At 37.1% G+C, this 115,343-nt stretch carries 99 protein-coding genes and 1 riboswitch (2 of these 100 cut by a window edge); of the genes, 30 read left to right on the top strand and 69 right to left on the bottom strand.

What is annotated here, in order from left to right; all coding sequences use genetic code 11:
- The 3 genes in view from JG29_RS01080 to JG29_RS01070 are tightly spaced (at most 42 nt apart) and all read left to right on the top strand, a layout consistent with a single transcriptional unit that may run on beyond the window.
- Nucleotides 1-690: the 3' portion of a glycosyltransferase gene (locus tag JG29_RS01080; protein ID WP_084232467.1), read on the top strand. 159 nt of this gene lie to the left of the window's left edge; 690 of the gene's 849 nt are visible here — the last part of the coding sequence; its start codon lies off the left edge, out of view; it ends in the stop codon at nucleotides 688-690.
- A gap of 42 nt (nucleotides 691-732) precedes the next feature.
- The gene (locus tag JG29_RS01075; protein WP_045922124.1) at nucleotides 733-1,704 is read left to right on the top strand and encodes a glycosyltransferase family 8 protein; all 972 of its coding nucleotides are present in this window, start codon (nucleotides 733-735) and stop codon (nucleotides 1,702-1,704) included.
- Nucleotides 1,701-2,555 carry a lysophospholipid acyltransferase family protein gene (locus tag JG29_RS01070; RefSeq protein WP_045922123.1) on the top strand — a complete coding sequence of 285 codons (855 nt, stop codon included), beginning with the start codon at nucleotides 1,701-1,703 and terminating at the stop codon, nucleotides 2,553-2,555. Before JG29_RS01075 ends, JG29_RS01070 begins: the two co-directional genes overlap by 4 nt.
- Nucleotides 2,556-2,602: 47 nt before the next feature.
- Here JG29_RS01070 and JG29_RS01065 read toward each other — a convergent pair whose 3' ends face one another.
- The 4 genes from JG29_RS01065 to JG29_RS01050 all read right to left on the bottom strand — a co-directional run bounded on the left by JG29_RS01065 (nucleotide 2,603) and on the right by JG29_RS01050 (nucleotide 8,082).
- Nucleotides 2,603-3,622, bottom strand: coding sequence for a linear amide C-N hydrolase (locus JG29_RS01065; protein WP_045922122.1), 1,020 nt, complete (start codon nucleotides 3,620-3,622; stop codon nucleotides 2,603-2,605).
- Between the two features lie 135 nt (nucleotides 3,623-3,757).
- Nucleotides 3,758-4,792: a lipoate--protein ligase gene (gene lplA / locus JG29_RS01060; protein WP_045922121.1), complete on the bottom strand. Its 1,035-nt coding sequence runs from the start codon at nucleotides 4,790-4,792 to the stop codon at nucleotides 3,758-3,760.
- Nucleotides 4,793-4,924: 132 nt separating this feature from the next.
- Nucleotides 4,925-6,697, bottom strand: coding sequence for an adenine deaminase (locus JG29_RS01055; RefSeq protein WP_045922120.1), 1,773 nt, complete (start codon nucleotides 6,695-6,697; stop codon nucleotides 4,925-4,927).
- A gap of 23 nt (nucleotides 6,698-6,720) precedes the next feature.
- Nucleotides 6,721-8,082 (bottom strand): NCS2 family permease, encoded by a 1,362-nt coding sequence (locus JG29_RS01050; protein ID WP_045922119.1) that lies wholly within the window; start codon nucleotides 8,080-8,082, stop codon nucleotides 6,721-6,723.
- A gap of 169 nt (nucleotides 8,083-8,251) precedes the next feature.
- Between JG29_RS01050 and JG29_RS01045 the strand changes: the two genes are divergently transcribed.
- Nucleotides 8,252-9,268 (top strand): adenosine deaminase, encoded by a 1,017-nt coding sequence (locus JG29_RS01045; RefSeq protein ID WP_045922118.1) that lies wholly within the window; start codon nucleotides 8,252-8,254, stop codon nucleotides 9,266-9,268.
- A gap of 98 nt (nucleotides 9,269-9,366) precedes the next feature.
- Here the strand turns inward: JG29_RS01045 and guaB are convergent, their stop codons facing one another.
- The 7 genes from guaB to JG29_RS01015 all read right to left on the bottom strand — a co-directional run bounded on the left by guaB (nucleotide 9,367) and on the right by JG29_RS01015 (nucleotide 17,333).
- Nucleotides 9,367-10,503 carry an IMP dehydrogenase gene (guaB, locus tag JG29_RS01040; protein ID WP_045922117.1) on the bottom strand — a complete coding sequence of 379 codons (1,137 nt, stop codon included), beginning with the start codon at nucleotides 10,501-10,503 and terminating at the stop codon, nucleotides 9,367-9,369.
- A 273-nt stretch (nucleotides 10,504-10,776) separates the two neighbouring features.
- Complete coding sequence (locus JG29_RS08735; RefSeq protein WP_156961599.1) at nucleotides 10,777-10,926, bottom strand: CsbD family protein; 150 nt, start codon at nucleotides 10,924-10,926, stop codon at nucleotides 10,777-10,779.
- Nucleotides 10,927-11,037: 111 nt separating this feature from the next.
- Entirely contained in the window at nucleotides 11,038-12,381 is a 1,344-nt protein-coding gene (locus tag JG29_RS01035) for an aspartate aminotransferase family protein (RefSeq protein WP_045922116.1), read from the bottom strand.
- 248 nt (nucleotides 12,382-12,629) lie between these two features.
- Nucleotides 12,630-13,901: an ABC transporter permease gene (locus JG29_RS01030; RefSeq protein ID WP_045922115.1), complete on the bottom strand. Its 1,272-nt coding sequence runs from the start codon at nucleotides 13,899-13,901 to the stop codon at nucleotides 12,630-12,632.
- A complete protein-coding gene (locus JG29_RS01025; RefSeq protein ID WP_045922114.1) occupies nucleotides 13,901-14,587 on the bottom strand; it encodes an ABC transporter ATP-binding protein in 687 nt (228 codons plus the stop codon). The genes JG29_RS01030 and JG29_RS01025 overlap by 1 nt, the downstream gene beginning before the upstream one ends.
- Before the next feature lie 104 nt (nucleotides 14,588-14,691).
- Entirely contained in the window at nucleotides 14,692-15,768 is a 1,077-nt protein-coding gene (locus JG29_RS01020; protein ID WP_045922113.1) for a S66 family peptidase, read from the bottom strand.
- Between the two features lie 167 nt (nucleotides 15,769-15,935).
- Nucleotides 15,936-17,333 (bottom strand): APC family permease, encoded by a 1,398-nt coding sequence (locus JG29_RS01015; RefSeq protein ID WP_045922112.1) that lies wholly within the window; start codon nucleotides 17,331-17,333, stop codon nucleotides 15,936-15,938.
- 540 nt (nucleotides 17,334-17,873) lie between these two features.
- On the opposite strand from JG29_RS01015, the gene JG29_RS01010 reads away from it, so the two are divergent.
- Together JG29_RS01010 and JG29_RS01005 are read left to right on the top strand one after the other, a co-directional pair.
- Nucleotides 17,874-19,046 carry an aminotransferase class I/II-fold pyridoxal phosphate-dependent enzyme gene (locus JG29_RS01010; RefSeq protein WP_045922111.1) on the top strand — a complete coding sequence of 391 codons (1,173 nt, stop codon included), beginning with the start codon at nucleotides 17,874-17,876 and terminating at the stop codon, nucleotides 19,044-19,046.
- Nucleotides 19,047-19,067: 21 nt separating this feature from the next.
- Nucleotides 19,068-20,057 carry a D-2-hydroxyacid dehydrogenase gene (locus JG29_RS01005; protein WP_045922110.1) on the top strand — a complete coding sequence of 330 codons (990 nt, stop codon included), beginning with the start codon at nucleotides 19,068-19,070 and terminating at the stop codon, nucleotides 20,055-20,057.
- Between the two features lie 367 nt (nucleotides 20,058-20,424).
- Here the strand turns inward: JG29_RS01005 and JG29_RS01000 are convergent, their stop codons facing one another.
- The 4 genes from JG29_RS01000 to JG29_RS00985 all read right to left on the bottom strand — a co-directional run bounded on the left by JG29_RS01000 (nucleotide 20,425) and on the right by JG29_RS00985 (nucleotide 23,368).
- Complete coding sequence (locus tag JG29_RS01000) at nucleotides 20,425-20,745, bottom strand: carboxymuconolactone decarboxylase family protein (protein ID WP_045922109.1); 321 nt, start codon at nucleotides 20,743-20,745, stop codon at nucleotides 20,425-20,427.
- Nucleotides 20,746-21,048: 303 nt separating this feature from the next.
- A complete protein-coding gene (locus JG29_RS00995) occupies nucleotides 21,049-21,840 on the bottom strand; it encodes a metal ABC transporter permease (protein ID WP_045922108.1) in 792 nt (263 codons plus the stop codon).
- 2 nt (nucleotides 21,841-21,842) lie between these two features.
- Nucleotides 21,843-22,472: a metal ABC transporter ATP-binding protein gene (locus JG29_RS00990; RefSeq protein ID WP_045922107.1), complete on the bottom strand. Its 630-nt coding sequence runs from the start codon at nucleotides 22,470-22,472 to the stop codon at nucleotides 21,843-21,845.
- Nucleotides 22,469-23,368, bottom strand: coding sequence for a metal ABC transporter solute-binding protein, Zn/Mn family (locus JG29_RS00985; RefSeq protein ID WP_045922106.1), 900 nt, complete (start codon nucleotides 23,366-23,368; stop codon nucleotides 22,469-22,471). Before JG29_RS00985 ends, JG29_RS00990 begins: the two co-directional genes overlap by 4 nt.
- Before the next feature lie 105 nt (nucleotides 23,369-23,473).
- Here JG29_RS00985 and JG29_RS00980 point away from each other — a divergent pair, with 105 nt between their 5' ends.
- The gene (locus tag JG29_RS00980) at nucleotides 23,474-23,914 is read left to right on the top strand and encodes a Fur family transcriptional regulator (protein WP_045922105.1); all 441 of its coding nucleotides are present in this window, start codon (nucleotides 23,474-23,476) and stop codon (nucleotides 23,912-23,914) included.
- 121 nt (nucleotides 23,915-24,035) lie between these two features.
- Here JG29_RS00980 and JG29_RS00975 read toward each other — a convergent pair whose 3' ends face one another.
- Both JG29_RS00975 and JG29_RS00970 read right to left on the bottom strand, forming a co-directional pair.
- A complete protein-coding gene (locus JG29_RS00975) occupies nucleotides 24,036-25,031 on the bottom strand; it encodes an aldose epimerase family protein (RefSeq protein ID WP_045922104.1) in 996 nt (331 codons plus the stop codon).
- A 202-nt stretch (nucleotides 25,032-25,233) separates the two neighbouring features.
- Entirely contained in the window at nucleotides 25,234-26,424 is a 1,191-nt protein-coding gene (locus tag JG29_RS00970) for a MalY/PatB family protein (RefSeq protein ID WP_045922103.1), read from the bottom strand.
- Nucleotides 26,425-26,503: 79 nt separating this feature from the next.
- Here JG29_RS00970 and JG29_RS00965 point away from each other — a divergent pair, with 79 nt between their 5' ends.
- Nucleotides 26,504-27,685 (top strand): MFS transporter, encoded by a 1,182-nt coding sequence (locus tag JG29_RS00965; protein ID WP_045922102.1) that lies wholly within the window; start codon nucleotides 26,504-26,506, stop codon nucleotides 27,683-27,685.
- Between the two features lie 80 nt (nucleotides 27,686-27,765).
- On the top strand, nucleotides 27,766-28,095 hold the full coding sequence (locus tag JG29_RS00960; RefSeq protein WP_045922101.1) for a hypothetical protein: 330 nt from the start codon (nucleotides 27,766-27,768) through the stop codon (nucleotides 28,093-28,095).
- A 79-nt stretch (nucleotides 28,096-28,174) separates the two neighbouring features.
- On the opposite strand, the gene JG29_RS00955 is transcribed toward JG29_RS00960, so the two are convergent.
- The gene (locus JG29_RS00955; protein WP_045922100.1) at nucleotides 28,175-29,455 is read right to left on the bottom strand and encodes an MFS transporter; all 1,281 of its coding nucleotides are present in this window, start codon (nucleotides 29,453-29,455) and stop codon (nucleotides 28,175-28,177) included.
- A 140-nt stretch (nucleotides 29,456-29,595) separates the two neighbouring features.
- Here JG29_RS00955 and JG29_RS00950 point away from each other — a divergent pair, with 140 nt between their 5' ends.
- On the top strand, nucleotides 29,596-30,180 hold the full coding sequence (locus tag JG29_RS00950; protein WP_045922099.1) for a winged helix-turn-helix domain-containing protein: 585 nt from the start codon (nucleotides 29,596-29,598) through the stop codon (nucleotides 30,178-30,180).
- Nucleotides 30,181-30,247: 67 nt separating this feature from the next.
- Here the strand turns inward: JG29_RS00950 and JG29_RS00945 are convergent, their stop codons facing one another.
- Both JG29_RS00945 and JG29_RS00940 read right to left on the bottom strand, forming a co-directional pair.
- Nucleotides 30,248-31,975 (bottom strand): pyruvate oxidase, encoded by a 1,728-nt coding sequence (locus JG29_RS00945; RefSeq protein WP_045922098.1) that lies wholly within the window; start codon nucleotides 31,973-31,975, stop codon nucleotides 30,248-30,250.
- 129 nt (nucleotides 31,976-32,104) lie between these two features.
- Entirely contained in the window at nucleotides 32,105-32,479 is a 375-nt protein-coding gene (locus JG29_RS00940; RefSeq protein WP_045922097.1) for a PaaI family thioesterase, read from the bottom strand.
- Between the two features lie 24 nt (nucleotides 32,480-32,503).
- Here JG29_RS00940 and menB point away from each other — a divergent pair, with 24 nt between their 5' ends.
- Genes menB through JG29_RS00925 form a run of 3 tightly spaced genes read left to right on the top strand, consistent with a single transcriptional unit; the run spans nucleotide 32,504 to nucleotide 35,370 of the window.
- On the top strand, nucleotides 32,504-33,319 hold the full coding sequence (menB, locus tag JG29_RS00935; RefSeq protein WP_045922096.1) for a 1,4-dihydroxy-2-naphthoyl-CoA synthase: 816 nt from the start codon (nucleotides 32,504-32,506) through the stop codon (nucleotides 33,317-33,319).
- A gap of 27 nt (nucleotides 33,320-33,346) precedes the next feature.
- Nucleotides 33,347-34,786, top strand: coding sequence for an o-succinylbenzoate--CoA ligase (locus tag JG29_RS00930; protein ID WP_045922095.1), 1,440 nt, complete (start codon nucleotides 33,347-33,349; stop codon nucleotides 34,784-34,786).
- 56 nt (nucleotides 34,787-34,842) lie between these two features.
- The gene (locus JG29_RS00925) at nucleotides 34,843-35,370 is read left to right on the top strand and encodes a DUF308 domain-containing protein (RefSeq protein WP_045922094.1); all 528 of its coding nucleotides are present in this window, start codon (nucleotides 34,843-34,845) and stop codon (nucleotides 35,368-35,370) included.
- A gap of 111 nt (nucleotides 35,371-35,481) precedes the next feature.
- Here JG29_RS00925 and JG29_RS00920 read toward each other — a convergent pair whose 3' ends face one another.
- The 9 genes from JG29_RS00920 to JG29_RS00880 all read right to left on the bottom strand — a co-directional run bounded on the left by JG29_RS00920 (nucleotide 35,482) and on the right by JG29_RS00880 (nucleotide 45,526).
- Nucleotides 35,482-36,213, bottom strand: coding sequence for an L-ribulose-5-phosphate 4-epimerase (locus JG29_RS00920; protein WP_045922093.1), 732 nt, complete (start codon nucleotides 36,211-36,213; stop codon nucleotides 35,482-35,484).
- Between the two features lie 8 nt (nucleotides 36,214-36,221).
- Nucleotides 36,222-37,100 (bottom strand): L-ribulose-5-phosphate 3-epimerase, encoded by an 879-nt coding sequence (locus tag JG29_RS00915; protein WP_045922092.1) that lies wholly within the window; start codon nucleotides 37,098-37,100, stop codon nucleotides 36,222-36,224.
- A complete protein-coding gene (locus JG29_RS00910) occupies nucleotides 37,090-38,631 on the bottom strand; it encodes an FGGY-family carbohydrate kinase (RefSeq protein WP_045922091.1) in 1,542 nt (513 codons plus the stop codon). The genes JG29_RS00915 and JG29_RS00910 overlap by 11 nt, the downstream gene beginning before the upstream one ends.
- Before the next feature lie 33 nt (nucleotides 38,632-38,664).
- Nucleotides 38,665-39,666 carry a hypothetical protein gene (locus tag JG29_RS00905; protein WP_045922090.1) on the bottom strand — a complete coding sequence of 334 codons (1,002 nt, stop codon included), beginning with the start codon at nucleotides 39,664-39,666 and terminating at the stop codon, nucleotides 38,665-38,667.
- Between the two features lie 90 nt (nucleotides 39,667-39,756).
- Nucleotides 39,757-40,713 carry an NAD(P)-dependent oxidoreductase gene (locus JG29_RS00900; protein ID WP_045922089.1) on the bottom strand — a complete coding sequence of 319 codons (957 nt, stop codon included), beginning with the start codon at nucleotides 40,711-40,713 and terminating at the stop codon, nucleotides 39,757-39,759.
- A 14-nt stretch (nucleotides 40,714-40,727) separates the two neighbouring features.
- The gene (locus tag JG29_RS00895; protein WP_045922088.1) at nucleotides 40,728-41,702 is read right to left on the bottom strand and encodes an amidohydrolase family protein; all 975 of its coding nucleotides are present in this window, start codon (nucleotides 41,700-41,702) and stop codon (nucleotides 40,728-40,730) included.
- Between the two features lie 20 nt (nucleotides 41,703-41,722).
- Nucleotides 41,723-43,177, bottom strand: coding sequence for a PTS galactitol transporter subunit IIC (locus tag JG29_RS00890; RefSeq protein WP_045922087.1), 1,455 nt, complete (start codon nucleotides 43,175-43,177; stop codon nucleotides 41,723-41,725).
- 19 nt (nucleotides 43,178-43,196) lie between these two features.
- A complete protein-coding gene (locus JG29_RS00885; protein WP_045922086.1) occupies nucleotides 43,197-43,931 on the bottom strand; it encodes a sugar phosphate isomerase/epimerase family protein in 735 nt (244 codons plus the stop codon).
- Nucleotides 43,932-44,281: 350 nt separating this feature from the next.
- Nucleotides 44,282-45,526, bottom strand: a complete 1,245-nt coding sequence (locus tag JG29_RS00880; protein WP_045922085.1) for an MFS transporter — start codon at nucleotides 45,524-45,526, stop codon at nucleotides 44,282-44,284.
- A 192-nt stretch (nucleotides 45,527-45,718) separates the two neighbouring features.
- Here JG29_RS00880 and JG29_RS00875 point away from each other — a divergent pair, with 192 nt between their 5' ends.
- The gene (locus tag JG29_RS00875) at nucleotides 45,719-46,723 is read left to right on the top strand and encodes a LacI family DNA-binding transcriptional regulator (protein ID WP_045922084.1); all 1,005 of its coding nucleotides are present in this window, start codon (nucleotides 45,719-45,721) and stop codon (nucleotides 46,721-46,723) included.
- Between the two features lie 165 nt (nucleotides 46,724-46,888).
- Here the strand turns inward: JG29_RS00875 and JG29_RS00870 are convergent, their stop codons facing one another.
- From JG29_RS00870 to JG29_RS00840, 7 genes are read right to left on the bottom strand one after another with little or no spacing between them, the layout of a single operon-like run.
- The gene (locus JG29_RS00870) at nucleotides 46,889-48,037 is read right to left on the bottom strand and encodes an exo-alpha-sialidase (protein WP_156961598.1); all 1,149 of its coding nucleotides are present in this window, start codon (nucleotides 48,035-48,037) and stop codon (nucleotides 46,889-46,891) included.
- Nucleotides 48,038-48,065: 28 nt separating this feature from the next.
- Nucleotides 48,066-49,562, bottom strand: coding sequence for an arabinosylfuranosidase ArfA (arfA, locus tag JG29_RS00865; protein WP_045922681.1), 1,497 nt, complete (start codon nucleotides 49,560-49,562; stop codon nucleotides 48,066-48,068).
- A gap of 24 nt (nucleotides 49,563-49,586) precedes the next feature.
- Nucleotides 49,587-50,882 (bottom strand): oligosaccharide MFS transporter, encoded by a 1,296-nt coding sequence (locus tag JG29_RS00860; RefSeq protein WP_045922083.1) that lies wholly within the window; start codon nucleotides 50,880-50,882, stop codon nucleotides 49,587-49,589.
- Nucleotides 50,883-50,900: 18 nt separating this feature from the next.
- Nucleotides 50,901-51,875: a glycoside hydrolase family 43 protein gene (locus tag JG29_RS00855; RefSeq protein WP_045922082.1), complete on the bottom strand. Its 975-nt coding sequence runs from the start codon at nucleotides 51,873-51,875 to the stop codon at nucleotides 50,901-50,903.
- 19 nt (nucleotides 51,876-51,894) lie between these two features.
- Nucleotides 51,895-53,319, bottom strand: coding sequence for an L-arabinose isomerase (gene araA / locus JG29_RS00850; protein WP_045922081.1), 1,425 nt, complete (start codon nucleotides 53,317-53,319; stop codon nucleotides 51,895-51,897).
- Nucleotides 53,320-53,335: 16 nt separating this feature from the next.
- Nucleotides 53,336-54,067, bottom strand: a complete 732-nt coding sequence (locus JG29_RS00845) for an L-ribulose-5-phosphate 4-epimerase (protein WP_045922080.1) — start codon at nucleotides 54,065-54,067, stop codon at nucleotides 53,336-53,338.
- A 17-nt stretch (nucleotides 54,068-54,084) separates the two neighbouring features.
- Complete coding sequence (locus JG29_RS00840; RefSeq protein ID WP_045922079.1) at nucleotides 54,085-55,680, bottom strand: xylulokinase; 1,596 nt, start codon at nucleotides 55,678-55,680, stop codon at nucleotides 54,085-54,087.
- A 269-nt stretch (nucleotides 55,681-55,949) separates the two neighbouring features.
- Here JG29_RS00840 and JG29_RS00835 point away from each other — a divergent pair, with 269 nt between their 5' ends.
- On the top strand, nucleotides 55,950-57,029 hold the full coding sequence (locus JG29_RS00835) for a GntR family transcriptional regulator (RefSeq protein WP_045922078.1): 1,080 nt from the start codon (nucleotides 55,950-55,952) through the stop codon (nucleotides 57,027-57,029).
- A gap of 183 nt (nucleotides 57,030-57,212) precedes the next feature.
- On the opposite strand, the gene JG29_RS00830 is transcribed toward JG29_RS00835, so the two are convergent.
- Complete coding sequence (locus JG29_RS00830; RefSeq protein ID WP_045922077.1) at nucleotides 57,213-58,331, bottom strand: aminotransferase; 1,119 nt, start codon at nucleotides 58,329-58,331, stop codon at nucleotides 57,213-57,215.
- 232 nt (nucleotides 58,332-58,563) lie between these two features.
- Nucleotides 58,564-60,510, bottom strand: coding sequence for a M13 family metallopeptidase (locus JG29_RS00825; RefSeq protein ID WP_045922076.1), 1,947 nt, complete (start codon nucleotides 60,508-60,510; stop codon nucleotides 58,564-58,566).
- 422 nt (nucleotides 60,511-60,932) lie between these two features.
- On the opposite strand from JG29_RS00825, the gene JG29_RS00820 reads away from it, so the two are divergent.
- The 5 genes from JG29_RS00820 to JG29_RS00800 all read left to right on the top strand — a co-directional run bounded on the left by JG29_RS00820 (nucleotide 60,933) and on the right by JG29_RS00800 (nucleotide 66,540).
- Nucleotides 60,933-62,369: an MFS transporter gene (locus JG29_RS00820; RefSeq protein ID WP_045922075.1), complete on the top strand. Its 1,437-nt coding sequence runs from the start codon at nucleotides 60,933-60,935 to the stop codon at nucleotides 62,367-62,369.
- A complete protein-coding gene (gene aroC, locus JG29_RS00815; RefSeq protein ID WP_045922074.1) occupies nucleotides 62,366-63,535 on the top strand; it encodes a chorismate synthase in 1,170 nt (389 codons plus the stop codon). The genes JG29_RS00820 and aroC overlap by 4 nt, the downstream gene beginning before the upstream one ends.
- 107 nt (nucleotides 63,536-63,642) lie before the next feature.
- Complete coding sequence (gene aroA, locus JG29_RS00810) at nucleotides 63,643-64,956, top strand: 3-phosphoshikimate 1-carboxyvinyltransferase (protein WP_045922680.1); 1,314 nt, start codon at nucleotides 63,643-63,645, stop codon at nucleotides 64,954-64,956.
- Nucleotides 64,953-66,035, top strand: coding sequence for a prephenate dehydrogenase (locus JG29_RS00805; RefSeq protein ID WP_045922073.1), 1,083 nt, complete (start codon nucleotides 64,953-64,955; stop codon nucleotides 66,033-66,035). The genes aroA and JG29_RS00805 overlap by 4 nt, the downstream gene beginning before the upstream one ends.
- 1 nt (nucleotide 66,036) lies before the next feature.
- Nucleotides 66,037-66,540, top strand: a complete 504-nt coding sequence (locus JG29_RS00800; protein ID WP_045922072.1) for a shikimate kinase — start codon at nucleotides 66,037-66,039, stop codon at nucleotides 66,538-66,540.
- A gap of 150 nt (nucleotides 66,541-66,690) precedes the next feature.
- On the opposite strand, the gene JG29_RS00795 is transcribed toward JG29_RS00800, so the two are convergent.
- The 9 genes from JG29_RS00795 to JG29_RS00755 all read right to left on the bottom strand — a co-directional run bounded on the left by JG29_RS00795 (nucleotide 66,691) and on the right by JG29_RS00755 (nucleotide 77,537).
- A complete protein-coding gene (locus tag JG29_RS00795; protein WP_174789632.1) occupies nucleotides 66,691-67,164 on the bottom strand; it encodes a universal stress protein in 474 nt (157 codons plus the stop codon).
- A gap of 18 nt (nucleotides 67,165-67,182) precedes the next feature.
- A complete protein-coding gene (locus tag JG29_RS00790) occupies nucleotides 67,183-68,454 on the bottom strand; it encodes a carboxylate--amine ligase (RefSeq protein WP_045922070.1) in 1,272 nt (423 codons plus the stop codon).
- 95 nt (nucleotides 68,455-68,549) lie between these two features.
- Nucleotides 68,550-69,827, bottom strand: a complete 1,278-nt coding sequence (locus JG29_RS00785) for a metallophosphoesterase family protein (protein WP_052696261.1) — start codon at nucleotides 69,825-69,827, stop codon at nucleotides 68,550-68,552.
- Nucleotides 69,828-69,907: 80 nt separating this feature from the next.
- A complete protein-coding gene (locus JG29_RS00780; RefSeq protein ID WP_045922069.1) occupies nucleotides 69,908-70,426 on the bottom strand; it encodes a GNAT family N-acetyltransferase in 519 nt (172 codons plus the stop codon).
- A 72-nt stretch (nucleotides 70,427-70,498) separates the two neighbouring features.
- Nucleotides 70,499-70,999, bottom strand: coding sequence for a hypothetical protein (locus JG29_RS00775; RefSeq protein WP_045922068.1), 501 nt, complete (start codon nucleotides 70,997-70,999; stop codon nucleotides 70,499-70,501).
- Between the two features lie 152 nt (nucleotides 71,000-71,151).
- Entirely contained in the window at nucleotides 71,152-72,537 is a 1,386-nt protein-coding gene (locus JG29_RS00770; protein ID WP_045922067.1) for an APC family permease, read from the bottom strand.
- A 31-nt stretch (nucleotides 72,538-72,568) separates the two neighbouring features.
- Nucleotides 72,569-75,073 (bottom strand): excinuclease ABC subunit UvrA, encoded by a 2,505-nt coding sequence (locus tag JG29_RS00765; protein ID WP_045922066.1) that lies wholly within the window; start codon nucleotides 75,071-75,073, stop codon nucleotides 72,569-72,571.
- 89 nt (nucleotides 75,074-75,162) lie between these two features.
- The gene (pepF, locus tag JG29_RS00760; protein WP_045922065.1) at nucleotides 75,163-76,968 is read right to left on the bottom strand and encodes an oligoendopeptidase F; all 1,806 of its coding nucleotides are present in this window, start codon (nucleotides 76,966-76,968) and stop codon (nucleotides 75,163-75,165) included.
- A gap of 77 nt (nucleotides 76,969-77,045) precedes the next feature.
- A complete protein-coding gene (locus JG29_RS00755) occupies nucleotides 77,046-77,537 on the bottom strand; it encodes a universal stress protein (RefSeq protein WP_045922064.1) in 492 nt (163 codons plus the stop codon).
- A gap of 138 nt (nucleotides 77,538-77,675) precedes the next feature.
- On the opposite strand from JG29_RS00755, the gene JG29_RS00750 reads away from it, so the two are divergent.
- Both JG29_RS00750 and JG29_RS00745 read left to right on the top strand, forming a co-directional pair.
- Nucleotides 77,676-78,482: a tyrosine-protein phosphatase gene (locus tag JG29_RS00750; RefSeq protein WP_045922063.1), complete on the top strand. Its 807-nt coding sequence runs from the start codon at nucleotides 77,676-77,678 to the stop codon at nucleotides 78,480-78,482.
- Between the two features lie 347 nt (nucleotides 78,483-78,829).
- On the top strand, nucleotides 78,830-79,777 hold the full coding sequence (locus tag JG29_RS00745) for a 3-hydroxyacyl-CoA dehydrogenase family protein (protein WP_045922062.1): 948 nt from the start codon (nucleotides 78,830-78,832) through the stop codon (nucleotides 79,775-79,777).
- A 94-nt stretch (nucleotides 79,778-79,871) separates the two neighbouring features.
- Here the strand turns inward: JG29_RS00745 and JG29_RS00740 are convergent, their stop codons facing one another.
- Together JG29_RS00740 and JG29_RS00735 are read right to left on the bottom strand one after the other, a co-directional pair.
- The gene (locus JG29_RS00740) at nucleotides 79,872-82,238 is read right to left on the bottom strand and encodes a phosphoketolase family protein (protein WP_045922061.1); all 2,367 of its coding nucleotides are present in this window, start codon (nucleotides 82,236-82,238) and stop codon (nucleotides 79,872-79,874) included.
- An 89-nt stretch (nucleotides 82,239-82,327) separates the two neighbouring features.
- Nucleotides 82,328-83,053 carry a GntR family transcriptional regulator gene (locus JG29_RS00735; RefSeq protein ID WP_045922060.1) on the bottom strand — a complete coding sequence of 242 codons (726 nt, stop codon included), beginning with the start codon at nucleotides 83,051-83,053 and terminating at the stop codon, nucleotides 82,328-82,330.
- A 171-nt stretch (nucleotides 83,054-83,224) separates the two neighbouring features.
- Between JG29_RS00735 and JG29_RS08525 the strand changes: the two genes are divergently transcribed.
- Together JG29_RS08525 and JG29_RS00720 are read left to right on the top strand one after the other, a co-directional pair.
- The gene (locus tag JG29_RS08525) at nucleotides 83,225-85,036 is read left to right on the top strand and encodes a glucosaminidase domain-containing protein (RefSeq protein WP_052696260.1); all 1,812 of its coding nucleotides are present in this window, start codon (nucleotides 83,225-83,227) and stop codon (nucleotides 85,034-85,036) included.
- Between the two features lie 189 nt (nucleotides 85,037-85,225).
- Nucleotides 85,226-86,596, top strand: a complete 1,371-nt coding sequence (locus JG29_RS00720) for a hemolysin family protein (protein WP_045922059.1) — start codon at nucleotides 85,226-85,228, stop codon at nucleotides 86,594-86,596.
- A gap of 76 nt (nucleotides 86,597-86,672) precedes the next feature.
- On the opposite strand, the gene JG29_RS00715 is transcribed toward JG29_RS00720, so the two are convergent.
- From JG29_RS00715 to JG29_RS00690, 6 genes are all read right to left on the bottom strand, one after another.
- On the bottom strand, nucleotides 86,673-87,770 hold the full coding sequence (locus JG29_RS00715; protein WP_045922058.1) for a glycerol dehydrogenase: 1,098 nt from the start codon (nucleotides 87,768-87,770) through the stop codon (nucleotides 86,673-86,675).
- Between the two features lie 409 nt (nucleotides 87,771-88,179).
- Nucleotides 88,180-88,464: a hypothetical protein gene (locus JG29_RS00710; protein WP_045922057.1), complete on the bottom strand. Its 285-nt coding sequence runs from the start codon at nucleotides 88,462-88,464 to the stop codon at nucleotides 88,180-88,182.
- Nucleotides 88,465-88,770: 306 nt separating this feature from the next.
- Nucleotides 88,771-89,952, bottom strand: a complete 1,182-nt coding sequence (gene cytX, locus JG29_RS00705) for a putative hydroxymethylpyrimidine transporter CytX (protein ID WP_045922056.1) — start codon at nucleotides 89,950-89,952, stop codon at nucleotides 88,771-88,773.
- Nucleotides 89,953-90,025: 73 nt separating this feature from the next.
- Nucleotides 90,026-90,126: riboswitch (TPP riboswitch) on the bottom strand.
- Between the two features lie 101 nt (nucleotides 90,127-90,227).
- Entirely contained in the window at nucleotides 90,228-91,094 is an 867-nt protein-coding gene (fba, locus tag JG29_RS00700) for a class II fructose-1,6-bisphosphate aldolase (RefSeq protein WP_045922055.1), read from the bottom strand.
- A gap of 121 nt (nucleotides 91,095-91,215) precedes the next feature.
- A complete protein-coding gene (locus JG29_RS00695) occupies nucleotides 91,216-92,133 on the bottom strand; it encodes an alpha/beta hydrolase (RefSeq protein ID WP_045922054.1) in 918 nt (305 codons plus the stop codon).
- Nucleotides 92,117-92,785: an HAD hydrolase-like protein gene (locus JG29_RS00690; RefSeq protein ID WP_045922053.1), complete on the bottom strand. Its 669-nt coding sequence runs from the start codon at nucleotides 92,783-92,785 to the stop codon at nucleotides 92,117-92,119. Before JG29_RS00690 ends, JG29_RS00695 begins: the two co-directional genes overlap by 17 nt.
- A gap of 88 nt (nucleotides 92,786-92,873) precedes the next feature.
- Here JG29_RS00690 and JG29_RS00685 point away from each other — a divergent pair, with 88 nt between their 5' ends.
- Nucleotides 92,874-95,198: an HAD-IC family P-type ATPase gene (locus tag JG29_RS00685; protein ID WP_045922052.1), complete on the top strand. Its 2,325-nt coding sequence runs from the start codon at nucleotides 92,874-92,876 to the stop codon at nucleotides 95,196-95,198.
- A gap of 55 nt (nucleotides 95,199-95,253) precedes the next feature.
- On the opposite strand, the gene JG29_RS00680 is transcribed toward JG29_RS00685, so the two are convergent.
- The 6 genes from JG29_RS00680 to JG29_RS00655 all read right to left on the bottom strand — a co-directional run bounded on the left by JG29_RS00680 (nucleotide 95,254) and on the right by JG29_RS00655 (nucleotide 100,381).
- Entirely contained in the window at nucleotides 95,254-95,736 is a 483-nt protein-coding gene (locus tag JG29_RS00680; protein WP_045922051.1) for a Dps family protein, read from the bottom strand.
- A 107-nt stretch (nucleotides 95,737-95,843) separates the two neighbouring features.
- Nucleotides 95,844-96,299, bottom strand: a complete 456-nt coding sequence (locus tag JG29_RS00675; protein ID WP_045922050.1) for an 8-oxo-dGTP diphosphatase — start codon at nucleotides 96,297-96,299, stop codon at nucleotides 95,844-95,846.
- Between the two features lie 17 nt (nucleotides 96,300-96,316).
- On the bottom strand, nucleotides 96,317-97,402 hold the full coding sequence (locus JG29_RS00670; RefSeq protein ID WP_045922049.1) for a M42 family metallopeptidase: 1,086 nt from the start codon (nucleotides 97,400-97,402) through the stop codon (nucleotides 96,317-96,319).
- A 19-nt stretch (nucleotides 97,403-97,421) separates the two neighbouring features.
- Entirely contained in the window at nucleotides 97,422-99,062 is a 1,641-nt protein-coding gene (locus JG29_RS00665) for a peptide ABC transporter substrate-binding protein (RefSeq protein ID WP_052696259.1), read from the bottom strand.
- Nucleotides 99,063-99,269: 207 nt separating this feature from the next.
- The gene (locus JG29_RS00660) at nucleotides 99,270-99,647 is read right to left on the bottom strand and encodes a YueI family protein (protein ID WP_045922048.1); all 378 of its coding nucleotides are present in this window, start codon (nucleotides 99,645-99,647) and stop codon (nucleotides 99,270-99,272) included.
- Between the two features lie 17 nt (nucleotides 99,648-99,664).
- Nucleotides 99,665-100,381 carry a glycosyltransferase family 2 protein gene (locus JG29_RS00655; RefSeq protein ID WP_198139885.1) on the bottom strand — a complete coding sequence of 239 codons (717 nt, stop codon included), beginning with the start codon at nucleotides 100,379-100,381 and terminating at the stop codon, nucleotides 99,665-99,667.
- Between the two features lie 120 nt (nucleotides 100,382-100,501).
- Between JG29_RS00655 and JG29_RS00650 the strand changes: the two genes are divergently transcribed.
- Nucleotides 100,502-101,266 (top strand): tyrosine-protein phosphatase, encoded by a 765-nt coding sequence (locus JG29_RS00650; RefSeq protein WP_045922046.1) that lies wholly within the window; start codon nucleotides 100,502-100,504, stop codon nucleotides 101,264-101,266.
- Between the two features lie 41 nt (nucleotides 101,267-101,307).
- Here the strand turns inward: JG29_RS00650 and JG29_RS00645 are convergent, their stop codons facing one another.
- From JG29_RS00645 to JG29_RS00635, 3 genes are all read right to left on the bottom strand, one after another.
- Nucleotides 101,308-102,747: a glycoside hydrolase family 32 protein gene (locus JG29_RS00645; protein WP_045922045.1), complete on the bottom strand. Its 1,440-nt coding sequence runs from the start codon at nucleotides 102,745-102,747 to the stop codon at nucleotides 101,308-101,310.
- Between the two features lie 171 nt (nucleotides 102,748-102,918).
- Nucleotides 102,919-104,076, bottom strand: coding sequence for an N-acetylglucosamine-6-phosphate deacetylase (gene nagA, locus JG29_RS00640; RefSeq protein ID WP_045922044.1), 1,158 nt, complete (start codon nucleotides 104,074-104,076; stop codon nucleotides 102,919-102,921).
- A gap of 151 nt (nucleotides 104,077-104,227) precedes the next feature.
- Nucleotides 104,228-105,292: a D-alanine--D-alanine ligase family protein gene (locus JG29_RS00635; RefSeq protein ID WP_045922043.1), complete on the bottom strand. Its 1,065-nt coding sequence runs from the start codon at nucleotides 105,290-105,292 to the stop codon at nucleotides 104,228-104,230.
- A 255-nt stretch (nucleotides 105,293-105,547) separates the two neighbouring features.
- Here JG29_RS00635 and JG29_RS00630 point away from each other — a divergent pair, with 255 nt between their 5' ends.
- Nucleotides 105,548-106,489: a DUF1002 domain-containing protein gene (locus JG29_RS00630; RefSeq protein WP_045922042.1), complete on the top strand. Its 942-nt coding sequence runs from the start codon at nucleotides 105,548-105,550 to the stop codon at nucleotides 106,487-106,489.
- Between the two features lie 150 nt (nucleotides 106,490-106,639).
- On the opposite strand, the gene JG29_RS00625 is transcribed toward JG29_RS00630, so the two are convergent.
- Both JG29_RS00625 and JG29_RS00620 read right to left on the bottom strand, forming a co-directional pair.
- On the bottom strand, nucleotides 106,640-107,503 hold the full coding sequence (locus JG29_RS00625) for a CAP domain-containing protein (protein ID WP_045922041.1): 864 nt from the start codon (nucleotides 107,501-107,503) through the stop codon (nucleotides 106,640-106,642).
- 85 nt (nucleotides 107,504-107,588) lie between these two features.
- Nucleotides 107,589-108,233, bottom strand: a complete 645-nt coding sequence (locus JG29_RS00620) for a ribonuclease H family protein (protein WP_045922040.1) — start codon at nucleotides 108,231-108,233, stop codon at nucleotides 107,589-107,591.
- An 82-nt stretch (nucleotides 108,234-108,315) separates the two neighbouring features.
- On the opposite strand from JG29_RS00620, the gene JG29_RS00615 reads away from it, so the two are divergent.
- The 3 genes from JG29_RS00615 to cls all read left to right on the top strand — a co-directional run bounded on the left by JG29_RS00615 (nucleotide 108,316) and on the right by cls (nucleotide 111,073).
- Nucleotides 108,316-109,158 carry an alpha/beta hydrolase gene (locus JG29_RS00615; RefSeq protein ID WP_052696258.1) on the top strand — a complete coding sequence of 281 codons (843 nt, stop codon included), beginning with the start codon at nucleotides 108,316-108,318 and terminating at the stop codon, nucleotides 109,156-109,158.
- On the top strand, nucleotides 109,158-109,550 hold the full coding sequence (locus tag JG29_RS00610) for a hypothetical protein (RefSeq protein WP_045922039.1): 393 nt from the start codon (nucleotides 109,158-109,160) through the stop codon (nucleotides 109,548-109,550). The genes JG29_RS00615 and JG29_RS00610 overlap by 1 nt, the downstream gene beginning before the upstream one ends.
- A 62-nt stretch (nucleotides 109,551-109,612) precedes the next feature.
- The gene (gene cls, locus JG29_RS00605) at nucleotides 109,613-111,073 is read left to right on the top strand and encodes a cardiolipin synthase (protein WP_045922038.1); all 1,461 of its coding nucleotides are present in this window, start codon (nucleotides 109,613-109,615) and stop codon (nucleotides 111,071-111,073) included.
- 6 nt (nucleotides 111,074-111,079) lie between these two features.
- On the opposite strand, the gene JG29_RS00600 is transcribed toward cls, so the two are convergent.
- The 3 genes from JG29_RS00600 to JG29_RS00590 form a co-directional block, all read right to left on the bottom strand.
- Nucleotides 111,080-112,393, bottom strand: a complete 1,314-nt coding sequence (locus tag JG29_RS00600; protein ID WP_232297067.1) for an MATE family efflux transporter — start codon at nucleotides 112,391-112,393, stop codon at nucleotides 111,080-111,082.
- A 199-nt stretch (nucleotides 112,394-112,592) separates the two neighbouring features.
- A complete protein-coding gene (locus tag JG29_RS00595) occupies nucleotides 112,593-115,103 on the bottom strand; it encodes a glycoside hydrolase family 31 protein (protein ID WP_045922036.1) in 2,511 nt (836 codons plus the stop codon).
- 15 nt (nucleotides 115,104-115,118) lie between these two features.
- Nucleotides 115,119-115,343, bottom strand: partial view of an MFS transporter gene (locus JG29_RS00590; protein ID WP_045922035.1) — the end only. 1,287 nt of this gene lie beyond the right edge of the window; the window shows 225 of its 1,512 coding nt (coding positions 1,288-1,512); its start codon lies off the right edge, out of view — the gene reads right to left on this strand; it ends in the stop codon at nucleotides 115,119-115,121.

The raw sequence follows: 115,343 nt of genomic DNA, 5'->3' as shown, positions 1-115,343 counted from the left end.
ATTGCTTTTTTACAACAAGTTGTTCACCAACAAAATCTTCAGAGTAGTGTCCAAAAATTCGATATTACTCAGCTTTTTCAGGCACAATTACCACAGGCCAATATGGCAACTCGCTTTACTCCCAATTGTATGCTTCGTTTGTACGCTGATTTAATACCGGAGCTTCCTGAACGTTTGCTTTATTTAGATGCCGATGTTCTCTGTCATTTGGATTGTAGCAAATTTTACGAACAAGATCTCACTGAAGTCGAAGTAGTTGGAGTGCTGGATCAATATGGTAAATGGTTCTTTCATAATCAACTTCAAGCTTTCGATTACCTTAATTCAGGAGTCTTATTACTTAATCTGCAACAAATTAAACGTACCAATTTGTTTGCCCGTTGTCGGCGCCAATGCCGCTATCGTCCTATGTTTATGCCCGATCAGGCTGCGTTAAATCATTTTTGTCGGCAAAAAAGAATTGCAGAGCAAAAATATAACGAGCAGCATCAACTGCATTCAGATACCGTTTTGCAACATTTTACGACGCAAATTCATTTATATCCTTATTTACATCTGCAAACTATTAAACCTTGGCAAATAGAACAAGTCCAACAAGTTCTTCAAATCCATGATTATGATGATATTTTCACTACTTACCAGCAATTAGCACAATCATCCCCCTTTACCAGTTATTGCCCTCATACTTAAATTATTAATTCCCAACCGAAAAATAATTTGGAGGAGTTTCCTATGACAAAAGGTACTACAATTCCGGTATTTTTTGCTGTTGATAATCGCTATGTTCCTTATTTAGCCGCAGCTTTGATTTCCTTACAAACACAGGCCAACCCTGCTGATAACTATCAAATTAAAATTCTTTACCAAAAACAACATTTAAGCGTACATAATCAACAACAACTAGCTACTTTAATAAAGCCAAAAACAAGCTTGGAATTTGTTGCCTTAGATACCAGCTTGTGGGATAAATTAGGCCAGGATCCTAATACTTTGCGCGCAGATTACTTAACTTTAACAATTTACTATCGTTTATTTATTGCCAATCTCTTTCCTCAATATGAACGCGGAATTTATTTAGATGCGGATGTGATCATTAATTATGATTTAGGGTATTTATACCGCCTTAACCTGCACGAACAGATGATAGGAGCCGTTACGGATGCCTTTATTAGTCATCATCAAGTGACAGCTAATTACGCCGAACAAGCCATTGGTGTTCCCAGAAATGAGTATTTTAATTCAGGAATACTCTTATTGGATCTAAAACAAATGCGTGCTTGTCAATTGAGTCAACATTTCTTATATTTAATGAATAAGTATCATTTTCCCTTAATTGCGCCTGATCAAGACTATTTAAATGCCATTGGTCACCAGCGTCTATTCTTATTAGCTGACGAGTGGAATTTTCAAACTGAATATCCCTTAGCAACCATCACGCAACCTAAAATTGTCCACTACAATTTATACGGTAAGCCCTGGCATTATAATAATATTGCTTTTCAAGACTTATTTTGGCAGGCTTTAAGACAAACTCCATATTATAATCAAGTCTACCAAGAGCAGCAACTATACTTAAATTCTCCGCAAAAAATTCAGGCTGATAAAGACCATAAGGCTTTATTGTTAAAAAGAGTTTGCGACATACCGCAACAGACCTCGACTTTTAAAACGGCAGCAATGCAAGGTGAGCAGGTGCAGATATGATTATTGGTGGTGATAAAAAACCAGTTATTAAAAATATTCAAAAAAATATTCAAGCAAAACAATTTAATGCAAAAGTTGAGCTTAATGACCCCAAACTGGATTTACAAACGGAAGATCAAATCTTAGAGCATTTTCTGCAACAAAGATCTCAGGGAACTTATCATGTTAAAAATATAATAGCTCGTCTGGGAATGAGGCTTATAACTCAATGGTGCAATCGTTCGACTGAAGTTCACGGTTTGCACAATTTGGCAGATCTCAATACTGGGGCAATCATTACCAGTAACCATTTTAATCCATTGGATAATACCGCCATTCGTTACGCTCTGCGTTCACAACACCGACGTTTATATATTGTTAGTCAAGCAACAAATCTGCAGATGCAGGGCTCTTTAGGCTTTTTTATGAATTATGATGATATTTTACCTCTTGGCCGCGGCCTTAACTATCTGGGAAAAATCTTTCCTCAATTGCTGCAAACTACCCTGCAACAAAACAATTATATTTTAATTTATCCGGAACAAGAGATGTGGTTTAATTACCGCAAACCCCGCCCCTTAAAACGGGGTCCTTATTATTATGCTGCCCGTTTGAACGCCCCTATTATTTCTTGTTTTGTAGAAATGCAAGATCTCAAAAAACCTGATAATAAGCAATTTAATCAAATTCGGTATTTAGTGCATATCCTGCCTATTATTTATCCTCAAGCCCGCTTGAGTGATCGTGATAACAGTTACTATATGATGCAACAAGATTATCAACAAAAAAAGGCCGCCTATGAAGCGGCCTATCAGCAAAAATTAACCTATGATTTTGAAACTGCAGACATTGTCGGCTGGCGTTTATCCTAGTCACCATCTGTGGTCTTTGGGATGGGGTATGCACCTAGTAAACAGACTTAATTTAACTCCAGGACTTGGTTGGAAACCTGGATTTGACGTCTTGTAATATGTGTCTGCTGCAGATCTAAGCGACAAGTGTTAACAGCCAAACCTAGACAAGGTTGTACATATAATCTGCGCGCACTCAGATCATAACCAACCCAATAGCGGCTATGGTCACTAACTTGACTATTCCGCAGACCATGTTGAATTCCCTGAGGTACAGTAACAGATTTTAAAACCGAGAAAAGTTGATTAATTCCTAGTGTTGCCGGAAAAGGATCTAAATTATTAGCCAAAATAGCCGCTCTTACAAAACGTGAAGGAGAAGTATAATCACCTGGTAAGCCCAGCATACCGTAACCAGTCCCCGTAGCAATTGGACTTAGGGCCAGGCGATTATTGTAGACTGTTTTCTTTTTATGCGGATTATGACTTGATAAATTAACATAATTGCGTAAATTAGTGAGATGCCAATAATATTCCGGACTGTTAGTCATGACACCGACACTATCATAAATGCGAAACGCTCCCTGATCTGTTGGTTCTAATACCACACTATCATTAGTGCTGTCTATAAAGAGATAGTGCCCGGAAAATTGGGAACGAATATGCCCCCGTTGATAGGGGTGATGCAATAAACCATATTTGGAGATATGTTTCTTAATCTCCGCAACACTTTGAAAATTACTTAAAATAAAGGTAACAACTTCTTCTCCTAATAAAGGCGTTAGTCCTCTTTTTTGTAATTGTCGTTCCGAAGCATGTGTACTTTCCAAAAGCACTTGTAAGTCACCGGCCAGCCCAGCTGAATTAATCCCATCAAAAATATTAAAATTCTGCGCAGAACCAATGCCCATGACAGCATATTTACTGGTCCAGGAATGCAGATTGCTTTTTATTGTGACTTGGGCGGGAATATTAATAATTTCTGCCGGTAAACCCGCATCCTCTTCAAAAACGCCAACATTTAAGTCCATCGTTCGACCCCAGAAAACTTGGCCATTACTAGCGGTGATTGAAACACTGGTACACAAGACTACCACCTCTTTTCTACATTGCCATAATTATAACAACTCTTTACCCTTGCATGATAAAGTAAGCTTCAAAAAGCTGACTAAAAATAAAAGGCCCCAGAGGGGGTCTTTTATAAATATTTAAAAAGTATAACCTTATTCATATTTTTTGAGAATTAAATTAGCTACAGCTTCAGGAGTAATTTTTCCTAAATTATGCTCTAAGTCACTCTGCCGTAAAGCTTCAACTAAAGAATCATAGTCATATTTAACTCCTAATAAATGCTGATCAATGACCTCAACATCACCTTTAGTGATGAAATCTCCATAAATTTGGCAATGAGTGATCTGATTATTAGTGACTGTATAATTAAAAGCTACCGTCCCAATATCAAAATGATGAGAAACATAATCATGATAACCCGGATTTTTACCATAATTCCATTCTTCAGTAGTATATTTGGCTGCTAAAGCATCGTCAATATTCTGCCAATCGTCATCGGTTAAATGATAAGTTTCAATTTGATCAATTTTATCAACACCAAACATATGACATAACAAATAATTTTTAAAATCTTCCCCGGTCCAGTTACGATATTGGCTGGATAAATACGGCTTGATGTTGGTGATGCGTTTATCGACAGATTTAACACCCTTTGATTGCAGCTTTTCCTGATTAGGAGTTAATACTTGGCGCGCTTGTTCTTGATTTAAATCAAACATAATCGTTCCGCCGGCAGCATAAGAATCACCGGTTTTCACCATCGTCATCCCACAAAACTTTTGTCCATCAATAACTAAATCGTTTCTGCCGCTCAGTTGTGCTTGCGGAACTCCTAAATCATGCAAAGCACTTAAGATCGGAGCCCCAATAGCTTGGTAGTTGTCAACTTGCGCTGTGGGATCATTGACGACAATATTTTCAAAGATGATATTACCATAATCTTGATAGACAGCTCCGCCACCTGAAGAGCGACGAACCAGATCAATTTGATGCGCGCGTAAATATGGTAAATCCACTTCTGCATAGGCGTTTTGATGAACACCAATAATAACTGCCGGATGATTGATATAAATAATTAAGCCATGTCCCTGCAGTCTTTTAGTCTGCAGTAAATAATTATCTAGTGACTGATTAACCAACGGATCATACAGCGGTTTTCCATTTCTGGTTGTATCTATTAAAAACACAGTTCTGCCTCCAAAATTTTAAGGATTTCATTTTTATGCTATCATTTTCCTCTTGATTTTGAAAGCGGTATTAATAATATTAACTGCCTTCGAAAAATATCAAAACTAAGCTTTTAATCTCTACTTGAAATTTTATTCGACAGTTAAAAGAGGATCAAAATATTTTAATTTGGTTGAATCCACGTTGCCCCCGTCCGTAATTGCCAAATCCGGAATCGCTGTAATTGGTAAAAAGGATAGATAGAATAAAGGATCTGGCAAATGACACCCCAGTTGCTCAGCAGCTTTTTTTAATTCTAATTCCTTTTGTGCCAAGTCTTGAGGAGTTAAATCAGTGGTAATTCCACCTAAAGGCAGCTTCAATAAGGCTAACACTTGTCCATCAGCCACGACCACCTGGCCGCCACCACATTCAATCAAAGTATTAACCGCTAAGGCCATATCTGCAGTTTGCATACCCGCAACTACTAAATTGTTGTCATCGGGTGCGACTGTAGTAGCAATGGCCCCTTTTTGTAAAGACCAGCCAGAAATAAAGCCATGGGCCTGTTTATGATTAATACCATAGCGCTCTAATACCGACACCAAAGCTACATCTTCTTGGGCGCTTGGTTGAATAACCCCATTATTAACCGGCAGAGATACATCACGCTGTTTCCGTACAAACGGACCGACACTCTTAATTGTTCTTACTTGTGCCGTTTGGGCGCTGGAATCCACTTTGACAGCAAAATCAGCTGCTTGAACCGGTGACAATTTTAGTGTTCCTTGTAATTTTGCACTCCGTTGTGGTGGTGTGAACTCTTCTAAAACTTCATGATTGTGCAGCACAACTTGACCTTTACTGATAACGGATTGAATATTAAAGGTCTCCGGCCGATCTACTAATAAGATATCGGCCTCTTTACCAGGAGCAATGGAGCCTACTTGATCATCAATCTGATAAGCTTCGGCGTTATTTAAAGTGGCCATTTGAATAGCCGTCATTGCACTGACTCCAGCTTGAATCGCCAATTTAACTAAATGATCCAAATGACCTTGTTCTAGAATATCATGGGCATTAACATCATCAGTACAAAAGCTGGTATGACGAGCCATTCCCGGGGCATCTTGTGTGACAGCCTTGATATTTTCTTTTAAAAATTTAGTCACTGAGGATTCGCGCAGTACCACGTGCAATCCTTTGCGTGCTTTTTCTAAAAATTCTTCATGGTCATAACTTTCATGATCAACATGGACCCCACTCATTAAGTATTGATTTAAATCTTTCCCGTGTGCCATCGGCGAGCAGCCAAAAATAGGCTTATGATTTTTTTGAGCTGCTAGTAAGGCCTTTAAAGTGTCAGGATCTTTAATCTGGACAGCTTCGCGGACTGTTTCCCAGACACCATAACAATCAGCCTGAGCTTGATACTTGGCATGATCGGCGGCGGTCACATTATAAGCAATAGTTGACTGCGGCATTGTATAAGGGGTTTTGTATGGTAAGCCCCAAAAAACTTTTAGCGGGATTTGATCAATCTCTTCAAAAATCTCTTTAAGACCTTCTAATCCTACTACCGAAATATATTCGTCTAAACCGGAAATAATACTAGTAGTACCATGAGGAACTACCGCTTGAGCAAATCTGGTCATACTTAATTTACTGCACTCCACATGAATATGACCATCAATTAAGCCTGGTACTAAGTATTGACCCTGTGCATCTAAAATTTGGGTTTGTGCACCTATATAATCAGTAACATCCTTATCCACTGCAACAATCTTACGTTGATAGATTGCAACCTCCGCTGGATAATACTCTGAAGTATTAACATTAACTAAAATCCCATTTTTTATAACTATATCTGCAGGTACTTGAGCAGCACCGGCATCAATATATTCACCTAATTGTTGAATTGTCACCTTTTGTCAGCCCCTTTTCCTTACTAAGCCGTAGTTCCTTTCGGCAGAACGTTGAGTACATAAAGCAATACAATAAAGACGAATAATAAAATCCAAGTAATATAGTTAACTTCTTTTCTCCGGCCTGCCACGGTCATCAAAATTGGATAAGTCAAAAATCCAAAAGCAATACCATAAGAAATGTTATATGTTAAAGGCATCCCGATAACTACTAAAAAGGCTGGCAGCGCTACTTCGAAATGATCCCACTGGATATCTTTTAAAGACGACATCATCATAACACCAACAATAATTAAAGCTGGGGCTGTTACTTGATTAGTCACAACCGTTAAAAGTGGTGAGAAAAATAGACTCAAAACAAATAAGACTCCAGTAGTAAGTGCGCTCAGACCGGTACGTCCACCCACGGCAATTCCAGCTGATGATTCAACATAAGCTGCTGTCGGCGTTGTCCCCATTACTGATCCAGCCAGCATAGACAAAGAATCAGCCATTAATGCCTGTCCAATCCGTGGCATTCGATTATTTTTCATGATTCCCGCTTGTTGAGCTAAACCAATTAAGGTACCTGCAGTATCAAAAAAGGCAACTAATAAAAAGATTAGCACGACTGCCCACATTTGCGGATCAGCCATACTTGATAAATGAGTTATGCCGACGCCAAAAGTTGGTTTCAAACTAGGAGCTAAGGAAATGAAATGTGTAGGAGCTTTAATTAATCCTGTTACTAATCCTAGTAATGCAGTAGCCACCAAACCGATAAAAATCGAACCGGGTACTTTTTTCGCCATTAAAATTCCAATTACAAAAATACCAAAGATGGTCAACCAAGTAGTTGGTACTGTAAAAGATCCAATAGCTACTAGTGACGTTTTGCTGCTAACAACTAAACCGCCACCTTGCAAACCTACAAAAGCAATAAAAATTCCAATACCTGCGGCCATCGCCAGTTTTAGATCTTGCGGAATAGCATCAATAACGATCTCACGTACTTTTAAAAACGAAAGAATCGTAAATAAAATTGAAGCTACAAAAACGCCGGCCATCGCTTTTTGCCAAGGAATTCCCATTGCCAAAACAACAGAATAAGTAAAAAAGGCATTATCCCCTAGTCCTGGAGCAATAGCAATCGGATAATTTGCTAAAAAGGCCATTAACCAGCAACCAATAATAGCTGAAACTGCTGTTGCTGTAAAAACTGCCCCTTTATTCATTCCCGCAGCACCCAAGATACTAGGGTTAACAAATAAAATATAGGCCATTGAGACAAAGGTAGTTAAACCAGCCAAGATTTCCGTCTTCACAGTTGTATGCTGTTCCGAAAGATGAAACTGCCGATCTAAATATCCTTGTTGAATACTTGTACTTCCGCCTGAATTCTGCATTATTCTCTCATTACCTTCTCCCTTTGTTAAGATGGCTTTATTATTACATACAATAAAATTAAATTCAACCTCAAAAGTTCGTCTTTTAATTATTGATTAGCATTTTTAACTATGATAAACTCTAAAATGTGTTGGAAAGAACAAACATTATTGAATGGAGGCTTTATAAATGTCGACTACAATTACTCCCGAATTTGTGCAGGGACTTCCGAAAGCCGAGCTGCATTTACACATCGAGGGCACCTTGGAACCGGATTTAAAATTGAAGTTAGCTCAGCGTAACCATATTGATATTGGTCAATCCACTATTGAAGAAGTGCAACAGACTTATCAATACAATGATCTGGCTTCTTTTTTAGCCGTTTATTATCCGGCTATGAATGTTTTACAAACCGAACAGGACTTTTATGATTTGGCTTTTAGTTATCTGCAAAAAGCGGCTGCTAATAATGTGCGCCACGTAGAAATTTTCTTTGATCCTCAAGCTCATACCAGTCGCGGTATCCAATTTGCCACAGTTATTAATGGATTACACCGGGCAATTGTTGATGCCCGCGCCTTAAATGTTGATGCTGCTTTAATTATGTGTTTCTTGCGTGATTTTACTAAGGAATCGGCACGTCAGACTTTATTAGAAGGTCTCAAATATTCTGATAAAATCATCGGTGTGGGACTGGATTCAGATGAACATAATAATCCTCCGTTAAAATTTAGCCAACAGTTTGCAGATGCCGCTGCCGCCGGACTGCATTTAACCAGCCACTGTGATATTGATCAAAAAGATTCTATTGATCACATCCGCCAAGCTTTAGAAATGATGGATGTTGAACGTTTGGATCACGGCACAAATATCGTGGAAGATCCGGATTTAGTCGAGCTTTTGGTTAAAAAGCATATTGGTTTGACTGCTTGTCCGCTGTCTAATAGTTTTGTCAGTCCGGATATGAAAGGTAAAGAAATAACCCAATTACTGGATAAGGGTGTGGAAGTATCAATTAATTCCGATGATCCCGCTTATTTTGGCGGTTACATTAGTGATAACTATTATGCGGTGGCTGATAAATATAATTTAACTAAAGACCAAGTAGTCCAGTTAGCCCGCAACTCATTTACCAGTTCTTGGATTAGCCCCGAAAAAAAGCAGCTTTACCTCAATGAACTGGAAGCTTACGTTCAAAGTCACTAAATTTTTTTAAACCAATTTGTCCTCTTGCAATTTTTTACAAATAATTAAGCCACAAAAAAAGCCCGGAAACTTTTCTAGTTTCCGTGCTTTTTATTAATTTACTTATGATAATTGGGCGATTGTTTAGTGATGGTAATATCATGGGGATGGGATTCTGTCAAACCCGCATTAGTAATCTGAATAAACTGGGCCTGATTAATTAAATCATTGATTGTATGTGCTCCAACATACCCCATACCTGAACGTAGACTACCAACAATTTGATAAATAATATCTTCAACGTCCCCTTTATAAGGCAACTTACCTTCTATACCTTCAGGTACCAGCTTTTTGGCTTCATGCACTTTACTTTGGAAATAACGGTCAGAAGAGCCGTCTTTCATAGCCGCTACTGAACCCATGCCGCGATATGCTTTAAACTGATTGCCTTTTTCATCAGTCAAAACGTCTCCAGGAGCTTGAGTGGTTCCTGCCAGCATATTACCTAGCATCACCGCATTGCCCCCCGCAGCCAAGGCCTTCACAATATCGCCGCAATACTTAATGCCCCCGTCGGCAATAATCTGTTTGCCATAGTCTTGAGCAACAGCTGCCGCATCAAAGACAGCAGTAATTTGGGGGACACCAACACCGGCAATGACGCGTGTGGTACAAATTGATCCCGGTCCAATGCCAACTTTGACCACATCTACTCCGGCATCAAATAAAGCTTTAGTGCCGGAAGCTGTAGCCACATTGCCAGCAATAATTGTCTGCTGTGGGTATGTAGCTCTAATTTCAGCAATTTTGGTTAAAACCCCCTGCGAATGTCCATGAGCAGTATCAATAACAATTGCATCTACGCCCGCATCAATCAAAGCCTGAGTTCTCGTAAAAGTATCATCATTAATTCCTACTGCTGCTGCTACCAACAAATGATCATCAGCATCTACAGCTGACTTAGAAGCTAAGGAAGCCCGTTTTTTAACCTGGCTCACTTGCTCTACTTGGGCAGCGATACTCATATTTTTATGAATTACTCCCAAACCGCCTAATTGAGCCAAGGCAATGGCCATCGGCGCTTCAGTAACGGTATCCATGCCTGCACTTAACACTGGTATTTTTAAATTTAAATTTGAACCTAGCTGCGTCGAAGTATTCACTTCCCGCGGTAAAACATCACTGGCAGCGGGAATCAGCAAAACATCATCAAAAGTTAATCCTAATTTAGTAAATTTGTCAGACCGGTTCAAAATTTATTACCTCCATGCATATTTAAAATAAGTGAAATTTTAACTACTTTAGCATAAGAAGCATTAAAAAGTAAACACCTTTAAACTTAACATTTTCGTATTTATTTTGTTTTTAGTTCAGGTTTATTAAAAATCTAATGTGGTAAAAATCAGCGAATAATGATTTCGCAACCTTAAAAATGAGAGCGTGAAGATGGATTTTGCAGCAATACAATCGGTAATCAAAAAAACAGCTAAGATTCTCTTAGCTGTTTTTAATCAAAGAACTTCTAATCATTAATTTTTAGCTTTATCAATTGCATCTTTGGCTGAATCTTTTAAATCTTCTGCTTTATCTTTAGCTTTACCGGCAGCTTTTTGGGCTTTACCGCCCATTTCTTTAGCAGCACCTTGAACTTTGTCTTTCATATTATCTAATTTCCCCATAAGTGATTCCTCCTTAGATATTTAAAAACTAACTGTATTATACAACAAGTCCGTCTATAAAAACCAAGAAAGGTATCTCTTGAATAGATATTAACTATTTTAGAAAAACAACTACCAGCCAATCTGATCCGCATTAGGCGGTAATTGCAGTTGACCGGAGGCTAACTGATTAAAGGCTTGTTCAAATTTAGTAAATACTTCTTGCAACTGCTCTTCAGTAATTACCAAAGGCGGCTGGAAGCGTAACGTGTAGCCACGCAAACTAATGATTAAAACCCCTAATTCAAATAAGCGATAGATTAACTTGGTAGTAGCCGCAGCATCGGGAGCCTGAGTTTGAGGATTAATAATATCAATTCCGCCATTTAAGCCATAAAACCGAACATCACCAATAAAAGCATATTTTTTCTGTTGTTCTTGGAAAAACTTTTCCGCTTCTAAGCCTAGTTTTTGTGAATGCTCCACCAGATGTTCTTGTTCAATAACATCTAAAGTAGCATTCGCAGCTGCAGTTGTCACCGGATTGCCGGCTGTAGTATAAGTATTAGCGGGAGCCTGTAAAGAGTCCATGATGGGAGCACGGCCAATAACTGCGCTCAAAGGAAGGCCCGAAGCAATTGATTTGCCGATGGTCATTAAATCCGGTTCAACATCAAAATGTTGAATGGACCACCATTTACCTGTCCGGCCAAAGCCTTGATTAACTTCATCCACAGCAAACAAAATCTGATTCTCAGTTGCAAATTGGCGCACCCGCCGTAAATATTCTTTGGGAGCTTTAATAATGCCGCCGTCTCCTTGAATAGGTTCCATGATAATCGCAGCTACTTCTTCAGCAGGCAGGTAAGTTTCAAACGGCAATTTAAAGGCTTGCCATTGGCGTTCGATAAAATCTGCTAACGTTTCACTAGCGGGCTTTTGGCTAATATCAGGATAGGGCACTTTAACAATCCCCGGCAATAAAGGTCCAATTTTTCGGCTCATATTTAAGCTGACACTAGATATACTAATAGAGCCATAAGTAGAACCATGATAAGCACCGGTAAAACTCACAATATATTGGCGTTTGGTATAAGCGCGCGCATATTTGATAATGGCATCATTAGCGTCAGAACCGGAATTACCCCAAGCTACCCGCAACGGCCCGCTGATTGGTGCCACTTTGACTAATCGTTGGGCCAAAAGTGCCGCGGGCTGGTTAGCAAAATAAGCTGGCGTATATTGAATTATTTTATGGGCTTGCTGACAGATAGCATCTACAACATGAGGGTGAGAATGACCAGTATTTGTTGAAGAAGCACTGGCCAATAAATCAAAGTATTTGTTTCCTTCCAAGTCAGTTAAAATGGCCCCTTGCCCACTGGCTATGGCGATATCAAAATACTGAATCCGCACTGCTGGTGCTAAAACCTGTTTCTCGGCAGCTAATAAGTCCTCTTGTTTCATGGCAATCATCCCTTATTTCTTAATACTTGAGTATCTCTGTTATAAGTTAGGAAAAGTTTTTAATTAAAGTTAAAATGTAATTAACATTCTCTAATAAGTTGAGGTAAATGTCAAATATTGCTGGAAGATAATATTTTTATTGAAATTCGAAAAGATAAATACTAATTTTTTTCGATATTTCAAAAAAAGCTGAAAAAATTTATCATTTTTCCAGCTTCAAAATGCTCAATATTTAAAAATAAGTACCCATTAAATAATTATTCGTAACGTAACGAGGTCATCGGATCCAATTTAGCCGCCCGCCGGGCTGGTAAAGTACCTGCTAAAAAGGCAATCAGCATAATCACTATAATAATCATCAGAACTGAAGACCAGCTAAACTGGACTAAAGTAAAGCCGCCTAAGCCTTTGAGAAAACTGTTTAAAGCAACTTTATTCAAAATAGTACCCAGAGCCATTGCTATTAAAATCCCTAAAATTGAACCAATAAACCCAATCAATAACGATTCACAACTAAAAATAAAGAATACTTTTCCCCGACTTAAACCCAGCGCTTTCATTAAACCAATTTCTCGGGTCCGATCACGAACTGACATATATAAAGTATTAATTACACCAAAACTGGCAGCGATTAAAGCAATGGCGCCAAAGATAATCAAAACCCCGGTAATAGCATTAACAACTTGCCGCATTTGACCGACTTCGTCTTGAAAAGTTTGCGCACTATAGCCTTGTTTGGCCAGGCGCTTTTTTAATTGAGCAATGTTGGCATCACTCGGATTTTTCACTGTTGCGGTAACGCCATAATAATTTTGCTTCATCCGTTTTGGTAGTCCCAATTGGTTAATCGCAGAAATTTTATCTGCTAAAGCTTGACTGACAATAGAAAGATTACCTTGAATAATACTATTATTACGGACACCTACAACTTTAGCTGTAACTAAAGAACGTTGATTAGTAGCTTGTGAAGAAGCAGCCACTTTAATGGTTTGACCAACAGCCTGCTGAGCCGATTTAAAACCCAAGGCTTTAATATATTTATTGGCCAACACTACTTCTTTGGCGGAACCTTTTTTAGCAGCTTGATGTCCTTGTTTTAAATCGACATTAACTCCTACTGGCGGTTGCGCTTCAATAATATACTTAGTTTTATTCGGACCTTGGACATAATCAATACTCATATTTTGGACTGGCTGCACATCTTTTAAAGCCGATATCTGCTTTAATTTTTTCAATTTTTGCGGGGTTACATTCTCTTGGTCAGCCGCACTCCCCCGATTAGAATCATACTTTTGCGGAGTATTGGTCATTGAATTAGTAGTATTGGTTGAAGGAATAATTTCCATGAGGCCCTTACTACCAACATTAGCAACCTGTTTTGATACATAACCATTGACGCCGCTATTAACGCCCACAGTAATTGCAATAGTGAAAGCCCCAATCATTATCGCAATGACAGTTAAAATTGTCCGCCCCTTATTATGCCATAAATTAGTGGCAGCTGAACTCAAAATATCTGCAAATTTCATTAGTGGGCTCCTTTCTCACTTACAATTTGTCCATCTTTAATCTGAATTTGGCGCTGACATTTAGCTGCCAAATCTTGATCATGAGTAACCATAATCAACGTTATGTCCTGTTTTTGCTGTAAATCAAATAAAATATTTTCAATTTTTGCACCTGTGGTGGAATCCAAATTACCCGTAGGCTCATCAGCAAAAATGATTTCCGGATTATTCACTAAGGCCCGGGCAATGCAGACACGTTGTTTTTGACCACCAGATAAATCTTGTGCATGATTATTTTTTTTATTACTTAAACCTACTGCCTCGATGGCAGCCTCCGCCAAATACCGCCGTTTACTGCCAGTAATACCACCAATGCGCAATGGTAACATGACATTTTCCAAAACAGAATCTCTGGCATTTAAAAAGAATTGCTGAAAAACAAAGCCAAACATTTGATTACGAATTTGATTCAGAGCTTTAGTTTTAATACTTTGCACGGGTTGGTCATTTAAAGTAATAGTACCCGATGTAGGATGATCTAAGAGGGCCAAAATATGCATTAATGTGGACTTACCCGACCCACTTTTACCAACAATTGCAACTGATTCACCCTTTTGAATGTCTAAACTAACCCCACGCAGGGCCTGAAATTGTGAGGAACCATGACCATAAACGCGGACAATATTTTGGGCGGTTACCAGACTCATCTTCTTATCCTCCTTGTGTTATTGTGTATTATGCACATAGTATACCACAACTATATAAAATAAAAAGCACTATCAGAGATTTGATAGTGCTTTGCTTTAAAAATTCAACTAAACCAAGGCTCCACAATTTTTAAAGTCCTGTTATCAAAATCAATTTGTGCTTGACAACCATAAGGTAAGGCTGTGCGGGGATAAGCATGACCAAAATTACAGTTATATAAAATAGGAGTCTGATAAGCCTCAGTTACTTGTAATAATACTTGTTGGTATTCTGAATAATATTTTTTGTTTTGCGGTTTACCAACTATTATTCCCTTAATCACTTCGAAAATACCGGTTTTCTCTAATTGAGACAATAGTGCTTGGTATTGAGTGGGAGTTGGTTGATCTTCACTAGTTTCAATAAATAAAATTTTCTGCGACCAGTTTTTGGTCTTTGGGAAGAGATGATACTGCTCGTTGATCGCTTTTTCTTCCGGAAAACTGGAATTTCCTAATAAATCCGTTAAACTTTCCAAGCAGCCTCCCAATAGTCTTCCAGTTATCTGGCCGCTGCCCCGCAACACTAAATAGCCATCTTGATCTTTATGTTCCTTGCGGGGGATTCCCACTTGCTGCGGAGAAAAATCAGTTCGTTCTTCATACCAGATTGGACTAGATTCAATTGTTGTTTCTGGCGGATTAGTAAAATAATGAGCCAAAGTTTTTTTGGTATAAGGCAGTAAGTCTGGTCCTAATTCCGCCAAATCATTTAAAAAACTGGGTCCATAAAAACTCTGCATGCCCAATCGATAAAACATTAAATGATCTACAGTGGTATCTGAAAAACCACTGAACAGTTTAGGATGCTGTTGCACATTTTGGACAAAATCGGCGTCATCCATTAAGTAAGGCATTAATCTGTAGGTATCAATACCACCAATGGCCGCAAAAATGCCCTTAATTTTGGGATTAGCAAAAGCCGCTTTAAGATCCTGAGCTCGGGCTTGCGGATGTTGTTTCAAATAATCAATTCCCTTCAGTGCATTAGGCATAAAAACCGGTTGCAAACCTAATTGTTGTAACCGGTGAACTCCTAATTTTCGCTGATGACTAGCAAAATCTTCTCCTAAAGTTCCAGCTGATAAACTCACAATGGCGACTGGATCACCTTTATGTAAATGCGGGGGTTTAATAAGCATAATTCAATCTCCTTAAAAAAAATTAATTTTTCTAATTATAATTAATTTTTATTGCTAAAACAACTATTGGTTGCAAGATTTGCGGTCATTACCAACATAATGCCATTTTTAGATAAAATAAAAAACTGCCCAGCTCAAGCTTTGACAGTTTATTAAGACTCCCATTATTAATTATTATTTGAATGGTTGAGATTGCTATGACGAATACTATAGGTCAAATAAATAACAATACCTATTAAAAACCAAATAGCTGAAGCAATCCAAGTGATTTGCTTTAATTGCGTCATTAAATATAAGCACAGTAATAACGATATTATCGGTAAGACCGGATATAACGGTACTTTAAAACCATCATTTTGAATATCATGGCGCTGGCGCAGAGGCAAAACTCCCAGTGAAACAAAGGCAAAGGCAATTAAAGTTCCAATATTAACTAATTCAGCCAACTGATTTAAATTAATAAATCCACCCATAATGGCAATAATGATCGTCACTACTATTAAACTATTATTGGGTAAATGCTTCTGATTGATATGACCTAAAAATTGAGGCAGCAGACCATCTCTGCCAATCGCATAAACCAAGCGGGAACTGCTGTAAATCATTGTCACCATCATGGTGAACATTCCGGCCATGGCTCCCAAAGAAATAATACCGGCTACCGTATTTAAATGAAAAAATTGCAGAGCAAAAGCGACCGGATCAGCAACATTCAATTTAGTATAAGGAATCATACCAGTCAAAACTGTTGCTACAGCCATATATAAAATGGTGGCAATAATCAAAGTTCCAATAATTCCAATCGGCAAATTCCGCTGGGGATTTTTCACCTCCGGTGCAGAGGAAGAAACAGCATCAAACCCCAGATAAGCAAAAAAGACAGTGGAAGCGCCGGTTAAAACTCCAGAGGTGCCAAAGGGCAGAAAAGGCGACCAATTTTTAGGCTTGACATAAAAAATACCAACGGCAATAAAAATGGCAATAATGGCAATTTTAATAATAACCATCCAATCATTAATTTTCATCGATGTCTGCATACCCCGAGATAACATTGCAGAAATTAAAAGTACTACTATCACTGCTACCAAGTTTATATAAGTATGCTGTTGTAAGTTCAGCGGCCCAGAGATAGCTTGCGGCAACTTAATCCCAAAGCCCTGCAAAAAAGCACTAAAATAAGCCGAAAAACCTACGGATACAGTAGCAACCGCCAGCATATACTCTAAAATTAAAGCCCAGCCGATGATCCAACCGATCAGTTGACCAAAAACAATATTCCCGTATGAATAAGCACTCCCCGCCACCGGCAAGGCTGAAGCAAATTCAGCATAACACATGGCCGCTGTCGCACAGACAATTGCCGCAATTAAAAAACTTAAAATTACTCCTGGTCCACTGACAGTAGCCGCTACCGTGCCCGGTAAAATGAAAATTCCGGTACCAATTACAGCCCCGATTCCCAGTGCCATTAAGTCCTTGGCCCGTAATGATTTTTGAAATTTAATATCCTCTTGCAAATATTGCTTGACATCAGCCTTTTGCATAATCTTTTGCCACAGAGACATCAGTATCATTCCTTTAAATATTATAGTTTGTAGAATAAGTGAAAATCCAGCTGCTGTCAAATAACTTTTCTCATCAAAAATTAAAGTTCTTCTGAATACTTCTATATAAGCCTTTCAGTACTCAAGCCCATGCCCTGGGGGTTAGCAATCAATTTTTAAAGAAAAATCGAAATTTGAGATCGACTATTAATGACTGAAAATTAAATTAAAATTAAAAAAGGCTTGACTTTTCCTAGCCAATTATATTACATTAGGATTAATTCAATGAGAACAGGAGAAAACAATATGTTAAATCTTCAAATTCGACAGTTGAATGCCTATTATTACTTTCGTTTCTTTAATTAGTGTTTGTGCTCTGCAAGACGGGTGCAAACACAGCAAGTGTTTGACACCTGTAGGAGCGAAAGCAGTTTGCGTGAGTAATTTCGACCTAACAGGTTCAAGAAAATCTGTTAGATCTTCCCAATGATTTTTAGTCGACCCAACAGATTTTCTTAAAAAATCTGTTGGGTCTTTTAGTTTAGAAAGGATGGAAATCAGATGCAAATGAACCAGTATTTTAATCGGCGGCTGCAGCAGGTAAAACCTTCAGCGATTTTGGCTTTTTCCGAATTTGCCAATCAAATTCCCAATGTCGTTAAGTTCACTTTAGGAGAACCTGATTTTAATACCCCGGAGCATGTTAAAGACGCTGCGATTGCCAGCATTCAGGCCAATCGTTCCCACTATACTCCTAGTAATGGAACTCCTGAACTCAAACAGGCGGCAGCTAATTTTTTAGCAAACAAATATGATCAGCATTATAATCCAGAAGAAATTATCGTCACTGCGGGTGCAACTGAAGGTATTTATACTGCAGTCATGTCAACTCTAAATCCAGGAGACAAGGTCATTATTCCTACGCCAACTTTTCCTTTATACATTGCTGACAGTATGCTTGCCGGCGGCGAACCAGTCTTAGTTAATACTTCTCAAAACAATTTCAAATTGTCACCCTCCATGCTCCAGGAAGCTTTAGATCAAGCAGGTGATAAAGTGCGGCTGGTTATTTTAAATTATCCTAGCAATCCTACTGGTGTTACTTACACACAAGCAGAATTAGACGCTTTAGCTGCAGTTTTACGTGACCGTCCGATCTTTGTATTGTGTGATGAAATTTATAGTGAATTAAATTATGACGGTCCCCATGCCAGTTTAGTCCATAGTCTGCGTGATCAGGTAATTCTTGTTACCGGAGTCTCGAAATCGCATGCGATGACCGGCTGGCGTATTGGCCTTCTCTGTGCTCCTCAACCAATAACCGATGAGCTGGGAAAAATCCATCAATTTACCATCACTTCAGCCGCCACTGTGACTCAAGATGCGGCCCAAGAAGCTTTAGAAAATGGCCCCGATGATGCTCTGCCCATGCGCCAACAATACCAAGAAAGACGAGATTTTATTATTGAACAAATGAAAAAAGTAGGCTTTAGCTGTGCCCGTCCGAGTGGAGCATTCTATATCTTTGCTAAGATTCCGCAAGATCTCAATCAAGACGATGATCAATTTGCCCATGATTTAGCTACAAATGGCCAAGTGGCTGCTGTTCCCGGATCCTACTTTGGACCTGGGGGTGCAGGTTATCTTAGATTAAGCTATGCCACCAGTATGTCGGAAATTAAGCGTGGAATGAAGTTATTGCAACAATATGTTCAAAAACAACGACAAAATTAAAAATGATAAGGAGAATGAAAAATGAAAATTATTTTACTTAGTGTACGTGATGATGAATTACCTGCAATTAAACAATGGCAAGAAAAACATCCCGATATTGAGCTTCAAACTGCTGATTGGGAGCTTCATCCTGATACTGTTGATCGTTTACAGGGCTTTGATGGAGTTATTATTCAACAGCGTAGCCAAATCGGCGATGAAGTTTACCCAGAATTAAAACGTTTAGGTTTTAAACAGTTAACTTCTCGAACTGCCGGCTTTGATGTTATCAATATGCCTTTAGCTACCGCTAATAATTTAAAGGTCAGCAACGTTCCTGCATATTCTCCCCATTCAGTTGCAGAATTAGCTTTAACTCATACCATGCGTTTGATTCGTCAATTACCTTTATTTGACGCGCGAATGCAAGAGCAGGATTTTCGCTGGCAAGGGCTGCAAGCTGCTGAAATTAGTTCTTTAACTATTGGAATTATCGGTGCTGGTCGTATTGGCAGCACCACGGCACGTATTTTCCACAGTTTAGGAGCCCAAGTCATCGCTAACGATACCAAACCTAATCATGAGTTAGATGATATTTTAACTTTCAAGACAAAAGAAGAAGTTTTACAAGAAGCCGATGTGGTTTGCCTGCATGTTGATCTAAATGAAACTTCCAAGAATTTGATCGATGCTCAAGCACTGAGTCTCATGAAACCTAGTGCATACATTGTTAATGAATGCCGCGGACCGGTCGTGGATACAGATGCTCTTATCCAAGCTTTAGAAAAGAAACAAATTGCCGGTGCTGCTTTAGATACATTAACCGGAGAAGAGAATTTCTTTAATGTTGATCTTCGGGGCAAAGAAATTCCTAGTGAACAATTGAAAAAATTACGTTCCATGGATAATGTCATTATTACACCTCATATTGGCTTTTACACTAATATTGCCGTTCAAAATATGGTCGATATTAGTCTGGATGATGCAGTTTCTTTAATTCAAGGTCAAAGTTGTGATCATGTGTTAAATTAATCGTTTGAACCTGCTAAATTATTTATAAAAATATTATTCCGTAACTATTAATTACTAATTTCTAATAGTTACGGAATTTTTTATAGCAAATATACAGATAACAAGAGGCTTACTATCTTCAAACCATGTTAGGTATTAACCGCTATGGTGCTAGTGGCCCAGGTGAACAATTAATAGATGCTTTCGGTTTTAACGTTGCTAATATTGTAGAAAAATATAATAGTCTCTGACAGCATGAACTTTGCAACTACGAAGTTAAAAGGCAATAAACATTTTGCAATCACTAATAAACCGGTAAAATCAACTTTTGCTCACAATAAAAGCCAAAAAAAGAAACCACTAATTTCAGTGGTTTCTTTTTTCTAAATTAATCGCCAAAGACCTTCTTCACTAAGTCAAAAGCCGACCACGCTTTCGGCCACCCCGCATAAAAAGCCAAATGGGTGACTAATTCGACTATCTCTTCTTTAGTAACCCCATTTTGCTGAGCCATTTTTAAATGAGCTTCTAATTGTGGAAAAGCTCCTTGAGTTAATAAAGAAGCACAAGTAATGAGGCTGCGATCTCGCGCTGATAATTTATCTTCACGTGACCAAACTTCTCCAAATAATACCTCATCATTTAATTGTGCAAATTTGGGAGCTAATTTGCCTAACTGTTTTTGACCGGCAGTTTGTTTTTTAACCATTTGTCATTCCTCCTCAAATCAAAAATTAGCTTTATCAACAGCCGCAGAATTCGCCAATATGTACTGGCAGCACCTTTACTTATCAGTTTAAAATGAAATGCCCTCAATGTACAATACCCATAATTAATCTTTTTCATAAGCAAAATGCATGATAACTGTACTTTGAATTTTAATTTTAAAAATCTTATTGAGCAGCTACGGTCAAATTTTGGGGATAATCCTATTCATCAATAATACCTATGTAAAATAAAGACCGGAAGGTCTTTACAATTTAATTTTGTTAAAATTCAAAACTATCCTTATTTAATTGCGAAATTTAATAATCATGCGCGAAATTAAATAAATTATGGTTTCAATAGTTGTAATAAAGAATGTCACTGGTAAATTAGTTAAATAGCCTAAAAACAAACCTATCCAAGTGCCCAAAAGAGCAAAAATAATACTTAAAATAATAAGTGCATGCACTGTTTTGCCCCAAAATTGCGCCGCAGCTGCAGGCAAAGTTAGCAAGGCAAAAACCAGTAACGCCCCGACAATCTGAGAAACAATGCTCACACTTAGAGACATCATAATTAAAAAGATTAAATTAATCAGACCGTTAAAACGAATACTTTCTTGAGCTCCGATAGGATCAAAAAATTCAAATTTTAACTGCCGATAAATAAATACAATCAGTATTAATTCAAATCCAGCAATCAAACTAATCTGTTGCACATCCGTTTGACTAATGCCCACTATACTACCAAACAAAATATTCGTAGCATAAGAAGAACTGGCTTGGGCTATTGACAAAAATAGCACCCCTAAACCCATGAAAAAAGCAGAAATTGTACTAATAACTGTGCCCTTTAAAGGACGGGTACGATTAGTCATACCGGCAACCAGAGCACTAAGTACTGTAAAAAACAACATCCCATTTAAAGGTGTCCAACCAACCCACAACCCAAAACTGGCACCGGAAAATCCAATTTCCGACATTGTGTGCGTTAAAAAAGACAGATGCCGGGCAGTAATGAAGACGCCCATGATCCCACATAAAATAGAAATAACTGTTGCAACTATAAGAGCATTGCGCATAAACTCATATTGCAGCATTATTATTCCCCCTTACCTAATTGTAAAGTTTTTGTGCCATACTTCTTTATTAACTGGGGATCATGAGAAATAAAAATAACTGTGGTCCCTTGTGTATTTAGCTCTTGAACAACATCCATTACCTCATATTTAGCTTGCACATCTAAACTTGCTGTGGGTTCATCCAAAATTAACAATTGCGGCTGGTTGACTATAGCTTGTGCTAAATAAACCCGCTGCTTTTCTCCCCCGGACATTTGACCTACGCGTGTAGTTCTTTTATTATCCAGATGAGTCGCTCTTAAAGCTGCTTGAACTTGATCATGCTCTTGGGCCGTTAACCATGGCCACCATTTTTGAGTCAATTTCAACTCTATAAAAGCCGCTGCGTCCAGAGGAAAATCTGTTTCCAAATTACGAAATTGCGGCACGTAACCAATTTGAGATTTGGCTAAAGCACACTGGATTGTTCCCAAAGTTGGTACTATTTCTTTTAAAATAACCCGTAACAGTGTGGTTTTGCCTGATCCATTGGGTCCCACAATACAAAAAAAATCACCTTTTTGTACTTGAAAATCCACATTTTGAAAGATAATTTGTGAATCAAATTTAACTTCTAAATCATGGGCGGTGATTAAATTTGACGTCTTCATTTTACAGCCTCGATTGCTATAATTTTCTGATATTCCTTGTGCAGCCATTGTGGATATGAGAGCTGTTTAGGTTGCGTTTCTGTTACTTTAATGACTGGAATTTGCTGCTGTTTTGCCAGCTTAGTCATATTAGTCACAACCGGATTAGTAGTTTGTTGATTATCTACCCAAAAAGCAATTTCATGATTTTTGATTAGTTGTTGTAATTGCTTAATATCTTGCGGGGAAGGATCCGAGCCTTCCTCAATTGCATGAGCAAAATTTTTATTAGCAATTTCAAAACCCATCTGCTGTAAAGAATAATCAAAGACCGGTTCACTGACCGCTACTAATTTATTGTGATGGTGCTGCTTAATTTGCGTGATTTGCTGCTCTAAAGGAGCTAAAGAACGGATATATTTTCGGGCTTGTTTTTGATAATAATGTTTATGCTGCGGATCTTTTTGACTTAATACCTGTGCTAATCGTTGAGCTGCAACCGGCAAGGCCTTAGGGTGATACCATAAATGGGGATTATCACCCATTTTTTTATGCATTAAATTTCCCAGATTGATTTTAGTTACTTGAGAATTATTAACTAATAATCCTTTCATCCAAGCGTCATAACCTAAACCATTATAAACTGCAATCTGAGCGTGACTCGCCTGCTGAGCATTTTTAATTGTCGGCTCAAAGTCATGCGGATCAGCATTAGAATTTGCCATAATCACTTTAACGCTCCCATATTTACCCGCAATTTGTTGGGCCATTTGACCATAAGTAGGCGTAGAAGCAATAATTTGCAGTGGCTTATTCTGGGCCGTGGAATGATTAGAAGCACTATGACAAGCTGTTAACAGCAAGCCCAAAAGTGCAAGACCACCCAATATTTTTAAGTGCTGCCACAATTTAGACAATTGATTCTTCTCCTTAAACAATATATAATCTAAATAGTAATGATTACTTTTTAAATCTTAGCATAGACAATCAGAAATGTCTATGAAATCATTAGGAGGTTTTTCATGGAGGCTCTAAAGACTGCCCTACAGCTTTTGCAGCAAAATAATTTTAAAATTACCAAGCAGCGGCAGTACCTCTTAAATTATTTATATCAACAGGCTGATTTTTACATTTCTTTAGCTCAATTAGATCAAAAAATGCGCCTCCTATTTCCTAACATGAGTCATGATACTATCTATCGGAATGTTAAAGAAATGCAGGAAATTGGCATCCTGGAAACCAAAATGTTTGCCAATGGTTTACGGGTTAAATTTCAATGTGATTTTCATAAGCAGGAACATAGCCATTTTATTTGCCAACAATGCGGTCGGGCTTTAGAAATTCCTTTGCCTGATTTTTCTGCTGTTAAAAAATCCTTAGAAAATTGTCAAATCAATCAATATCACGTTGAGGTATGGGGAGTATGTTCACATTGCCATAAAAAAACTACCTCCAAGGTTTAAATTGCAGCAGTTTCTTTAAAAGGTTAATAAAAATGCCCAGTGCAATGGGATAATTATTTGAACAATAATTATCACGATTTCATTGGGCATCTTCTATTTATGAATTAATAATTAACTGATTTTATAATTTGCGATATTGATAACTGCTTTTATAACTAATAGTTTTATGGGCCGGTAACACAATATCCCCAAATTCAGGATGATTAATAGCATCTGGTAAACTTTGCATTTCCATCGCTAGACCAGTGTAATCATGCCAATCATGTGCTTGCGGATTTTGCGGACTGCCTGTATAAATAACGAGCGCATCCCGATCAGAATACAAGTCAATGGCGCGCTGATTGGTTTGTAAAGTAGCCACTAAGTCGTTGGGTGTGTAATAAACATGATCAAACTCTGTTTTACCAGTCTGTTCATGCAGCGCATTTAACCCCTGCATGATAGTTTTCGGTTGCCGAAAATCTGTAGCAGCAGCCACTGGCAAAAATTTGCCGGTGGGTACTTTTTCTTCAGTTAACTCTAAATATTGATCAGCATTAATTGTTAAAATTTGTTCATTCACACTAGTGGTTGGATCCAAATTAAAATAGACATGACAGGTAGGGTTAAACAAGGTGGTTTGGTTACTGGTTCCTTGATATTCAATTTCCACCCGATCTTCATCAGTCAGATTATAATGTACCGTTAACTTTAGATCGCCTGGAAAAACATTTTCCGTCTGCGGCAAAGTGTACGTAAATTTAACGCTTTGCTCTGCTTCTTTTTCCCCTACAAAATTCTGCTGCTGAAAACCTGTGGGACCACTATGCAATAAATTTTCATTTTCATTAGGAGTTACTTGATAATCATGACCGGCTAACTGAAAATGAGCCTGAGTAATTCTACCGGCTACGGGCGCAACCGTTTTACCAGGATTAAAGGCTGTTTCATGATAATCTTGCCAATCAGTATAATGTGTTACTAAAGATAGCGTCTGTCCACTTTCTTGAATCTGCCAATCTTTCCATGTAGCCCCATAACTCAGCAATTGAATACTATTTTGTCGATGATTAGTGATTGTAAAAAGTTCAATGGGTCCCTGATCTGTTTGAGCAATTTTTTGAATTTTTACTGTCATAAGCTTTCCTCCCTTACCAAGTCTATTGTAGCAAAAGATCTAAAAAATAATTCATTGGTTCTTGCATTTTATCGCTACTTATTCTTTGTAATTAAAAATTAAAACAGCCATTTGTAATTCTTATAAAATAGATAATATTTCTCCGACTTCTTAGCTTTTGATTTACTTACATAATAAACTTACCTGTTGCTTGTCAAGGTACTTAGCGCGCAGCTAACTGTTGTAAAACCCGAATCAAGCGATTAACTCCGGTAGTTAAGACTGAACGGGCGGTGGCAAAATTTAAGCGGATAAATAATCCAGCCTTTTCATCCAAACCAAACTCACGATTAGTCTGCACCCCAACCCCGCCAGCATCTAACGCTTTTAAGAGCTCATCTTCACTACAAGACAAATAACTAACATCAATCCAAGCTAAATATGTAGCTTGGCTTCGCGTTACTTGAGCAGGTGTTTGACTTTCAATTTGCGTGGTCAGCCACTTGAGGTTCTGGGCTAGATATTCCAAAAGCTCTTCTAACCAGGATGCCGATTGCTGATAAGCTGCTATTAAAGCAGGCAGAGCAAAGGCAGTCGGTAAATCAGGATTAGAAGCATAAGCGGCTGCCGATTGCATTTGCTGTTGATAATCTGGATTCGTTGTATAATAATAGGCAAATTGCAAACCGGCTAAATTAAAGGTTTTAGAAGGGGACTTAAAAGTAATAATCTGATCTTGATATTCAGGATACACTTGAGCTAAGGGGTGATAAGTATTTCCAGGTAAGATCAAATCACTATGAATATCATCTGAGAGAATAATTACATGATGACGTTGGCAAATTTGCGCAAATTGCTTTAATTCGGAAGTATTCCAAACCCGGCCAGTAGGGTTATGCGGGTTACAAAGAATCGCCATTTTGACATGATTTGTGACAATTTGCTGTTCAAATTTTTCCCAATCAAAACTAGCTTTGCCCTTATGCCATTTAAGTGGATTAGAAATTAATTTGCGGCGACTGTTTTCGACTGCAATTTTAAAATGGCCATATAAGGGTGTTTGGGTGATAATCGCATCCCCTTCCTGAGTTAAAGCGCGAATGGCTAATCCTAAGCCATTAACTACTCCAGCGCTATAGCCTAGATAATCAGGATTAATCTGCCACTGATTTCTAGTTTCGAGCCATTGTGCGATCACTTGAGGTGCTTGAGTCATAGCTGGTTCAGTAGCATAACCATAAATTCCTTGAGCGGCCTGTTTTTTAATGGCCTCGATTACGGGTTTTGGTGATTGAAAATCCATATCAGCAATCCACATAGGAATTACCTCTGGATTATGATAGGTACTTTTAGCACCGTCCCATTTCATACTATAAGTATTAGAACGTTGATTTACTTGATCAAAGTTTGCCATTAATCTACCTCCCTAAATACCTTTATTTTAATCAAAATTAGAATAAGGAGCAATTTAAATCTTATCAAGGAAGTGTTTTATGTCTGAGCGTATTAAACAAAATAAAATTCTTATCGGCATCATTGCTCTTGCAATTATTGCCCGCCTAACAGTGTCTACCTCTCCGGCTATTGCTGTAATCGGCAAGGCTTTTCCGCAAGCCAGTGCTACCCAAGTAGAATCAGTGGCTACTATTGGCGATGTTGCTGCCGTTATTTCGGCTCTGATTTTTGGCAAACTTTTAGCACGTTGGACTTTTAAAAGACTGGCTATTATTAGTGTTAGTATTTTAGCGCTGGGCGGTTTAACGCCGCTTTTCTGGCATAATAATATTGAAAACCTATTATTAGCTGGTTTTATAGCTGGCTTAGGGGCAGGCGGTATTACTACTTTATTACCCAGTTTACAATCTTACGCCTATCAAGGTGAGCAACTGGCTAATATGCTGGGACGTGTAGTGGCCTTGGAAAACGGCTCCTCAATGATTTTACTTTTTTTGGGTGGTATTTTGGCCAGTCAATCTTGGCTGCATAATTATTATCTCTTTGCTTTAACTTTAATTAGTCTACCTATTGTTATTTTAACTTTGCCAGCGCAACATCCCGGACAAAGCGATGACTTCACAACCGTCACTGATAATAATTCTGGCAAACATACTTTTTTAATTATTATTTATTTATTAATTGCGAGTTCGATGGTCTTTTTAGAAGCAGTTTTATACAACAAAAATGCACTTTATATTCAGCATTTTAACTTAGGCAATCCTACCTTAGCGGGAAAAATTATGACCTTGGATAGTGGGGCTGCGATTATTGTTGGACTAACCATCAAATGGTTCCGTCAATTTTTTAAACAATATTTACTCGCTGTCTGTTTTGCTTTAACTTGTCTAGGAGGCACCTTAATGCTGGTTTGGCCAAGCATTATTAGCATTGCCGTTGCTACTTTTCTTATCGGTACGGCCAGTGCTACAATGTTATCTACTATTCCTTATATTCTGTCTTCTTTGACAACGCCGCAACGTTTTCCTTTAGTAATGGGTTGTTTTTCTGCCTTTACCAGCTTAGGCTTTTCCAGTTCAGCTTTCATCTTTAATCATTTAGTTCCTTTATTTAATCCGAATTTATTACAAGGTACCTATCAATTGCAGATTATCATCGCTGCTGTTTTAGCACTGATTTTGTTTTTGGGTTCACATTTTTTTAATTATAAAAAACTATAATTTTAAGAAAGTAATTTACAATCAGCTGAAATAATGTAATGATTAATTAAATGGTATAGATTGAAGAAAGAAGGAGTAACATGGCTACTATGGCTTATAGTGAAAAATCGGTAGCAGCTTTTTTGAATTTTTACGTCCATCATTTACGTGACAATGATTTAGAAATTTTATCTAAATATGATGTCGATCATCATGTGACCGAATTAAATGTTTTTATTTTGCATGACCGCAATTTTCGTATGAAAGATATTGTTCCTGTTTTAATGAACCAACACGGAGAAATCATAAATCTTTTATTAGAAGATCTTATCGCCAATGCGCATTTAGACATGGAGCAATTGGATACCCCCCAAGCTTGGGAAAATTGGTATCGCGGCCAAAAAGCCCAAATTCATGAACCGGAAAGATAAATTTAAATAGATCGACCTCAAGCATTTTGTTGAGGTCGGTTTTTATTTATTGCAGTTATTGCTGACATTTTTTCTTTATCTAATAAGAATCTTTTTGAGAATCATGCCATAAAAAAGGCGTTGCCAATACAATACTCAAAAATAATAACCATCCGCTTATAACAAAAATTAATGCCGGTCGACTGCTAATTTGAAACAGAAAAGTATAAGTTAAAGCTCCTAACGGCATCATCACTTGACAGGCTGTCGTCATCAAAGAAGTTATTCGCCCTAACAAGTTAGTGGGCAAAGTCGTTTGTAGCTTGACTTGTAAACTCACATTAATTAAAGCAGTTAGCATTCCTAAAATTAACAAGACTAACGCTCCTCTTATAAGCAAATTAGAATTAACAGTAAATACTATTCCTAAAACAATTAAAGCCAAACCACTGCCAGCTAAACCACCGATGAGCTTGCTTAAAAAATATTTAGTACTATCACACATACTCAACAACAAACTGGCCATTAAAGTTCCTCCGGCTAAACTAGTTTCTAAATACCCTAAAGCCGCATTACCAACATGCAGATGATCAATAAGAACAAAGGGCATCCCAATACTAATAGCCGTAAATACAAAATTAACCAGCATGGCAATAATAATTAAATCCCGCAATAAAGGGTGCTGAAGTAAATAAGCCAGACCCACGCGAAAACCTTGCCAAGCCGAAGGTGATTTTTTCTGAACGGGAGCATTCAGAGAGGGTTCATAATAAAAATGCAGGCTTAATAAAAGCAATAATACCAAGAATTGCGAGCTGATCTCTAAATAAATAAACCAGCTAAAACCCATGACAGAATATAAAGCTACTCCCAGCATTGGTGATAAAAGCGAGGCTAAAGCGGTTGCAGCCTGGGTTAAAGAACTTAAACGCGGCACAAACTTAGTGTTAACTAATTCATGTACCGCTGCTTGATAACTCGTATTAATAAAATAATTAGCAACCGCGGTAATAGCCACAAAAACAATTACCGGAATCCATTGATGCGAGACTGAAAAAATATTTATTGTCCCGCCGAAAATGATTAATGCTCCTAAACGCACTATTATCCAAGTAATTAACAGGGGCTTATGAGCCTTTTGATCAATAATGGTGCCTGCAGGTATTAGTAAGATTAAACTGACAGTGGGTGTAATAATAGTTCCCAAACTAAAACTGAATGGTGAATGAGTTTCATTTAATAACATTAATCCCATAGCAAAACTGAGCATTCCGCCACTCAAAGAACTAATCAGATTACTTAATACGCCTTTCAGAATTTGTTTTCGTGATTCTTGGTCACTAATAGCGGCACTGTGAACAGCCAAGGATTTTACAACCATTGATCTTTCCTCACAATATTTTTATTAATCATTTAAATAAATTTAAATGATTAATAAAAATATATTAGATTGCTTTACAGATGTCAAGCAGTTATGATGAAACTAATACAAAAATCTGATTGAGGTTTAAATAAGCAAGTATGAACAATATCAATGAATTAGCCAAATTAATGGCGGATAAAAAAGTAATCGCTATTATCCAGGCCGCTCAAGATCCCCAAGGCCTAACCCCTAAAGAAATTGCCCAGCAGACCGGCATTGCGACCAACAAAATTTACTATACTTTAAAAAAAATGGTTGACCATCATCTTTTAGAAATAGTCCATCAAAAAAGGATTAAAAATTTACAAGAATATTATTATTCCAGTGCCAGCTTAATTAAAAATCAAAATCAGTTCGGCCAGGCTTTAGGTTCCAATATTGTTAATATCTCGCCAGAATGGGTTGCCAACAATATGGAAGAAATAGTTCGAGCAATTATTTATACCCAGCAGCAGTTTATAAACGCTTTTCAAAAATTACAGCAGCAATATCAAGCACATCCTCAAACACAACAAGAAAGCCACCTTTCCTATTCCAGCGACCAGCTGCAATTATCCGCTGCCGCTGAAAAAAAGCTGACTGCCCAAATTTATCAATTACTGGCAAATGCTGAAAAACAAGATACCGGTACAGACAAACATTCAATTAATTTTTTATTTGAAAAATGGCCTCAGAACCAATAATTAAGGATGAAATAATAATCAGGGTACAGATAAATTATCTGTACCCTGATTTATTAAAAACTGCTGTTTAAAAAAATTGACGCATGATTTCTTTGAGAGGTGGCATTTGCGGAATTTGAAACTTATCTTTAAAGTATTCCCAGCCAAATTTTAGATAGCCCTGTGCTTCATCCATGACAATTTTTCCGGGTAAAGGTGCCTCATCAGCCACTGCAGCATTAATTAATACCGGCCGCTTAGGCGACTGAAATTGCTTCAAAGCTGTAGCAAATTCAGCATCAGTCTTAACATTGACTCCAATACCGCCGCAAGCCACGGCAAATTTGGCATAATCAATATCGGCTAAATCAATCGCGTAATTTTGTTGCCCAGCCGCTTGCTGCTCGTATTTGATAAATGATAGCATTTTATTATTTAAAACAATTACTACTATCGGCAATTTATATTTGACGGCCGTTACAAAATCCTGCATAACCATGGAGAAGGCTCCATCGCCGCACACTGCATATACCGGCCGCCGCGGCCAAATTTGCTTAGCCGCTAAAGCGCTGGGTAAAGCACAACCCATGGTGCCCAGCCAGGAAGAAATCACATATTTTTGTAAGGGCTGCACATCTAAAAACCGGGCACCAAAGGACGTAGCGGTTCCTACATCAATAGCCCAGACTACATTATCTGGAGCTTGCTGACTTAAAGTAGTAAATAATTTGGAAGGTAAAACACCTTCATGAGATTTATTTTGTACACTGTTCATCCACGAACGCCAAACACGCATATTTTGCTGACAAGCATCTAAAAAGGGCCGGTTGACGACTAGTTCACCACGCGCATTTAATAAGGTTAAGGCCGACTTCGCATCAGCAACGATGGCAGCTGCTACTTGATGGCGATGGCCAATAAAATTGGCATTACCATCAATTTGAATCGCGGGAATTTTTTGATTTAAATATGAGGTGTAAGGATAATCGGTGCCGATTAAAATAAGTAAGTCAGCATTGGCCATAGCTTCAAAAGCCGGCTTAGTTCCCAATTTGCCTAATTGCCCCAAAGAATTAGGATGATCATCAGCAATAATCCCTTTTGCCGGCATAGTTTGAATAAAAGGCAGCGCATAATGCTCAACAAACTCTTTAGCCTCAGCGCCCGCATTTTGAGCTCCTTTACCTAAAAGCACTACCGGCTTTTTGGAATGGCGTAATAATTCTAAGGCACGATCGACTTCGGCTAGAGAAGCACTCTTAGTCTCTAAATGAAAATTAGAAGCACTAGAAACAAAATCATCTGTAATCTTATGCTCGGGTATATCATCAGGAATAGTTAAAACCGCTACTCCTTTATAAGTATAAGCTTGACGCAGAGCTTCATCCATTAATCGTGGTAAACTTGCTGGACTGGTAACTAACTTATTGTACACCGCCACATCCTTAAATAATGCCGGTGTATTAATTTCTTGGAAAAAGCCGGTGTTCATTACATTAGTAGCCACTTGTCCCACAATTGCAACCACGGGTGCATGATCCATTTTGGCATCATATAAGCCGTTCAATAGATGGATAGCTCCCGGTCCTCCGATCGATAAGCATACACCCACTTGTCCGGTCAATTTACCATAAGCCGCCGCTGCTAAAGCCGCAACTTCTTCATGTCGAACCTGAGTAAAACTAATCTCAGAGCGCTTGCGATAGAGCGCTTCCACAGTCGTATCTACAGAATCACCCGGCAAACCGTAAACATTCTTAATACCCCAGTCTGCCATGACTTGAACCATTTTATCAGCTGCATTAATTTTAGTCATAAACTTTCATCCCACCCCATATTCTTAAAATACAATTTTACTTTACCACGAAGAAACTATAAACTAAAGGGTTACGCGCAATATTCGACTTTAGAAAAACAGCCATTATCTTCTCTTATTATAAATATCTTATTTATTTTTTGTGCTGTTTATCAAAGTAATGTTACTATAACTAGTAGGCAGGTTGGGCTGTTGCTGATAAGTAACTGCTTGCCAAAATTGTAAGCGGTGACCAATCTTTAAGGGCACTGCCTGTACCTGCAGGAGTCCGTTAGTTACAGAACGTAAATGTTGTGTATTAATTGCGGTCCCCAAGGCTATTTGGGAAGCACTGAGATGGAGATTGGCCCCAATGCTGGCTGCTGTTTCTGCTAACACGGTGTTGATGCCGCCATGTACATAACCACCAGGTTGTAAAATTTTAGGCGTAACCTCCAGTTGCAAAATAACCTTTTGCGGTGTTTGCAAAATTGTTTTTATTCCTAAATATTCTATTAAATCCATTTTTATACCTCAAAGGAGAAATTTATGACACAATGGCAAACAATTAAAACTTATAGTGAAATTTTATTTGAAAGGCAAGATCAAATTGCCAAAATTACGATTAATCGACCGCAAGTGCGTAATGCCTTTACCCCTGATACTATTCAGGAAATGATTGAGGCCTTTAATTACTGTCGCGATGACAGCAGCATCGGCATTATCATCTTAACTGGTCAAGGCGATCTGGCTTTTTGTTCAGGTGGAGATCAAAATGTTCGCGGTAATGGCGGCTATGTCGGCAAAGATCATATTGCCCGCTTAAATGTCTTGGATCTGCAACATCTGATTAGAATTATTCCTAAACCGGTTATTGCCATGGTTCGCGGCTGGTCAGTTGGTGGTGGTAATATTTTACAATTAGTTTGTGACTTAACTATTGCAGCTGACAATGCAAAATTCATGCAAACCGGCCCCAAGGTAGGCAGTTTTGACGCAGGTTACGGCTCTGCTTACTTAGCCAGAGTAATCGGTCATAAACGAGCTAAAGAAGTTTGGTTTCTGTGTCATCCTTACACAGCCCAAGAAGCCTACCAAATGGGCTGGGTTAATAAAGTGGTACCCTTAGCCGACGTCGAACAAGAAACACTAGCTTGGTGCCACGAAATTCTTCAAAAATCACCTACAGCTTTACGATTTATCAAGGCGGCTATGAATGCTGATACCGATGGGCTGGCCGGTTTACAACAAATCGCCGGTGATTCGACAATGTTATTTTATGAATCTCCCGAAGCTAAAGAAGGCCGCGATGCCTATCTTCAAAAACGGCAGCCGGATTTTAATAAATTCCCGAAGTTTCCTTAATAATTAAATATAAAAGAGTTAGAATTCATGGAAAATTGGTTAAATAAACGCGCTCAGTTATCACCCCAGAAAACCGCCATTGTCTATCAAGGTCAGAGATTTTCTTTTGCCCAAGTGGCCCAGAAAGTTCACCAGCAGGCCCAATTACTTCAAGGCCTAAATATTAAAAATCAAGATAGAGTCGCTATTTTTGGCACAAACAGCTTAGAAACTTATTATAACATTTTAGCCTTACAGCAATTAGGAGCAATAATTGTTTTTCTTAATATTCGCCTTGCTCCTAATGAGTTGGCATATCAAATTGAAAATGCGCAAGTAAAATTTTGCCTGGTTGATTCGACTTTAACAGACAGTGCCATTAGTCAAGTGCCCCAGGTGCATTTAATTTCCCGACAGCAGCTAAAAGAGGTTGCTCCCAAGTCCTATACACCAGCGGCCGTGGACCTGGCACAAGTTGCTAGTATTATGTATACTTCCGGTACCACCGGCCAACCCAAGGGAGTTTTACAGACTTGGGGCAATCATTGGTCTTCCGCCATTAATACGCTGCTCAACTTTGAAGTTACTTCCCAAGATGCGTGGCTTTGTACGGTACCCTTATTTCATATTTCTGGATTTTCTATTTTGTTACGCTCCTTAATTTATGGAATTACGCTTTACTTAGAGCCTCATTTTGATGCTCAAAAATGCCAACAGTTATTAGTTAAAGAACCAATCACTATCTTTTCTGTTGTTCCCACTATGCTAAAGCAACTGCTTGAAAAACACACGCAACCTTACAATTCTCATTTTCGGATTATGTTTTTAGGTGGCGGTCCGATTGATCTTCCTACGCTTAAAAGTTGTCAAAAATATCAGATTCCCACAATTCAGTCTTACGGTATGACTGAAACTTGTTCTAATGTTGCCGCTCTTAAACCAGAAGATGCACTACGGAAACTGGGCTCGTCCGGACAAGCTTTGTTTTCTAATCAATTGCGGATTGATCCGCCTAACTCAGTGGGGGAAATTCAACTGCAATCACCTGCTTTAGCCGTCGGCTATTGGCATAATCAAGAACTTTATCAAAGTAAATTTACTGCAGACGGCTGGTATAAAACCGGCGATGTCGGCTATTTAGATGCGGAAAATTTTCTTTTTGTCAAAGGTAGAATCGATCAAATGTTTATTTCCGGTGGTGAAAATATTTTCCCACTAGAAATTGAAAATGTTTATTCCCAATTGCCTAGTATTCAAGATTTTGTAGTCACTCATAAAAAAGATGCCCTTTATGGTGCCGTGCCGATTGCCTATTTTACCAGTAGTGATCGTAATTTGCAGCGGCAAGTTTTACAAAACTTTGGTCGCCAGCATCTGGCTCATTATAAAGTCCCAGTGGAATTTCGCCAAATTCAACAATTTCCGCGTACTGCCAGTGGAAAAATCCAGCGCACAGCTTTGCCAACATTGAAATTTAAATTGCTTTAGAAAAAGTTTCCGTTTATGATAAGTAGTTGTTGAAATTTTTTAAATGGTGGATAATTATGAAACAATACACACGCCAATTTCATTGGTATCGCTGGTTGCGCATTCTTTTTTTAGGTTTAGCCGGCTTAATTATGTTAATTAAACCAGAAAAAAGTCTGGATGCTATTTTATATTTGATCGCTGCTTATTTGGTCGGTCTGGCTCTTATTGCTTTACACGATGGTTGGTTATTAAGTAAGACTCATAGCGACAATACAGGGCCTTACGCAACTGCTGTTATCTCAATTATTATGGCAGTGCTTATTTTTCCGATTGCGCATCTTTTATTACCATTACTTTCAGTTCTTTTAGGCATTATTTTATTAATTAACGGTGTGAATCAGTTTTTTAATGCGCGTGTTAATCGCAAATATATTAATGTTATTCCTTGGTTAGATTATCTCTATTCACTTTTACTAATTTTATTAGGAATAATTTTAGTCTTTAACCCCTTTGATATGCTAAGTCTATTTTTCCGCTTATTAGGCGTTGGCTTAATTGCTTTAGCTATTATGGAGTTTATTAATACCCGCCTATATAAATAAAAAAGAGAAGTCCAGTGGATGAAAACCGCACCTTGTTTCACTTTTAGAGGTTTTAATCAAAAAGACTGCTCTTTTTATTGAAAAATAGTTAGTTTGGTAGCCCGTTATTCATTATTTTTCATGCTGTGCATGGGTTTGTGATTGCGCATTGTTTTGCCCATAATAAGCATCTTGTCCATGCTTGCGATAATAATGTTTATCCAATAAGTATTGCGGTAATTCAATATTAGCCCGCGTTAACTGTAATGAATGATAATCCTCTTCTGCTACTACTTCTAAAACCTTCGCATTATACACTGCTTGGCCCGCATCTTTGCCCCAACTGAAAGGTCCGTGTTGACTGACTAAGGCTGCCGGCGTCGCTTCATAATCTAAATGCCGCTGCTCAAAAGCCTCCACAATCGCTTTACCGGTATTGCCTTCATAATCAGCTTCAATTTCGGCTTGAGTTAACGCCCGCGCTGCCGGTACCGCCGTATAAAAGGTATCCGCATGGGTCGTATTCAAAGCCGGAATATCCAAACCTGCTGCCGCAAAGGAAACCGCCCACGGAGAATGGGTATGCACAATCCCGCCAATATTAGGAAAGGCATTATATAAAACCGTATGCGTAGGCGTATCACTGGAAGGATTCAAATCACCTTCCACGACCTCACCTTTTAAATTCACAACTACTAAGTCGCTAGGTTTTAAGTCCGCATAAGCCACTCCTGAAGGTTTAATGACAAACAAGCCTTGTTGGCGGTCAATTCCGGAAACATTGCCCCACGTAAAAGTAACCAAATCTAATTGCGGCAACTGCATATTAGCTTCATAAACTTCTTGTTTTAATTCTTCTAACATTTTTATCCTCACTCATTAATTTTTTCTTGTTGAATACCAGCTTGATTAAAAAGTTCAGTAAAAAAGGCTTTAGCTTTTTTTACTTCGGCAATTGGATCAGCGGCACTTTCGGTCCACATTTCAACTGTATAACTGCCGTTATAACCTAACCGTTTTAATGCCTTTAAACATCCCAAGAAGTCAACATCACCTTTACCAAAAGGTACTTCTTTGAACTGTCCCTTAAAAGTTGGGGTTACCTTTTTTGTATCCTTGAGATGAACAGCGACGATCTGGGCAAAATTATTTTCTAAGTCATTAATCACGTCATTTTCTGGCCAAGCGGAGATATTTCCTAAATCAGGATAGGCCTGTAACCACGGACTGGCAATTTGTTTTTTTACCTGCGCAATTTTAGTTAAAGAATTGAGAAACGGATCATCCATAGTTTCGATAGATAGCATTACTAATTTTTTAGCGGCCATCTCCACACACTTTTGTAAATTCTCTAAGAACAATTCGTGGCTCTGAACTGTTTTGGGTTCATAATATACATCATAACCAGCTAATTGAATATTTCTAATTCCCAAATCGACAGCCAAATCAATTGCCTCTTGCATCATAACTAATGCTTGTTCTCGTACCTGAGGATCAGCCGATCCTAAAGGAAAACGGCGATGCCCTGATAACATCAGGGTATTAATCCGACTATGGGTTTTCCACATTGCAGCACGAAATTCAGACCGTTCTTTTCTGGACCAATTTAACCGTTGCAGGCGTTCATCACTTTCATCAATGGAAAATTCCAAAAAATTAAATCCTAATTCATGGACTAATTCAAATTTTTGTTCCCAGTTCAAAGTCGGCGGCAGGGCCTTTTCATAAATTCCTAAAGCATTAACTGTCATCTTCGTTATTCAGCTCCTCTTGTAAATTGTGTAATGGACTCCATTTACCATCTAAAGCCTGTAATAAAGAATAGTAAACTTGATATTTTTGCTTGTAGATCGACACTTGCGCCGGATCAGGTTGATAGGTCTTGACAACGTGCGACATTTTTTGTACTGCAGTGTCAAAATCAGGATAAACTCCACTGCCTACAGCACAAGCAATCGCTCCTCCTAAACCACCTAATTCCTGGACTGCTGTTAATTCTATGGGTGCATTAAGTATATCGGCAAACATCTGCACCCAATGAGAAGAATTGCAGGCACCGCCGGACATACGAATACTAACCGGTTTTTGCCCTAGCACCTGGAGTAATTGTTCAATATGATAGCGATGGGCAAAACCAATCCCCTCATAAACTGCCCGCATTAATTCGCTTTTAGTAGTGGAACTACGAATACCTAAAAAGCCTCCCTCAGCTTGAGGATCAACATTACTGCCATACAAAAAAGGAAAAAAGAACACTTTAGCAGAGGTAGCATCAGTTTGGGCCAGCAATTCTTCCAAATCATCATAGATCGATTTTTTCTGGGCCTGTGCCTGCTGCACTTCTTGTTTTAGCAACATCTTAATCATTAAAGATAAATTTCCCGCCGAAGTCGGACTGGAAGCTTCAATCAAATTGCAGCCGGTTGGAAAAATGGAATTCATCAAACCTGCCTCTTGGGGCGCTAGATTATTACTAGGAAAAATATTCATATTCCAAGTACCAGCAATCATACTTAAGTGTTGTTCATCTAAAACCCCGGTTGCAATTGCACAGGCATCAATGTCAAACATTCCTCCATATACAGGAGTACCGGCTTGTAAGCCCGTTGCTGCCGCAGCCTGAGCAGTGATTTGACCCGCTAAATCAGTAGCTTGAATTAAAGGTGGTAATTTGTGATAAATTTCAGGAATACCAAAAAAGTTACATAAGGCTGCATCATAAGCGTGTGTTTGTAAATTAATCAAATTATTTCCCGAAGCATCCCCTAATTCCTGCTTAATCTCACCGGTTAATAAATAACGAATAAAATCTTTATTGGATAAAACGACCCCAATTTGGTCATACAAGGGACGCCGATGCTCTTTCAACCACCGCAAAAGTACCGGTGCTTGACTGGCCATAATTTGTTGATGACTTAAAGGATAGATTTGCTCAACTTGCTGTTGAAATTGAGTAGCCAAGGTTTGGGCTCGTTCATCAGTTGATAAAATCCCATTCATTAGAATTTGCCCCTGCTGATCCAAAGTGTACAAACCTTTGCCATGACCAACGACACTAATTGCAGAAATTTGGGCAGCAGCTAACTGGGCCTTCTTTAAAGCAGCCTGAATTACAGTTCCAATATCTGCTAAAAGGGTCGTTAAACGGATTTCTTGAAAACCGGGTTGTGGTTCGATTCTTTTCGTCGAAAAAGATGTTACTGCTATTTGCTTTCCTTGTGCATCACAAATAACGGCTTTAGTATTAGTTCCCCCATTATCAATGGTTAAAAAATATTGCATTATTTCACCTGCTTTCAAGTAAAAACTTTTGACTTACATAATAATTTGATAAATCGCTACAATATTAGCTTCCCGATTAGCAGATAAGACATACTGCTGTTGATTTTTAGAAAAAACAGTTACATTACTTGGACCCACATGAACATCAATAAGCTGGCTGGTTAATTGAGTATCACTAATTAATTCTAGACCTTGTTGTCCTGCACGCCAGCCAAATAAAAAGTAGTCGCGATCAGCAATTCTTCCGCCCCAAATAGCATGACCAAACGGGGTTTTCTCCGTACTCTGAGTCAAGGTTTGAAAGCTGCTGTCGTATATACGCAAGCCAGCACCATGAAAACCTTCAATAGCTAAATACTCAAGCTGGCCATCTTGATTGATATCAGCCGCAGCGATATCAGAAGTAGCAAATGCAGAAAGTTGCTCTAGTTGCCAATCATGATTTTCATCCGGCGGAGTCAGTTTAAAAATTCCTTGAGAACCAGTAATCAATGAATAACCGGAAAAACGATGGTAACCATGATTTTTGGTGATCCTCGTATCTAAGGCGTGCAGATTGATGATTTGTTCACGGTCATCAATATATTCTCCCACCCAAATTTTGCCTGGATCAGACCAATCGTCAGTATCTTTTTTTGAATTAGCAATTGAACAGCCAATATACCAAAATTTTCCCTTTTCTTTTTGGGGAATAAGATCAAATCGGTGGATATAAGGATATTCACCAATAATAGTTTGGTCCCAGCCTTGGCCATTAAAGGTTTCTTTAACAATTCGACAATGGGCAGAATTAAACCCCGGATAAAAACGCTGTGTAGCTAAAAAATTTAACGTATCCGGAATAGCTACCATCGTCATAGTACCACCAACATCAGGCCACACCGTAGTCCTTTGATAATCATTATTTAAATCATAAGCGTAACAAGGCTGATTTTCTTCTGAAGCTACAATAATAAAATCCTGTTTTTGGGCTTGCAGCCGCATAATTGCATAACAATGATCTAAGTGATCACTAAAAATCTTTTTAAACTCCATATTGAACTCCTCAGTTGCTAATTTAGATAAAGAAATCCCCTCTCGGTTTATTGCCCAATAGGGGGATTATCTTTGTTAAAACGTCGTCAACTATTTATTAACTTGATTACGAGCCTGATTATCACACAGATAGGAAATTAAATTTTGTGAAGCCTCGGCTGCAATAGCTGTCCGCGCTTCTAAAGTACCCGTACCAGCATGCGGTGTCATAACTACATTATCTAATTCTCTCAAAGCTTGAGGGATATTCGGTTCTGTTTCAAAAACATCTAAACCGGCCCCGGCAATTTGTCCCTGCTGCAAAGCGGTAATTAAATCATCTTGTTTAATCAACACACCCCGGGCGGCATTAATGATATAAGCAGTATTTTTCATCTTTTTAAAGACATCAGCATTAAAAATGCCGGTAGTTGAAAGTAAGGCTGGTGCATGTAAAGTAATAACATCGGCAGTTTTTACCAGAGTATCAAAATCAACATACTTCACTGCCAGCTGTTGTTCTAAATCTGCATCCAAGCGCCGCGCATCATTATAGATTACTTTCATGCCAAAAGCTTGGGCAAACTGAGCCACTTGTGATCCGATTCTGCCCATTCCATAAACACCAAGAATCTTATCTTGCAGACTCATCCCCATATACTGCTGTTTTGAAACATCAATCCACTGGCCAGAACGAACTACTTTATCATAAAAATGAATATGGCGAACGGCTGCCAATAATAAAGTAAAGGTCATTTCTGCAGTTGGTACCCGCACTCCTTGAGGACAATTAGCAACCACAATGCCCTTACTTTTAGCATATTCAATGTCAATATGATCAAAACCTACGCCATTGGCAGTAATAATTTTAAGATTGGTTCCAGCATCAATTAACTCACGGTCGCCTTTCATCCCCATAAGCAAAAGACCTTCATATTCTGACAAATGCTCTAATACCCATTGACGAGTTTCAATTTTTGGATCATAAGTAACATCAAAATTCTGTCTTAATTCACTTAATCCGGCTTCTGGAATGATTCCTGTTACTAATACTTTAATTTTACTCATAGACTTATTACTCCTTAATTATTATTCTTAAAAACTGGATCTTCACTGTCTTGCATAGCTTGAATATGGTCTGGTTTAAAATAGATTCTTTCAGCGTTATTGTACATAACATCTTCCAATTCAGATTGATCAAAAATATCTGTGGCTTCCAACCAGGTAGATAAATCATGATAGGAATTAAAGGTTGATGACCACGGAGAATCTGTTCCCCAGAAAATTCTTTTGGCACCGAGAACTTTTTTGGCTAAAGCAACATCTTTTTGACAACGTGGAAATGGAAATTCTGTTTCTCCTTCAATATCCTGAATTGCCGAAATTTCAGTTGAGATATTAGTGTAAGGCTGCCATTGCTGTAAAGCATTTTCTAAGCGATCCAAATGATCAGCATTAGGGAAGGATAAATGACAAACTACAAAATCTAATTTCGGATACCTTTGGGCCAAGTTGGCAATAGCTTCGGGTTCGTAACTAAATTGCGTATAATCGCCATAATCTACAGTAACTACAAAACCCGGATAATCAGCCAAAAAATGAAAAATCTTGCCTAAAGCTGGCGTTGTATCTAACCGGAAAGGCTGATGGTAGCCATGCAAACCGCCACCTTGACTAATTTCAAACTTAATAGCCCGAAAGCCCAAGTCTTCTACATGCCGTTGAACAATTTTCATCGCATTATCTGCAAAAGGATCTACCGAAAAAGCGGCAATAAATTTATCTGGATATTTTTTTACTGTTTGATAAGAGTAATAATTTTGATAACCATTTAAACTTCCTTGAAGTAATACCGCTTTATCAATACCATTTTCATCCATAACTTGTAATGCTGATTCTGCCAGAAAATCATCATCTCCCCAGCCATCGGGAATCAATTTGATCAAAGTCCCATCATCCCAAATAGTTTGGCCATTGCCCAATGGTGTCATCCGGCCTTTGCCATTTAAACCTGCTACTGAACGTACTAAATGTAAATGTCCATCAATTTTTTTCATAATTATCCTTCCTTTCCCAATTAATAAGTAATTTTTTCGTTACTACCTGAGTAACCAGCATTTTTGGCAGCCATGTTATTTAAATACTGCCAAATCTGTGGCCGATAGCGCCGCAAAACAAATAATAATACTAAATATATAATTATCGCTAAGCCAATAAAGAACGGATTTTGCGAAACAAAAGCTGCAAAAACTAAAGCATTCAACGGCCGGGACATCAAATTAAAACTTGTAATTAAAACAATCCCTGCCGGCAAGGCTACGCCATAATGAGAAACGGCTCCCGTATAGAAGGTACCCAGCCAACTTGAAGCATATAAACCTAAACTAAACCACACAATCCCATTAGCAATTACTTTTAAAATATTGCCTCGAGTAATTGCAACAATAGACTCAACCATAAAAGGTAAGGAGATTAAATCCACAATCGGCAAGGTTTTGTTGCCCGGAAGAATAAAGGCAATTAAAACCATGATCGGAATTAAAATAACTCCTGAAATAATTGTCGCAGGTTCACCATAACCTACACCATCATCAACACCTAAGAACCAACGTTTCTTATTAGTTACCTCATTGACAGATTCATCAGAATTGCCCGTTGTCTTATGCGTATTCTTATCAATTTCATCTGCCAAGGGTGTAAAGGCTTGCGAGAAAACGTTTGTAATCAGTGGAAAAATAGTCATAATCGCTGACAGTTGTACCGCAACAGTTAAAATTTGTCCCCAAGCCTTCATAGTATTAAGCGCATTAATATTACCTAAAATACCAATTAATAATCCTAAGAGCGCTCCTAAAGTGGTGGGCTCGCCAAAAACACCCAATTTATTTTTAAAATATTCTGGGGTCATTTTTACTTTATTAAAACCTAACAAATTCCATAATGGATCTAAAATAATAGCCGGTACTACTTGTTCAATATTATGCAAGGAGGCCACCGAAGCATTCTTAACTCCATAATAATCAGACCATCTGTCTGCCTGTACCTCTGCTAATAGCAAAGCATAGAGCAGCATAAAGAAGGACAAACCTAAAGAAAGCCAAAAATTATGAGTAACATAATAGCAAACTGTTCCCCAAATCATAAAGCCAAAATTATTCCATAAATTAGAGGCCATAAAAATCTTAGTCACACCAAAAGCAAACAGCAGCAATTCAGCAATCAGTCCAAAGACAAAGAAACTCAATCCTACCATGGAGCCAAAAGAAGCTAAGGATCCAGCTTGCCAGCCGATATCAACAATTGGTAGTTTAATGCCCGTATTACTAACCATTTGTTTAATGATTTTTGTAATAGTCGGCGTAAACGCTTGAATAACCCAGCCGAAACCAGTTAAACCAACTCCTGCGTAAAAGGCACTCATCATGGCCGTCTTAGGTTTAACTTTTAAACAAAGTGCCACAATAAAAATCATAATCGGAACTACTACACTAGCTCCAAAAATTTGAAAAATCTGATTGACAGTTTCTAGCACTTCCAAATTCCTCCTTTATTTAGGATAAACTTTGTTGGACAAGCTCTAAATCAGATTGTAAAATGTCAGGTTCTGCATAATATTCAAAACCATACTGATTAACTTGTGTAAAAATCTTAATAATTCGCCGCCAATCTAAAATTCCTTTATCTAGCGAGGTAACTTTTTTATTACTGTTATCGTATACAAAATTTTTTAAATGCAGATAGTCAGTAACTGGCGCCAATTGCTTTGCAGCTTCATAAACATCTGCTTGGAGCCATTCCCAATTAGCAATGTCAAAACAGTAGCTGATATCTGGGCAGGTATTCTGCTGGAAAAACGCGATAGTTTTCTGTAGATCGCTTTCATTAGGGGCTTGATTATTCTCCAAATATAAATGAAAAGAGCCATCTAAATAATCATTCAATTGTGCCCCAGCACTAGCATTAGGATAACTAAAATTACCCAAGTTCATTTTTAAGTATTGTGCACCTAAATTTCGCATTTGCTCTAAATATTGCTCAAAAGCTGGATTTAAGTGCTGATCTTTAAATAAAACATCGCCTACACTAAAATAAACTTCAAGTTGTTCCGCTTGTGCTTGCTGAGAAATCCTTTCTAATTCTTCTAAACTGCCATCTAGCAATTCATTTCTGATTTCAATAGCCGCAAAGCCTAACTCTTTAGCCCGATGTATTTGTGCAGCCTGATCTAATTTAGCAGAATTTTCTTTTCTAAAGGCTGCAGTATTCACAATAAACTTGTTTTTCAAAATCTTTATCACCACCTTTATAGGATTTACTAATTAGAAATTTGCTGGTCTCACTTAAGCGGTTAACTAGGAAGCTAAACTAATCCCTCATTTTTTTAATTACTGCAATCGCAATTAATATCATCCCAGAAGTTAGTTTAACTTGCATTTACGAGCTTGAGTTAAGCGGTTAACTTAATACAACTTTATTGTAAAGGTTTCCTATTTTTTGTCAAGTATCTTCTCGTGATAATTTGATCAAGTATAATGATTAATTAGCCTTATAAAAGATTTAATCTGGATAACTACAGATTTTTTAAAACCCCCAAGATAATCCTTACCCCAAATTTTGTATTCGGAATTTTACAACCCTAATAACGCTTATTTTCTTTAATAAATAATAGAGCTAAAAAGCCTACTAGTGGAAATATTGATATGATTAAAAAAGAAGTAACATAACTTTTAGTAGCAGTTAAAATACTGCCCAAAAGTATCGGCGCTAAAAAAGAACCTGCCTGATTAAAAACATTCACAAACCCGACAACCGTTCCCCGTAAATCTGGCGGAGCCACTTCTACTGACAGGGTGTTGGTTAGTGAGCTGAACATAAACGCTCCCACTCCTAAAGCTCCTGCCCAAAAATATAACATAGCCAAATTACCTTTTGGTGATAAAGCAAATCCAATAATGGTTGGGGTAAAAATAGCCATAAAAATAGCTGATAATAAATGACGGGACATCTTCGAATGATCCGAAATATAACCTGCCAAAACCATGGACACTACCGAGGTAATTCCAAAGAAAGCCATGGCTTTGCCTGCAGTAACAGTAGAGAAACCTAAACTTTTAACAATAAATAAATTGGCCCAATTAGTTACTCCCCATTTCGCTCCCGTTGCACATAAACCTGTCAATGCTAACAAGAGCACATTTCTATTGGAAAAAGCCTTTTTTAACATAGTTAAAGATGATTCTTGATTAGCATTAGGTTCAGTCTTGGGATTGGTCTTTGAAATTTTATAAGGTGGAGTCCCTCTTAAAGCAAAGACCACAAACCCTAATACTAATAACGGAATTAAAGCAGTTACAAACATAGCTGCTCGCCAGCCGTATTTCTGAGCTACAGTTGGAGCATAGAGATTGACTACTGTTAAGCCAAACGACGTACAAGTCGTAAAGATTCCGGTAGCAGTGGCTCTTTGTTTATCCGTAAACCATTCACTAATGACACCCATACAGGCGGATAAATCCGGTCCCGAAACTAAGCCCAGAATAAATCTGAATAATAAACCGGACCAATAACCTTGCATAAATACCATCAAAGTCATGGCCAGCACATTGCCGATCACTGTCAAAATGACCATTTTGCGATAACCAATTTTATCAGCTAACATACCTCCGGGTAAAACTGTTAAAGTATAGCCGATATAAAAAGCTGTCACATAATCATTGCCCTGAGACACACTCAAATGCATTGCACTATTCACAACAGGCATTAAAGTTGCCCATACTAACCGTGTAATAAAACTAATCAAAAAAGCCAGCCATAATCCAATTAGAATTATGATCTGTTTTCCAGTCCACTTTTCAGTCTGATCTGTAGTTTCCAAACTCATCTTCGCCTCACTCCTTGTTTTCTCCTAATTTCATCATTTTCGCAGATGGCTCCAATAAATTAGCTTTGACTAAGACTCAGTAACAAGAATGCACTATTTTAATTAACTCTTCATCACCCTTTAGATAAATGCATGCTCTTGGGTCAAAATACGCTATAATAAACATAAAAAAATTTAATTATGAGGAAATTTATGGAAAAATTAACCATTCGTGATATTGCTAACATGGCTCATGTTTCCACTGCTACCGTCTCTAATTATCTCAATGGTAATTATGACCGGATGTCTTTGACAACACGCCGCCGTTTAACTGAAATTATTAGCAACACTAATTATCATCCCAACTCCATTGCCCGCAACCTAGCTAAAAACGAAAATAAAACTATCGGTGTTTCCATTGCTGATATTACTAATCCTTTTACCTCGCAAGTTCTATCAGGTATTTATGAACAATGTGATAATTACAATTATCGCGTTCTTTTTACCAATGCTAATAACAGTGAACAAAAAGAAATGGATAATATTACCCGTTTACAAAATGAAGGAGTAGCAGGCATTATTGTTGATCCTGTCAATCCTGACAGTCCTATTTATCAATCTTTATCAAATGATAATACCGTTATGGTAGATCGCCAATCTACTGAGCTGATTATTGATACCGTGGCGACTGACAACGTTAATTCAGTTCAAAAACTAATTAATCAAATGCAAGCTAAAGATTATAACAATATCTATTTTGTTACTTGGCCTTTTCAAAATATCAGTACCCGTAATCAACGTTATCAAGGCTTTATTAAGGCCACAAAATACTCTACCTTAAATCATTTAGTTACAGTCCCTCACCACGGTAAAAGTGTAGAATATCAACAATTTAAACAAAATCTGGCAACAATTATGACCCAAAAAGGTGATGACAAAATCGGTTTCTTTTGTATGAATGCGCGCGTATTTTTGAGATTAGTGCAAGCCATGCAACAACTCCATTTCTCCTATCCTCAAGATTACGGAGTAGCCACTTACGAAGAATTTGATTGGATGAAAGTAATGACTCCGCCTATCAGCTGCATCCGTCAGGATTCCTTTTCGATCGGAACAATTGCTATGGACATCTTACAGCAAAAAATTGCTAAAAAAAATTCAACCCAACCGCAATTAAAACTTATTCCCACTCAACAAATTCTTCGACAGAGTTTTTAAAACTCTTGTTTTCTCAGTTAACCGCTTAACATAACGTTATGCTTTAATTGTAGACGTTTACTTAACTTTGTCAAGTAATTAACAAAGATACCTAAACAAGGAGCAAATAAAAAACTCAGCTACTAGATAGGTCTGATATCTAATAGCTGAGTTTTTAAAAATTTTTTAGTTTAAACTATAAATCAGTGATGTCAATTCATTATTATTTGGATCAGTAGGTGATTTCAAAGGTCCTCCACTAACAAATAACAATTGATCGTTTGGTAAAACAGTTATGGAACGTGAGTAGGCTAATGGCATAGGCATTTTAACTGTTTGCCATTTATTAGTTTGTGCGTTATTTTTATTCACATAAAGATTGCTACTACCATCAGTATTAGCAACGATAGTTCCATTTTTCATTGTAGCTACATAAGGAGCACCGCCGTAAGCTAATCGCTGACCCTCATCTTCGGCATTCCAATCAAAACCATTATTAGAAATTTTATAATTGGTACGCCATTCTCCTGAGTTAACTACTTCATAAGTCATAATATATTTATTATTAGCCATCTTATCAACTGTTACCATTCCCGGACGGGCGGTAGGTGACTTAAATGCTACATCATCTATTTCCGGGCCCCAATCGATCCCGTTAGTAGTAACTTGATGTGATAGTTTTTGGCTATGAGCAGGTTTATCTCTTTCATCTGAATAAAAGCAAACTAATTGATGATTAATAACTTTTAAAAATGGTTCCCAAACAGGCCCATTGCTTGTAGTATTAACATCGGCGTGACCCCCTGTGGCCACTGTGCTTAAATAATGCCAACTACGTGCATGGTCTAAACTATAATATAAATCAATCGAAGTTTTACTAAGATCACTAGGAATAGAATTACCTATACAAAGAATAGTTCCTTCTGGCAAATTTCCTATCTTTTCAGGCAACTCATAAAGAAATGGCTGATATCTATTCCCCCAAGGTTGACCATTAGAATAATTATGTTGTTCTTTAACCTCGCTTATCTTCTGCCAAGTTTGACCATTATTCAAACTTTCAAAAATTAAAAACGAAGGTACACCGTAAACGTAATGTTCAGAAGTAGCATATAGTCTACCATAATGTTCTGCATCAGTATGCGTAGTAACTAAACCACGGCCATACAAAAAACTGGGACTTTTTGTATCAGCTATTTGACTCTTATTTGCAATAGTTACAATGCTATTTTTAACTACTGCTTGCGCTTTCAAACCAGTAAAACAAAAACCAATTAATACACTAACAAATAAAGAAACCAAAAATTTATAAAAAGAATTTTTTTGAAGCCGCAATTTTATCATTCCCTTCAAACAAACCAATTTATACTTCTACTTTTATTCTAGCCACATTCCAAGAATATGGTTCCAATTGTGCTCTCAAACAATCATCTTCTAAAGAGGTAGTTTTTGATGTCCTTAATTTCATCACTTGTTGTTCATTGGTTAAATCAAGATTATAGCCACTAAATGTTGTCGACGTTAATAATTTTTGAATATCAAAGTTATTAAACGAACAATTTAAATTTATAGAATCACTGCTTTTATTTTCAATAAATAGAACAATCTCTTGTTTCTTACTATTATAAACAGCAGCAGCATCAACATATGGTATATCACGGTTATTTATCTGGTAGGCTTTTACTTCTTTCTTTACCTTTAATGATAGCCCTTGGCCTAAGTTAGAAACCTGCATAAAAGGATAAAAGATCGACTGATACCAAACAGAAGGTTCACCTGAAGGCCTAGTCATAATTGGAGCAATAACATTGACCAATTGGGCAAGACAGCCAATTTTTACACGATCAGCATGCTTCATCAAAGTAATGGCCAATCCTCCTACAACTAAGGCATCTGCAAAAGTATAATGATCCTCTAACAGAGTAGGTGCCTGTTGCCATGGCTTTTGTTGTGCATCAGTTTCCTTGGAGTGATACCAAACATTCCATTCATCCATAGCCAAATTTATAATTTTATTACTATGTTTACGTGCTTTCACAGCATCACAAATAGCTATAACATCATTAATAAAACTATCAAAATCTTCGGAAGAAGCCAAAAATTTAGCTATATCATGGTCATAATCGTCATAATATTGATGTAAAGACAAATAGTCTATATCATCATAAACATGATCTAATATTGTTTCTTCCCATTTTCCAAAAGTAGGCATATTGTGTAAAGAACTACCACTCGCAATCAGCTCAATATTAGGATCTACTATCCGCATTGCTTTAGCGGTTTCGTGTGCAAGACGGCCATACTCTTCGGCAGTTTTATGACCAATCTGCCAGTCACCATCCATTTCATTTCCTAAGGACCATACTTTAATATTAAAAGGTTCTTCGGCGCCGTTTTTTCGGCGCAAATCACTCCAATAAGTCCCCTTAGAAAAGTTACAATATTCAATTAAATTGCGCGCGGCATCTATTCCTCTAGTTCCTAAATTAATAGCCATGTCCGGTTGCGCATTTACCAACCTGCACCAATTGATAAATTCATGTAACCCAAATTCATTAGTTTCTATACTTTTCCAAGCTAAATCTAGGCGTCGAGGGCGCTGATCTTTAGGCCCAATACCGTCTTCCCAATTATATCCTGAAACGAAATTACCTCCAGGATAGCGGATTAATGGGACTTTGAGCTTTAAAATTGCCTCAATAACATCTTTTCTAAAACCATTACTATCTGCCTGAGGATGTCCGGGTTGATAAATTCCTGTATAAATTGATCTGCCCAATTGTTCGGTAAATGATCCCCAAAGACGTGGATCAATTTTTCCAATAATGTCATCATAATTAATTGTTAAATTAGCATTCATCATCTTAAATTTACCTATTTTTAACTAATTTGTTGATGTACTAGAATTAGTAGACATATTATTATCAGGACTTGCCTGTGTCTTGTCTGTTTCTCCGGCTTGAACAGGATCTTCTTTTTTCAAAGTAAATGCAGCAAATAAAGTAACTAGAAAGACAAAGATTCCCATTGCAACATAAGTATGTTGATATCCAATTTTATCATACAAATTACCAGCCACTGTCGAAAAAATAAACACTGAGATTTGTTTAGCAAAATTCGATGCTAAGGCGTAAACCGTAGCATAGATTCTTATATCAAAAGCACCAGCAATATATTTCATGATGGAGGTTAATAAAAGAGGCATCTCTAATCCAGCAATTAATCTAAAGAATACTACCCATCCCCAGGAAGGTGATAAAGCTGATCCTAAAATCCGAATACAAGTCAAAAAACCATAGGCAATTAAACCGTTACGAGATCCAATTTTATTAATAATCCAAGGCATAGGAAACATTAAGAAAAATTCAATGATAGTCTGACCAGATGTCATATAACTATAAACTAAGGTTCCCTGAGCTGCTGTGTGGAAAAAGGTTTTAAAGAAAATAATGAATTGCTGATCAAAAACATCAAAAATAGCTGAAGCACCCATATAAAAAATTGATAGAACCCAAAAATTCATATTTTTGAAAACGGCACCAACTGTTTTTAAATCAAGAGAATTAGAAGTGTCACCAGCAGCAGATGCATTGTCTAAATTAATTTTATCGCTAAAAAGTAATAAACAAACTAAAATTATAGCAGCAATTGTACACATCCAAAAAATAGAATTCGGTTTCCAAAGAAATATTCTGCCCGCTACTAATGAAGCGACAATTCCGGCTAAAGAACCACCCAAACGTGAGTGTGAATATTCAAACCCATTAGCTAAACTGGCTCTTTGAACATACTGTTCAATAACACTAACACCGCCATTTAAAATGAAGCTCAGAAAAGTACCAGTTACTAGTGCTACAAGAAAAGAGTTTATGTGCAATAAAGGTATAAATACCCATTGAAAATATGGTCCAATTAAGATAGCTACTGCTGCAATTGTTAAAATTAAATTTTTCTTAAAAAGAAGTTTATCAGAAATAACTCCAAAAAATGGTTGAAAGATTAAAGAGATTCCTGCCATCATGGAAAAGACTAACCCAGATTGAGCACCATTTAAATGTCCAACCTGCTCCATCCAAAGAGTTAGATAACCATAGATAGTAGCCCAGATAAAGAAGTAACTAAAATGAGTAAATGGGAATCCCCAAAAATGTTTATTTTTTGATTCTTGTTTTGTATCCATAATTCAATTTATCCCCCTTCATTGGTAATTATACGGAACTGGCTTTCCAAAATTAGGTGTGCCATCACTATTCCAAGTAAACGGCTGAACTTTAGTATGACGGTTAGGGTCATATAAAGGATCACCTTTTATATCCGTATAATCACGGCAATGATAAACCAAAATATCTGTCTGATTGTCTTCAGCAACGGTGAAGCAATTATGTCCAGGTCCATATTGATGCTGTTTTAAATCACTTTGAAAGACTGGCTTCTTACTCTTATCCCAATTATCTGCAACTAACAAATCTTTCTGATCCGAAATACTTAACATACCCATACAGTAATTTTCATCTGTAGCACTGGCAGAATAAGTTAAGAAGAAGTGATCACCATGGTGCAAAACCGCTGGCCCTTCATTCACCCAAAAACCACGTGTTTCCCATTCATATTCAGGTTTTGATAACATAACCGGTTCAGTTTTTAAGGTCCAAGGATTTTCCATTTGTGCAATGTATAGATTAGAATTACCCCTAATTTGAGGATCTTTTTGCGCCCAAACATAGTACAATTTATCATTAAACTCAAAACAGGTCGCATCTAAAGAAAAGCTATTGAGAGGTGTTTTTACCTGTCCATGTTCAAACCAATCTTCTTCACTAGCCATCGGATCCTGGTTATCACATTCAATACAAAACATCCGGTGCTGAAACATCCCGTTATTGTCAAACTCTGTTGTCTCTGCAGCTGCAAAATAAATGAACCATTTTCCCCCAATGTAATGAATTTCTGGTGCCCAAATAAGCTGACTCATCGGCCCCTGTTCATGCTTGCGCCAAACAGTTCTTGGAGCAGCATGTGCTAAACCGGATAAAGTTTTAGCTCGACGGATTTCTATTAAATTATAAGCAGGTACTGACGCAGTAAAATAATAATAACCATCAGTATGCTTATAAATAAAAGGATCGGCTCTTTGAATAATCAAAGGGTTAGTATAATCATTGGACTTAATCATAATAATACCTCCAAAAATTCTACTCAATATTGGCCAATTTAATACCATATAAGGTGGCTAAATCTTGCACTTGCTGTTCTGTCGCTGCAAATGAAAAGACTGTATGATGTCCACCGCCATTTTGAATCCACTCGGTAGCACCTTTCTTCAAGCCAGCCTTTGGTGTCCACATTTGTTTAGCCACTGGCAAATGCGGTGTTTCCTTTTCAGGTTTGTGTGCATCTACTGGATAACTGATCAACTTAAAACCATCACGAAAATCAGCCATTGTAACGTCAATTGCATCACCTGCAGAACCAGTAAAGACTAGACGAGCTGGATCATCTTTGCCGCCGATATCCAAAGGATGAACTTCAACTCTTGGTTTTGTGGAGGCAATCGATGGATCAACTTCCAACATATGAGAACCTAAAATAGCCTCATGTCCAGGACGTAAATCTAACGTATAATCTTCCATAAAGGCAGTTTTTTGATTATGAGTCATAATCTTAAAGACACGTAACAAAGCAGCTGTCTTCCAGTCACCTTCACCGGCAAAGCCGTAACCGTCACGCATCAAAAGTTGAGCAGCTAAGCCTTGTAGTTCTTCTAATCCCCAGAGATCTTCAAAATTCGTCGTAAAGGCACTATAACCACCGCGTTCAAAGAAACGTGACATTGCCAGATATTGCTTTAATTGATAGCGTACTGCATGCTCAAACGTTTGCGGATCATTATCACCCACGACAAATTCATAATCAGATTTCAGTTTTTGATATTCTTTTTCTACGTCATCGTCACTGACCTGTTTCATCTCTGCCACTAGATCACCGACGCCAAAGTAATCAACTGTCCACCCCATTTGGATTTGTGCTTGAATTTTATCACCTTCAGTGACCGCTACATTACGCATATTGTCACCAAAACGAGCAACCTTCAAATTAAAGGACTCATCATAAGCTACAGCAACATCTTGCCAATCAGCAATTTCTTGTTGTGTTTCACTATCGTTCCAATGTCCATAAATGACTTTATTATGTTTTTGCAGGCGAGCATTAATATAACCGTATTCCCGATCACCATGAGCACTCTGATTTAAGTTCATATAGTCAAAGTCAATCGTATCATAGGGAATATAATTCAAATATTGCGTTGCAAAATGAAGCAAAGGTTTTTGTAATAACTTAGTACCGCGAATCCAATTTTTGGCTGGAGAAAAGGTATGCATCCAAGTAATTACCCCAGCTACTTGATCATTGTAATTAGCTTCTTTCATAAATTTAGTGATTTCATCAGCGGTAGTCAAAACTTCTTTAAAAACAATTTTATAAGGTAATTTTCCACTAGCATTTAAACCAGCAACAATTTCTTTCGAATCTTTAGCAACACTTTTTAAAGTTTCTTCACCATATAAATGTTGACTACCAGCAGCAAACCAAAATTCATAATCTGGAACTTTTAACATTCTTAATACTCCTTAGTTATTTTTCATGATGCGCATGGGTTTGTGACTGGGCATTGTTCTGCCCATAATAGGCTTCTTGTCCATGCTTGCGATAATAATGTTTATCCAATAAGTATTGCGGTAATTCAATATTAGCCCGCGTTAACTGTAATGAATGATAATCCTCTTCTGCTACTACTTCTAAAACCTTCGCATTATACACTGCCTGGGCCGCATCTTTGCCCCAACTGAAAGGTCCGTGTTGACTGACTAAGGCCGCCGGCGTCGCTTCATAATCTAAATGCCGCTGTTCAAAAGTCTCCACAATCGCTTTACCGGTATTGCCTTCATAATCAGCTTCAATTTCGGCTTGATTTAAAGCCCGCGCTGCCGGTACCGCCGTATAAAAGGTATCCGCATGAGTGGTATTCAAAGCCGGAATATCCAAACCTGCTGCCGCAAAAGAAACCGCCCACGGAGAATGGGTATGCACAATCCCCCCAATGTTGGGAAAAGCATTATATAAAACCGTATGCGTAGGCGTATCACTGGAAGGATTCAAATCACCTTCGACGACCTCACCTTTTAAATTCACAACTACTAAGTCGCTAGGTTTTAAGTCCGCATAAGCCACTCCTGAAGGTTTAATGACAAACAAGCCTTGTTGGCGGTCAATTCCGGAAACATTGCCCCACGTAAAAGTAACCAAATCTAATTGTGGTAACTGCATATTAGCTTCATAAACTTCTTGTTTTAATTCTTCTAACAATATCTCACCTCCTTAATTTAATCATCTAAAACATCTGCCTGTGATTCAATTGCCAGGCCTTGTTGATAACGTTTAATATAATCTTCATAACCCTGCACACCCTGTGGCTCAGGACTGAGTGTCATTGTATCGGCATGAGCAAATATTTGCGTATCCAAGTAATCGGATAAGCTTTGTTGGGTACCAGAGGCAGTGTATTTTGCTAAAACTGCCATACCCCAAGGTCCACCTACACTTGCATTATTCATAACGGCAATCGGAATATTTAAAGCATTAGCTAAAACCTGCTGAGCCATTACGGGAGTTTTAAATAATCCTCCCTGAGCAATCATTACTCCTGGATGAACATCTTCTTTTTTAGTCAAAATATCCATCCCAATTTTAAGCGGAGCAAAGGCCGAATAAAGTTGTGCCAACATAAAATTAGCTAACGTAAATTTGCTTTCCGGCGTCCGGACAAATAATGGTCGACCTGCCTTGATGTCAGTAATATTTTCTCCAGACAAATAACTATAATTAATTAAACCGCCAGCATCGGGATCACTTTTAACGACATCTAAGAATAGAGTCTCATACAGTTTATTAGGAGATATATTTGAGCCTAAACGACTGGCAAACTCCTGAAAAAGATTTGTCCAAGCATTGATATCAGAAGAACAATTATTAATATGCACCATTGCTACAGGCAAACCAGTAGGAGTGGTAACCAAATCTATATCGCGATGAACTTTTTTCAAAGGTTTGTCTAAAACCACCATTGAAAAGGCTGAAGTCCCAACAGAAATATTGCCCGTTTGTAATCTGACACTATTGGTACTGATCATACCCGTACCCGCATCACCTTCAGGAGCAGCCATAATACTACCGCTTTGTAAATTACCGGTAGGATCAAGCAATTTAGCGCCTTTGCTAGTTAGATGACCTGCTGGCTGACCCGCAGTTTTAATTGTGGGTAAAATATCAGCTAGTTTCCAAGAATACTGTTGTACCTTGGGTATATGATTAAATTGTTCAATCATTTGCGGATTAAATTGGCAATGATTATCGATAGGAAACATCCCTGAAGCATCACCAATCCCGATCATCTTTTCACCTGATAATTGCCAATGAACATAGCCAGCTAGTGTCGTCATATAATTAATCTGATTAACATGTTTTTCCTGATGTAAAATAGCATGATACAAATGAGCAATACTCCAACGCAAAGGAATATTAAAATCAAATAGTTGTGTTAATTCATCGGCAGCATCTTGGGTAATATTGTTTCGCCAAGTTCTAAATGGAACTAATTGCCGGTCTTGTTGATCAAACACTAAGTAACCATGCATCATCGCACTAACGCCAATAGCTCCGATTTTTTGTAACGAAATATGATAATTACTTTGAACATTAGCAGCTAATTGTTGATAGCTCGCCTGAATGCCCTGCCAAACGTCCGCTAAAGAATAAGTCCAAATACCGTTTTGATAATCGTTTTCCCACACATAACTACCTTCGGCGATCGTTCTAGCGTCAGCATCAATCAAAACTGCTTTAATTTGTGTTGAGCCTAATTCAATTCCTAAGGCTGTTTTACCTTTTTGAATTTCTGAAGCATAGGATTTAATATTCACTAAACTCATCCTTTTTTATTATTAATGTATAGCAATTAAAGACAAAGCGTTTTCATCAACGTTCTTATATTATAAAATAAATTAGCATAAATCAATATACTTATTAATTTATTCGAATAATTAAAAGAACAAAAAAAGCTAACTTAAAGACCTTAATTTATTTTTTGAAATAAAATTTATTTTTTTAGTTTGATTTGTTCATCAAATAAAATGATGTTTTGTGATAAAATAAATATATTAATTCGAATAAATTTTAGGAATAAAAGAATATGAAAAATGACTTTATGATCATTAAAGAAAGAATTAAAGAACAAATTACTAGTGGTCAACTTAAAGCTAATCAAAAATTGCCAACTGAAGACGATTTAATATCCCAATTTAAAATTTCTCGCTATGCTGTTCGCAAAGCTTTAGGTCAATTAGAAAGTGAGAATCTTATTTATCGTATCCAGGGAAGTGGAATGTATATTCAAGATTTGAATAAAAAATGGAATTATAATCCTGAAAGTAAGACTATTGGCTTAATTTGCACTCATATTGCTGATTATATATTTCCGAAACTTATTTCTCACATAGATTCTATTATTGCAAAAAAAGGATATTCCTTACTTGTAGCCAATACTCATAACGACACAAGCAGAGAAAGATTACGTTTAATTAATATGCTGGATTCTCAGGTTGCAGGATTAATTGTTGAACCAAGCGAAAGTGCTAAACCTAACCCTAATTTAGATATTTATCAAATTATATCCCATGATAAAGTACCACTAATTTTTATTAACGCAATTTATCCCAAATTACATTTCCCGGTTATCACAAATACCGATAAACAATCCGAAAAAGAACTTGTTAAGTATCTTTTTAAATTAGGACATCAAAAAATTATCGGTATTTTTCAAACGGATGATTTACAAGGTATTAATCGTATGCAGGGATTTATCGAAGCTTATCAAGAAAGTAGTATTACACTGTCGAATAGTTTTTTAATTATGTATAGTTCACACGATAATTTTAAAACTATTAGTGATAAGTTAGATCTTTACTTAAACAATAATCAGCCACCCACAGCTATAACTTGCTATAACGATCAACTAGCTATTCTAGTTGTTGATAAACTTAAAAAAATGAAATATTGCATTCCCCAAGATATTTCAGTATGTGGTTTTGATGACTACGATGGTACCAGCTATTTAACCCCAACCTTAACTACAATGAAATATGACACTTATTCTATCGGCAAAGAAGCCGGCCAAGGAATTTTAAAATTAATTCACGGCAAAGAGTTTCATTCAATTACGCATCAGCCCCAAATCAAAATTCGAGATTCTACAGCTCAACCTCATAACTAATTTCAAAAACTTAGGACGAGAATTTCTCCAGTAAAAAACGTTGATAGTTAACTAAATATTTAGCTTACTATCAACGTTGAACTTAGGTTACTATTAATTATTTCTCCCACATTTTTTAAATTCAAGTTCCAGCTACTAAGCATAGTGGAGAATGTTTTTTTAAATAGTTCGTCAAGATGAATTTTAATCATATTGCCGTAAAAATTGTGATAATCTAGTTAATCCGGCTTTTAATGTAGCTTCATCAGTACAATAACCTAGACGTGCGTGACCCGGTAAGTCAAAGCATTCACCAGGAACCAATAAAACTCCGGTTTGTTGAAGTAAATTCAAGCAAAAATCTTTAGTAGCAATGGGTATATCTAATTTAATACAAGAAGTGGAAACGGCTTGCGGTAGTACACAACTAACACGCGGTTCCTGCTCCAGCCACTGCTGGAAAATTTGTAAATTGTTTAATACTAGTTTTCGATTGCGTTCCCAGATTTGATAGCGATTCTCCAATATATAAGTAGCTAATAAATCATTAATTACGCCACCGCAGATCATAGTATAATCACGATATTTCCTAAATTGATCGCTTAATTGCTCATTAGCTACAATCCAGCCAATTCTTACTCCGGGAAAAGAATAACTTTTCGATAAGGAATTAGTAGCGATTCCATCATTATATAAATCAACAATAGAAACAAAATTTTCCGGTTCATCTAAAGGCAGATAAACTTCATCAACTAAGACATATGCGTGCACTGATTTAGCAATTTGGACTACTTGCTCTAAAAAATCCCGCTTTAATAAGGTGCCCGTAGGATTATTAGCATTATTTAAGCAAATTAATTTAGTATCCGGTCTAACTAATTGCTTTAATTCCTGTATGCTGGGATACCAATTATGAGATTCATGAATATGCCATAAATCAACTTTAGCTCCTAATGATTTGGGAATGTCAAACATTTGCTGATAAGAGGGATATTCACTAATCACATGATCGCCCGGTTCAATTAAGGAATATAAGGCCAAATAATTGGCTCCTGTAGCCCCATTGGTTTGTAAAACCTGCTGCGGATGAACGTGATCATATAATTGACAAACCTGCTGCTTAAATTGTGGCGAGCCTTCAATCCAGCCATAATTCATCGGGCTTTGGAATATTTGATCTATAAATTGCTGGGGATCAGTTTTAGTTATGGTAAACAATTCCTGTAACGTCAAAGCAGAAATGCTGCTTTGACTAATATCATATTGAGCAGACTTTTCCCAGCGATTCAACCAAGATTCAACCCCAAATTCAGCTATTTTCATTATTTCCCCTCCTATACGTTGTTAAAGTTAATATTTATTAAATAATATAACATTAAAAAAAGAACCACTTCTTCATTTATTAAATTTCTATTATTTTTTAAAAAGGAATTGTTTTTCGATAATTATAAAAAATTTTTATGAATCAGAGGCTTTTTCAACTAATATCTCCTTGTTCCAGTATAAAAAAACAGCTATTTGCCCTAAATTGGACAAATAGCTGTTTTATGGTATTTTACCAGATGTTAACTCGTTTTTCCGGTGCTAACCACATACCATCTTTACTAGTAATACCAAAAGTAGTATAAAAATCATCCATATTCTGCGCTTGGACATTCGCACGTAAAGGCGCAGGAGCATGAACATCAATGCTTAAATACATTTCCATTAATTGCTGCGTTGATTTAGTCCGCCAAATACGAGCCCAATTAATGAAGAATTCCTTCAAATCAGCATCGGGTTCATCTTTAGCAGCTTCTAAGGCACAGCTCAAGCCACCGGCATCGGCAACATTTTCGCTTACTACCAGCTTCCCATTAACTTTACCACCGGCAAAATCCAAACCTTCAAATTCATCAATCATGGCTTGAGTCAACTGCTTAAAAGTTGCGTAATCTTCATCGGTCCACCAATTATTCATATTACCAAATTCATCAAACTGGGCCCCATTATTATCAAAGCCATGAGAAATTTCATGTGCAATAACGGCTCCGATACCGCCATAATTTTCACTAGCAGATTGATGCAAACTATAAAAAGGCGCCTGTAAAATAGCTGCAGGAAAAGTAATATCATTACGCGAAGGATCATAACAAGCATTAACCATATGTCCCGGCATTGCCCATTCATTACGATCAACAGGACGATGATATTTCGCAAAATTATCAGCAATAATTAAGCGATCAATTTCTCTCATATTGCTTAATAAGGATTGCTGGGGATCAACCTTAAATTGCTGGTAAAGTTGATTAACTTTAGTAGGATACCCAATTTTCAATACCATTTTATCCAATTTAACAATAGCTTTTTCTTTAGTAGCTGTTCCTAACCACGTATTATTTTTTATGCGCCGTTGATAAATACTGATCATTTTATGGATCATTTGTTCGACATCGGCCTTAGCTTCGTGGCCAAAGTACTCTTCACCATAATATTGACCGATAACTTCACTAAAAGTAGCACTAGTTAAGTTGTAAGCCTGCTTAACAGGAGCTGATAATTCCTGATTGCCCCGCAGAGCCAAACTATATTGCCCAGCAATTTCTCGAAAATCTTGACTTAATAAAGAGCTGCAATTAAATACATATTGCACTAAGGTCCAATTTTTCAATTGCTGAAACGTTTGGTCATTAACTAGTTTAGCAAAATGCTTAAAGAAACGCGGTTCTGTAACGATAACCTGTGTAACCTCATCATTCACCGCTTGATTAATAAGACTTGCAAAATTGATTTGACCACCTTGGCTGGCAAAAGCTGCCATTTTTTGCGGATTATACATCTGCACATAATCTGCTTGTTCCTCAGCACTTTTTACATAATCCACCAGTGAACGATCAAACTGTAAAGCTTGCTGGGTAATCTCTTGCGCGTCCGCTTCTGATTCTCCAATTTTGACTAATAATTGCACAGCCACTTGTTGATAAATTTTCAGTAATTGCTCCCCACTGTCGTTATCATGATAATAAGTGGTATCCGGCAAAATTAAACCCGGTGCAGCTGCATAAACAACATTTTTACTGGTATCTTTCATATCAGCATCAATTCCCAAATTAAACGGGAGTGGATACCCTTGTTGTAACCACTTTGGCAGTTGCTGTTGCCAAGATTGGAAGCTGGTTAAATTTTTGATAGACTCATAGCCGGCTTGCGCAGGTTTAAAGCCTTCTTGATTGCGCCGCTTAAAATCAGCTGCCACTTGGTAAAACTTGACCGCTGTAGTCAGCAAATCATTAGCAGGCACTTTGTTGCCAGCTGCAAAATCAGCAAAATCCTGCATTAAAGTTTTTTCAATGTTCAAAGCTAAATCAGAAAAGCCGCCTGTACTGGTTTTATCCGCAGGAATTTTAGCTGTTTTTAACCATTCACCATTGATAGCTAAATATAAATTATCTTGATAAGTTGCAGTAGCTCCTTGTGTTGTATCTCCACTACCACCCACAACTTTTGCATACTTTTGTTGCATAGCCGCCTCCTAATATCTTCGTTGCTCATATTTTACCATTTTGAACAAATGCCGTCAGGCAATATTTTAGTTATCCAAAAGTTAAAATCGGTTTAAATTATTAAAATAAAATTAGTATTGACTTCATTAAATAATAATGATTTAATATTCGTATCAATTATATGAAAGGAAGAGAATCATGATTCGCTGCTTAGTACACAAGGATTATTATTTGGGCTTTGCTTATTATTATAGGTAGTGTCCGTATCCATTGATCTTAGATACGGACAATACTTATTTGTCCGTGTCTAAGCAGAGTCTTACAATGATGACCAGCTAGACACAAAATCTAGCTGGAGCTCTTTTTCATAAATTAATTATTGACCAGCTAGATGGGATTAATCTAGCTGGTTTTTTTATTACTATTTTAAAGGAGTAAACACATGCACAAAAGACAATTATCACTAAGTTTATACCTTAACTATTTTATTCATGGCATTGGCCTTATTATTTTAACGCAAAACATGAAAGCTCTCGGTCAGCATTGGCAAACACCTCTGGCTACAGTATCTTATGTTATTTCAGGTATTGGTATTGGGCGACTTCTGGCCTACTTTATTTTAGGTAATCTCTCAGATTACTGGGGCCGCAAGTTTTTTGTTAACTTAGGCATGATTAGTTATTTCATTTTCTTTGTGGGCATGGCTTTTGTTACCAATATTCAAATGGCCTATTTCTTAGCTATTTTGGCTGGTATTGCTAATTCAGCTTTAGATTCGGGAACTTATACAACTTTTATTGAAATGGGAAGCAAACAAGGTTCCGCTAATATTTTATTGAAAGCTTTTATGTCGGCCGGTGAGTTCTTATTACCACTTTTCATTGCAGTTTTAGAAAAGCAGCAACTGTGGTATGGCTGGTCTTTTATGTTAGCTGCCGGTCTGCTGATTATTAATTTTATTTTATTAAATCGGCAAACTTTCCCACCCCGCAATCAAGAAAATACTGCTGCAAGGACAGCAAATCTGCAAATATCTCCTTGGAAAAAAGCATTGGCATCAGTTAGTTTAGCTGGTTACGGTTATACATCTATGGCTTTAATGATTCTTTATACTCAATGGATCAGTCTTTTTGTAACCCATACTTTTGGTTTTAATGCAATATTGTCCCATTGGCTTTTATCACTCTATAGTATGGGATCAATCAGCGGTGTTTTGATAATTTTTGTGTTACTAAAAAACAATTTATCTGAAAACAAGCTCGTAATTGCCCTCAACCTTTTCTCCTTTTTAGCCTTATTAGTAATTTGCTATAGTCCTAATGCATTATTGTCAATGATTGCCGCTTTTGTTTTTGGTTTTACAGCTGCTGGCGGCGTTATGCAAATCGGCCTCAATCTTTTTATCAAACTTTATCCACATATTAAAGGCCGGATCACAGGTTTGTACTTTACTTTTGGCAGTTTGGCTTCTTTTTCGATACCGATTATTACCGGCTGGCTTTCCAAACAAAGTATCTCCTATACCTTGCGCTTTGACCTTTTGATTAGCTTAATGGGGTTATTACTGGTTTGCATCACCGTTTGGGCCATTCAAGTTCCGACAACTATCACTTCCACAAGACAGCAAATCAATAAAATTGATGGACGCATTATTAAGTTATTGAATCAGCGTTTTAGTACTGTCACTACCATTAATAACCTGAAAGAAGAGCAACAACTTCCTATTTTTGATGAAAGCAGAGAAACCCAGATTCTTCAAGAAATTGCTCAAAAAAGCAAAATTCCGGATCATACTCCTTATTTACAAAAAATATACCAGGCTATTATGCTTAATTCTCGTGCTTATCAAACAAAGCTCCACCAGGAGGAAAATAAATGATTGATTACGTAACAGCAGGCGAGTCCCACGGGCCCCAGTTAACAGGTATTTTATCCGGTATACCAGCCGGATTAAAGCTTGATCTTGCAGCAATTAACGCCGAATTAACTCAACGCCAGGGCGGATTTGGTCGCGGCAATAGACAAAAAATTGAACACGATGTTATTCAAGTAGTTGGCGGCGTCCGCCATGGGACTACTTTAGGCAGTCCGCTGGCACTTATTATTCAAAATCATGATTATCAGCATTGGTCCAAAATTATGAACCCCACAACTCCTAATACTTCGAGTAATAATCTCCGGCAAATCACTCGGCCCCGTCCCGGGCATGCCGATCTAGTCGGAGGAATGAAATATGGTCACCGAGATCTGCGCAATGTCTTAGAACGTTCTTCAGCTAGAGAAACTGCTATGCGGGTAGCGATCGGCAATATTTGTCAACAACTTTTGGCCCAGTTGGATATTCATTTAGTCGGTTATGTGCAACAGATCGGACCGCACCAAATTACAAATGATCCTAATTTGTCCGTTCAACAAATCAGAGAATTGATTCAACAAAATGATTTGCGGATTTTAGATCAAAATTCTGTTGCCTCATTACATGAGCTTATTTTACAAACTAAAAGAAACGGCGATACTTTGGGTGGCGTAGTCAATGTTCTGGCAGAAAACGTTCCGGCAGGATTAGGCAGCTATACCAGTTGGAATACTAAACTGGATGGCCGCTTGGCAGGTGCTGTTATGGGGATAAATGCCATTAAAGGCGTCGAAATTGGCGCCGGATTTACTGCTGCTCAAAAATATGGCAGCCAGATAATGGATGAAATTGCTTGGCATCCAGACAGCGGTTGGACTCGTCTCTCCAATCACTTAGGCGGTTTCGAAGGCGGAATGACTAACGGTATGCCTATCGTACTTAAAGCTGCTATGAAGCCTTTACCTACACTTTATCGACCTTTGCGCAGTGTAGATATCAAAACCAAAATCGCTCAAAAGGCGCAGGTAGAGCGTTCTGACACAACAGCTATTGTTCCAGCCGCAATTGTGGTAGAGAATGTTGTTGCTATTGAAATAGCTAAAGTAATTACTGAAACATTTGCCTCCAGTAATTTAAACCGTCTCAAACAAGAACTAGCCTCCTATCGTGAAGAACTAAGAAAATATTAATAATTTTTTTCTCAGTATTTGGGAAATTGATAGTACTTTTAATTATTATGAATCCAATTTTTGCAATCGGAAAACACTATAAAATTCCAGCTTCAATGATTAAGGTGATGATTATGCAGCTAATTTTAAAACCACAACAAGGATTACATGGAACCATTCAAGTACCAGGAGACAAAAGTATCTCCCATCGGGCACTAATCATAGGAGCTATGGGTTTAGGAACTACCACCATTCATAATTTTCTTTTCAGTCAAGATTGTTTAACCACCCTCCAAGCTCTAAAAAATTTCGGTGTAGATATTAGTCAAAACAACGAAACAGTAATTATTCATGGTCAAGGTCTACAAAGTTGGCATGCTCCAGCTCACGCTTTAGATATGGGTAACTCAGGAACAACGACCCGATTATTGGCTGGGCTGTTAGCAGGAAGACCCTTTACCACTACATTAATTGGTGATCAATCTTTAAGCCAGCGACCAATGCAGCGAATACAACAACCATTACAACAAATGGGAGCTGTTATTCACCTAACTCACGGACATCTACCAATGACCATCAGTGGACAGCCATTACATTCATTATGCTATCAAATGCCACTTGCCAGTGCCCAAGTAAAAAGTGCACTTATTTTGGCAGCTCTTCAAGCCTCAGATACCAGCACTATCATGGAAAAGTTACCTACTCGAGACCACACTGAAAGATTATTACGACAATTTGGCGCTCATCTTACTACTAGTGATGATCATTATAAAATCAATATTCAACCAGCTCATCAGCTCCAAGGACAAACTATTCAAATACCGGCAGACTTGTCTTCTGCAGCTTTCTTCCTAACAGCTGCCAGTATCATTACCCATTCACAACTTCAACTAACTAACGTTGGACTTAATCCTACGCGAACAGGATTTTTAAAAGTCTTACAACGCATGGGTGGACAAATTAAAATTACTGCTCAATCACAGGAAAATGGTGAGCCTAGAGGCAATTTAGAAATATCCGCCGCTAAATTACACCCCATTACCATAACAGCAACAGAAATTCCTAATATTATTGATGAAATTCCCCTTATTGCTTTACTAGCAGCAACCGCTGATGGCCGCAGTAAAATTACCGGCGCTGGGGAATTAAGAGTTAAAGAAACTGATCGGATTCACACAACTGTTGAAGAATTAAGTAAATTAGGTATTGCTATTACAGAGTTGGCCGATGGCTTTATTATTGATGGACGTCAACCATGGTCGGTTATTAATCCACACCTAGATAGTCACGGTGACCATCGAATTGGCATGATGCTGGCGATTGCTGCTTTAAAATGTTCTGCACCATTACATTTAAAGAATGCAGCTGTTGTCAATATTTCCTACCCTAACTTTTTTCAAGATTTAAATAATTTGCTATCTCAAGAGGAAATATCATCATGAAAATTTTAATAATTGGTTTAGGGTTAATTGGTAGTTCACTAGCACAGGCAATAAAAAAAGGCCATCCTAATTATTACTTAATTGGTAGTGATACTAATCAAGCAAGTCTTAAATATGCTCAAAGCAGCTCACTTGTTGATGAAACCACCACTGATTTCACTACTAGTGCCCCGAGAGCGGATGTAATTATTCTAGCTACACCTGTGCAGGTGATTATTACCGATCTACAAATTTTGGCTCAACTGCCTTTAAAACCCCAGGTACTGATTACTGATGTCGGTAGTACCAAACAACAAATAATGCAAGCAGCACAAGCAGTACAAAAACGGGGTTTTACTTTTATTGGTGGTCATCCTATGGCAGGATCGCATCGATCTGGAGTAGCAGCGGGCAGTGTCCAACTTTTAGAAAACGCCTTTTATTTTCTTGTACCTGAAGCTGCCTCCTCTAGAGCGGTTTCGCAATTAAAGAATCTTTTATGTGCCACTCATAATCAGTGGCTTGTAGTTGATTCCCGTCAACATGATCGAATTGTTGGCCAAATTAGTCATTTACCACATATTATGGCTGCTGCTTTAGTTAATCAGGCTCAAACAGAATTGCAGGATTTCCCCTTGGGATTAAAAATCGCAGCTGGCGGTTTCAAAAGTACCACCCGGATAGCCAGCTCTGATCCCCAAATGTGGACTGATATTTTACTAACTAATAATCATTTATTAATTACGCAACTCCAAGACTATATTCAAAAATTAATCCAAATTAAAAAGGCCCTGCAAAACCAGGAGCCACTAGAAATTAAAGCATTTTTTACAAAAGCTAGAAATACCCGCCAACAACTAACAAAGAATCCTAATAAAGACTTTTGTTTAACTCTAACAATTACTGATGGACCGGAGGCGATTAAAAATATAGTTGATATTCTATTTTCGGCCAATCTTAATTTAATCAATATTCACATTTCACCAATTAAACAAGACAATACTAGTCATCTGCAATTAAGTTTTAATAACCAAACTAACCTTAGTAAGGCAACCAACCTACTTAAGGCTGCTGGTTATCAAATTTTAGGAAGTGATTAAAATGCAAGTTATTCTGATTGGCTTTATGGGCAGTGGTAAAACAACCATTGGTCAGCTTTTAGCCCGAACCTTAGCGACAAATCATATTGATTTAGATGAATTTATTATGCAAAAAGCCCAGCAAAGTATCACTGAGATTTTCGCCACTAAAGGTGAAACTTACTTTCGCCAACTAGAGCAATTATATTTAAAGCAAACTTTAAAATTGCCCGGAGTTTTATCTACCGGAGGCGGTACCCCGATCATTGCCCCAAATGCTGCCTTACTAGCCCACAGTAAGATTCCGATTGTTTGGCTTTCTACTAATATTCAAACAACCTTTCAACGTATTCAAAATGACACCAGTCGACCTTTAGTTAATGATCTCGACACTACAGCTTTAATTAAACTCCAAAAAAAACGTAATCCACTCTATCAAGCACTCGCAAATATTATTATTCCTACTGACGAATTAACACCCCAGCAAATAGTTGCCCAAATTCAAAGACAACTCAAGCTGGCCTAAATTATAATAGTAAGCAACTAAAATTATTCTTATTTTTTATAAAAAAGCTCTCGTAATTTTTCTGAATTTGGAGAGCTTTTTTAAATACTAAAAAACCAGTTAGATAAACTTCATCTAACTGGTTAAAAATATTTTTCAACTTGACATTAATTATCTGACAACAATTACACTCACAGGTGAACGTTCAATAATTCCTTCAGCTTGTGAACCGATAGTTTTACCACTAATCTTCTTAGTTTCTGAACCTACCACAATCAAATCCGGCTTAAATTGCGGAACTACTTCGTCTAAAATTGCCTTATCCGGAGTTCCTTCGGTTAAAATTGGCTTAGTATCTACCAGTCCAAATTCCTGTGCCTTCTTGACATAAGTCATTAAATCGTGGGAAGCTTCAAGCCGCTTTTCATCCATTTTACCAGGAGACAAGCTGTCAAAAACATTGATATCACGACTTTCTACTACAGTTACAATCCCTAATTGAGCCTGAGCCGGCAGGGAAATTGTACAAGCAAAATCAAAAGCCTGATCCGAAGAGGTAAAATCATCAACATCAATTGCCACTAACACCCTTTTAGGCGTAATTCTTTTTACATGATAATCTTTTAATTCCTCAATTGGTTTCAATATCATAACCCCCTTTAACTAATGCAAATCTTGACCTTTGTTTTCTGCGAAATAACGTTTAAAGCGTCCGCGGTAACGATAAAACATATAACTCATTAATAAGAAACGTTTAAAACTCATATCCCCTTTAAAGAAAACAGTAGTCCCATAACGATCTTGGCGCAATAACTCTAAAGCCACTTCTTTAGCCTGATTTTCTAGAGCATACTTTTTAAAAACATGAACAGGAACACCTAACCATAACTGATGTTGTGCTTTATTCTTATTGCCATAAATAGTATCCTGATCTTTTAAAGACCCGGTTACATAATCCGCAATTACATATTGCGCCAAATTATAGCCGTTTAGAGTAACATAAAAACTGCTGCGTCCTTGCCGTAAATTAATTTCAAATAGTTTAAACTCTTGATCACGATCATCATATTTCATATCAAAATTCGCAAAACCGGTAAATTCAATATCTTCCAAAAATTTCTGGATTAAATCGTACAGTTTTTGATTATACTCCGGCAAAATTGCGACATAATTACCTATGGCAGCTGGTGTAGGATCTTCTAATAACGGATGCCCTAAGCAGAGCATTTTTACATGATGATACTGGTCGACATAAGCATTCAACACTCGCATATGGGAATCATCACCGGGAATAAATTCTTGCAAAATCAAGTCCGATTGATAACCATGATCATAAATTTTCCCAATAATTTCTTCTAATTCTGTCTGTGAATGAATAATAAAGGCCTTTTTGCGACCTTCAAAATGAATATCCAGCCACTCAACACTATTAGCGGGTTTTAAAGCTACCGGAAATTCAAAGGGAGCCTTTATTTTAACATGTTCTTGATACATTTGCCGAGTAATAATTTGTGTTTGTGGGTGCGGCAAATTATATTCATCACAAATCTGATAGAATGATTCTTTATTATTTAATCGTCGTAATAATTTATAATCTACATAAGGACAGATAAAGGTCTGCTCCAACTCAGCTTGATGTTTCGCAATTAATTCCGCATATCCATCACCCATTGCCAATAAAATCACTGGTTCTGAATGGTCAGCATACTTAGAAGCAATTTTACGCATCGTTTCAATAAAGACAGGATCTTCAGCAAAGCCGTCATGCAAACTTACATGAATAATTCGAGAGTATTTTGTCGGAGCTAAAGGAGCTTCCGCATAAGCTTGTACCGGCTGATGGGTTATTTCATAAAACGACCTTGCAAAACCGTAAGCATTGATATCACTCCCTAATAAAATCGGAGTAAATGGAGGTATATTTTGATTATTGATAACAGTTCACGTTCCTTTACAATGGTCTATCTCCCCTAGTGTATTATAACAAAATTTAATCCAGGAAGAAATACAATAAACTACTCCAAACATAACTAAATCGAAAACTGGCGCCGAGGTGTTGCTGCTCCATAACCAAAAATTCTTAATAATGTGTTCTGCCGATTCAAATTCACTACATAACCGCTGAACTCATTGATTTGATCTTTTTGACGATTCCACCAATAGTTATATTTAGTAGTTAAGGCGTGGTTCCTTCCCATTAAGGCAGAGACATTTAATAAAACATACTGAATACCATCAATTTTAAATTGATCTTCTAGGTGGCGATGACCACACAAGTAGGCAACTACACGCCCTGAATGATTATTTTGAAAATCAAAAGCAACATTTACTGAAAAATTAGTATCCTTAGCCTGATGGACTAATCGGCCCTTTAAACCGCAATTAAATGCCTTAAAAAGATCATGCATAGCCTTCCCATTATATTCTAAGGCATTTTGTCCTTTACGAGTTACTAAATTGGCGTGTCCGCACACAATAATTTTTTTATTCACAGATTTCTCCAGGATTTGAATAATTTCCTGTATTTGTCCATTACGGATTGCAAGTACTAATTTACTATCATACTTTTTTCGCCCTTGCTGATCCAGTTGAAAAGGAACATCTGTGGTGTTAATAAAGATTACCCGTACCTCATCCTTGTCAAAATATCCTACACCCCAACGTGCTGATACTTTCAATAAAGTATCTTGTTGATACATAGGCTGCCACAGTGCATTAAAAAAAGTATTCTGGGCAAAAGAAGGCTTATGCGTAGCTGTATGCTCATCATACTTATCATTATCATCATGATTACCTTTAGCAATAAAATAGGGACATGATTGCTGGGTAAAAGTTCGACTAACCACCCGTAAAAATTGCTGGTCGGTAATTGCATTATCACTGCCATCAATCACATCTCCCAAATGGGCGACAAAATCTAGCGGTAATAATGTCGGCAATAATAAAAATTCTGTCAGATGCTGTAAACCATTAAAACCATAATAACTGTGACTATCAGCAAATTTGATATGCGTATCAGTAATTACCGCAAAGTTTAAATCATCATTTTGGACTACAGCTGATACCCGCTTAGCAAATTCTTGTAAATATTGCTGAACAAAAAACCGCGGCTGTACTTCTACTAAGCGAAAACGCTCTGTAGGCAGGAGGCGATAATACATTGCCCCTGTTTGTTGCGGCCATAAAATTTGCTGCTTTTTTTGAACCTGTAAAAGGTAAGGCTGTTGTAAATATTTTAGTTGATAGAGTCCATTTTTGTGTTTTGTAGTTAATAACAGATTCGACCAAATTTTTGAAAAAATTTTCATTTTTTGTTCCCTTTTTAAATGAAGAAAATAAGTTCTCAGGAGATCTCATTTTCTCCCAGCAACAAAATTGAAAAACTATCCTAGATAAAACGTTGGTAAGCAACTAATGGCAATTGTTGCGCATCATTGATATTACCACAATAGGTGAAACCATTTTTCTCAATTACATGCCGCATTGCCAAATTATCAGCATGCGTATCAATACGAATATCTTGAATATCTAAAGCTGCTGCAACTGAAAGTAAATGTTGGATAAAAATTGAAGCTAGACCTTCTCCTTGATGACCTTTAGCAATTGCTACCCGATGAAAAATGGCATAATGTTTCTGTGATTGTGGACTCCACTGACCATTTTCCAGTTTGTCATAGCTTGCTTCACCCTGTGTTTCTAAGGCAGCCACGCCAGCAATTTGATTATCTTTAATTAAAAAATAAGCTATTCCACGCTTAATATCACTTTTCAAAGTTTGTTGATCAGGATAACCATTTTGCCAAAGATTAACCCCGCGTCCGCGCAGAACAGTCTTGGCCTCTTCAATAATTTCAATTACCCGATCTAATTCATTTGCTTTAACTTTCCGTAAGTAAGTTACCGGCATTAATATATCCCTCCTACAAACAAATACCGGGATATATTAGCTAAATCAGTTCCAATTTGCAAACAAAAAGACTCAGGAATTATTTTTTTGCCATTGTCCAACTGCATGTGCTGCTAAAGCTACTGATAAAACTGCATCTTGTGATAAATTATTACGCACATCAGCCATAATGGTATTGGCAGTCACAGCACCAATAACTTCCAACGCATACTCAATTGTATGTAAATCGTTAGTCACATTATAAGTGCCATTAGCATACGGATGTTCATGATTATAAGTGAAGTTTAATTCACTATTAGCTAAACTGCCGTCTACATGATTAACCAGTACACGATCTTTTAATTCAGATAACGGCTGCTTTTCATTTTGCAAAGTCAGGCGATGATCTGATTCATTTTCATAATATTGTTCTTCTGTCATTGTCAAATATTCTTGTACCGGATGTCGTAACACACCCAGATTATCAAGTAAATCATTAATAGCTTGCACATCTAATTGCTCTTTTCCAGCTGCGATTGCGGTAGCGTGATCTTCCAGCCAATCGGCCATTTGACTCAATGCCTCTGCTTGCATAAGAAATACCTCCTCGAATCTTTACTAGCAAATTATAACTGTTTCATTCAGTACTTTCCAGTTTACATCTATTTTTTCCTTAATCACAACATTACAATCTTAGTCTTGATTAGAGTTCTTGGAACTGTTTGCAAGAGTTTTAATGATTAATTTTAATGCTGAGCGGTCGTTTTTCGGTAGAAGCCATATAAAATTCCCGGTAAAATTACATACCCCAGAATCATTACGATGATGGCGGCAATATTAGGCTGGCGTTGCCCCTGGGTGTCAAGAACGGTAAATTGTCCCACCCAATCAAACTTTAATAATAAGAACAATGTCAATAACACCGCCAGAACCGGAAAAATCACATCAGTCACGATATTTTTCTGAACATTAGGTAAAACTGCTTCTTTATTTTTGCCTCTAAAGTAATTAATCACACTTAGAGGCACTACTAAAAATTGCACAAAACGCGAGATGGAACTTAAAATTATAATATTGGTCATATTATAATTAAAAACCAGCGGCATAATCAGCGCCAGACTAACAGTTATTAAAAAAGCTGATAAAGGAAAATTATGCCGTGTTCTTTTTTGCAGCCAGCGGGGAATTTGCTTTTGTTTCGCCATCGCTTCTAAAGCACGAGGAGTATGAAAAGAGGCCGCAACATTAACTCCCAGCATAGAAATTAAAGCACCAGATAAAATAATGTTTTTAATAATGGGATTATGAAAAACTGCTGCCAAAGCTACTACAGATTTAGTTTGGACTATAGCTTGCGGATTAATCATCATCACTACAATAATAATGCCAATGTAGATAAGAGCGATGACACTAATAGCTAAAGGAATAGCCCGGGGCAAATTCTTTTGCGGATTGTGCATATCTTCTGCTCCGCTGGCCACCCCTTCAAAGCCCGTAAAGGCATAAAAAGCAGCAATAATTGCTGTCACCCAATTAGCGGTATTCATTACTGGAACTAGCGGCTTTCCGCCAGCATCTTTTACATTATTGATCGCGTTAAAATGATTTACTCCCGTTGTTGTAATCAAATATATTCCCGCTACAATAACTGTTAAAAGTGCCAGTAGTTTCTCCAGAGTAGCTAAATTATTAATTATAATAAATATTTGCGATCCCAAGAAATTAATTATTAACAATAAGAGCATCAGTAAAACAAAACCTAGCGTAATTAAATTAAAATTATTACTATCGCCACCCAAAAGCGAAATAGTAGTTTTAATTACTCCGGTCGCCATTACTCCCCAAGCAATAGTTGCGGCCAAATAACGAGTAATGCCGACGTAAAAACCGAGATCATTCCCAAAAGCTGTCCTAGTATAGGCATAAGCCGCTCCGCTTTGAGTTACATATTTTGCCGCAGTAGCAAAAGTGACTGCCAAAATAATGGCAAAAATAGCAGCCAAGCCATAGACCATAGGTGCTTTCGTGCCTGACATGGCAATGACAGAACCGGACGATAAGAAAATTCCAGACCCAATAATGGAATTAATCGCTAATAAAACAATTGAACCTAACCCCAACTTCTTTTTCACAATGAATCTCCCCCATAACCTTAATGCTTATTCACTGCTGTTGATATTTATAACAATGATGCTGTAAATACTTTAAAGTTAGACTATGCGGCTGTTTAATCAACTCCAGCGGTTTCCCGGCTGCTACTACTTTTCCCCCAGCGTTACCACCTTTCGGCCCTAGATCAATTAAATAATCTGCATTAGCCATAATATCTAAATCATGAGTAATAATAATGATAGTTGCACCTTGTGTTTTTAAATGATTAATAACTTCTAACAAAGTCTGGACGTCTAAAGGATGTAGGCCCACAGAAGGCTCATCAAAAACAAATAGTGTCTGTTGTTGTTTTTTGTTTAAATGTTTTACTAATTTGAGACGCTGCGCTTCTCCACCAGATAAACTAGGAGTACTTTCTCCTAATTGTAAATAGTCTAGTCCCACTTGTTGTAATAATTTGAGCTGTTTATAAATAGCAGGCACAGACTCAAAAACAGCTAGTGCTTCTGCTACTGATAATTGTAAAATATCCACAATACTCTGATTGTGCCATTTAATTTGTTGAAGTTCGGGTTTAAACCGTGCTCCGTGGCACACCGGACACGTGGAAGTCATATCCGGCAGATATTGAATATCTAAAGTAACGTTCCCTAAACCACCACAATTAGGACAAGCACCTTGTTTATTATTATAAGAAAACGTAGCTGGCGTAAAATGTTTTTGCTTGGAAGCTGGCAATTGGGCGAATAACTGCCGCAAATTATCCATGATATTGGTATAAGTTGCTACTGTCGAACGGGCATTTTTGCCAATGGGAGCAGCATCAACACTGATAGCCCGTTTTAAATGCGTCACTAACCGCTGAACTTGCGGTGATTGAGAGTGATTGTTCAAAGCGGGCACCAAACTATCCAGAATTAAACTAGTTTTTCCCGCTCCCGAAAAACCGGTAACTGTAATAATCTGTTGTTCTGGAAATTGAATTTGAACCTGTTTTAAATTGAAATAATTACTTACTGCTAAAGTAGTAGTCTGTAATTTTGGGGCAGGTGATGGCACTTGAGAATGCCAAATATTAGCTTTACCGGTAATAAAAGGACCAATTAAAGAATGAGGATCTTTAACTATTGCTTGCGGCGTTCCTTGACAAATAACTTGTCCACCGGCAGTACCAGAGCCGGGTCCCATTTCAATTATCCAATCAGCTGCTGCAATAATATCCGCATCATGATCTACTACCACTAAAGAATTGCCCTGATCCACCAAGTTACGTAATATTTGAATGAGTCCCTGCACATTATCAGGATGTAACCCAATAGAAGGCTCATCTAAAACATACAAAACACCGGTAGTTTGTGTCCGTAAAGTCTTGGCTAATTGAATCCGCTGCAATTCCCCGGTAGATAAAGTATTACCACTACGGGCTAAAGTTAAATAATCTAATCCTAATTCTAATAAGGGCGCTAAATTATCTGTCAATTCCGTGAAGATCACTTGTGCCATTGATTGCATATTTGCCGGCAGTTCCTGCTGGACTTTTTGTTGCCAAGTTGGTAACTGATCTAAAGACAAGTCACTCACTTGAGCAATATTTAGCCCTCCGCATAATTGTGTTAGTAATTGTGGATTGAAGCGCGATCCGTGACAAGTTGGACAAGTAGAAAAATGAAAAAATTGATTTAATTGTTTTTGCGCCCGTTCACTCAGAGATTTTTTAGCGGAATCATATACCGCTTCATAAGCATTTTCATAAAGAGCTTTCTCCATATGAAAAACTCTGCCGGTTGCAGTATTTAAGTCTACTGGATACCGTTTTTTGGCTCCATGTAAAACAATGTCTTTTTCTTGAGCAGTTAAGTCTTTATAAGGTACATCAATACGCACTCCCAGTGTTTGGATAACTTTCGGCATAAAATTACGTCCCGGCAAATGCCACGAAGCCACCGCTCCTTGAGCTAAACTTTTATTCTCATCACCAATTAATTTATTAGGGTCAATTTCTTGAATTTTCCCGCTGCCATGACAAGTGGGACAAGCACCACCGGCATTAAAAGCAAAATCTTCTGCCGCTCGCGCAGGAAACTGAATACCACAAACAGAACAGGTTAATTGGCCCATTTTTTCATCCGGACGATCCATTGCTTGAGCAATTTTTAAACTAGGAGCCATCCGGTGCCCATTAGGACATACTGGCGAACCCAGGCGTGAAAATATCAATCGCACTACATTTAAAAGTTCACTCATCGAACCTACAGTAGAACGTTCCGAAGGCACATTAGGTCTTTGTTTCAAAGCTATCGCCGCGGGAATATGCCGCACCTCTTGAACTTGAGGACGTTTGACTTGATTAATTCGTCGACGAGTGTAAGTCGATAAAGCTTCCAGATAACGTCTAGATCCTTCAGCGTACAAAATCCCCATTGCCAAAGAACTTTTACCTGACCCTGAAAGCCCAGAAATAGCTACAAATTTATTTAACGGAATATTAACATTAATATTTTTTAGATTGTGGACGTTTCCGCCCAAAACTTCGATTTGCTTAATAGTTGTGGCCATTTGCTAACCTTCTTCTAATTAATCCCACTTAAAAAAGATATTTACAACTACGGTTTTAAAGTCATTATTTATCTTCCGAGCATTACTGCTTACTGCTTTAATAAAGTTTTTAACTCGTTTAAACGTTGAGCAAAGGTGGCAAAGGCTGTTTTTAAGTACTCACCTTTTGTCATATCAATTCCCGCTTCCTGCATAATATTCAAAGGATAGTTCGAATTGCCTGCTTTTAGATAATTTAAATATTTTGTTATTGCCTGCGGTTGTTGTGTAACTATTTGTTTAGCCAAATAAGAAGCTGCAGCAAAACCGGTCGCATACTGATAAACATAGTAGTCCATATAAAAATGTGGAATCCGCGTCCATTCCCAAGCTATCTGAGGATCATTAATTACTGCTGGACCATAGTAATGGGCATTGAGTTTACCATAATAATCGGACATAAAATCGGCTGTCAAAGCTTGTCCCTGCGCCGCTGATTGATGGATATAATGTTCAAATTGGGCAAATTGAGTTTGCCGGTAGACTGTCCCTTTAAAACTATCCAAATAATAATTTAAAACATAAGCTCGAACCTTGGGATCCGTCTGTGTTTGTAATAAATATTCGGTTAAAATATTTTCATTGGTAGTCGAGGCAATTTCGGCCAAAAAAATGGGATAATCACCATACATATAAGGTTGATAATGCCTGGTATACCAACTATGAACACTGTGTCCTGTCTCATGAGCTAAAGTATATACATTATCTAAATTGTTCTGCCAATTTAATAATTCATAGGGTGCACTATCATAGCAACCTCCGGAATAGGCCCCGGAAACTTTACCTTGATTTTCCATAACATCAATATAGCGCCCAGTAAAAATTTCCTCCACATGACTTAAATAATCAGTGCCGAAAACGGCTAAAGCATTTTGAACAATTTCTTTAGCAGTATTAAAAGTATAATCACAATCTGGTTTAGCAACTAAAGGTACATATAAATCATACATATGCAGCTGCGGTAAATTTAACACCCGACGTCGTAAGGCAACATATTGATGAAGTAAATCCAAATGTTGGTTAACTTCGGTAATCAAAGTATCATAAACTTGTGGAGCAATATAATTTTCTGCTAGGGCTTGATCCTTGGCACTATCATAATGGTGTACCTGGGCTAAATAATTATTCTTTTTTACCTCACCGGCTAAAGTAGCTGCAAAAGTGTTTTTAAACTGACCATAAACCTGATAAAAGTTAGTAAAGGCCTGATAGCGCACTGTCACGTCAGGCGATTCTAACAAGGTATCATAGATACCCGCGGATAATTGGTATTCTTGCCCATTTTCATCAGTAACATTGGGAAATTTTAAATCGGAATTATCCAAAATATTAAAGATATTACTGGAATTATCTAAAACATCTCCTGCTGCTGCCAATAAAGATTCCCGCTCTTGATCCAAAATGTGGCGGCGATTGATAGTAATCATATCTAAAAAATGTTGATAATCCTGCAATAAAGGATCCTGTTCTAATTGCTTTAAATATTGAGGGGCAATCGCTAAAATTTCCGGTTCTAAAAAGGCTGTAGCAGCATTAACGGCAGCTATCAGCGTCTCTACTTGTGCCTGATAGGCTTGATAATGACTATTAGTTGTATCTTGATCATTTTTCATGCTGGCATAGGCTGATAATTTATCTACTTGCCGATACAAAGCCAGTACTTGATCAATCCCCGTTTTTAAACTGGAAGCCGATTGTCCAAGAGTTCCGGCTATTTGTTTAATTTTCTGGTTTGCCAACTCTGCTTGCTTAAAAGCCGCTTCAAAATCAGCATCACTGGGAAATACCAGCGTCAAATCCCACGTCAAGTCGCTAGGAATTTCACTTCTTAGGGGTAATTGCTTAACAGTTTTCATAACTTAAATCCTTTCACTGTAATAAAAAAGCAGCCATCAAACATACTATGTCTGACGGCCAACTTTTTCTGAATACCTTATTTTTTATTATTAGATTTGGCAATGGTCTGATTGTTTAAATCAGTTCGTACCACAATCACATCTGTCAGCGCATTCCGAGTAACATAGGAAGATACCGAACCCACTAAGATCCGCTCCATAGCATTGAGTCCAGTTGAACCTAAAATAATTAAATCATCATGATAATCCTTCAAAAAATCAAAGGCAATGACTGTTTTGGGATCACCAAAACGAATATGAATTTTTACTTGGTCTTGAGGCAGACCCGTTTTTATAATTTCTTCCTGCAAGCCGGACAGATAATTTTCCGTATCTTCAGTAATTTGATAAATTACATCACTGGTTAGCATCCCGCCATAAGCACCGACGAATTGCCGTGTATCTAACACATCCAGTACATCTAAAGTAGCATTATTTCGCATGGCAACTTGGGTCGCCTTTTTTAAAGCAATCTCAGCTTCATCTGATCCATCCACTGGAGCTAATATTCTTTTATATTCTTGTAGCATCGGTTTCACCCTCTCTATATATTATCAGAATACGTCTATTATCGATAAAATTCAATCTTTCCGATATAAACCGGTAGTTATTTTTTGGGAAATTTTTGATAGAATAGAAGAAATACGCGGTGGAGGTAAAATTATCATATGGAGAATAAGCGTCTTTTAAATTTAGAAGGTGGCCGGAACTTTCGGGAATTAGGCGGCTATCCCACTCAGGATGGCCGGGTAATTAAAACACATAAAGTCATCCGTTCAGCCACTTTGGGCCAATTAACAGATAAGGATTTGCAATATCTGAGTGACTATGGCATACGCTATGACATTGATTTTCGCTCAATTGATGAACAACAAGCTGTGGCCGATCGGGTACCCCCTAAAGCCAAATATGTGTTTGATCCCGTATTTAGTGTCGATTTAACCCAATCTTCTAAATTTGATGAACAAGAAAAAGCTTCACAGCCTCAACATAATATTGAGGGCCTAAATGATATTCCCCAAGACGGACATGATAATATGTGTAACACTTATCGGGAACTGATCCATTCAGACAGCGCTAAAAAGGCTTACCGAATCTTTTTTGATTACTTATTAGCTAATGAAAAAGACCAGCAGGCCGTACTATTTCATTGTACCGCTGGTAAGGACCGTACTGGCATGGGTGCTGTCTTTTTAATGACGGCTCTTGGTGTGGATCAAAAAACCATTGTAAATGATTATTTACTCACTAATACAGTCCTAGAAGATTATATTAATGAACAACTGCAACCATTCAATAATGATCCTGAGTTATACCAATCAGTTAAATCTTTAATGCAGGTGAGCCATGATTATCTGTCTGCTGCAGATGAAGAGGTTAAAAAAGAATCCGGTAACTGGTTAAATTATGTTCAAAATGAAATCAAAGTAACTCCTCAAGAAATTGCTGATCTTAAAAAAATCTATCTGCAATAATCATTGAAAAGAAGCTTATCATAATTAATAGATACACCCATAAAAGTAAACAAGGATTGAAATCATAATTTTTCAATCCTTATTTTGTTGTTAAATAAATTTAATTTCTTTGACGGACATCTCTTAATTAGCAAAAATATCAACTATCGAACTACTTTTACCTTAAAAACCAGGTTCGGATAAGCCCCAAGAATTTACTAAGGTTATGGTCTATAACTAAGACTTGTACGGCTTTTTTAAAGTTGTTACAATATTATTTGTTCATTAGTTCACAGAATCTAGCACTAACCAAGTATAGGGTTTTAATATGACCTACTTGGCTCATAATTCTTTTAGGAGGTTGGAACATGGATCTACATGAAATTACTCACATAACTAATATTGGCGCCGGAACTATGGGGCATGCCATTGCCTTACAATTTGCTTTAAATAATTATCACGTTAATCTTTTAGATAATAAGCAAACCGCTTTAAATAATGGCCTGCAGCTTATTAAAAATGACCTCCAGACCTTGGACCAAGCTCATCTTTTAAAAGATGACCCGCAAACTATTTTGAACCGGATTCATCCCAGCACAGATTATAAACAAAGTCTGAAAAATGCTGATTTTGTTATTGAATCCGTAATAGAAGATATCACCATCAAAAAAGAGGTTTGGCAAAAGGTCGAACAATACGTTAATCCAAAAACTATCTTGGCGACTAATACTTCAGGCTTAAGTCCTTCCAAAATACAACAGGTCTTACAAAAACCCCATCGTTTTGTAGTAGCACATTTTTGGAATCCGGCGCAGTTAATGCCTTTAGTTGAAGTAGTTCCGGGTGCAGCCACGGATCAAAAGACCATTGATATGACCGTGGCTTTACTCAATAAAATTGGTAAACATGCTGTTGCACTTCAAAAAGAAGCCCTGGGTTTTGTCGGTAATCGTATTCAATTAGCAGTTTTACGCGAAGCTTTTCATATTATTAATTCTAATATTGCGTCTCCTCAGGCCGTTGATGAAATTATTAAGTATAGTTTAGGAAGACGTTGGAGTCTTGTAGGTCCGATCGCTAGCGCTGACTTAGGCGGACTAGATGTTTTTAAAAATATTAGTTCTTATTTATATGCTGATTTAAGTAATGAACAAAAAACTGATCCTCTATTAACAAAAATGGTTGCTGCTAATCATTTGGGTTTAAAAAGTGGTCAGGGATTTTTTAATTGGGACAGCAGCCAGGCCCAAAAAATCGTAGCCCAACGTGACCAAAATCTATTAAAACTATTACAGGAAGACCAAGAAGAGTCGTAATTGCCTTTTTAAAATTTCTGAATAAGAAAAAACCACTCCCATAAAAGGAGTGGTTTTTTAATGGTTAATCCAGATAAATTGCTAAGATTCAGTTTTACTTTTGAAAACCTGTAAATTTCCAATTTTGAACTTCTGGCAAATCTTCACCGTTTTGGCGAATATAAGCATGATGTTCTTGTAATTTTTGATCCATCTGTTGGCTAAAGTCCTGTGCTTTTTCACCATAAACTAACTGGCTAGCATGTTGTGCTAAATGGAAACGATCCATGGAATTTACAACCCGCATATCAAATGGTGTTGTAATATCTCCATTTTCCCGATATCCATGAGCATGCATATTATAATTTTGGCGATCATAGAAAATATCACGCAAGATATCTTCAAAACCATGGAAAGCAAAGATAATTGGTGTATCGGGGGTAAAGTAAGCATCAAATTCATCCTGGCTTAAACCACGATCATTGCGAGCAGGAACCTGTAATTTTAATAAGTCCACAACATTGATAAATCTAATTTTCAAATCTGGGAAATTCTGATGCAAAATATCAATTGCTGCCAAAGATTCCATATTAGGTTCTGTTCCGGCAGCTGCAAAGATAATATCAGGTTTTTGACCCTGATCGTTACTTGCCCAATCAATAACCTTTAAGCCTTTATCCACGAGTTCTTCTGCTTCTTTCATTGAGTAGAACTGTGGCCGTGGTTGTTTAGAAGCAATAATTAAATTAATAACTTCTTGATCATTTAAAACGCGATCAGCTAAAGCCAAAAGCGTATTAGTATCAGCTGGTAGATATTCCCGAATATATTTAGATTTCTTTTCTGCTAAGTGGGATAAAATGCCAGGATCTTGATGTGTATAACCATTATGATCCTGTTGGAAAGAAGTTGAAGTAGAAATAATATTCAGAGCCGGATATTTCTTCCGCCAACTTTGTTCATCAGCCTTACGCAACCACTTGAAGTGTTGTGTCAACATTGAATCAACTACCCGTAAAAAGGCTTCATAACTGGCAAAAATTCCATGACGACCAGTCAAAGTATAGCCTTCCAGCCAACCCTCAGCTTGATGTTCAGACAATTGGGCATCTAAAACTCGACCAGCAGGTGCTTCAAACTGATCATTAGGCTTTTTAATAGGTTCCATCCATTGCCGCTCAGAAGCTTCAAAAATATGATTCAAACGGTTGGACATCGTTTCATCAGGTCCAAAAATTCGGAAAGTTGCAGGATTCTTTTTAATTAAATCACGAAGATACTTACCAAATTCAATCATATCTTGTGCATCTGACTGGCCTGGTTGTGTAAATTTCAATTGATAATCACGATAATCAGGCAAGGTCAATGGTTTCGGATCTAAACCACCATTAGTAATAGGGTTCATTGCCATTCTTTGTTGACCCTTAGGTGCCAAATCTCTGATTTCTGGTTTTAAAGTACCATTTTCATCAAATAATTCTTCAGGATGATAAGATTTTAGCCACGAAACCAGTGCATCCGCATGTTCCATATCTTTTTGATCAACTGGAATTGGAATTTGGTGTGCTCTAAATGATCCCTCAATCGGTGCATTATCCCATTCTTTTGGACCAGTCCAGCCCTTAGGTGCACGGAAAATAATTAGCGGCCAGACTGGGCGGGTAGCTTCAGCAGCTGAATTTTGGCGCGCCTTTGTTTGAATAGCTTGAATTTTTTCAATCGCTTGATCCATTGCTTGGGCCATCACCGGGTTAAGCTTGATTGGATCGTCACCTTCAACAAAAATTGGTTCCCAACCAAGGCCTTCAAAATACTTAGTTAATTCTGCATCCGTCTTGCGTGAAAGAATAGTTGGATTAGAAATCTTAAACCCATTTAAATTTAAGATTGGTAAAACGGCTCCATCATTAACCGGATTAATAAAGACATTCGAAAACCATGAGGTAGCCAAAGGACCGGTTTCAGATTCACCGTCACCCACAACTACAGCACTAATCACATCAGGGTTATCTAAAATAGCACCCACACCATGGGAAATAGAATAGCCTAATTCGCCACCTTCATGAATTGAACCTGGAGTCTCCGGAGCTGCATGAGAAGCAACGCCCCCCGGAAAGGAGAATTGCTTGAAAAGCTTTTGCAAGCCTGCTTCATCTTGGCTGATTTCAGGATAGATTTCACTATAACTACCATCAAGATAAGAATTAGAAACCATCACCTGCCCACCATGACCTGGGCCTTCAATATAAAACATATTCAGATTGTATTTGTTAATGACACGGTTTAAATGACTATAAATAAAATTTTGCCCAGCGATAGTTCCCCAATGTCCAATTGGATGAACTTTGACATCGCTGGATTTCAAAGGACGTCTTAATAAAGGATTATCTTTTAAATATAATTGACCTACGGAAATATAATTAGCCGCATTAAAATATTTATTCATTAATTGAAAATATTCAGGGCTACTATAGTCTGTCATTTGATGACCTCCCACAATTTAGTTTACACACTATTTATAAACTGTTCTCCTATATTTGTCAACCATTTTAAAAATTGGTGCGCTCCAATTTATTTGTTGAGATTAACAAACGTCGAGAAATTTAAATAACGGTAATGCAAACGCATGCTTGAATATTCAAAAGGAGTTCCATCATCAACAAAAAAAATACCAGCCAAAATTCCTACTGGTTCAGTCGCTTTCAAATGCAACAAACGCTGATCTTCTGCTGTCGACGGCTGTGTAGTAATATCCAAATAGGCACGATTGATAATCGTATTTTCTTTATCCTCTAAATAGTTAAATAAAGAATTTTCTAATAAAGACTGGGATAATTGAGGAAAAGTCCGCACCGGAATATAACTTTGCTCAATTAAAATCGGTTGTTGATCTAATTGTCGCAGTCGCTTAAAGCTATAGACAAAATCATCATCATTCAAAAACAGATTCTCTCGAATATCTGAACTAGGTTTAACTACATCTAAACTAAGTACTTTAATCGTTTGCTGTTTACCATTAGTTACAATTGAGGTTGTTAATCCCACATTATCACCTGTATAATCAAACGCGGTTTTATTACGAAGAAACAGAGGATTAATAAAATTACCAGATCCTTGTTTTTTAAAGATAATTCCTTGATCTGCCAACAATTGAATCGCCCGTTTAATCGAACTGCGACTGACAGCAAAATTTTGGGCTAAAGTCCGTTCATCAGGCAATTTCATTCCTGCATAATGATGATGAGAAATGTTATGTTTAATAGTATTTGCTAAAGATACATATAATGGTTTTTTCATCTAATTTACTTCTCCAATAAACGTTAATTACTTAATTTGTTTCAAGTAGATGTTCTTTGCTGATTGTGGTAGACTAAAACTTAAGAATTCATTAAATTTATCCTAATTTTTTATTACTTATTCCAGTTAGTAACTTTAACGAAGCATCTATTATGAGGGGGAGCTTCAATTATGAAAAAGAATAATTTATTTTGGTCGGCTGTTTTAGTTTCAGCCACTATTTTAACGACTTTACCTGCTCAAAACGCTAAAGCAGATAATAATAATTTAGCACCACAATTGAATAATAATCAAAGTGTAGAACCTGCTACTACTAATAATTCAAATGATTCAGCTGCTAATATTAATTCCAGCTCTGCCAATCAGGCCGATTCTCAAACTAATACAACCTCTTCCAATAATAGCATATCAGCTCCAGCTTCTTCGGCAACGACTGATAATTCGAATAATAATTTTGCTACCAGAGCAGCTGTTGCTTCTGCCAATACCGCCAACACTGATAATTCGATTAATACTTTTAGCACTATAAGTAATTATTTGTCGCCGGCCAGCTTTCTTAGTCAGATCAAGCCAGGCTCCATTAGTGGCTGGCAACAATACCATATCTTACCTTCTATTACAGCAGCACAAGCTATTCTAGAATCTGGCTGGGGTAATTCCCAACTAGCCCAGCAATATCATAACCTGTTCGGGATCAAAGGTTCCAATAATGGACAATCAGTGACACTGCCTACTAATGAGGAAGTTAGCGGCAATACTATTAATATTAATGCTCAGTTTAGGGCTTATTCCAGCTGGGCTGAAAGTATCACCGATCATGGGGTCTTTTTAAACAGCAATTCTCGTTATCATAATATTTTAGGGGTTACCAATTATCGACAGGTGGCTCAATTATTACAGCAGGATGGGTATGCTACTTCCAGCAGTTATGCACAATATTTAATTAATATCATTGAAAGTAATAATCTTCAAGCTTGGGATCAAGAAGCACTGGGACAAGGTAGTAACAACTCTAATTCCCAGCCGGTAGTTCCTAATAATAATCAAAATAATGGTACCTATACTTTTACGCAGGCTACCAATATTTATACTAGTACCAGTACTCATGGTCAAGTGGTGGGACAATATCAAAAAGGACAGACGGTCATTTATAACGATAAAATTCAAGCTGAAGGACTAACGTGGTTACGTTACACCTCGTATTCCGGAAAAACTTGTTATGTTCCTATTAATTCCAACAATGGCAATCAATCCACAACTCCTAATACTCCTGCAGTAAACGATAGCAACGGTGTTTATACTTTTCAAGTGGATACTAATATTCGTACCAGTCCTAGTTTGCAGGGAACCATTATCGGACGCTATGCTACCGGACAGCATGTTTATTACAATGGCAAAGTTAATGCCGATGGCTATATTTGGCTTAAATATCTGAGTTCCTCCGGTAAAACTTGTTATGTGGCCATGGTGGCTGCTGACTACTCACCTCTTTTAGACAATAGCAGTAATAATAGTAATAAGACTCCGCATGATAATCAGTCCACTGTTCAAAATGAATCCGGTGTTTATACTTTCCCCAAAACTACTAATATCTATACAGAAACTAATCTTAATAGTAAAGTTGTGGGTCATTATGCTGCTGGACAAAGGGTCTTTTACAATGGCAAAGTTAACGCAAATGGCACAAGCTGGTTACGTTATCTCTCTTATTCAGGTACCACTTGCTATGTACCTCTAAATAATGAACAAAAGCCAGCTGCTACATCTACTCCTGGTACCTCTCCGATAGCTAATTATGGCACTTATACCTTTAAAGTCGCTACTAATATTCGCTTAAAACCCAGTTTACAAGGCAAAATTGTTGGATCCTACAATGCTGGACAAAAAGTTTTTTATAATGGCAAAGTGGTTGGCGATGGCTACACTTGGTTATACTATCTATCCTATAGCGGAACTACTTGCTATGTAGCAGTTATCGGCTAGAATTCAATTTTATTCAGTATCTTAAAAAGGGACTAGAAAAGTACTTTTCTAGTCCTTTTTATTAGATTAGAAAAATCTCTAATTTAAGTGATCAAATGATAATCCTTGACAAATATCACCTATCTGAATAGGCTTAAAACTTAATCACTGGTATAATTAAATTAAAATATTAGAAATGGGGAATAATAATTGTCTGACTCTCAGATATTTATTAATCTAATTTGGATCATCATTATTTTTATTCTGGCATTTTTCTTTATCCTGGCAGAATTTGCCTTAGTTTCTACTCGACCAAGTCAAATTGAAGATGCTCTAGAACAAAAGGAAGGCAACACTAAAAAATTGCAGCGTGCTCTTCACATGGTCAATAACCTTAATGAATATCTTTCAACCACACAGGTAGGAACAACCGTAACCAGTCTAATTCTTGGTTGGATTGGCGAAGATACTTTACAAGCCTTTTTCGATAGCGTTTTAAATATGACCTTAAAATCTTCCGCTTCTTTACATGCTATCGGTTCGGTTGTTGCTCTATTACTTTTAACTTACTTACAGGTAGTAATTACCGAAATCGTTCCGAAAAATATCGCCATTGATCTGCCTATGAAAGTTCTGATGCTGACTGTAACCCCCTTGAAGGCTTTTCATACAATAGCTTATCCATTTGTTTGGTTATTGAATGTTTCAGCAACTGGAATTGTTAAAATGCTGGGTATGAAACCAGCTGATTCTGAAAGTGAAGTTTTTACACAATCAGAAATTCTACGTCTCTCCCAAGCCTCAGTAACCAATGGTCAACTTGATAAAAATGATCTCCTTTATATGCAAAGAGCCTTTGATCTCAATGACAAAGTAGCTAAGGATATCATGATTGACCGTACACGATTATATGTCGTTGATATTACAGATACAGTAGACGATGTTGTCAAAGATTATCTGCAGCAAGGTTTTTCTCGTTTTCCAGTAGTAGCGGATAATGATAAAGACAAGATTTTGGGTTATGTCTATGTTTATGATTTAGTCCGCCAAAAACAAGTTAATGGAAAATTGCCAATCAGTCGTTTATTGCGTTCCATCGTAACTGTTCCTGAGACAATGCCTATTCATAGTATTCTTACACAAATGATTTCTAAACAAACCCCGATTGTAGTCGTGGTTGATGAATATGGCGGTACTAGTGGGATTGTTACAGATAAAGATATTTATGAAGAATTATTTGGCACTGTTAAAGATGAAGTCGATAACGTTTCTGAAGAATATATTATTAAAAATGAAGATGGATCCTACACGGTTAGTGGGAAAACGACCTTATATGACTTTGCCCGCTATTTTAAAACGGACATCGATGAATTTAAAGAAACAGACATTGTCACTTTAGCTGGTTATTTTATTGATAAATATCCCAATCTGCACCTGGGAAGTATTTTACACCTAGAAAAATATACTCTAGAAGTAACTGATTTTGAGCATTCTTATATAAATAAATTTCGAGTCACAATTGATAAGAATGCTCCTAAAGCCAAAAACACAACCCTTAAATCAGTTACGGAAAGTGAATAATAAATAAAAAAGATTCTCCAGATTAACTATTCTGGAAAATCTTTTTTTATTAGTCATCAGTACAATCGACTACAAATTAATTTTGATAATCTTTACTGTATGCATCTACAGTCTTAATAGCCGCAAAAACCTCTTCGACAGTGACCTCACCGGGCATGCAATTCATGGTATCCCCTTCAGCGCAAGCTTGTTGAGCCACTTTCATTAAATCTTCATCACTAACGGAGGCCAGATTTAAATCTGCCAAAGTGGTAGGTAAGCCTAATTCTAAATCAAAGTTTAAGAATTTTTCAAAGCGCTGACGATCACTGCCATTTAAGATCAATTCTACCAACGTTCCGTAGGCCACTTTTTGACCATGGGATAATTTATGAATATCTCCATGAAGAGCAGTAAAACCATTATGAATCGCGTGCGCAGCTGCCAAGCCCCCACTTTCAAAGCCTAAACCGCTCAATAAAGTATTAGCTTCTACAACCCTATTAAAAGCATCTGTTACAACTTGGGCCTTATTGGCTGCAATAGCTAATTTAGCATAAGCAAATAAATTATCTTCACAAGCTTGCCCAATCGCTTGAGCAGCTAAGGCTTGCTTGCCGTTAACCATATTATCAGCCTTAGCTTGACGTACATCGGTAGCTTCTACATTAGTAGCTAATGCATCCGCAATACCAGAAATTAATAATTGAACCGGAGCTTGAGAAATTACTTGGGTATCTAGTAAAACCAGGTCAGGATTTTTATTATAGAAACGGTAATGGTCAAATTGACCCTCATCAGTATAAATTACTGAGAGCCGTGAGCAAGGTGCATCCGTTGAAGCCAAAGTAGGCGCAATAATTACATTAATTCCCAAGTTATCACCTATAGCTTTAGCTGAGTCAATGGTTTTCCCACCGCCTAAACCAATAATCATTTCGGAATGTTCATCCGCAGCAATTTTAGACACACGATTGATTTCAGTTTCTGAGGCTTCACCTTTAAACGTAGCAACTGTTACTTGAAAACCGTTCTGCTCTAAATAATCAGTAAACTGGTTTCCCACAATCTTTAAAACTGTTTCATCTGATAATAAAAGCACATTTTTCCCATATTTATCCAGATATTGTTGACTTTTAAATAATTCTCCTTCACCTTGAATATAGGTACTGGGACTTGTAAAGATTTTAGCCATGGTAATCTCCTTTTATAAATAACTAATCAGAATTAATAATCTTACTGTTTGATATTTTTAAACAAACTAAATTATTAATTGTGATTAATTTTACTATCTAAATAATAACCTAGGAAACCGATTTCTTGTCAATAAATAATTCAAAAATTATAAAAAAGCTCTGAAAAATAACGTTAGAGCTTTTTTATGAATTAAACTATTTAGTTCTTACAGAGAAGGTGGGCCAAACCAATCAATGCGAGACTTAACAGTTTCTTTAATGGAAACCTTTTGACCAGTGCTACTATCAGTTTTATTCATCCAATTTTGTAAACAATTTTCATTATAGGGATAAACATTTCAAATCTTCACTTTATGATTATACTTAGTAGAGATATTTTCCCATGAATTTTCTAACGGATGTACCGAATTAAATTGGGTTGTACTCTGAAACTGACACATTGTCACCCAACGATTCCCAATTTAAATTGACCAAATTAGTATTCTTATCGGTATCCCAAGTGCCGCTACTTTTTAAGTTGAAATCTCCAGTTTGAACTTCAGTTGAAGAAATATTCTGTGGTAATTGCAAATCTAGAAATGAGTTTCGGGGCTTAGACAATAAAGCCGTTGCGGGGTTGCTTAAACTTTTATCAGTAAACGCTATTTTTGCACTAAGCGTCACTGCTCCATTCAATCCGATACTAAAAATCACTATACATATTCAAACAAATCTAAAATATCGTAACCATAATTTTCTCATGTATATCCTCAGTCATTAAAAAAGCCAACAATAACATGATATTTCATAATAATTATTTTAGAGATCATTTTTGGAATATGATCTAGAAAGATTTGCTTTAATTAATGAGGTCTTATACTGAAAAAAAATTCGTTTGTCTTTGCTTAATGATCACGTTGGTTGATCCCGTCAATTGACTAAGTCGTTTCTTAACTGCCACCTTAGTTTAATTCTCTTCGCTAAACCCAATCCATAATCTAAACACCGTTGATTATTGGCCTACCAACTTAAGGGATAGCGTGGCGTCACTTTACTGGTTAAATAAACTGCTAAACTTTCGAATATTAATAACCAAAAAGTAGGACCAAAAATCAGATTTAATTGTTGTAAGCCGTAATAAGCTATGACTCCTAATAACCACCAGGCAAAGTTCCAAACCAGGGCTAAGCGCTGCTTAATTACAAAAACACTGACAAAGACAATGGCAAATAACGGGGTAAAAGCAGATCCAATTGCATATAAAAAGTTTTCATAATATTGTAAGGAGATGCCAATAGCAATAAAAAATCCTACAATAGTAATTCCAATGGCGGCAGCATTCACGGGTACTTTAGCGTTTAAATTCTGAAGGTTTGTGGCGGCGGAATAAGCATCCATAAAAGTTGTCGTAACAGTGGAGAAAACCACAATCAGTAAAGCAATTAAACCTAATTGCGATTGGGCGAGGGCCTGACTGATATCAGTTCGACCGGTCCAACGAGCGATACTTAAACCTAAAACAAACATAGCCACACTACCCCCAAAATACCCTAAGACACTGCACCAACTAGTTTGAATTGGATGGCGGGTTTGCTTTGTATAATCACCAATGACCGGCAGCCAAGATAAAGCCATCGTGACATTTAATTCTACGGCATTATTAAAACTTAAAGCTGATGCCTGAGGGGCATGGGTCGTAGGGGCTTTTTGCAACAAACTCACGACAAACACAATCATAGCCAGTGTTAGTAACAGCACTACCCAATTATTGATTTTAAACAGCCAATCATGCCGCAGCAGCAACCATAAAATAATTAATCCGGCCACAATGCCAGACATTAATAATTTTGATTGCCAATGAAAAAAAGATTGTGTTAATACATTCATGGCCAATTGGGCATTGGCAATCATTACCGCTGTCCACCCCAGTAACTGCAATACATTTAATAACGAAAACAACCGCACTCCCTGCTTTCCGAAAGTCAACTGCGTGACTTTAATTGCAGTACTTTGATAATGGGCGGAAATATAACCCGCTGGCAATAAAAAACCGAAACAGCCAATTACATGACCAATAATTATCGCCAAGATTCCCCGTCCAAAGCCTAACGGTGCCATTAAAGTACCAGTAACAATTTCGGCAATCGAAATGGCCGCTCCAAACCATAGCAAAAATAAATTTCGCAACCTTACTTCTTCCATGATGATCCTCCTTTAATCGAAAAAAATCTTTCCCGTTAGAATTAACTAGGAAAGATCATCAAGAAAGTAAATATTTCTGACGGCTACACTTTCCTTCGCAAGTTCTAACTTCACAGGTTCAAAGGGATTGGAAAAATTCCATCTCAGCTGATAACAGCACCCCTAGTGTATGCGTTTTACACATTGAGCATAGCAATTCTGCATGAAGAAAGCAAGCCCTTCTGACAAGCATAAAAAAATCCCTAGCGCACTAGGGATTGCATTTGATTCAAAAATTAAACAGCGGGCGTACCAAACCAAGCGATCCGTTCTTTGACAGTTTCTTTAATGGCCTCAGTTCCAGGAGCCAACAATTTACGCGGATCATAGCCTTTAGCTTCCACATCTTGATCATGACCAGCTTCAATATATTCTCTTGTAGCTTTTGCAAAGGACAATTGACATTCAGTATTCACATTAACTTTAGAAATTCCCATCGAAATAGCTTTAACAATCTGATCTTTAGGAATTCCTGAACCACCATGCAAAACTAAAGGTGTCTTGACTTCTGCCGCAATTTCTTGTAAACGGTCAAAATTCAAACCTTTCCAGTTATCAGGATAAACCCCATGAATATTACCAATACCACAAGCTAAATAATCAACTCCAGTAGCGGCTAAAGTTTTAGCTTCTTCTACACTAGCTAATTCCCCAGCACCAGTAATACCATCTTCAGTTCCGCCAATAGAACCTACTTCGGCTTCAACAGACATGTTTTTGGCATGAGCCAATTTCACAATTTCTTTAGTCTTTTCCAAGTTTTCTGCAAAAGGTAAATCATGACCGTCAAACATTACCGAGTTATATCCAATTTCGATACATTCTTTGGCAGCTTCGTAATTACCATGATCTAAATGCATTACAACGGGAACAGTGATGTTCATAGCTTTAATAGTATCTTGAACCAAATGTAAGCACAATTCATAACCACCCATGTATTTTGCAGCACCCATGGAAGTCTGGATTAAAATAGGAGTGTTGGTTTCCTGAGCAGCCTCTAAAATTGCCCGTGTCCATTCCAAGTTATTGGTATTAAAAGCTCCAACAGCATATTTACCTGCACGAGCCTTGCTAAAAATTTCGTTGCCGTTTACTAACGCCATGTTTGTCCTCCTCATAATTAAAGAAACATTTTTTACAAAATTATTTTACCGCAAATTGCTATATTTTAACAATATTTCAACCATAGGAAAATCGACTTTAGTAAATTTTTTCAATAAAATTTTAATTCAGATATTTAGCTGTCCAAGTTAAAACCCGTTTTTGATAAAGGGCAGGATTCTTTTGATAAGAACGTGCATGTTTAGCACCCTTTACTAACCACAATTTTTTGGGTCCTGAATCATTTTGATAATTAAGTTTAGCATTGCTGGTAGGGACAAAGGTATCTTTAGTACCATGAATAATAAATAACGGAATGTGATTATGCTTTAATGTCTTCGCCGTTTCACCATCATATAAACTGTAATGGGCTAAAGCCTGGGTATATAAATTAGCGGTAGGAATGAGGGGAACACTAGGTAGATTAAATAAACGTTTCAATTCATAGGTAAGTTCGCCATTAATAGAAGCATAGCCACAGTCGGCAATGGCTGTTTTTACTTGCTGAGGAACTTTTAAGCCTAAGTAATACATTACTGTCGAAGCACCCATGCTCACTCCAAAGAGTCCAATTTGCACATTAGCTCCTTTGCGTCGAATTAGCTGCTGAATCCAATCTTGCAAATCTTGCCGATCCTGCCATCCAAAACCGATATACTTTCCTTGACTATGACCATGACTGCGATTATCTGGAGCTAAAACATTATATCCAGCTTGGTGAAAAAAACGAATATAATTGCCCAGAGTTAGGCTATTATCTCCAAATCCATGTACTACAACCATTGTTTTGGGCGTGGTCGTTGCTGCTGGATAGTAACGGGCTTTTAAATGCAATCCCCCTTGAGAGCTAGTTTGCCGCCAAGTACTTTGTTTTTGTTTTTGAGCCCATACCTCGGCACTATTGAGGGGCTGATCATTGCCTTTACTGCTAAAACCGGTCCGCGAAAAAGCAAAATTAAATAAGTAATAAGCACCTCCAAAATCTGCTAGAATTAAAATAATTACTACCACCACCAGCAATCTTTTAAAAAACTTTTTCATGCTTGTCTCCAATCTGCTTCAAAAGCTCTAAAGGCTGTTCAATAGTGGCGATTACGCCGGCAGCTTGCAGTTCTTGAAGGCTGCCAAAACCATAGAGTACACCAATCGTGGCCACATCATTGGCTCGTGTCCCCAAAACATCTGTATCCCGATCACCGATCATCACACAGGTTTTTGGATCCGTTATCTGCTCTTGTTTTAGAGCTTGAGCAATTACATCTTTTTTTTGCATCTTTTCACTGAGATCAGCGCCATAAATCCCTTGAAAATATTTATCTAATTGCAGATGCTGGATAATTTTTTGGGCAAAGGGCTCTGGTTTAGCTGTAGTTATATAGCAACGATAACCTGCTTGTTGTAATTGCTGTAATAAAGTAACAATTTGGGGATATAACTGTAATTGTTGCCAGCCCGTAGTATCGTAAAAATCTTGAAAATCAACCAATAAAGCATGAGCTAACTGGCTTTGAGGATCAATATTACTATATTTTTGAAAACTTTCCATTAACGGTGGTCCAATAAATTTACGTAAAACCTCATCTAAAGGAATTGCCAAATTTTCTTTATGATAAGCATAGCGTAAGGCATTCATAATACCTTCCCCACTGTTAACTAAAGTTCCATCAAGATCAAATAAAATATTTTTCAACAATTTCTTTTCCTCTTCATAAAAATTTTACAATATAATAGTAGTGTTATACTAACTGCACATCGTTATATTCTTTCAATTGAGGTGTTCTATGAAAGCAACTGATGTCAATACAGGTCTCAATGATACACAAGTACAACAACAAATTAAAGCTGGTCATACTAATAAAATTTCTCAAAATTCAACATCAGTAACTAAGATTTTATCAAAAAATCTATTCACTTTGTTTAATTTTATCAATTTGTTTCTAGCTTTTATTATTTTTTCTACTGGCAGTTATGAAAACTTATTTTTCCTCGGTCCAGTCATTGCTAATTTTTTAATTGGATCTTATCAGGAGGTTAAAGCCAAAAAAAGATTAGATCATCTTACTTTTTTAAATCGGCAAAAAGTCCAAGTACTACGTAACGGACACATTCAACAAATTTATCAAGATGAATTAGTTTTGCATGACTTGATAGAAATTCACAGAGGTGATCAAATTCCCGCTGATGGTATCATCCGTCAAAGTACCCAAATCGAAGTAGATGAAGCTAATCTGACTGGGGAATCCAACTCGGTCAGCAAAAAAAATTCAGATCCCGTTCTTTCCGGAAGTTTAGTACTCAGTGGTCGGGCTCTTGTTGAATTGACAGCTGTCGGTGCCCAGAGTTTTGCTAATAAATTGGCACACAATGCGCGTCAACAAAAACATGATGTTTCCCAATTAATGGCTATTATTAATCGTATTATTCGTATTTTAACGTATATCATAATTCCTCTAGGTTTAATTTTATTTCTAGTAACCTTTTACAAGCATCATAATCTCAATCAGGCCATTTTGGGCACTTCTGCCTCTATCATCGGAATGATTCCTCAAGGATTAGTTTTACTGACTTCGGTTGCTTTAGCCGTCGGTGCAATGCATTTAACACGTAAAAATGTGCTTGTTAAATCACTAACGGCTCTCGAAGCTCTTGCACGTGTAGATACACTCTGTTTAGATAAGACTGGTACCATTACTACCGGCAATCTGCAACTAGCACAAATAATCCCTTTACAACTAGATCAAGCAGCCCTTTTAAAAATTTGCCAAGAAATTATGCTGGCAACTAAAGAACATAATGAAACTGCCGAAGCCCTGCTGCAAGCGGCTCCATATTCAGAAAAGCTTCCCGAAATTGCCAGTGTAGTTGCTTTTTCTTCCGCTCGTAAATGGGCGGCAGTTAATTGGCAAGCGGGTTCTCATTATGCGATAGGAGCACCTTCATTTTTATTAAAAGATCAGCAGCAAATTGCTACTGCTCAACAATATGCACAACAAGGCTATCGAGTATTGGCACTAGTTAAGTCTGCTCAAATTATTACTGATACCGTCACTCAGCCGCAGCTTTTAGGATATATTTTAATTAATGATGAAATTCGGACAACCGCAGCGGACACTTTTGAATACTTGCGCCAGCAAGGTATTCAAATCAAAGTTATTTCCGGAGATGATCCTGCTACTGTCCAAAATATCGCGCAAAAAATTCACCTGCCTAATGGTCAGGCAGCTCTTGACATGTCAACCATTGGTGCTCATCCTGATTGGAATCAATTAGTACAAAATTATACTGTTTTCGGTCGTACTTTACCAGAGCAAAAACAAAAATTAATTCAGGCATTACAAAAAAACGACCATAAAGTGGCTATGACAGGTGACGGCGTTAACGATGTCTTGGCCATGCGCCAATCCGATTGTGGGATTGCTATTGCCGGCAATAGTGATGCTGCTGAAAATGCCGCGGATTTTGTTTTATTAAATAAAAACTTTGATTCTTTAATCTATGTTTTAAATGAGGGCCGCCGAGTAATTAATAATATTGAAAGAGTAGCCGCTCTTTATCTCATTAAAACAATGTATTCTGTTTTACTAACTATTTTATTTATCTTCGTACACACCGGCTATCCGTTTTATCCGGCTCAGATGACACCTATTAATGCCTTAACTGTAGGTATTCCGACCTTCTTTCTAGCTTTAAGACCCGATTTTTCTCCGCCAGCTGGTCGGTTTTTCCGAAATGTTATGCAGGTCGCCTTGCCTGCAGCAATTGATATTACACTAGTAGTTATGGCTATTGCCCTTTATGGACATTGGCAAAAACTGCCCTTTAGTCAAACTTCCACGCTGGCAGTTTTAGCTATTAGCTTAATCGGATTTGCCGCTTTATGGGTAATTGCACGGCCAATTAATCGGGGAACCCTAACTATTTTTCTGCTTTTATTTGTTTTAAATATTTTCGTATTCACCATTTGGGGTTGGCCCTTTAAATTACTCAACATAGTTACCAGTCCGATTAGATGGGATAGTTTAATCATTTTAGTATTATTTTATCCGCTGTATTTAATTTCCCGCGAAATCATCGTACGTTATTTTCTCAAAAACAAAAAACAGTGAGGAACAACTATTCCTCACTGTTTTATCAATTCTAGACCTGTTGTCACTACAAGGGTTATTCTCCGTCGTAAGGACCTTTCCCCAGATAGGCATTGACCATCCAAATGTTTTTATCAGTATCTGTCTTGAAACCATTGAGCATATCTTGGGTAGGTAAATCTTTTTCTTCATCACATATTTCAATACCTTTTTGATATTGATCACGTAAATAACGAAATTGGTCAACCAAACGCTGCATTAATTGAGCCAGAGTAAATTGACCGAAATCAATGGTTTCATCTGGTAAGCCTGTATGCTCTATAAATTCATGTGTCGTAGCATAAGGCGCACCACCTAAAGCAATTAACCGTTCTGCCACCTGATCCTGCTGATCTGATACTTGATCCATATATTCATCCATCAACGGATGTAAACGAAAGAATTCCGGACCGCGCATATACCAGTGAATTTGGTGCATATTAGTATGCAATTGATTTAAATCAGCAATTAACTGATTTAATTGTTCCCGTGTTTTGGGAAAATCATATTTAGAATTCAAACTAGCCCCTCCTTTAATTAATCCAACTCCATTGTAAGCCTTGCTCCTCAAAAAGCAATTCAGACAACTTTAGTTCTATTAAGAAAGCCGGAATTATTCTTTATTCATTAAAGTAGGGTCGTTTTCCAATTAGTATCTTGTCCAGTACCATAAAGTTCCGAGAGGTCTTTATGAGCAAAAACCTGATACATTTCCCAAAAATCGTCGGCCAAATGATAATGAAATAAATCTTGCGGGTTAATCCAGAAGACAGCTCCTTCTGCCGAAGAATTTATTTGACCATGAAATTGTTGCGCTTTATATAATAAAATCAAATAACCCTCATCGGTTGCGGTTGTAAAGTCCATCAACCCACAAAGCTGGGGATTTTGAATTATTAAACCTGTTTCTTCACGCATTTCTCGAATCATCGCTGCTTGCATGGACTCATTTTTTTCAACATGACCACCTGGGAAGGTGATTCCCGGCCAGGTAGATTTCTGGCGATTTTCAACTAGAATTTTCCCTTGGCTATTAGTCAGCATACACATATTAGTCAAAGTAATTAAACGTGCTCGGCTCATTCTTAGCTCCTCTAAATTTAATTACCCCCATTAAAACTATTAATTACTGAGGCGTCAAGGGACTGAATAATTTTAACCGCTAATTGCACAGCATTTTGAAAATCATCTAAGCAAGCCCAATTAAAGGCTGTGTGTTCATAACGAACGGGAATACCAATAACAATAGTCGGAGCACCACGATAATATAGAATTGGAGCACCATTAACACCGCCACCTGTACGAACAGAACGCGTATGAGGAATTCCATTCTTCGTAGCAATGTCATCAGCATATTGTTCAAATAAAGGATTAGCAATAAAAGAAGTATCCATGTCCCTCAACATTGGCCCGCGTTTTAGGCCCGTTTGTGCCAACCAACTAGGGCTAAAAGTATCATCACAAGGACAGCCTTCAAAAACAATAGCTAAATCCGGATCAATATTGCGTACAGTAACCTGAGCTCCGCGAGTTCCCACTTCTTCTTGTGTGGAAAGGGCAACTGATAAATCCACATTCAGATCTTGACCCTGCAAATTATCTAAAACATCTACTAAGGCCGCAGCTCCAACACGATTATCAAAATCTTTGCCAAAAAACATTCTTGTATTTGCGAAATATTCGCAATCTGCATCTACTACAATGGGACAGCCGGTATCAATTTGAAAATCATTAATGGTTTCTTCACGGCTGGTAGAGCCCACATCAATAGATAAATCTTCAATTTTAGGTACGGCATTTTTCTCTGCATCAGACATAAAATGCGGTGGTTTAGTTGCAACGACTCCTGTTATATATTGTCCTGCCCGATTTCGCACCCGCACACGCATTGCCGGAATATTAGTTGGTGCCCAGCCTCCTAACGGAACAAACTTTAAAAGACCATTTGGCCTAACTGCCTGGGTAATAAAACCAACCGAGTCAGCATGGGCATCCATTTGGACAACCGGTCTATGTCCATTATTTTCACGTCTTTGGACATAACTATTAAACATTCCATCTATTTTTGTAGTCCCATAAGGTGCCATTTTCTTTTGAAAAAAGCGGGCTACCTCCATTTCAAATCCGGAAGCACCATTTAGATTAGAAAAATCCTTTACTAATTGAATCTCTTCTGCTGCCTGCATTAATAAACTTTTCCTCCTATTATTTAGTTAAATAAGCTGTCTTATAGGTATAATGACCATTAACATGGTTATATAAGACACCCTTTAATTTTGGGTTGACTAAATCTACATTATTCATGCGATATAATGGGGTTACTGCTTGATCTTTCAAGAGAACCTTTTCCGCCTTAATCATATCTTGCCAACGGGCTTTATTATTGTCAGCATCTTTATCGTTGGAATCGGCAATTGCTTGGTCATATTCTTCATTAGACCAGCCTGAATGATTTTGGGGGCTTTTAGTAGTAAACATTTGTAAAAAGGTATATGGATCAGCAAAATCGCCCGACCAGCCTTGAAATACCATATCATAATCACCCTTAGATACCGCAGCAATTCGATTATTGGCCGGAACTGCCTTCATCGTAATCTTAATTTTGGGTAAATTAGACTGTACTTGTCCTTGAATAAATTCTGCCACCTGCTTTGAGGTATCCACATCTGTTGTTAACAACGTAATATTTAACTTCTTTTGTCCGGTTTGTTTTAATCCCTTTTTGAACAACTTACGTGCTAATTTAGGATTGTATTCAGACGTATTCTTGACATAGGACTCTTGATAAAAATCTTTGCCGTTAATAGGACTCTTGGCTAAGTGCTGTGATACAAAGCCTGTAGCCGGAGTGGAACCATTAGCCAAGATATGCTTTGCAATTTGTTTACGATTGATAGATAAAGAAATGGCAGTGCGAATATTCTTATTTTCTAAACCGTTATTCTTTTTTAAATTGCTTTGTAAATATTGAGTAGCAGCTAATGGACGCCGCACTATATCTTTATCGCCGGCCATTTGTTTAGCTTGTTCACCCACTAGCGTGATTTGATCTAATTTATTAGTCTGGTATAAGTTATAAGCAGTTGAAGGCTCCTTAACAACTGAATAATTAATTTGTGACAGTTTGACGTGCTTTTTATCCCAGTAATAAGGATTAGGCTTTAACTTCCAGCTACTATTACTACCGTTCCAGCCAGTATGAATAAAAGGCCCGTTATAAACCGCCTTTTTAGAAGAAGTTCCATAACTTTTACCATATTTTTCCACTACTTTCTTATTCAGTGGAAATAAAGTCTCCCGAGCCAAAATCATTTTAAAGTAAGGCTGCGGTTTATTTAATTGTACCTTGAGCCGATATTTGCCCATTGCTTGAACTCCTAATTGGTCGACAGGCTTCTTACCAGCTGAAATTTCTGCAGCATTTTTGATATTGCTTAACAAATAGATATATTCACTAGCTGTATTCGGATCAACTGCTCTTCTCCAAGAATACACAAAATCCTGCGCTGTTAAGGCATCGCCATTACTCCAACGGGCATTTTTTCTAATATCAATCAGATAAGTTTTTTTATCTTTAGAAATTACAGTTTTAGTCGCTAAAGCTGGCAGGGGCTTGCCTTTAGCATTATATTGATATAAACCTTCATCGACGTTATCTAACTGAGTAAAAGTATTAGCGTCGGTAACCTTAGAAACATCTAAACTAGATATATCAGAATTAGAATATAAATTAATTTCTTGTTTTTTGTTTGCGGCTTCGACAGTAGTTGCCATACTAAAACTACATAATAATAAAAACAGTTTCATAAAAATATTTAAGCCGTGAGGTTTTAAATATTCTTTCATTTTTTCCTCCTTTGATTAATAAACATTAATATATGATTAAAATCATACTAGCTCCCACTTTAGAAATCAAGTTCAGAAAGTTCAAGAGCGTGGATGCTTTACCACGCTCTTGACTGTTTTTACTCTATTTACAATAGTTAAATTAGATTTCCTGCGGCCTGAAGGTCACCATTGTAATTTTATTTATAAATATATTTTTTCTAAAATTTACAATAATAATGGTTTTACCGGATGGCTATCATCCGCAATAACTAGACCCATATCCGTTTCCGCTAAAGCTTTAGTAGTTGTGCGCATATTGGCCTGCTCAATAATGGTAAAATGATAAGACAATTGCACTGCTAAGGTCATGATGGGAACACGATAGGTACTGGAAAGGCGGCCGTTAATAAACAGATGATATTGGGGATAACGTTGCATGACTTGTCTGATAAGAGGTAAATTTTCTGAGCGGCGTACTTGAGCTACTGTGAGCGCTAAGGCTACTCGCTCTTGAAAATTACCTAAGAATTTGCGTCTTTCATCTGGCTTAAGTTGGGGTTTACCAAAAACATTTTGTTTTAAATATTCTTCTATATCTGTCATTAATAGCACCTGCCTTTTTAATTATTTTTTAAATCTAAAATTGTTTTCACAATCCGATAATTAGCTAAACCAATGCTTTTAGCATTTTCTAAATCATAGGTATGGGTTGCACTTTGACCATGCTGCCAGTAATGATACAAGGGCCGGGGTTGAACGTAAAACCGCCGCGCTATGGCAGCATATTGGACATTAAATACTTGATCTTCCATCAATGACAAATCATCAGCAAATTGTAAATGATGTGCTTTAATAAGATCCAAACGATAAACTTTATTCCAAGTATAACCCATCACTTGACCCGAAATTTTAGTAATATGACGAATAACTTGGTTCCGATTCACTAAACCTTTTAAATGTTTACCTCTAATTTTGGTAGTTTTTCGTTTAGACTCTCGAAAGTAACCACAAATCGCCAAATCTACTTGATATTTACTAAAAGCTTGTAAAAAATAATTGGTATATTGCGGCTCTAGCCAATCATCTCCATCCAAAAAAGTAATTAAATCCCCTTGAGCTTCTTGAATACCCCGATTACGGGCAGCCGAAATTCCTAAATTGGCGGGCTGTGTCACCATTCGAAAATTAGAATATTTTTTAATAAAGGCTTCTGCAATTGTGGCAGTTTGATCAGTGGAGGCATCATTAATCATTATAACTTCAAAATTAGGATTAACTTGTGTGGTAATTGTTTCTAAACAACGCCTTAATAACAGCTCTTCATTATAGAGAGGCATTATAATAGATAAAGACAACATAATATCACCTGAACATTTTTCTTATCAATAACCTTACCCTAGATATCTTTTTATGTAAAACAATTATCAATGCCCATCATTTTAAGGAGGCTTTAGCAAATGCAACGGATTTTTAAATTTTCTCAGACTTATAATTTTCGTGAACTAGGCGGCTATCCTACTCAAGACCAACGCCAAATTCGCAGCCATAAAATTCTGCGTGCAGCTTATTTAACCCAATTAACGACTTCTGAACTGCAGCAACTGCACAATTACGGATTACGATATATTATTGATCTGCGTTCTGATTATGAACGACAACAATGGCCGGATCCCACAGCAGATTTTTTAACAACCATTCATTTACCACTGTATGCACAAAATATTGATGATCACCTTTATCAAGCTCTTCCTGCTCAAGATAAATATGATAACCTGCCTGGAATTTATCAACAAGTAGTTTTGGATCCAACAGCGCAAAAAGTCTTTTACCAATTTTTTCAGATCTTATTGCATAATGATCAACCCCGTCAGGCCGTAGTCTTTCATTGTTCAGCCGGTAAAGATCGCACTGGTATTATGGCCATTTTATTTTTACTACTTATGCAGGTTCCACAAAAATATATTACCCAGGATTATTTGCTTTCCAATTTGATGTATCAAAACAAAATCGATCTCTCTTCTTTAAATAATCCGAACAACCAAACGATTAAGAAAATGAATTTTACACAAGCGGATCAGGCCGCAGTTACAGCCATAAACAAAGCAATTTTGGCAACTTATCACACTTGGAATAACTTTCAAGAACAAATATTAGGCCTATCATCTGCTGATTATCAAAAATTACGCGCAATTTATACACAAAAGCAGACATCTTCCCAATAGCCTTTTTAAATAAAACATCGAAAATAATAAATTACGAGAACTTATATCTCATAATGATAATTATTAGTCTGACTACTAAGTTGATAAATGACGCACTGAACGTCAGCCGCTTTGTCAGTTGTCATTGTAATAAGCGGTGAATTTTGGAAATAATAACGTTCCGTCAATACTGCCTCGCCATCATTTAAAAAAATCTCTACCGAACTTGTATCTAAAAAAATTTGCAGCTTTAACTCAGGGCAACTGGATAAGGCAGCTATTCGTACACCCGGTCGATTAAAATTATACAAAAGAAATTGGTGGCGAGTTTGATTGTATTGCAAAGTTAGATGATTAGGTGTCGGTGGATCGCTCATTTTAATATTCAAATTCAGATCATTTACTTGTGTGAGGTCAATTTTTAAGTTAATTTCTAATTGTGAGTACCCTTGAATCAAAGTTACAGTCTGCTTGGTTGGCCAAGACTTATTGACTAAAACTTGCTGGCGAAGAGTTTTGGTTTCGGCAATGGGCTGTTGATACAAATGTTCATTTTTATACACTAGTTCTCGAGGCAACGTCAAGGCCCCCGCCCAGCCGTCGGCTTGTTCCAGCATTTCATTATCCCACATATTTAACCAGCCAATCATAATTCTGCGTCCATCAGGTGTTAACATGGTTTGGGCCGCATAAAAGTCATGACCTTGATCCAATTCCTGAAATGAACCGTGCACTAATGCAGGTTGTTGATAATCTAGACGTCCTACAAAATAGCCGGTCTGGTATAAGTTCAAATAACGTTGTGCTTGAGCTTGAATTCCCTGCGGTGAAATGAGTAAGATATCTTGCCCATTGAGGCGAAACAAATCTGGGCACTCCCACATATAGCCTTCGGTTGCAGCCGTTTGTGCTTGAGCCAAGATACCTAAATAATGCCAATGTTTCAGATCCGCTGTCTGATAAAATAAAAGCTGACCTAAACCGGTTGGACTTTGGCCACCGATAACTGCATAGTAAAGGCCATCATATTCCCAAACTTTCGGATCACGAAAATTCTCCGTATTATCCAGCGGTGGCTGAGCAATTACCGGATTATTAAGATATTTAGTAAAATGCCGTCCATCATAGCTGACAGCCAGATTTTGATTCTGCCAATATTCATTAACATTTGAACGATTATAATAATTATTGCCTGTATAAAGCAGATGCAAGCCTTGGTCCTTTATCAGAGCACTCCCGGAAAAACAGCCATCATGATCAGTCCAGCTATTTGGCTTGATGGCAATGGGTAAAGTTTGCCAGTGTAATAAATCCCGACTGCGGGCATGTCCCCAAGACATGGGGCCCCAAGTGGCTGAATAAGGATGATACTGATAAAAAACATGATAATAACCTTGAAAATAACAGAGACCATTAGGATCATTAATCCAGCCGGCAGGCGCCATTAGGTGATAACCGAGGCGATAGCGGTGATTAGTTACTTGAATAGGGGCGATTGTCATTTTAATGCCTCGCTTTTTTATTCCCAAAAATGAATTTTAAACTTAAAATCTTTCCATACACTTCACATTAAGAATAAATAGAACAATTAAAAATTTCAAGAAATGTATAATGTTCTTTACACTACCATAAAGATACTAAAAATCTTTCTTAAACCATAATATTTGCCCCAACTACTGAGCCTGATAGCGCTGAATACCATCTAAATAGGTAGCTTGCAAATTCATTTGTGTATCTAAAACAATAAAATCTGCTGCTCGACCAGGGGAAATAGCTCCTGCCCAATTCATCAAACCACTACTTTTAGCAGGAGTAGCAGTTGCCATCTCAACGGCTTGTTTTGGTGTTGCAATGTTCCAATCAAATAAGTTTTTAACTGCAATATTTAACTGTAAAACACTACCGGCTAAATTATGTGTGGAATCTTTTAAACGTACAGCGCCATTTTTCATAATTACAGGCAATTCCCCTAACATATATTCACCTTCCGGCATTAAACCCGCGGACATACAATCGGTAACTAAAAGGACGTGTTCCGGGTTTTTGATTTGAATTAGAATCTGGGCAGCATTGGGGTGGACATGATAACCATCGCAAATTAACTCCGCATTAATGCCTTCCAAACTCATGGCTGCTCCTACCATCCCCAAAGCCCGATGATTTAGCGGACTCATCGCATTATAAGTATGTGTAAACGTAGTTGCGCCCGCTTGTACACAGGCTTGAGCCTGCTCAAAAGTTGCTGAACTATGACCTAAACATACTGTGACGCCACTTTGTCTGGCAGCCATTGTAAATTCCACTGCACCCTTTCTTTCGGGAGCAATCGTTATTTGCTTAAGTAGACCTTGAGCGGCCTGCTGCCACTTTTGCAAAAGATGAAAATCAGGATCTTTAAAGTACTTCGAATTTTGGGCTCCTTTATGTTCTGAAGTTAAAAAGGGCCCTTCAAAATTGATCCCGGCTACTTTGGCTCCAGTAAATTTAGTTATATTTTGAGCAATGGTTTGACAGATATTTTGTAATTGCAGTTCTGAACCTGTAACTGTTGTAGGCAACCACGAGGTTACTCCACATTGTAATAAACCTTCCGAGATTATATTCAGACCTTCTGCATCATTGTCCATAACATCATGGCCCAAAAGTCCATGGATATGGGTATCAATCAGGCCTGGTGCAATCCAACTATGACTATAATCTAAAATTTCACCTACAGGTTTTTCAGATTCAGTCAAATAGCGGCCAAACTTCCCCGCATCAGTTATTTCTAAATAACCGCCGTTTTTGGTCATATTAGGTAAAAAGAATTTTGCTGCCTGTACATATTTCATCCTCACACCTCCACAATTAGCATAATCTCATTAATTGTACAAAGTTTATTGACAAATAACAATCTTGGCATACAAAAAAGCTGCGGTCCGATGATCGCAGCTTTATTAAACTAAAATAAAACAATAAATTAATGCTGTTAATTATCAATAACTATGCGTTTGCTTGTTCTTGAGCAGCATAAATGCGTAATTTACTTTGAATAATCTTCTCACATAAATCTGCATAATTAATGCCAACAACAGCGGCTTCTCGCGGAATTAAAGAACGAGGCGTCATACCAGGTAAAGAATTAGCTTCCATGACATAGGCTTTATTATCCGCAACCAGAAAATCAATCCGGCCATAATTTTGCATACCTAAAGCTTGAAAAGTTTGTTTCGTTAACCGTTGCATTTGTTCTTGCACATCAGCATCAATTTCAGGCGGGGTAATGAATTGAGTAACACTATTATCTTGAAATTTGTGTTCAAAATCATACCATCCATTGGTTACCACAATTTCTACTGGTGGCAACACCTGATCATCAATAATAGCTACCGAAAATTCCCGGCCCTGAATATATTTTTCAATCAAAACTTCTTGATCAAACCGCAAAGCATCTGTCAAAGCAGCGGATAAATCTTGAGCTTGCTTAACAATATGTGTACCCACACTAGAACCACCGTTACAAGGTTTAACAACTACCGGAAAGTCAAAGGGAATAGCTGAAGGATCGATATCGGCTTGATTGGCCACAATATACTCAGCAGTAGGAATTTGATTTTGTTGAAAAATCTCCTTGGAAAATTTTTTATTCATTGCTAAACCAGAAGCCAAGGTATCGCTACCTGTATAACGAATTTCAAATAAGTCCAATACAGCCTGCACTTTTCCGTTCTCACCATCTTCACCATGAAGGCCCAGATAAACTATATCTGCTGCTTGACAAATTTTTAAAACATTAGGTCCAAACAAGGCCTTACTCTTACCGGGACGCAAGGCATTAATTTTGTCATCTGTCAGCACTTCATCACTAATTTTACTAGGATCATCAGGTTCAGGCTCCGTTGTAAATAATTGATCCACTGTCAAGTTCTGAAGATCTTTGCCCAAAAACAAATCTACTAAAGCTACTTGATATCCTTTAGAGCGCAGAGCATTAGTAATCTTGACCCCAGAAGATAAAGAAACGTTCCGTTCGGTGCTGCGGCCACCAGCTAAAACTACAATTTTCATAGATTTTCTCCTTATTAAAATCCAATTTATCTGTATTTCTAGAACCTTAAGTGTAACATAAAACACAGGCAATAGTCAGCCCCTTTTAATAAAACGTTATCATTATTTTCAAGATATGGCTTGAACACTATTTGTTGTTTGGATTTTATTGAACACCTTTTTGCCAATTCCCAGGGAAAGATTCGCAACTTCTTGGAGCTTTTTCGCCGCTGCTGTTATAATAAAATTATGATTGGAATATAAAGGAGTTTATCAATGAAAAAATTATTCAGTCTGTTTTTGTCGCTGTTTGTCTTATGTACTGGTATTTTCGCATTAGCACAAAATGTTCAAGCTGATAATTGGGATACCCCCGTTATGACATTGGGTTCCTCCTTAACTTCTGAACAGCGGCAGGGCACTATCGATGTTTTATCCGCTAAAATTCATAATAATAATTCGCAGCAATTAACAATCACTGGTGATACTTTAGTTAAATATTTAAACCCCGCCGGAAATAACTTTACGAGCAACTCGGGAGTTTGGTCCTCAGCGTTAATCGAAAAAACTGGCCGTGGTTCCGGCATTAATGTAGAAATTGTTTCTTATAATGGTAAGGATAATATCACTACTATCACTGCCAATCAGTATCGTAATGCGGCTGTAACTGCGGGCATTACAGATGCAAATATTTACGTTACTTCGGCGATTCCGATTGATGGTTCTGGAGCTTTAGCCGGTGTGTATGCTGCTTTTAATCAAAACGGTAATACCCTCAATCAAAATCAGGTCAATGCTGCCCAAAATGAAATGGGGACTCTCAGTAAAATCACACAACAAAATGAGGGCGAAAAAAATTACAGTGATGCGCAATTAAATAACGCGGTTGCACAGGCTAAAAGTGACATGGCAAAAATAGGACCCCATATTACAATTAACCAGATTACTAATATTGTTAATAACACTATTAAAGATAATAATTTACAAAATGTTTTATCAGATAACCAGAAGCAACAAATTATTAATCTCTTAGTTAATGTACGTGATTCTGGTGCCTTAAATCATGGTGATTTTAAAGATCAAGCTAATAAATTAAGTGACACTATAAAAGATAAAGCTCAGGGTATTTTTAATAAAGTCAATACTCCCCAAAATCAAAACTTATTGCAGCAAATTTGGAATGGTATCGTTAATTTCTTCTATAACCTATTCCATTAACAACTACTATAATTTTTAAAAATGGTGGGTGCTGATTTATTGTTATAAAATCTATCAGGCAGAAAGAACATTGTTCTTTCTGCCTGATTATTTATATAAGCTAAAGTTTATAAAATGCTTTTTTCAAAAACTTGATGCGACCTCAATAATTTAGCGTTGGATAATGGCCGTTTTGGCATTATCATAGTGTGATAAGTAAGGAGCTCTTTCACCAATTTCTTGTACATATTTTTCATAGTCCTGAATCCCAGCCAGTTCATCCGGTTCAATTGCCGGTTTTAAAAAAGTCTGTACGATATAAAAACGGCCGTAATTGTCAGGTACTATCCCCATCCCCACTTGGGTAAAATATGGATTCAGCATACTCTTACGATGGCCTAAATTAGGATTCCCCGGATCATCATAGAATTCCGCAATTGCATTAAGAGCGTTCTTCTTATTATTATAAAGATTAAAGGCTGTTTCAATATTCTCGGCAGCATATCCTTGCGGATGACTTTCCAACCACCAGCCATTGTGGCTTAAATAGCCTTGCTGTTTTAAAGCTTGCGCCCGCTGCTGTGAAAAATTATTTAACTGTTCATTGGCCATTAAGGGCTGCAAGTTATTTTGTATACGCAGACGGTTTAATTCTACCAGCATCTCGTTAACAACTGATCCTTGTGGCGGAATGGTCGTTAATAACTGACCGGTGCGTACATCAAAATTGGCTTGACTCTGATCAGCACGCAGCCATTCTGAAGCAGAAACTTGATACATTAATTGTTGATAAAAATTATCAGAGCCGCCATTAAAATAGCGCAGACCATTAACTTGCCAATCGGTATTACCCGGTAAAAGCCGACCAATAATCCGCTCGCCTTTATTATTATAAAGATAAGCATAAGGCTTTTGGGACACTGTAGCTACAGGATAATTATAAGTAGCAGCTTTACTTGGAGAATTATCTATCGCCAAGCTAAGAACAATAAAAAATATCCAAGTCAATCCTATCAGACCTTTTTTAAAGCGCATAGGCCTTCCCTCCCTTTTCTTAATTTTACCATGATTGAACCACAATCAAACAAAATTAATCCAAGTGCTGTAGCAAAATGTTAGATTACATTTGGTCCATGGTCTGATTAAGAAGGTGATCAACAAAATTATTATTTTTATTATTGCTATGTCCCTTAGTCCAAGAAAATTGCAGCTTACTAAATAATTGGAGTTGTTGTTCCAGCTGCTGCCATAAATCACAATTTGCTACCGGTTGACCATTAGCTTTCTTCCAGCCGCGCTGCCGCCAAGTTGCTAGCCATCCTTGGGTTAATGGATTAAGCACATATTGAGAATCGGCTACTAATAAAATTTTTTGAGAATTATAGTGTAAACTGGTCAACTTCTGTAAACCGCGCAAAACAGCCGTTAGTTCCATTTGATTATTAGTTGCCCCATACTGGCCGGCACTAGCTTGATATGAACGTTGAGCCGTTTTGATTAAATAAGCCCAGGCCGCTTTATCATCAGCTTGAACGTGCCCTCCAGCATGAGTTCCCGTATTTCGAGTTCCGCCATCGGTATATAGCCAAATATCAGGGTGCTGGTGGCAAACAGGTTTTTCTTGTAAAAAAGCCTGTGCCTGTTGGAAATTATCAAATTTTTTAAAAACTGCCCCTTTGAAGCCTTTAACTTGCTTTTCAGTCTGGGCCCAAGTGGCGTAAATACCGGGCCGACGACCTTTCTTTACTGCATAATACTTTTCCATTTTTTCTCCTTAAGCTAGAATTAAATCTTAAATAACTGTATGATAACTTAGTAAACCAGATCAATTCAAGGAGACCAAGAACATGGGATTAGGGAATCAAAGAAAATTTCGGCGGCAACATTCTGCTTATATACCTACTTGCCAACTACCGAAAAATCTTTCTGTTTCTTCCAGTCAAGAACAAATCCCTACATTTTATGTTCATGGCTTTCGCGGCGGCGATTATACAACCCAACAAATGGTTAGTTCGGCCCAAGAATTTACCCAAGTACCTGTTTTTTTACGAGCGACAGTTGATTGGAGCAGTAAAATTCACTATTCCGGTTATTGGAGTACTGCTCGATTTCCCATCGTGCAATTGGTGTTTAAGGATCGCTGGATCCCCTCGATGATTATCGAACGTTGGTTTAACCAAATTTTAAATGATCTTTATCAACGTTATCATTTTAAATCTTATAATGCCATTGGTCATTCTTTAGGAGCAGTGGCATTAGTTTCGTTCTTAATAAATACTTATAATAAGCCCCTACCCCAAATCAGACGTTTGGCTTTAATAGCTGGTCCTTTTGATGGTGTAGTGGCCTTTGGTGATCTTCCTAATATTAATCCTTTAAGTCCCCAGGGTCGACCTGCTTTTATGACTCCAAAGTATCTGTGGACCTATCTCAACCGGGTCAAATTTCCTAAAAACGCCCAAATTTTAAATGTTTTCGGTAACATTAATGATTCTTCCAACACCGATAAATATGTTTCTGTCAGTTCTGCTCGTTCGATCAAATATATTTTAAAACCACAGGTTCAACAATTTCTTGAGTACAACGCTGTCGGTACTAGCGGTGAACATTCCCAAATGCACGACGACAAAAATGTCCTTCAAGTCATTAATAACTTTATTTATGTCCCCCAACAAAGGAAGCCTCAATAATGGAACAACTTCGAAATTACCACCCTATTTTAACTGAAAATTATCGCTGGGATTTTTTAAGTAATTTATCCGGCAAAGCTCTTATGAATTTTTTAAACACCGATATTAATACAACAGCCCAGTTTGCCAATCAGGCAATGCAGCAAATCATGTCTAATCAAGGTCTGATTTGGGGCGTTACCCTTAAAAATTCCAGCATCCTCATTGGATTAATTGAGCTAACAGATATTCATAATCAAGATCTCACCTTAAACTTACGTTTTCAACAAGAAGTTCCCGCAGAAATTTTAAGCCGATTACGCTATTTTATCTTTCAACAATTAAATATTCTTCAAGTTCTATTTAAAGGGTCAGCTTATACCTATCAAAAATATAAAGATTTTTTTGCTTAAACAGCCCATAAAATTCCAGATGAGTTAAACTAATAATTAATAATGATTCACGGAGTTTTTCTATGACTTGGATTATTGATATCTTTCTAATTATCATTCTGCTAAATACTATTGCTGCCATCATCACTGTTTTTCACCGACAGCGTAGTATTCCTGCGACCCTTGCTTGGTTAACAGTTTTGACTTTACTACCTATTATAGGTTTTTTTATTTTTGCCTTTTTGGGTCGGGGAATCGCTCAAGAGAATCTTTTTAATATCAGCCACGAGGAACATATCGGATTAGATCACCTCAAAGACATGGTCCAACAAGAGCTGGCAAGTCAAAGGCCCCATTCCGCCAACGAAACCACGAACTTAGTAAAACGACAGGCTAAATATTTTGACAAATACGAAGATGCCCCGATTACAACTCATAATGAAACTCAAATTTTTACAGACGGCAAAGCCAAATTTGCTGCTTTATTTCAAGATATCAAAAATGCCCAGGAAACTATTAACATCGAATATTATTCCTTTATTAATGATCGACTGGGACAAAAAACGGTGCAGCTTTTAACTCAAAAGGCCGCTGAAGGTGTAGAAGTTCGCGTTATTTATGATCGCTGGGGTTCTCCCGGAGCTAATAAAAAATTTTTTGCACCTTTAATTCAAGCTGGCGGACAAGTAATGCCGTTTATTACTTCTCAAAACGCAATTACCAAAAATCGACTTAATTATCATTTACATCGTAAAATAGTAGTGATTGATGGTTTTATCGGCTGGACAGGGGGCTTTAATATTGGTGAACAATATCTGGGCTTGAAAGATAAATTCGGCTATTGGCGTGATACTCACGTGCGTATTTTTGGTTACGCTGCCCTTTCTTTACAAGAACGTTTTATTCTAGACTGGAATGCCTCAGTAGATAAGCATCATCAAAAAATACTTTTTCAAGAAAAATATTTTCCAACTCACCTTAAACATTCCATTGGTGTTACTCCCATCCAAATCGTGTCTGATGGACCAGATAGTCAATTTGATACTTTAAAGGGCGGGTTCATGAGTCTAGTTATGAATGCGCGCAAAAGTATTATCATTCAAACGCCTTATTTAATTCCTGACGATTCAATGATTGATGCTTTACTAGTAGCCGCTCGTTCTGGAGTCAAAATTAAAATTATGATTCCCAACAAGCCTGACCATCCCTTTATTTATCGAGCTACTCAATTTTATGCGAATCTGTTTACCAGAAATGGCATAGAAGTATATATCTACAATCAGGGATTTATGCATGCGAAAACCGCCGTTTTTGATAATGAGGTTGCAACTATTGGCTCGATGAATCAAGATTATCGTAGTTACAGTCTCAATTTTGAAGCTAATGCTTTTTTTTATGATAAAAAAGTCAGTCGGCAACTTACTAATATTTTTCAAAATGATATGCAGCACAGTACACTTTTGACCACCCAAATGATTGCCCAACAATCGCATTGGCTGCGTTTCAAGCAATTATTTTCTAGATTGTTGTCACCTATACTATAAACTGTACTAATCAATTGGGGAAAAAGCTGGATCTTTTCTTATAATTATTACCAGAATAAATGAGCAAATTATTAATGATATTCCCCAAGCAATTTGATTAGCATAACAAATTGCAGTATACCCCCAGGAAAGTATTGACAAATAGCTCGCTGACGCCCTTCCGATTAATTCTCCTACTCCTGAAGCCATAGCATAAATGCTATGACCTAGGCCCTGTATTGTATTTCTGAAAATCATTAGCATCCCATGAATAATAAAAAAGTAACTGATAGTGGTTAAGTAGAGATCCGTCAGAGAAAAAACCTGTTTACTGGTTACACCCAACATCAAAGTAATTAATGAATTTTTGAAAAGACAAACAAGTAATAGTGAAAACAATGACCAAATAAATTGAATAATAGTACCATTTCTAACTCCTTGTTTAATTCTATCGATTTGGCTGGCCCCATAATTTTGGGCAGTATAGGTAGCCATGGCTGTTCCTACACTTTCCATAGGTAGTGTAAATAACTGCCTTATTTTTTCTGCAGCCGCTTGGGCAGCAATTGCCGATGTTCCCAACAAGTTAATAGCATACTGCATAATAATTGCTCCGATCGCTGAGATAGAATATTCGAATCCCATGGGAAAGCCTATAAAGCAAATCTTTAAAATTTTCTTTTTATTAAAAAATTTTGTAGATAAAGTTACTTTCACAAATTGTTTTTGTTTAACATAATAAATAGCATTCATCATTCCTGCAATAAATTCACTAATTACCGTAGCCAAGGCTATGCTCTTAATTCCTAAATTAAATACAAGAATAAATAAAAGGTCCAAAAAAATATTTATTATTAAAGAAATCACTAGAAAATAAAAAGGCTGCTTAGAATTGCCAAAGGCTCTAAGGACACTGGCGGAATAATTATATAGAATGTTAGCCGGTATTCCGGCAAAGGAGATTAACGTAAAAATTATCGTTAGATTAAATATTTTTGGGGGTGTATGTAACATGATTAGTAGACTATTAGTATTAATAATCATGACCACAGTTAAAATAATTGATAATAAAAAACAAACCACAATGCCGGCTAACAGATCACATTTGACTTCTTTATATTCTTTTCTGCCAATATCCTGTGATAAGGGAATACTAAAGCCAATACAACTTCCCTGCACAAAACCCAAAATAAGAAAATTTAATGGATAATATGTTCCTACAGCTGCTACAGCCTCAATTCCTAAAAAGTGGGAAACGATCAGTGTATCAATAAAATTATATAATTGCTGGAAAATGCTGCTTCCAATAAGGGGAAAAGAAAATAATAGTATCCTTTTCATAGATGATCCAGTACTTAGATCCAATTCCTGCTGCATAAAGCTTATAAACCTCTATTATAAAAATCAGATATTAAAAATCTTTATATTTGTTCAGTAAACCTTATTAACAAAAAAGTCTGATTAGGTTTTTCAATTCTCTTTTATACTTACCTATATCAGACTTATTTTTATAAATTTGTAGAACACTTACACTTATAAATTAATCTTTATTCATTCCTATTAAGTCGAATTCTTCCGTCGAAACAATAATATCAAAATTATCTTTTTTAGGAACAGCAGTGTTGATTAAAATAGTTCTATCAGAGAGATTATAATACCAACCTTCTTCTGCTTTTTCCCATTGACTTTTTACTAAATATCTTTTAATTTTTTTACCGTCAACTGAAACCCACAATGCGCCTTTTTGCTTACTAATAACTCTTAGAGTTAGAGATTTGATTGTTGATTTAAAGGATCCTTTACTCTTAAAGTTAATTATTTTTTGTTCATTGCCACTAACGCTAATAGTGGTTAAGCGATAAATTCCCTTTTCAAAATCATTGGATAATCCATCATCATCATAGAAAGCAAATTGAGCATCATCTTGATCACCAATTAAAATATCTAAATGCTTCATGGTGTCTGTAGTAATATGCATAACATCTTTACTTGTAGTAAAAATAGCGTTATCTCTTAAAAACATTGGAATACTGCTCAAATCAACGGGAATCTCAATCACCTGTCCCCCTTGATATTCTTGCAGATTATTATTCATATCATACCATTTTGCTCCTTGAGGTAAATACAGCTTTCTGGTTTTAGCACCTTTATCAACCACATTAGCAACAAGTATTGCCGGACCAAACATAAAAGTATCATAAGGATCATCATAGCATTTAACATCATCTTGAAAATCATAGAATAAAGGCCTCATAATAGGTTGGCCTGTAATATGAGCTTGATACATTAACGAGTAGAGATACGGTAGCATTAAATATCTTAAATGATAGGCTTGACGAACGTAATCATTATATTCTTCATACATGAATGGTTGGGTAACAGTATTATCAGTATTAGCAGAATTAATAACAAACCGAGGTTGAAAAATCCCGTTTTGGATCCATCTTAATAATAATTCTCCTTCTGGAGCTCCACCGGTAAAGCCGCCAATATCTGCACCATTATTAGCTACACCTGATAGACCCATTCCTAATATGGTTTGAATATCATACTTTAGTGTTTTCCAACTGGTTAAATTATCACCAGCCCAAGTCTGGGCGTAACGCTGAATACCGGAGTACCCAGCTCGATTAATAATATAAGGTCTACGATTGGGATATAATTCATTTACAGCATTTTTAGCAGTATAGGCCATCATATTAGCTTGAATAGGTTTTAATTCGGCCATTATCCCTCCTTTTCCTTCATTACTACAGTAAGCACTTCTATCTTCCACACCATCATATTCACAATTATCATTCCATACCGTAATGGTTCCTAAAGATAAAATTGTTTTTTTAAGAAGTTCTTTCCAAGTATTGCGAGCTGAAGGCTTAGTAAAATCTATAAACTTACCTTTTCCTCCCCACCATCGACCAATATAATCTTCTTTTCCATTTTGGATTTTTATGAATACATCGTTTTTCTTAAAATCATTCATATAGGGATGATTTTTTAATATTCCTACCTTTAGATTTGGGATAACATTTATACCCATTTTATTCATTTTTCTAAAAAATTCTGCGGGATTAGGAAATTTAATTTTATTCCAGTTAAAAGTATAACGTAAATTATCCTTTTCACCAGATGAATATCCAGAAGCTAACCAAAAGTTATCAATATTAATTTTTTCCTTGGCATAGGTATTAATTACATCATAGATTTCCTTATCATTATCCTTTTCCAATTCTGCATAATACATTGTAGAAGCAGTGTAACCCAAGCTTTGTTTAGGTGGTAACGCTTGCTTTCCAGTAAGAAAAGTATAGTTGTTAATGACATTTTTAATACTAGGTCCATTTAAGAAAAATAAATCTATGTCTCCACCATCAGTTTCATAATAACTATATGGTGACCAATATCCACTTCTTTCTTTTCCCATATCAAAGGTTGATTCATAAGAGTTATTATAAAATAAACCACAGGCCTTTTTTGATTTATCATTTAACTTTATATAAAAAGGTATATGTTTATACAAAGGATCACCATTTTCAGGATTATGTCCAATAGCATCTTTTGAAGAATTACGCATTCTGGAATATAGCTTGTCTAGTTTACCAGTTCTTTCACCAAATCCATAAAAATGATCATGATCTAAATCTATCTCATTATAATGATATTGACGTCCTAAAAAGTCTTTCTCAAAAGCTCTTTCATGTATATCATTATAAATTAGAGTTCCTTTGTTATCGTATATTGCAAAATATAACGGATTTTTGTTCAAAATAATTTTCAAAGTTTTAGTTTTAAATTGTATTTCATTTTCATTTTCTAAATATGGAATATTAAGCGCTTTTATTTTTTGTCTTTCATTCTTAAAAAGATCATCTAATTCATCTTCCCAAGCCGTAGTTATTAAAGCATATGAACGCTCTATAAATTTTTTGTTAAACGATACCCTTATTCTGACAATATCATCAGTTAAAAAAATCAGTAGAATATCAGCAGAATCAGTATTAACTATATATCCATTATCCAATTTTTTTATTTTATTAAATTTAGAAATTAACATGTTCCCCTCCTATAACTAATCTTTATTCCAAATATTTGCCCACTTATATCCTGTCAAATCTTCTACAGTTTTAATGGTTTCATTACTTGCGTTATCCTTTGATTCACCGTTACGTAATTTCTCTAATTCGTTAGTTAAAATTTTATGAGTTTTCTTATTTAAATGAAATGTTTGTGCTTCAATTAATGCAAGCAATAATAGAATCCCTGTACCTCCAACTAATATAAATACAATCATGTT

It is taken from the genome of Bombilactobacillus mellis (assembly GCF_000967245.1).
Taxonomy (GTDB): Bacteria; Bacillota; Bacilli; order Lactobacillales; family Lactobacillaceae; genus Bombilactobacillus; species Bombilactobacillus mellis.
This window is presented reverse-complemented; position numbering and strand designations above follow the sequence as displayed.

Excerpts from the sequence above, each read along its gene's own strand:
- JG29_RS00615 (WP_052696258.1), top strand. The coding sequence starts at position 108,316 with ATGGGATTAGGGAATCAAAGAAAATTTCGGCGGCAACATTCTGCTTAT.
- JG29_RS00655 (WP_198139885.1), bottom strand. The coding sequence starts at position 100,381 with ATGCCTCTCTATAATGAAGAGCTGTTATTAAGGCGTTGTTTAGAAACA.
- fba (WP_045922055.1), bottom strand. The coding sequence starts at position 91,094 with ATGGCGTTAGTAAACGGCAACGAAATTTTTAGCAAGGCTCGTGCAGGT.
- JG29_RS00955 (WP_045922100.1), bottom strand. The coding sequence starts at position 29,455 with ATGGTTGTAAAATCCTTGGCTGTTCACAGTGCCGCTATTAGTGACCAA.
- JG29_RS00960 (WP_045922101.1), top strand. The coding sequence starts at position 27,766 with ATGGCTACTATGGCTTATAGTGAAAAATCGGTAGCAGCTTTTTTGAAT.
- JG29_RS00875 (WP_045922084.1), top strand. The coding sequence starts at position 45,719 with ATGGAAAAATTAACCATTCGTGATATTGCTAACATGGCTCATGTTTCC.
- JG29_RS00860 (WP_045922083.1), bottom strand. The coding sequence starts at position 50,882 with ATGGATACAAAACAAGAATCAAAAAATAAACATTTTTGGGGATTCCCA.
- JG29_RS00910 (WP_045922091.1), bottom strand. The coding sequence starts at position 38,631 with ATGCAATATTTTTTAACCATTGATAATGGGGGAACTAATACTAAAGCC.
- nagA (WP_045922044.1), bottom strand. The coding sequence starts at position 104,076 with ATGAAATATGTACAGGCAGCAAAATTCTTTTTACCTAATATGACCAAA.
- JG29_RS00895 (WP_045922088.1), bottom strand. The coding sequence starts at position 41,702 with ATGAAAAAAATTGATGGACATTTACATTTAGTACGTTCAGTAGCAGGT.
- JG29_RS00940 (WP_045922097.1), bottom strand. The coding sequence starts at position 32,479 with ATGGATTTAATAGAATATTTAGGAATAAAAACAATTTTGCAAACACCG.
- JG29_RS00825 (WP_045922076.1), bottom strand. The coding sequence starts at position 60,510 with ATGCAACAAAAGTATGCAAAAGTTGTGGGTGGTAGTGGAGATACAACA.
- JG29_RS00765 (WP_045922066.1), bottom strand. The coding sequence starts at position 75,073 with ATGGCCACAACTATTAAGCAAATCGAAGTTTTGGGCGGAAACGTCCAC.
- JG29_RS00970 (WP_045922103.1), bottom strand. The coding sequence starts at position 26,424 with ATGGCAAACTTTGATCAAGTAAATCAACGTTCTAATACTTATAGTATG.
- JG29_RS00805 (WP_045922073.1), top strand. The coding sequence starts at position 64,953 with ATGAAAATTTTAATAATTGGTTTAGGGTTAATTGGTAGTTCACTAGCA.
- JG29_RS01000 (WP_045922109.1), bottom strand. The coding sequence starts at position 20,745 with ATGGTTAAAAAACAAACTGCCGGTCAAAAACAGTTAGGCAAATTAGCT.
- JG29_RS00600 (WP_232297067.1), bottom strand. The coding sequence starts at position 112,393 with ATGAAAAGGATACTATTATTTTCTTTTCCCCTTATTGGAAGCAGCATT.
- araA (WP_045922081.1), bottom strand. The coding sequence starts at position 53,319 with ATGTTAAAAGTTCCAGATTATGAATTTTGGTTTGCTGCTGGTAGTCAA.
- JG29_RS01050 (WP_045922119.1), bottom strand. The coding sequence starts at position 8,082 with ATGCAGAATTCAGGCGGAAGTACAAGTATTCAACAAGGATATTTAGAT.
- JG29_RS00820 (WP_045922075.1), top strand. The coding sequence starts at position 60,933 with ATGCACAAAAGACAATTATCACTAAGTTTATACCTTAACTATTTTATT.
- JG29_RS00900 (WP_045922089.1), bottom strand. The coding sequence starts at position 40,713 with ATGAGTAAAATTAAAGTATTAGTAACAGGAATCATTCCAGAAGCCGGA.
- JG29_RS00630 (WP_045922042.1), top strand. The coding sequence starts at position 105,548 with ATGAAAAAATTATTCAGTCTGTTTTTGTCGCTGTTTGTCTTATGTACT.
- JG29_RS00920 (WP_045922093.1), bottom strand. The coding sequence starts at position 36,213 with ATGTTAGAAGAATTAAAACAAGAAGTTTATGAAGCTAATATGCAGTTG.
- JG29_RS00975 (WP_045922104.1), bottom strand. The coding sequence starts at position 25,031 with ATGACAGTAAAAATTCAAAAAATTGCTCAAACAGATCAGGGACCCATT.
- JG29_RS00675 (WP_045922050.1), bottom strand. The coding sequence starts at position 96,299 with ATGAGCCGAGCACGTTTAATTACTTTGACTAATATGTGTATGCTGACT.
- JG29_RS01025 (WP_045922114.1), bottom strand. The coding sequence starts at position 14,587 with ATGAGTCTGGTAACCGCCCAAAATATTGTCCGCGTTTATGGTCATGGT.
- JG29_RS01010 (WP_045922111.1), top strand. The coding sequence starts at position 17,874 with ATGCAAATGAACCAGTATTTTAATCGGCGGCTGCAGCAGGTAAAACCT.
- JG29_RS00950 (WP_045922099.1), top strand. The coding sequence starts at position 29,596 with ATGAACAATATCAATGAATTAGCCAAATTAATGGCGGATAAAAAAGTA.
- JG29_RS00980 (WP_045922105.1), top strand. The coding sequence starts at position 23,474 with ATGGAGGCTCTAAAGACTGCCCTACAGCTTTTGCAGCAAAATAATTTT.
- JG29_RS00665 (WP_052696259.1), bottom strand. The coding sequence starts at position 99,062 with ATGAAAGAATATTTAAAACCTCACGGCTTAAATATTTTTATGAAACTG.
- aroA (WP_045922680.1), top strand. The coding sequence starts at position 63,643 with ATGATTATGCAGCTAATTTTAAAACCACAACAAGGATTACATGGAACC.
- JG29_RS08525 (WP_052696260.1), top strand. The coding sequence starts at position 83,225 with ATGAAAAAGAATAATTTATTTTGGTCGGCTGTTTTAGTTTCAGCCACT.
- JG29_RS00930 (WP_045922095.1), top strand. The coding sequence starts at position 33,347 with ATGGAAAATTGGTTAAATAAACGCGCTCAGTTATCACCCCAGAAAACC.
- JG29_RS00835 (WP_045922078.1), top strand. The coding sequence starts at position 55,950 with ATGAAAAATGACTTTATGATCATTAAAGAAAGAATTAAAGAACAAATT.
- JG29_RS00625 (WP_045922041.1), bottom strand. The coding sequence starts at position 107,503 with ATGCGCTTTAAAAAAGGTCTGATAGGATTGACTTGGATATTTTTTATT.
- JG29_RS00740 (WP_045922061.1), bottom strand. The coding sequence starts at position 82,238 with ATGACAGACTATAGTAGCCCTGAATATTTTCAATTAATGAATAAATAT.
- pepF (WP_045922065.1), bottom strand. The coding sequence starts at position 76,968 with ATGAAAACTGTTAAGCAATTACCCCTAAGAAGTGAAATTCCTAGCGAC.
- JG29_RS00750 (WP_045922063.1), top strand. The coding sequence starts at position 77,676 with ATGGAGAATAAGCGTCTTTTAAATTTAGAAGGTGGCCGGAACTTTCGG.
- JG29_RS00800 (WP_045922072.1), top strand. The coding sequence starts at position 66,037 with ATGCAAGTTATTCTGATTGGCTTTATGGGCAGTGGTAAAACAACCATT.
- JG29_RS00965 (WP_045922102.1), top strand. The coding sequence starts at position 26,504 with ATGTCTGAGCGTATTAAACAAAATAAAATTCTTATCGGCATCATTGCT.
- JG29_RS00650 (WP_045922046.1), top strand. The coding sequence starts at position 100,502 with ATGCAACGGATTTTTAAATTTTCTCAGACTTATAATTTTCGTGAACTA.
- JG29_RS01015 (WP_045922112.1), bottom strand. The coding sequence starts at position 17,333 with ATGTCTCTGTGGCAAAAGATTATGCAAAAGGCTGATGTCAAGCAATAT.
- JG29_RS00610 (WP_045922039.1), top strand. The coding sequence starts at position 109,158 with ATGGAACAACTTCGAAATTACCACCCTATTTTAACTGAAAATTATCGC.
- JG29_RS00855 (WP_045922082.1), bottom strand. The coding sequence starts at position 51,875 with ATGATTAAGTCCAATGATTATACTAACCCTTTGATTATTCAAAGAGCC.
- JG29_RS01005 (WP_045922110.1), top strand. The coding sequence starts at position 19,068 with ATGAAAATTATTTTACTTAGTGTACGTGATGATGAATTACCTGCAATT.
- JG29_RS01070 (WP_045922123.1), top strand. The coding sequence starts at position 1,701 with ATGATTATTGGTGGTGATAAAAAACCAGTTATTAAAAATATTCAAAAA.
- JG29_RS00735 (WP_045922060.1), bottom strand. The coding sequence starts at position 83,053 with ATGAAAAAACCATTATATGTATCTTTAGCAAATACTATTAAACATAAC.
- JG29_RS00635 (WP_045922043.1), bottom strand. The coding sequence starts at position 105,292 with ATGAAAATTGTAGTTTTAGCTGGTGGCCGCAGCACCGAACGGAACGTT.
- JG29_RS00830 (WP_045922077.1), bottom strand. The coding sequence starts at position 58,331 with ATGAAAATAGCTGAATTTGGGGTTGAATCTTGGTTGAATCGCTGGGAA.
- JG29_RS01035 (WP_045922116.1), bottom strand. The coding sequence starts at position 12,381 with ATGATTGCCATGAAACAAGAGGACTTATTAGCTGCCGAGAAACAGGTT.
- JG29_RS00915 (WP_045922092.1), bottom strand. The coding sequence starts at position 37,100 with ATGACAGTTAATGCTTTAGGAATTTATGAAAAGGCCCTGCCGCCGACT.
- JG29_RS00905 (WP_045922090.1), bottom strand. The coding sequence starts at position 39,666 with ATGGAGTTTAAAAAGATTTTTAGTGATCACTTAGATCATTGTTATGCA.
- JG29_RS00780 (WP_045922069.1), bottom strand. The coding sequence starts at position 70,426 with ATGCCGGTAACTTACTTACGGAAAGTTAAAGCAAATGAATTAGATCGG.
- cytX (WP_045922056.1), bottom strand. The coding sequence starts at position 89,952 with ATGGAAGAAGTAAGGTTGCGAAATTTATTTTTGCTATGGTTTGGAGCG.
- JG29_RS00995 (WP_045922108.1), bottom strand. The coding sequence starts at position 21,840 with ATGCTGCAATATGAGTTTATGCGCAATGCTCTTATAGTTGCAACAGTT.
- JG29_RS00645 (WP_045922045.1), bottom strand. The coding sequence starts at position 102,747 with ATGACAATCGCCCCTATTCAAGTAACTAATCACCGCTATCGCCTCGGT.
- JG29_RS00620 (WP_045922040.1), bottom strand. The coding sequence starts at position 108,233 with ATGGAAAAGTATTATGCAGTAAAGAAAGGTCGTCGGCCCGGTATTTAC.
- JG29_RS00775 (WP_045922068.1), bottom strand. The coding sequence starts at position 70,999 with ATGCAAGCAGAGGCATTGAGTCAAATGGCCGATTGGCTGGAAGATCAC.
- aroC (WP_045922074.1), top strand. The coding sequence starts at position 62,366 with ATGATTGATTACGTAACAGCAGGCGAGTCCCACGGGCCCCAGTTAACA.
- JG29_RS00925 (WP_045922094.1), top strand. The coding sequence starts at position 34,843 with ATGAAACAATACACACGCCAATTTCATTGGTATCGCTGGTTGCGCATT.
- JG29_RS01020 (WP_045922113.1), bottom strand. The coding sequence starts at position 15,768 with ATGCTTATTAAACCCCCGCATTTACATAAAGGTGATCCAGTCGCCATT.
- JG29_RS00660 (WP_045922048.1), bottom strand. The coding sequence starts at position 99,647 with ATGACAGATATAGAAGAATATTTAAAACAAAATGTTTTTGGTAAACCC.
- JG29_RS00670 (WP_045922049.1), bottom strand. The coding sequence starts at position 97,402 with ATGCAGGCAGCAGAAGAGATTCAATTAGTAAAGGATTTTTCTAATCTA.
- JG29_RS00695 (WP_045922054.1), bottom strand. The coding sequence starts at position 92,133 with ATGAAAAAGTTTTTTAAAAGATTGCTGGTGGTGGTAGTAATTATTTTA.
- arfA (WP_045922681.1), bottom strand. The coding sequence starts at position 49,562 with ATGAATGCTAATTTAACAATTAATTATGATGACATTATTGGAAAAATT.
- cls (WP_045922038.1), top strand. The coding sequence starts at position 109,613 with ATGACTTGGATTATTGATATCTTTCTAATTATCATTCTGCTAAATACT.
- JG29_RS00945 (WP_045922098.1), bottom strand. The coding sequence starts at position 31,975 with ATGACTAAAATTAATGCAGCTGATAAAATGGTTCAAGTCATGGCAGAC.
- JG29_RS00755 (WP_045922064.1), bottom strand. The coding sequence starts at position 77,537 with ATGCTACAAGAATATAAAAGAATATTAGCTCCAGTGGATGGATCAGAT.
- JG29_RS00685 (WP_045922052.1), top strand. The coding sequence starts at position 92,874 with ATGAAAGCAACTGATGTCAATACAGGTCTCAATGATACACAAGTACAA.
- JG29_RS00595 (WP_045922036.1), bottom strand. The coding sequence starts at position 115,103 with ATGTTAATTTCTAAATTTAATAAAATAAAAAAATTGGATAATGGATAT.
- JG29_RS00745 (WP_045922062.1), top strand. The coding sequence starts at position 78,830 with ATGGATCTACATGAAATTACTCACATAACTAATATTGGCGCCGGAACT.
- JG29_RS00785 (WP_052696261.1), bottom strand. The coding sequence starts at position 69,827 with ATGAAAATTTTTTCAAAAATTTGGTCGAATCTGTTATTAACTACAAAA.
- JG29_RS01075 (WP_045922124.1), top strand. The coding sequence starts at position 733 with ATGACAAAAGGTACTACAATTCCGGTATTTTTTGCTGTTGATAATCGC.
- JG29_RS01030 (WP_045922115.1), bottom strand. The coding sequence starts at position 13,901 with ATGAAATTTGCAGATATTTTGAGTTCAGCTGCCACTAATTTATGGCAT.
- JG29_RS00990 (WP_045922107.1), bottom strand. The coding sequence starts at position 22,472 with ATGAAGACGTCAAATTTAATCACCGCCCATGATTTAGAAGTTAAATTT.
- JG29_RS01045 (WP_045922118.1), top strand. The coding sequence starts at position 8,252 with ATGTCGACTACAATTACTCCCGAATTTGTGCAGGGACTTCCGAAAGCC.
- JG29_RS00880 (WP_045922085.1), bottom strand. The coding sequence starts at position 45,526 with ATGAGTTTGGAAACTACAGATCAGACTGAAAAGTGGACTGGAAAACAG.
- JG29_RS08735 (WP_156961599.1), bottom strand. The coding sequence starts at position 10,926 with ATGGGGAAATTAGATAATATGAAAGACAAAGTTCAAGGTGCTGCTAAA.
- JG29_RS00715 (WP_045922058.1), bottom strand. The coding sequence starts at position 87,770 with ATGGCTAAAATCTTTACAAGTCCCAGTACCTATATTCAAGGTGAAGGA.
- menB (WP_045922096.1), top strand. The coding sequence starts at position 32,504 with ATGACACAATGGCAAACAATTAAAACTTATAGTGAAATTTTATTTGAA.